Origin of the sequence: Granulicella aggregans (assembly GCF_025685565.1) — a bacterium.
GTDB classification, from domain to species: domain Bacteria; phylum Acidobacteriota; class Terriglobia; order Terriglobales; family Acidobacteriaceae; genus Edaphobacter; species Edaphobacter aggregans_B.
Genome location: NZ_JAGSYE010000001.1, coordinates 1,323,245 through 1,438,587 on the forward strand (window position 1 = coordinate 1,323,245; position 115,343 = coordinate 1,438,587).

The window sequence follows — 115,343 nt, forward strand, 5'->3', positions numbered from 1 at the left end:
ACGCAAGTCTGAACCGGACGACAGCGAAGCCGAACAAGCCGGCGTCGAAGAAGGACTCCCACAGATCGAAGCCTTCCTCGAAGACAAATACGACGGCATGCGCGCCCAAATTCACTGCGGCGAAGGCTTGCGCGTAGCCATCTACTCCCGCAACAAAGAAGAGATCACGGAGAGCTTCCCCGATATCGAAGAGGCTTTCGCATCTGTCCCGGCTAGCACGGGCGGTCTGATTTTAGATGGCGAAATTCTCGGCTGGGACTTCGCCACCGGCCAGGCGCTGCCCTTCGCCGTCATGGGACAGCGCATTGGCCGCAAGCGCGTTCCCGCAGAGGTCCTGCGCAAGATTCCTGCCGTCTTCATGGCCTTCGATCTCCTCTACGCGGCAGGAGAGCTCCAGCTCGAGCAGACATTGAAAGACCGTCGCAATGCCCTCGAAGCCATCGTCGAGCAACTTGGCACGCTGGCGACATCCCCTATCCCGATCGAAGACCGCACGCCTCCCGCGCAAGCTGATCTCTTCTCTCAACTCGAACCATCACCGGTCGACGACGAGAAACTCCCGCGCCTCATGCTCTCGCCGTCGCGCCTGGTCGAATCCGCCGAAGAGATTGACCGCGCCTACGCCGCCGCCCGGGCCCGTGCCAACGAAGGCGTCATGCTCAAGGCCGCCAACTCGCACTATCAGCCCGGCCGCCGCGGTCTGGCATGGCTCAAGCTTAAACGCGAACTCGCCACCCTCGACGTCGTCATCACCGGGGCCGAGTTCGGCCATGGCCGCCGCGCGGGCATCCTCAGCGACTACACCTTCGCCGTGCGCGGCCCCGCCTTCCACCAGACTGGCGAACTTCTCAACGTAGGCAAGGCCTACTCCGGCCTCACCGACGCCGAGATTGCCGAACTCAGCGCCTGGGCCATGGCTCACACGCTCGAAGACCAAGGCCACTTCCGGACCGTAGAACCACTTCGCGTGTTGGAGGTGGCATTCAACAACATCATGCGCAGCGACCGCCATGCCAGCGGCTTCGCCATGCGCTTTCCCCGTATCCTCCGCATCCGCGACGACAAGCCGCTAGACGAGATCGACACTCTCGACCGCGTCGAAGAGATCTACCAAAGCCAGGTAGACAAGCCAGTGGAGTGAAGTGGCGAGGGTTACCCCGACCGCTTCGTCCGAATGATGTCTTCGCAGTTGAAACACTGCCGCATCGCGATCCCCGGCTTGCCTGTCTCGCGGTTGTTCGGGTGGATCGCCTGGAGCCGGTTGCACTTCTCGGTGATGTGATAGACATCGCTGCCGATGCCCCACGTAGGCGGAATCTCGGGTGTAAACCCCGGTTCCGATGGAAATAAAAGAGTCGCCTGCACCCTTCAAGTCTATCGACCGCGCCGGTGGAAACGCCGCGCCGTTTTCACCCCACGTTTACTTTTGGGTGAACCTCGGCGCAAACTCTCTGCATCCTAAATCACATGGAATATCGTCAACTCGGCAAGTCAGGATTCAAGGTGCCGGAGCTCTGCTTCGGTTGTGGAACATTCGGCGGACAGGACAACGAGTTCTTCAAGGCCTGGGGAGCATCCGACGTCGCCGAGGCCCGCAAGATCGTCGACATCTGCATGGAAGCCGGCCTCAACTTCTTCGACACCTCCGACATCTACTCCTACGGCTCCAGCGAAGAGGTCCTCGGCAAGGCCATCGACCACATCAAGCGCGAAGACGTCCTCATCTCCACCAAGGCCACCTTCCGCTTCGGCAAAGGCCCGAACGATGTCGGCTCCTCCCGCTACCACCTCACCCAGGCGCTCGAAGGCTCCCTCAAGCGCCTTGGCACGGACTACATCGACGTCTACCACCTCCATGCCTTCGACGCGACCACTCCCGTCGAAGAGACCCTGAACACGCTCGACAACTTCATCCGCCAGGGCAAAGTCCGCTACATCGCCGCGTCGAACTTCTCCGGCTGGCACCTCATGAAGTCGCTGTCGGTGAGTGAGCGTTACGGCTGGGCCCGCTACATCGGTCACCAGGTCTACTACTCGCTGGTAGGCCGCGACTACGAGTGGGAGCTGATGCCTCTCGCCGCCGAGCAGGGCGTGGGCGCGCTCGTCTGGTCGCCCCTTGGCTGGGGCCGTCTCACTGGCAAAATCCGCCGCGGCCATCCGCTGCCCGAGACCAGCCGCCTCAACTCGAAGCTGGCCGTAGACGCTGGCCCGCAGGTTCCCGAGGAGTATCTCTACAAGGTCGTCGACGCCCTTGTAGAGGTCGCCTCCGAGACCGGCAAGACCGTCCCGCAGGTCGCCCTCAACTGGGTCCTCCGTCGTCCCACCATTTCGACCGTCATCATCGGTGCCCGCAACGAAGAGCAGTTGAAGCAGAACCTCGCCGCCGTAGGCTGGCAGCTCACACCAGAGCAGATTGCCAAACTCGACGCTGCCAGCGCCGTCCCGCTCGCCTATCCCTACTGGCACCAGGCCTTCTTCTCGGAGCGCAATCCCTTCCCCGTCCCCCAGAAGTAGCCGGCCGTTTACAGGTCTGTGCCCCATCTCATCGCAGCAACATCGCGATGAGTGGGACAGCCTGAGGTCACTCCGAATAATTCGGCAACTGCTTCAGGTGGTGCTTCAAGTGAGCGATGTAGTCCTCGATCAGGAAGCCCAGCTCCAGCGGGCCTTCTTCGAAGTGCCACACGTTCCCCAGATGCTCGAGCCGAACATGTTGAATTACGTAGGCAAGATGCGTGTTGAAGACCCGCCACGTCTCGAGTGCCTGCATCCACGGCATCACCGCGTAGCACTGCACCGCGACCCACTCCTCCTGCTTGTAGCCGGGAAGATGCAGGTCGGGCTCGATCTGCAGCCGCACAAAGCGCTGGTGATTGTTCGCCGCCGAGTCGATCAAATGCCCGATGACCTGCTTCGGGCTCCACTTGTTCTTCCCCAGCGGCTGCGTGGTCAGCGGCTCCGGCAGACGGCAAAGCGTGTCGAAACCCTGCTCGACGACCGCGCGGAGTTCGGCGGCAAGCTTCTTCGGTTCAAGTGCGGATAGATCGCTGGGCTGGGCGTACCGCATTGGCATAAACCTCTCCTCAAAACACTCTAACCTCCGAGCGGCACGGCAACCGGCTTGCCCTTTTCGTTCACACGAACCTTCGCCGCCGGCGTGTGATGGTCGTGCGTGAATAGCACCGTCCACTGCTCCGGAATCGCCCGCTCATAAAACCGCTTCCGTTCCGCAATGCACCGCACCGGATCCAGGTCATACGCGATCACCCACGTCGGGTCGAGATGGTGCGCCGTCGGAACCAGGTCGCCGATGTAGCATGCATGCTCGCTCGCTCCGCCATGCGACTTCGACTCGATATGAACGCCGATCATCTGTGCCGTGTGCCCCGGAAACTCCTCAACGGAAATCCCGGGCACGATCTCCGGATTGGCCCGGATGCCGTCGCTCGTAAGCAGCGTCATCTGGCCGGACTCAATCAGAGGATCGTAGTTCGGCGAAAGATAGCTCACCCGATCGCGATCGAGCTGCAGGTGACCGTGTGCGACCTCACCCGCATGGGCAAAGTATCGCGCATTCGGAAAGGTTGGTGTCACCGAGCCATCAGGAAACAGCGTCGTGTTCCAGCCGCAATGGTCGAAATGCAGATGGGTATTCAGCACAACGTCCACTTCCTCTGGTCGAACGGCGGCAGCGGCAAGCGAAGCGGGCAGCAGCGCTTGATTTTGATGGATCTCCCGCATCTTCGCGGACTGTTTGTTGCCGATGCCGGTCTCGATCAGCACTACATGCCTGCCAGTCCGCACCACGACAGTATTCAGGCCCAGCAGGATGCGGTTCAGATCGTCCGCCGGCGTCCGCTTCGACCACAGCGTCTTCGGCACCACCCCGAACATCGCGCCGCCATCCAGCAGATACGTGCCGTCTGAGCAGATGGCTACGTCGTATTCGCCAACCGCCAGCCGCCCCCGCACCAGATCGCCGTCGCTGGCCCGCGCCGCCGGATGTGCCGTCATAGTTGCCGAGTCGCCCACGCAGAGTAGTCTACCCCGCCAGCGCCCGCTCCCGATGGCACCGCGCCTCACTCTCGGCGCGCAGACGCGCAAGCGATCTAACCGGAGCAGCGATACGCCACGTCGGGACTCGGAGCAGCCTCGACTAAGCCTGGGGCTGCATCATTCCTGTGGACATGGGCTCGCTCATCGCCGCCGACAGGTCAAAGCTGACCGGGGGCGCTGCCACGACCACCGCCGCCGGACGCTTGCCCTGGAAGCACTGGCGACAGAGCACAGGACGTCCCTGGGTCGGTTTGAACGGCACCGTCGTCTCGATATGACACTCGGAACACTCGGTTCGCGTCTCCGTCCGTGCAACTGCCGTGGCGGGAACTCCGGGGGCGCGCATCCCGACGCTGGCGCGCTTGGCCTTGCAGGGTTTACACCGCTTGGGATCGTTCTTGAATTGTTTGTCGAGGAAGAATATCTGCTCTCCGGCAGTGAATACGAACTGGCCGTGGCAGTCAACGCAGGTCAGAAGTCTGTCGATAAACTCGGTTTGCATCGCTTTTCTCCATGTCGTGCAGGAAAAAGGATGATCACTCCACCGACCGTCGGACGCGGTCGCGTGAGGTGGTCAAGCTTGATGTGGCGGGGCCCGATGTTGTCAGTTTCTGGACGCGGCAGCAGGAGAGGGTTCTGCCGGTCAAAGCTCGCGAGTAAGAAAACTCGCCGAGCGATCTGCGGAAGGCCGCCACCGTTACGCCTTCTATGTGCCTAAACTCGGCAAGGGCATTGGGCGGCGACCGTCCGATAGTTGTTCCATACTGCTTGTACTGCTTGGTGCGTAATACTTTTGGTGCTTAATTCAGAAACGGACCTAGTCCTGTTCCTTACGAACCTTCTTGCGGTTGCGCTTGCGGGCCAGTGCTTCCTTCACCCGCTTCTTCTCGCCCGGCTTCAGGTAAAAAGAGTGACGTTTCACTTCTTTGATAATGTCTTCCGTCTGCACTTTACGCTTGAACCGGCGAAGAGCGTTCTCAAGAGGTTCACCTTCCTGAACACGAATCTCTGCCAAGGGAAATACACCTCCAAACCATCCCTGATCGGGTTTATATCTCAGGATACCTCCTTATGCCAGAGAAAAATAGGATAATTACGCAGCTTTTTAGGGGGATGCCACGTCCTGCCCGCTGATGCCGCACTTTGACCACTGCGGAACCGGCTTCGGCCGGGGTTAGCATAGGCCTATGATTCGCGCCTACCAGGGAAAACTTCCACTCATTCCAGCAACCTGCTACGTCGACTATTCCGCCCAGGTCATCGGGGATGTCACTCTCGGCGAACACAGCAGCATCTGGATGAACGCCGTGGTCCGCGGAGACGTCCACTCCATTCGCATCGGCGCTCGTTCGAACGTGCAGGACTGCGCCGTCCTGCACGGTATGCGGCATGTCTATCCAGTCACTATCGGCGAAATGGTAACCATCGGCCACAACGCCACGATCCACGGCTGCACCCTCGAAGACGCTGTCCTGATCGGCATCGGTGCTGTCGTCCTGAACGACGCCCGAATCGGAGAGGGTTCCATCATTGCCGCCGGCGCGGTCATTCCAGAACACACCGTCATACCCCCGAACTCGCTCGTCGCGGGAGTTCCCGGCAAGATCCGCCGAACGCTCGGCGACGCCGACCGCGAGATGATCCTCAAATACGCTCAGAACTACCTGGACTACACGAGGATCTACCTGGAGGAGACTGGATTCACTTCAGGAACCGAGGAAACCCTGAAATAACCGGAAAAAACCAGCAAAATGTTCCACGTGGAACATTTGGAACCGCTCCGTGGAGCCTCGCACTCAACCTTCGTTTCGAGTTCCCAGCCAGAAACCGACGGCCATCAACTGCGCCACAATCAGCACTTCCAGGATGAAAGTCATGCTTTCGGGGACTTTGATCGCTTCCGGATAGAGCATCGTTAGCACAATCAGGGCCACCGCCATGCAGGCAGCGGCGACATAGGCTGTCGCTCGGGCGAAACTGACGCGCGTGGCCGATCGTCGCGGAGGCTCGTTCGCAAGGACAGCACGGAGACGTAGCTGGAAGTCAGCGGGCATCGCGATTTCGGGCTTGCGCTCCAGCGCTGCGATCAATGCAGATTCCTGGTTGTTTTGTTCTGGGTTCATCGCGTGACTACCTCCCGCGGGCGGATTCTGGTTCTTACTGCGTCACCGAGGCGTTGCCGTCCTCGGTGTAGATGCGTCCGGACCGTACCTATGGGCAGATGAAGGATCTCCGCGATCGCCTCATAACTGCACTCTTCCTGATGATAGAGCACAAGAACGGCGCGTTCGTTCTCTGCGAGCGACAGCAGCTCGCAGTCCACCGTCTGCCAGAACTCCTGCTCCAGGAGTTGCTGTTCGGCATCGGGATCGGGGTGCGCAAAGGATTCCATGTAGTCAGGCGTAGCTTCATCCCGGGCCGAAAACGGTGCCACTCTGACGGTCCTCTCTTTACGGCGGCGTTTCCACTCATCCTGCGCGACGTTGACGACGATCCGGTAAAGATAAGTCGAGATCTTCGCCTGACCACGAAAGTTATCCAGGGCGCGATAGAGACGCAGAAAGACCTCCTGCGCGAGGTCGTCAACCTGTTGCCGGTCGCCGGTCAGACGCAGCAGCGTTCGAAAGACCATGGCCTGGTGCTCGCGGACGATCTCCTCGAATTGGGGATGTGTCTGCAAGTTAGGTAAGACCGCAGTATGCGCCGAAAGTTTCACCGCGCGCCATGAAACTTTCAGCGAAGGGCCAGGTCTAACCCGGCCAGAAACAAACAAGAGATGAGGAGAAAGATATGTTGATGGAGATGGAGAGCGCGTTCAACAGCCCGTTTGTGGTTCCGGTTGCCGGGACGGCCATGATCTTCGGCATCGTGGCGGTGTCAAAGATCAGCGAGTACAACACGCGCAAGCTGCAGTATGAAGAGCGTATGGCGGCGATCGCAAAGGGTATTCCGCTGCCCGAACTGCCGCCGGCACCGATGCGTAACCTGTTCGTGAACCTGCAGATGCGAATGGCAAATGTGCGTCGCGGCGGCATCGTCCTGGTGGCTACTGGGATTGGGGCTGCGACGTTCTTCATCGTGCTGGCCTGGATCCTGCAGCAGCGCGAAGTGCTGTCAGGCGCGGCTGCGGCGATCATTCCGTTCGCAATTGGAATCGGATTGCTGATCGACGCGTGGGCCCAGGCGCGCGAGATGGGGAATAGCGGGCCGACGAACGGGCTCTAAGGCGATATTGCTTGACGGGTTCGATAGACTAGAACTCTTATGTCGACCCTGAAAGCTGTACGCGGCACCCGTGACCTGCTGCCGCCCGAGACCGCACTTTGGAACCGCGTCGAGGCCACTGCCCGCGCTGTATTTGCCCGTTATGGATTCGGGGAGATCCGCACGCCCGTCTTTGAAGACACGCAACTATTTGTCCGCGGCGTGGGCGAAGAGACCGATGTCGTCTCGAAGGAGATGTACACGTGGGAGGATCGCGCCCGCGCTGCCAGTGAAAAGGCGCAGTCGCTGACTCTTCGGCCGGAGAACACGGCTGGTGTGGTTCGCTCATATATCGAACATAAGATGGGCGATACGGGCATGTTGCAGAAACTCTTCTACATCGGGCCGCAGTTCCGCCGGGAGCGGCCGCAACGTGGAAGATACCGTCAGTTCTGGCAGATCGGCGCTGAGGTCCTCGGCCCGCAGAGCTCCGGCGCAGAGTCGGCTCTGCGTGATGCCGAGGTGCTGGAGATGCTGGCGGCACTGCTCGACGAACTGGGCATTCCGCGCGCGTCTGAAGAAAACGGCGGCAAGGGCTGGCGGCTGGCGCTGAACTCTGTAGGCTCCTCGACAGACAGACCGCGCTATATTGCCGCGCTTCGGGTAGCTCTCGAGCCAGTGAAGGCGACGATGTGCGCCGACTGCCAGCGTCGCGCGGACACCAACCCTCTGCGCGTGCTCGACTGCAAGGTTCCAGAGGACCAGCCCATCATCGAGACCCTGCCAAAGATCGCCGAGTACCTGGACGAGGCCTCAACGGCGCACTTTGCCGCCGTGCGCGAGGCGCTCGACGCTTGTGGTGTCGCGTATGTGCTTGAGCCGAGACTGGTTCGTGGCCTCGATTACTACACGCGAACCACCTTCGAGTTTACCGTCGCGCTGGGCCTGGGAACGCAGAACGCCCTGCTAGGCGGCGGCCGGTACGACGGTCTGAGCGAGATGCTGGGCGGCCCGAGGGCTCCGGGAATCGGTTTCGCGATTGGTGAGGACCGTCTCATCCTGACCTTGCAGGCTCTGGCTGAGGCAGGCTCCATTGCCATCGACGAGAGCAAGCTCGACGCCTATATCGCCCCGATGGGCGCGGGCCAGAACGCCGCTGCGTTGGCTCTGGCGAAGGAACTGCGCGCTTCGGGTTTGACGGTAGAGGTAGGCGACGGCAGCTTCCGGCTGAAAAAATCGTTCGAGCTGGCCGACAAGCTGGCGCGACGAATCGTCATCCTGGGCGAGGACGAGGTGGCGACCGCGACCGCGACCGTCAAGACCTTCTCTACGGGCGAGCAGGTGAAGTTGGAGCGCGGGTCGCTTTCGGATCTGCTTCGATCCTGAGCGTCTATGGCCTTCGATAGACTGTGGGGCCACGAAAGAGATCTGCCGGGCCGGTTACGAGACCGCCAATGACGGCTCCGATTCCGGCCCCGGCAGCGGCGAACTCTCCTTTGTCGTCGCCGAAGAAGCTGTCTTTTCCACCGCCAGCCCGACTCCAACGCCAACCCCTACGCCAGCGCCGATACCTGCGCCGATTGCGGTAGAGATGCCGTAGCGAGTGAGCTTGACGCTCTTCACGTTGGCGCGCTGGAAGGTGTGTTTGCCGCAAACCAGGGTCGCGTCGTCGACGGAGAGCAGTTTGCAGGTGGCCCCGCCCTTGTCCGCGGAGACGTGAATCCTTGTCTGTGCCGGAAGCGCCTTGAGGTGGTCCCAATTGGATCCGGCGGGTGCCTGTGCGAGCGCAGAGACCGTGACTACGAGGACGCCGGCGGTGATGCCTGAGAGAGCGATCAGGCAGAAGGTGCGACGTGACACAAGCGGGGCGCGGAGTAGCAATGGCGATTGGCGCACATTCCCTCACAGATGCAGCGGATTTCCGGCACGGCAGACTTTATGGCGATGTCGATTGGTCAACATTGTAGTGGGACTGGCGGGCGTTACAAGATAATTCGACGGTACGGTCGGCTTTCTCGCGGCAGCCGATGTGAAAGCGCCGCTCTATCGACGCGCAGGCTGGCGGAAGTTCGTACAATAGAAGCACTGTGACACTCGACTTTTTAGGCAAGCTGCAACGAACGAAGATGTGCGGAGATCTCCGCGCTGAGGATGCTGGTGACGACGTAGTCCTGATGGGCTGGGTGAACCGGCGGCGCGACCATGGCAACCTGATCTTTCTCGATGTGCGCGATCGCAGCGGCATTACGCAGATCGTGCTCGACAAAGAGAAGTCGGCCGAGGCCCATGCGAAGGCCGAGGCGGCACGCAGCGAGTATGTCGTCGCGGTGAAGGGAAGCGTGCGCAAGCGTGCGGCTGGCCTTGAGAACCCGAACATGTCGACGGGCGACGTTGAAGTTGTCGCCCATGAATTGCTGCTACTGAACGAGGCGAAGACGCCTCCGTTCTCGCCGGCTGAAGAGGCGATTGCGAATGAAGAGGTACGGCTGAAGTATCGCTATCTCGATCTGCGCCGAGTGGAGATGCAGAAGAACTTCGCGCTGCGCAGCCGCGTGGCGATGGCGATTCGGAATTACCTCGTCAGCGAAGGCTTCCTCGAGATCGAGACCCCGTTCATGACGCGGTCGACGCCTGAAGGCGCGCGGGATTATCTCGTCCCGAGCCGCGTTCATGCGGGACATTTTTATGCGCTGCCGCAGTCTCCGCAAATCTTCAAGCAGATCCTGATGATCTCGGGCTTCGATAAGTACTTCCAGATCGCGCGGTGTTTCCGCGACGAGGACCTGCGTGCCGACCGGCAGCCGGAGTTTACGCAGATTGACCTTGAGACGACGTTCCCGCAGCAGGAGCTGATCTTCGGATTTGTCGAAGGATTTTTGAAGGCTGCGTTTAAGGAGGCGGGCATTACGCTTGAGCCGCCGTTCGTGCAGATGACTTATGACGATGCGATCAAGAACTATGGCATCGACAAGCCGGATATGCGGCTTCCGGCGATGGTCTCTTTGACCGATGAACTTACGCCGGAGCTGCGCGAGACGTTGAAGATCGAGCAGACTCTGCCGGTGCTCGGGTTCGTGATCCCATCGGTCGGCGAACTGAGCGGGACGGCACGTAAGTCGCTGCTGTCGGAGATTCGCGGTGGCTTCGGCGATAGCGGATTGGACTTGCTGGATGTCGCGAGGCTGAAGACGAACGAGACCTTCGCTCCGCTGGCTGCGGCGATTGAGGCGAAAGTTGGTGTTGTCGCGGACGACTTGCTGGTTGTGGTTACACCAAAGCTGGGAACGCCTGCGATGTGGAACTACGATCCGCAGTGGATCTACAAGCGTGTCGGAGCGCTGCGGCTTACGCTGGCAGCGAAGTATGCGGACAAGCACAAGCGCTTCGAGCAGACGGGCACAGCGGCGGACTTCAAGTTCCTCTGGGTCACCGACTTCCCTATGTACGAGTGGGACGAGGAGCACAAGGTATGGAATGCGGCGCACCATCCGTTTACCTCGCCGCATGAAGAGGACATCAAGGCGGGCAAGCTGACGAACGATAAGGGTGCGGTGCGTGCGCTCGCGTATGACATCGTTCTGAACGGCACGGAGCTGGGATCGGGATCGATTCGTATCCATCGCCAGGACGTGCAGGCGGAGATCTTCCGGTCGCTTGGCATGACAGATGAAGAGGCGCATGAGCGGTTCGGCTTCTTCCTGGATGCGCTGGAGTATGGCACGCCTCCGCATGGCGGGATTGCGCTTGGGCTCGATCGCATCGTGATGATTCTTGCGGGCGCGACCAGCCTGCGCGAGGTGATCGCGTTCCCGAAGACAGCCAAAGCGATCGATCTGATGGTCGATGCTCCAACACCGGTGAGCGATCAGCAGTTGAAAGAGTTGAGTCTGCGGGTGGCGACGCGGAGTTAGCAGCGGGACGATTGTGATGGGCGCTCCGAACGAAATGCGGGGATCCTTCGCTTCGCTCAGGATGACGGCCTTTTCAAGGTCGAGACGGCCGGGCAGCGGATTAAGGGCTTGAAGTATTTGTAACTTCTGGAGGAGCAAATGCAACTTCGTCGTTCTCTCTGTGCTTTGGTGCTTGTTGTAACGGGGTTTGCTGTAACTGCCGTGGCGCAGACTTCGCAGTCACCGCTGGTGCCGGAGAATACGTTGCCGCCGCATCGCACGACGCTGGTCTTCGGGCAGAAGATTGCGTACTACGATTCGGGTTCGGGGCCGACGCTGGTGCTGGTGCATGGCTTCGCCAGCCAGGCTCGCTTCGACTGGGGCAACGTGATCGTGCCGTTGAGCAAGCATCATCGTGTGATTGCGCTCGACCAGATTGGGTTTGGCAACTCCGATAAGCCGTTTATCGATTACAGCATCCAGACCTACGTGGACTTTCTTGGCGAGTTCCTGCGCACGCTGCGGGTGGAGAAGTTTGACCTTGCGGGCGAGAGTCTTGGTGGATGGATCGTGGCGAACTACACGATGCAGGCGCTGGCTCCGGCGAATGACGGCAAGTATGCGCTGCCTAAGCCTTCGCACCTGATCCTTGAAGATGCTGCGGGTCATACATCGCTGCACTCCGTATTGCAGCGGATTCCGATCGCGGGAAATCTGCGCGACGCGGCGGCCGTGGCCATCGTCTTCTACGACAAGTCGCGGGTGACGCCGGAGTTTATCCGCGAGAACTTTGCGATCAAGTTGAAGGCGAATGATGGCATGACCGAGCGGCTGCTGGTGGGCAATCCCGAGACAGACAAGGAAGTCGTGGGCGACAACCTGAAGGGCATCAGTATTCCCACGCTGGTGGTGTGGGGCGGCAACGATGAGCTGGTTCCGCTGGCCGATGGCAAGGACTATGCAGCGAAGATTCCCGGAGCGAAGCTGGTGATTGTGCCTGAGTGCGGTCATGCGCCGTCGCTCGAGAAGCCGAAGGAGTTTGTCGACGCTGTGACAGGGTTCCTGGGCAACTGAGATGGCCCGCTCCGCTGGTCTTGAGCGTCAGCCGGGCGGAAGCTCAAACAAGGCATCGAAGACGCGTCCAACGATCTTCTTGATGGTCGCCTGGTCGAGCAGGGCGGTCTCCAACTGTGTCTCGAGGACCAGCGTGGAGATGATGGGAAAGATGGCTTCGACGGCTGATGTGAGTCTGATTCCGTCTTTCCTGCCGGGCTGTAGCCCAAGGATGCCGGAGATTCGTTGTTCATCATTGTCCGTGATGAAGGCTCTCCTCAAATCCTGCAGACGAGACTTCGATTCAGGATGGCGCAGGGCGAAGAGCTTGAATTCGAGTAGAAGCAGGGACCACGCCTTGTCTTCGGTGCGCTGAAGGTAAAAAGACCGCAGCGCTTTAAGATTGCCTTCGGCGCTGGTGGAGACGGACAGGAACTTCTCCATCTGTGCCCGGAAGCAGTTGGACCGCTCTTCGATAAGGGCAAGGAAGATGTCTTCCTTACTCTTGAACTGGGCATAAATAGCGCCCTTGGTGCGTCCGGCGAGGGCCGCGATCTCGCCAAGATCGGCGCCTTCGTAACCGTCCCGAACGAAGATCGTTTCGGCAGCTTGCAGGAGACGCGCCCGCGTCTCCCTGGTTTTGAGCTCGTGCTTATTTGCAGCTTTTTCGACTGTCATCATTCCTGATTTCATTTTAGAGAAGCGATAGGTCGCGACCTGACTCAACCGTCTTCGGAGTTGCCGATCGCGACTCAACCAAAGCATAGCGAAGCTCTTGATTTTCTTTTAGCAGGTGGGAGACGAGAAGTCGCAGGTCCTTTAGCTGATGCATAAGCTCAACGATCTTCGCGCCGGATGGATCTCCCCTGTCTGAAGGTAGCGGTTCGCAGCAGTTCATGGTAACTCCGATGGTTCTTCACGGCTTCCTAGCTCTTCTCGGGGGCGAGCTTCCAGGAGCGTTCGAGCGCAGCGGCGTAGCGCTTAGCGAGCGCCTTGGCGAAATGGTCCGCGACGTTGGTGCTCTCCGATTCGCCGCGTATCGTCGCCTTGATCTCCTCGGTCCCGATGACGCTGCCGGACGCGCGGGTGAAGGCCGCATCGAACTTCATCTGCGTCGTCCCCACAAAGAAGCCAATAGGGCCGAGTGTCGCGCGCTTCACGGAGCTGCCCTGTCTGAATGCGGCAATTGCGATGTGGACGATGTACTGCGGGCAGCCAGCCCCCTGTTCGCCCTCACGATAGACTCGGCCAACATCTTTGGTTTTGCGGAAGCGATCGACGATGTGCTCGTAGACGAGCGCGCGGTAGGCGGCGGGGACTTCGGTGCGGCCCCAGTCGGGCTCGGAGATGAGGACGCTGTTGCGTTCGACCGAGGTGCCACATGCGGTCTCCGCAGCTACCAGGGCGAGAGCGCTCTTCTGGGCCGGCGGCTGCTGGCTGGCGAAGCTGGCGGCGGGACGTGCGGCGGGGAGAGCGAAGCCGCTCAGGGCGATCTCGGCCTGCTTGGCGGGGAGGAGGAAGACCGCCGAATGGGCGCCCCCGTGGGCGTCTTTGAACTCGACCGTGAGCAGATCTACCCGGTGGTGCATAAATGCCGCCGCTGCTAGACCGCCGCCGTCGGGGATGGTCATGCGAAGAATTCTGCCGCCGACTCCCCACATCTCTACCCGCTGGTTTCCAGCGCTTGCTGCAGTCAGCGAGCTGCGCGGGATCGAGGTGGTGCCGGACTTTGCGGAGAAGGTGAGCGTGTCCGCGTTGAGGGTAAGGGCACCCTTCTTGTTAGGCTTGGCGTCGGGAAACCCATACACATGCTGCACATGCGTGGAGGTCCAGGAGGCCGGGGGAAGTGTCTGGGCCGCGGTCTCGCGGTCTTCGGCGGGAAGATGAGGGATGCAAAGAGATGCGTGGAGGAGGAAGAGGATTGCAGCGCCGGAAAGGGGTTTCATAGATCTCCTGTATAAATACGTACTAGTAGGTATATAAATTACGACGTGGAGTAATGCAAGAGGTGCAGGTGAAAAGGGGCAAAAATTGGAGAGATTTGCTTGAGAGGCGGGAGGATGTTGTGGCGGGCGGCCGGCGATGACCGTTTCTGGCGACTTTATGTAGTAGAAGCAGTGTCAATCGCCGATGGAGGCGACCTCGGCCTCAGGCGCGATGGCGAGTCGGCGGGATTTGATGTCGCGCATGGGCGGCTGGCCGAAGAAGCGGCTGTACTCGCGGCTGAACTGGCTGGCGCTCTCGTAGCCGACGTCGAAGGCGGCGGAGGCGGCGTCCATGCCGTCGTGGAGCATGCGCTCGCGGGCGACGTGGAGGCGCAGGTGCTTCTGGTACTGCAGCGGGCTCATGGCGGTGAGGGAGCGGAACTGGTGGTGGAGGGTGGAGACGCCCATACGGGCCATCTCGGCCAGTTCTTCGACGCGGAGGGGTTTGGCGTAGTTGGCGCGGAGCCACTCGACGGCGCGGGCGGTGCGCTGGCTCTGTTCCCCAAGCGTGGCGATGGCGCGAAGGTGCTGTCCCTGCGGGCTGCGCAGGAGGCGGTAGATGACCTCGCGATGCAGCATGGGGCTGAGGAAGGCGATGTCCTCGGGAGCGTCGAGCAGGTCCATCAGGCGCAGGCAGGGCGCGAGGAGCTCGGGTGTGGTGACGCCCATGGCCATGCCGCGGGTTCCGGCGGGTTGCTTGGTGTGGAACTCCTCCAGGCTGAGGATCTCGCGGACCATGGGCATATCGAACTTGAGCAGCATGCCGAGGAGTGGCTTCTGCGGAGTGGCGGCGACGATCTGGCTGACTACGGGAAGGTCGACCGAGGTGAGGAGGAGGCTTGATTCGTCACAAAGGAAGGTCGTCTTGCCGAGGTTGATGCGCTTCTGGCCCTGAACGAAGACGACGAGATGGGGCTCGTAGGTGGCAGAGCAGCAGGCCGTGGGAGTGGAGCGGCGGGTGAGGACCATGCTGGGAACGGCGGTGGTGCGCGGACCTTCTGCGGGGCAGTGGGCGGCGATCTTCGCGGCTAAATTAGCCCGCATGGCGACGGCGATGGGCTCGGGATGAGGTTTCGGTGCTGGCATTGGGCGATATTTCCTTTTTGTTTGCCGCGCAGACGGTGAAAGCAAGAACAAGAGCGAAATGTGGGGGGCTCTCCACTGCGCTTCGCTCCGGTCGAGATAACGCTTCTATTTCACTTCACGTGTCTCTGGATCTACGGTAGCTCGCTCGGGAGCGGGTGTTAACAAAATTCATAAGCAGCGACAGGATCAGGCAAGAGATTGGCAGGATCGGGATACCGGGTTCAGGGTGCAAATGCGTAGCCTTGGAGAGGTGAGAGGGTTGTGGTCTGGCCTGATCCGGAGGATCGAAACATGCAGAAGCGCAAGTTGGGAAAGAGCAACCTGGAGGTCTCCGCGCTTGGCTTTGGAGCGATGGGGATGAGCTTTGGCTACGGCAAGGCGGGGGACAAGCAGGAGATGATCTCGCTACTGCGCGCGGCCGTGGATATGGGCGTGACGTTCTTCGATACGGCGGAGGTCTACGGCCCGTATGCCAATGAGGAGCTGCTGGGCGATGCGTTCGCCGGGATTCGCGACCAGGTGGTCATCGCGACGAAGTTTGGCTTCAAGCTGAAAGAGGATCTGACGCCGGGATTCGTCGGGTTGAACAGCCAGCCGGCGCACATTCGTGAAGTGGTTGAGGGGTCGTTGAAGCGGCTGAAGATCGACACGATCGACCTGCTGTACCAGCACCGCGTCGACCCCGATGTACCGATCGAAGACGTTGCGGGGACGGTGAAGGACTTGATCGCCGAGGGCAAGGTAAAGCACTTCGGCCTGTCGGAGGCGGGCGTTCAGACGATTCGGCGGGCGAATGCGGTGCAGCCGGTGACGGCGCTGCAGAGCGAGTACTCACTGTGGTGGCGGGAGCCGGAGGCGGAGATTATCCCGACGCTCGAAGAGCTGGGCATTGGCTTCGTGCCGTACAGCCCGTTGGGCAAGGGATTTCTGACGGGCAAGGTCACCGAGAGCACGGAGCTACAAGATGGCGACTTCCGCAAGATTCTGCCCCGGTTTACGCCGGAGGCGATGAAGGCGAACCAGGGCATCGTCGACTTCATTGCGGAGTTTGCGCGGTCGAAGAACGCGACGCCGGCGCAGATCGCTCTGTCATGGGTGCTGGCGCAGAAGCCGTGGATCGTGCCGATTCCGGGGACGACGAAGCTGCACCGGCTTGAGGAGAATCTGAGATCACTTAATGTCGAACTGTCAGCGGATGAGTTGGTCGAGATCGACCATGCGGTGAAGAAGATCGATCTGCAGGGCGAGCGCTATCCGGAGGCTATCAAGGCGATGGTCGGGCGTTAGGTTGTTGTGAACGCGGGGCCTCCGCAAATGCGGGGGGCTCTCCACTTCGCATCACGATGAGACCGTGATGCTTCGGTCGAGATGACGTTTTCTATACTAGGTTCGAAGGGCGGGAAAAATATGGAGATCAAGCGGGTTGGGTCGCAGGCTTCGAACAAAGGGCCGGCGGATTGGTTTACCGGGGCGGTGCGGATCGATCAGCCGTTCCAGGCGGCGGAGCCTGCCCGGGTTGGTGGGGCGACGGTTACCTTCGAACCGGGTGCGCGGACGGCGTGGCACACGCATCCGCTGGGGCAGACGCTCATCGTGACCGCGGGGTGTGGGTGGACGCAGCGCGACGGCGGGCCGGTGGAGGAGATTCGTCCCGGGGATGTGGTTTGGTTTGCGCCGGGGGAGAAGCATTGGCATGGAGCCACTGCGACTACCGGTGTGAGCCATGTCGCGATTGCCGAGAAGGTTGATGGCCGGTCCGTGGACTGGCTGGAGCATGTCAGCGACGAGCAGTACCGCGGGTGACTCTCGCGGTACTGCCGCAACGGTCTAGTGCCCCGCCGGAGCCTTGCCGCCGACTTTGAAGTTCTTCGTCAGGAGCACGATTGGAGCGGCGATCAGCGTCATCACGCCGATGATGAAGAAACAGTCCATGAAGGCCAGAAGCAGCGTCTGGTTGTGAAGCTGCTCGTAGAGCCGCCCATAGGCTGCGGTGACCGCGTCGGCGTGGGAAAATCCGTGCGCCTGTAGGTAGGCGGCGGTGCTGTGGATGTTGTCCTGGAGCGCGGTGGAAGAAGGCGCTAGGTTGTTGCCGGTGCGGGCCTGGTGGAAGTTCTGGCGGCGCTCGCTGACCGTGGTGATCAGCGCGATCCCGAAGCTGCCACCCCAGTTGCGGAAGAAGTTGGTCAGCGAGGACGCCTTGTTGTTCTGCGCCGGGCTTAGCTGCGAGTAGGCGATGACGGTGAGCGGCACGAAGAAGAAGGCGTAGCCGAGACCCTGCAGCGCGCGGGCGAGAGCGTAGTGCTCGTAGTCGGTCTGCAGGTTGAAGTGGCTGTAGTGAAGAAACGAGATGCCGACGACCATAACCGCTCCGAAGAGCAGGATTCTGGGATGGATGATCTGTCGCTGGACGAGTTGCGCTCCCACGGGAGCGAGCAGCGTGATGACGAAGGCTCCGGGCCCAAGGACGAGACCGGCGTCGATGGCGCGATAGCCGTAGAGGGTCTGCAGGATCTGCGGGATCATCGTGGTGGAGGCGAAGAGTCCCACGCCGAAGACGAAGTAGAAGAAGTTCGCGATGGCGAAGTTGCGGATCTTGAGCAGGCGGAAGTCGATGACCGGGTCGGGGTGATTGAGCTCCCAGAAGACTGCGGTGGTGAGGCAGCCCACGCCGATGACAAACATCCAGATGATGAAGCGGGAGCCAAACCAGTCGTCGATCTGACCGCGGTCAAGGAGGACTTCGAGGCAGGCCGAGCCGAGCGCGATGAGGGCGATGCCGATGCCATCGATCTTAAGCTTGCCGTTCGTGCGGACGGTCTTGCGCTCTTCGGCGAAGGACGCCGGATCGTGGACGAAGCGGTTGGTGAGGAAGAGTGAGATGAGGCCGATGGGGATGTTGATGAAGAAGACCCAGCGCCAGTTGTAGTTGTCCGTGATCCAGCCGCCAAGCACGGGGCCGATGGCGGGAGCGGTGACGATCGCGACCGTGTACAGCGCGAACGCCGAGGCGCGTTTCGCGGGCGGGAAAGTGTCGACGAGGATGGCCTGTTCTACGGGAGCTAGTCCGCCGCCGCCGATGCCCTGCAGCACGCGGGCGATCAGGATGACGTTGAGGCTGGGAGCGATGCCGCAGAAGAACGAGGTGACGGTGAAGAGGGCCACGCAGGCCATGTAGTAGTTCTTGCGGCCGAAGACGCGGGAGAGCCACGCCGACATGGGGAGGATGACAGCGTTCGCGACGAGATAGGTGGTCAGGATCCAGGTGACTTCGTCGTAGGAGCGGCCGAGACCGCCGGCGATGTACGGGAGCGACACGTTCGCGATGGAGGTGTCGAGCAGCTCCATGAACGTCGCGATCGTCACGGTGAGGGCGACGACCCAGGGGTTGATCCCCGCCCGTTGCGCGGCTGTCTGGACCGGGTTTTGGGGCGGCGTAAGGACGGCGGTTGCCATGTTTCTCCCGTGAGCTTATCTTTGAGACCGTTCGGTCGCTTCTTTGCATCTGATTGTCTGAAGCGGTTGCAGGGTGCAGAATTCTGAGGGGAAAATATGCGGGCTGAGACGGCGATGACCAAGGGTGAGGTGACGCGGCAGCACATCATTGAAAAGGCTGCGCCAGTCTTCAATCAGCGAGGGTTCTCGGGTTGCTCGATGCAGGACCTGATGGAGGCGACGGGGCTGGAGAAGGGTGGGATCTACCGGCACTTTGCCAGCAAGGAAGAGCTGGCGGTGGCGGCGTTTCGCTATGCGATGCAACAGACCGTAGCTGCTCGGATTGTTGATTTAGAGAAGGTTACGGGCGCGATTCCGCGGCTGATGCACGTGGTAAAGGCGTTTGTGGAGATTCCTTCGCCGGTTCCGGGCGGGTGCCCTCTGCTGAACGTGGCGGCGTATGCCGAATCCGGATGCGATGGAGTTCAGGCGCAGGCGAAGGAGGCTATGGCGGCGTGGAAGGCTAGGCTGCTCGGCATTCTGGAGGATGGTATCGCGAGTGGCGAACTGCGCGGCGATGTCGATGCGCGAAGGACGGCGAACGCGGTCATCTCCATGTTGGAAGGGTCGCTGGTGATCTGCCGGATTGAAGGGACCAAGCAGGCGAGGCGGGATGCTCAGGAGACGCTGGAAGTGTTGCTGGGTGGGTTGGCGGCCTAAGCAAGAACAAAGACAAAAGCGGATTCCCTTCGGGAATGACAAACAAGAGGGCAATCGAGCCTCTAACCCGATGGCGACGCTAGCTCTTGGCGTGGGACTTGATCGCCGAGGTGAAGGCCTCCCAGACCTTCAGATTGCCAGCGTAGTCATTGAGCATGCGTTCGGGGTGGAATTGTAGGCCGACGACGAACGCTGCGTTGGGATCGTAGTAGGCCTCGATGAGGCCGTCGTCGGCGTGCGCCATGGGGCGGAAGCGCGGAGCTAGATCGCGATACCCCTGGTGATGGTAGCTGTTCACCTTAAGCTCATCAAGTCCGTACCAATCGGACAACGGAGTGCCCGGCACGACCGCGACGGGGTGGCGGTAGGTGTCGTAGTTTTCGTAGTCGATGTGGTGGCGGGCGGAGTGTTTTTCCTTCTGCACATCGCCGTAGAGCGTGCCGCCGTTGACGACGTTGAGCAGCTGCGATCCTCGGCAGATGCCCATGATGGGAACGCCTAACTTCATAGCCCGGCGGAGGAGGCGGATCTCGATCTCGTCCTTGAGCGGGTGAGTGTTCTCGACGTACTCGAAGTTGGCCTCGTCGGCGTGGAAGCGCCTGGGCTCGATGTCATCGCCTTCGACGAGAAGCAGGCCATCCATGCGTTCCTTATATTGCGGCAGGCAGCCGAGCGTGCCTTCGACGACCGGAACGATGAGCGGCAGGGTGCCGAAGCGGATCAGAAGCTCGAGGTGCAGCTCGCCGACGTAGTCGATCAGGCGATCCTTGCGGGAGGTGCGGCGGGAGACGACGAGGACGACGGGACGAGTCATTGGAGCAGGGTCCTGAGCGCGTGGACGAGGCGCTTATCTTTTTCGCGGCCCTGCGAGGCGACGCGGATGTGGAACTGGTCCATGCCGAGTTTGTTCGAGCAGTCGCGGACGTACATCTCGTGATCGACGAGAAGCCGTGTCTGGAGCTCGTTAGCGGTCATGCCGTTTTGGATCTTGAAGAGCAGGAAGTTCGCGCCGGTGGGATAGACATCCAGATGGGGCAGGGTGCTGAGGTCTTCGTAGAGGGCGGTGACATCGCCGATGAGCCGCCTGCGGCTCTCGTGATACACGACATCGTTGTCTGGAAGCTGGGAAAGAAAATACTGCGCGAGCGTGTTCAGGTTCCAGGTGGGGATAAAGCGGCGGAGCCGATTGAGGAGATAGAGGTTCGAGCTGTAGCAGTAGCCGAGGCGCAGGCCGGGGACGCCGCAGTGCTTGCTCATGCTGCGGACGATGAGCAGGTTGGTGAACTGGTCGGCCATGGAGAGCAGGCTCGGGATGGTGTCGCCGGCGAAGTCGATGAAGGACTCATCGACGATGACGAGTTCGAGATGGCGGGCGCGGTGGAGGAAGTCCACCATCTCCTCGAGCGGGATGAACTGGCCGGTGGGGTTGCCGGGATTGATGACGAGGAGGCAGCCGAGCTTTCGCTTGTCGACCCAGGCTAGGTAATCGTCGAGGTTAAGTTGATAGCGGTCTTCGGGGCGCAGGGCGTAGAGCTCGGCGTCGCGGAGGTCCTTCATCTTTTCGATGTACTCGCCGAAGGTAGGGATGGGGACGGCGATGCGGTCGATGAGGGTGAGCTTTATGAGGGCGATAAGCTCGGTGGCGCCGTTGCCGATGATGAGGTGTTCGGGGTCGACGTTTAGGACGGCGGCGAGGTGCTGCTGGCTGAGCACCGGGTTGCTGGAGGGGTAGGACTTGATGAGGTTGGGAAGGTTTCGCTGCAGGTCTTCGAGCATCGCCGGGGTGGGGTAGTAGGGGTTGGCGATGAAGCAGAAGTCGATGATCTCCTGGGCTTTCTCGTAGCCGACAAGGTCGGCGAGCGCCGGGGAGTGGGAGGTCTCGTAGAAGAGGTGGCGTCGGGAATCAGCCGACATGTCGGCGGATGTGGCGGGTTCAGCCAGAGTAGCTTTCATCAGAGATCATCCCATTCGGCGGTGTTTGTTGCGCCGCATAACAATCATCTATAGCGCCGATAGATTTGTCGAATGCTGGGGCTCTCCGGTGCCGTCATTCTGAGGCGTAGCCGAAGAATCCCCGCATTTCGCTCGTGCTGACGGGAAGCTCGCGTGGCACGTACACGAAATCCGGGATTCTTTCCCTTCGTTGCGCTCTGGGGGGCAGCATGACGGCGTGCAGGAGGGCGGACAGGACATCCCGGTTCTACCGTCGAAGAAAATTTCCAAAAATATGAGTGTACCTTCATCACATTTTATGCAACCCATATGCTATATTTGCGTCTATAGAGATGTGAGGCCGAGAGCCCTGCTCCAGCCCACCTCAAATTTCTTCTTAGGAGAGTTGTTATGACCACGATGACTCGGTTCGTTCCTTTGCGCAGTACCTTCAACGAGATGGCAGCCCTTCAGGACCGCCTCAACTCGATCTTCAGTGAGTTCGCCCGTCCGGCCGTTGCCGAGAATCAGGCTGAAGGAACCCCGGCCATGGGCAGCTTCGTTCCCGCCGTTGATATCTATGAGGATGCCCAGGCGCTGGTGCTGCACCTCGAAGTCCCGGGCGTGAAGCAATCGGACCTCGATCTCCGGCTCGAAAATCAGACGCTTACTATCAAAGGCGAGCGGAAGCTCGAAAGCAGCTCCAAGCAGGAAAACTTCCACCGCATCGAGCGCCGGTTTGGCAGCTTCGTCCGCACCTTCACCCTGCCGCAGTCGGTTGACACGGAAAGCATCACCGCTGCTTACGATGCTGGGGTTTTGACCATTACCCTGGCCAAAAAGGCTGAGGCTCAGCCCCGTCAGGTGAAGATTGAGGTACTTGCCCCGAATCGCGAGAACCAGAACGCGACGATCCAAGGCGCGTAAGGTCTGACGGACAGTCGAGCACAAAGTGGGAAGTCATCGGCGGGCGGGGACTTTCGGTCTCCGCCCGCTGGTCTATTCAGGGGAAGGAATTCCGGCGTCAGTCTTGAGGTAAAGCACGCGACCCAGAGCTACGAGCAGCAGAGGTTCAGCCAGCCACAAGGTCTGGTTGCCGAGATGGGGCGCTCCCGCGGCACCGGCAATTGCGCCGACCAGGAAGAAGCCGCAGATAAGAAACAGCTTCCGCGCCTTGGCCGCTTCGCTGTGACGCAGTTCACTTTCACGTTCAAGGAATTGATTTACAAGAGCTTCCGATGCGGTCCGAAGGTTGCCGGTAATAAACGTGGAGTTATAGGCGAAACGGCCAACCTGCCGGAAGGTCGAGACTTGGAATGCCGAGGTGAAGGCAATGATCGCGGTGAAGGCCATCTCGGGAAAAGAGAGACTGAGCAGACCTGCGGCAAACAAGACCAGCATCTCCAGTGCGAGAACGGCGATGGAGGCGTAAAACTGGGGAAGTATTCGAAGATAGCGGGACGCCACCACGCCAGCGATGAAGCAGCAGATCGGCACAAGGTGGCGCATCGCCTGCAACCAATCCTGCGAGAAGGCGCTGATTCCCAGCAGGATCACGTTACCGGTCATCGCATTGGCAAAGACGTGGCCATGCAGTGTGTAGACAACCGCATCCAGCAGCCCGCCGGTTGCCGCCAGCACCGCGGCGCTGAGCAATCTGTCGTGCTGAACTTGCGATTCGGCCATAGAAGGGACTGCGTTGGTCGCTTCGACACATACACGCTGCTGCAAGCAGTAGAGCATGTAGGTTACAGCAGGATTTGAAAGGGAGAACATGGCAATTCGTTGGGAGAAGTTGACAGTCAAGGCACAACAGGCCGTGCAGGCGGCCAGCACCATCGCCGGGGAGCACGGCAATCCGGAGATCCTGCCGCTGCATTTGCTGGCGGCACTGCTCGAAGATAAGGAGGGCATCTGCATCCCGGTGCTGGAGAAGATCGGCGTGCCGGTGGAGCAGCTTTTGTCGGGGGTGAACTCCGCGATCACCAAGCTTCCGAAGGTCTCCGGTGGCAATCAGCCCGGCATGTCCAAGGCGTTGCAGACAGCTATGGACCAGGCCTTCAAGGAGGCTGAGAACTTCAAGGATGAATACGTCTCCACCGAGCATCTGCTGCTCGCGCTGACTCGCGCCAAGGGCGATCCGGTGGAGTCGGCCATGGCCGCGCTTGGAGCGACGCACGAGGCGGTGTTGAAGGCGCTGAGCTCGGTTCGCGGTTCGCAACGCGTCACCGATCAGAACCCCGAGGGCAAGTTCCAGGCGCTTGAAAAGTATGCGAAGGATCTGACGGAGCTCGCCCGTCGCGGCAAGCTCGATCCGGTCATCGGGCGCGATGAAGAGATTCGCCGCGTGGTGCAGGTGCTCAGCCGCCGGACGAAGAATAATCCGGTGCTGATCGGTGAACCGGGTGTTGGTAAGACCGCCATCGTTGAAGGGCTTGCCCGCCGTATCAATCAGGGCGATGTCCCGGAGGTTCTGAAAGACAAGCGCGTCGTATCGCTTGACCTCGGATCGATGATCGCTGGCGCGAAGTTTCGCGGCGAGTTTGAGGACCGTCTCAAGGCTGTGTTGAAGGAGATCGAAGAGTCGAACGGCGAGATCATCCTGTTCATCGACGAACTGCACACGCTGGTTGGCGCAGGTGCGTCCGAAGGCTCGCTGGACGCCAGCAATATGCTGAAGCCGGCATTGGCGCGCGGCGGACTGCGGGCCATCGGCGCAACCACGCTGAACGAGTACCGCAAGTACATCGAAAAAGACGCCGCGTTGGAGCGCCGGTTCCAGATCGTCTATGTGGGCGAGCCGAATGTGGAAGATACCGTCGCGATTCTGCGTGGATTGAAGGAGCGCTACGAGTCGCATCACAAGATCCGCATCAAGGACTCGGCGATCGTCGCTGCGGCGACGCTCTCGCACCGCTATATCTCCGACCGCTTCCTTCCGGACAAGGCGATCGATCTGGTCGACGAAGCTGCGGCTGCGTTGGCGATTCAGATTGGCAGCGTTCCGGTGGAGATCGATGATCTCGAACGCCGGGCCACGTCGCTCGAGATCGAGCGCCAGGCGCTGAAGCGCGAGACGGATGCTGCCTCGAAAGAGCGGCGCGAGATCGTCGAACGCGAGCTGGCCGAAGTGCAGGAGAAGTCCAGCGGCCTGCGTGCCCGCTGGCAGACCGAACGCGGAGCCATCGGCAAGATCGCGGAGCTGAAGGAGAAGCTTGAGTCGCTGCGCTTCCAGATGAGCGAGGAGACGCGCAAGGGCAACCTGCAGCGTGCGGCCGAGTTGCAGTACGGCGAGATTCCTAAGCTCGAGTCTGAGCTTGCCACGCTTACGCAGACGCACGACTCCGCCTCCGGGCCGGGCTCGCGCATGTTGAAGGAAGAGGTCGACGAGGAGGACATCGCCCGCGTCGTCTCGAAGTGGACCGGCATTCCTATCTCGAAGATGCTCGAGGGCGAGATGCAGAAGCTGGTGCAGATGGAGACGCGGCTCGGAGAGCGTGTGGTCGGCCAGACCGATGCGCTTGCCGCTGTGGCCAATGCCATCCGGCGCTCGCGGGCTGGGTTGTCTGATCCGAAACGACCGATCGGAAGCTTCATCTTCCTTGGGCCTACGGGCGTTGGGAAGACCGAGACCGCGCGTGCGCTCGCAGAGTTTCTCTTCGACGATGAGGCCTCCATGGTGCGCATCGATATGAGCGAGTACATGGAGAAGCATGCGGTTGCGCGGCTGATCGGCGCGCCTCCGGGCTACGTAGGCTATGACGAGGGTGGCCAGCTTACCGAGGCGGTACGTCGTCGTCCTTACTCGGTCGTTCTTTTCGATGAGATCGAAAAGGCGCATCCGGACGTCTTCAACGTGCTGCTGCAGGTGCTCGACGATGGCCGCTTGACGGACTCGAAGGGTCGCACGGTCGACTTCAAGAACACGGTGCTCATCATGACGTCGAACATCGGCGCGCAGCAGCTTTCAGGCGCGTGGGCCGATGGCCCCGACGGCTTCGAAGAGGCGAAAGGCCGCGTGATGGAACAGCTTCGCCAGCACTTCCGGCCGGAGTTCCTGAACCGCGTCGACGACATCGTCATCTTCCACGCCCTCGGGCAGGACCAGTTGACGCACATCATCGACCTGCGGCTGCTTGATCTTGAGAAGCTACTGGCCGATCGCAAGATCACGCTGGATCTTACGCCAGAGGCCCGGGCTGCGCTCTTCAAGGCCGGGTACGATCGCGCCTATGGAGCGAGGCCGCTGAAGCGTGCCATCCAGCGCATGGTGCAGGACCCGCTCGCCGTCAAGATTCTCGACGGCAGCATTCTGCATGGGGATCATGTCGTGGTGACGGCGGGAGCGAAAGGGCTGGAGTTTGCGGTAGCCGAGCGCGCCGCAGTCTAAGCTGAAGGGCCACCTGCGCGATGGACTGCTCAGGTGGCCCGGCGTTTTAGTCCAGGTTCGCGAACAGGCTCGGAAGGTCGAGATAGACGGGGGAGTCCGGGATTGCCAGCCGGTCTTCAACTTGCTGAAGCTTTCCGCCCGGCTGGTAAATGTACCCCACCCGATCCCGCGGATCGATGATCCAGAGATGCTCAACACCCATGGCCGCGAAGTCATCCATCACCTTCGTTGTGCGGGGGAGCCGGTCTTCCGGGGAAAGCACTTCGACGCAAAGAAGCTGCGGGGTCTGCGTCACCTGTTCACGCGGTGTGTCCGCGCGGATGAGGCAGACGTCTGGAATCCGAACGCGGGTGGTCGACACCTGCGTTCTCTGCCCCATCACCGCAACAACATCCCACTCCTTCTCGTGGCTGACAAACCACGACGAGACCAAAGCCTGAACACGCGAGTGATCGAACTTGCCCACGTTCCGCTCCTCAATGTGGTCGTCAACAAAGTCGCAGTCGGGCTTATACGTGGTCTGGAGGTACTTTTCGAGAGACAGCACTGCTGGTGTGGTCGCCATCGCACCCTCTTGTCCCTATTATCCGCCGGATCCGCGAAAGTATTGCTGCTGTTTTCCTGGAGGTGGAGTACGACGCGTGGGAATCCACGGCTCACCGCGCCCAGAACGCCCCTTCTGAGCCTTTACCCTCCCTGAACTCGTATACTCAAGAGTTGGATTGCTAATCCGGGCCACCGCCGAAGTGCGTGGATGCGAGGGAGTTTGGGAAAGACGGCGGTAATTATTGGAGCGGGCCCGGCAGGCCTGACAGCGGCTCTCGAGCTCCTGCGGCGGACGGACATCAAGCCCATCATCCTTGAGGCCTCAGACGAGATTGGCGGCATCTCCCGGACGATCAAGTACAAGGGCAACCGCATGGACATCGGCGGCCACCGCTTCTTCTCGAAGAGCGACCGCGTGATGCAGTGGTGGATGGACCTGATGCCGCCGGAGCTTGCCGATAACGCAGCTGCCACGGAACCAGAGATCAGCTACCAGGGAAAGCGCCGCGTCGTCACAGTGCCCGCGCACCTCACGGAAGAGCCGCCGTTGCGCGGACTGGGGCCGCTACAGCACGAGCACGAGCAAGAGCCGAACGATGACGTCGAAGAAGGGGCACCAAATCCCGAAGAGATCATCGAGACCGTCGAGGTAACGCCCCCCTGCGACCCAGATCTGGTCATGCTCATTCGGCCGCGAAAGAGCCGCATCTACTACCTGCGCAAGTTCTTCGACTATCCGATCAAACTGACGGCGAACACGCTCGAAAACCTCGGAATCGCCCGCACTGTGCGGGTCGGACTGAGCTACGCGAAGTCGCGTGTCTCGCAGATTGAGCCAGAGAAGAGCCTTGAAGACTTCCTCATCAACCGCTTCGGTCGCGAGCTCTATCTCACGTTCTTCAAGAGCTATACGGAGAAGGTCTGGGGCACTCCGTGCGATAAGATCTCGGCGGAGTGGGGAGCGCAGCGAATCAAGGGCCTCAGCCTGACGACCGCGGTAAAGCATTTTCTCAAGAAGACCTTCAGCGCAAAGAAGGCCGCCGGGGACATCGCGCAGAAGGGCACCGACACCAGCCTGATTGAGCGCTTCATGTATCCCAAGTTCGGCCCCGGTCAGCTATGGGAGCACGTTGCCGATGAAGTCATCCGGCTGGGCGGCGAGATTCATATGGAGTGGAAGGTCGATGCGATCCACTGTGAGGGAAGCCAAGTCGTTTCGCTCGATGCTGTCAACGAATCCGGCGAGCGCCGCACCTTTACCGGCGATTACTTCTTCTCGACCATGCCGATGAAGGACCTCGTCCGCGCGCTCGATGCTCCTGTCCCCGCGCCGGTTCGCGAGGTGAGCGAAGGCCTTGAGTATCGCGATTTCATCACTGTCGGCTTGCTAGCTGATCGGCTGAAAGTCCACGAGATCGATGGAGGATTGCTGAAAGATACGTGGATCTACGTGCAGGAGCCAGATGTGCTCCTCGGCAGGTTACAAATCTTCAACAACTGGAGTCCGTATCTCGTCTCCGATCCGACGAAGGTCTGGATTGGTCTCGAGTACTTCTGTTATGAGACCGACGATCTCTGGAAGATGGAGGACGACGCGCTCAAGCGTTTTGCGATCGCAGAGGTCGCGAAGATCGGCATTCTCGATGCGAACGCTGTGAGCGATGGGCATGTTGTTCGTGTCCCTAAGACGTACCCTGCGTACTTTGGCACCTACGACCGCTTCGATGAATTGCGTGAGTTTACCGACAGCTTTGAGAACCTCTTTCTCGTTGGCCGCAACGGCATGCACAAGTACAACAACCAGGACCACAGCATGTTGACGGCGATGAGCGTTGTCGATGGCCTTGTGGCGGGCCACGTTGATAAAGCTGCGCTTTGGTCCATCAATACAGAGCAGGAGTACCACGAAGAGAAAGATCGTAAGAAAACATAGCGAAGCATTTGTGCTATGAAGGTTTTCCTGTTCGCTTTTCCAGCTTTGCGGTTAAATGATCGAAGAGGGCCGGAAGTTCCACAAGAGGATATCTGGTCGCATCGCTAACTTCGTCGGGGGAAAGCATTTTAATGAGGCCCAGCCTACTCTCGACATCGAATTCCCCAAGCGCTTCATCGAGAAGCAAATAACCAATCTGCCCATATCTGATGTCCTCTTTTGCGTAACCAGGAATGTAAAGATAGACACCCGCTTTCTCACCGTTGTCCAGCAATGAGAACTGGACCTCATTTGGATCTACGTGAATCCCTCCTAGCTCAATCAGATTTAGTGGGGTCCGGCGCGGTCTGAAAGCGGTCACTTGCCAGTTCGGCAGCTTAGGAGCCGCGCCTGCTAAAGCGACGACTGCGGGAAATGCACGCTTAATACCACCTGCGCTGATCACGAACTCGCGTTTCGGCATAGGTGGGCCGAATTCGAAAGTGAGATCTGGGTCGACGTTGGAAAGAGCCGCAGACAGCTTATTGAAGGTAGCTTCCTGGCCAGCCTCAAAATTTAGCAGATTCGTCTCGTTATTTAAAAACCATTTCCAGAATTTCTCGTGGACACTGACTTGAGGCTTTCGCCAGAATAGACTCATTTACTGTTTCCTGTTCTAAGTTGTCTGTTGATTCCTAAGACTTATGTTTGAGCTAGTCTCGACTACGTTTCTGAAATTGAAACCGAAATATTTTTCGGTGCGGCGCAAGCACTTACCGCCATCTCCCAGAACGCTGTCATCACTGGCGACATCCACTTATCGCGGTGCCGATAGAGTTGCGTGTAAACCGCGAGAGGTTTCCTCGGCCAGTCCACGGCTACCAGTGATCCCTGCTCAAGTTCACGATGCACCACCACCTCCGGCAGCACCGCGACGCCTAATGAAGCTAGCGCACACTGCTTGATCGCCTCTACGCTTAGCAACTCAAGCGAGCGCGATACCGGAACGCCTTCCGCGCGCAAAGCCCGCTCAAACAGGGCTCGATAGCTGCACGCGCGTTCGTTGACGAGCACCTGCTCCGCACCAATCTCCTTTGCCTTCACACGCTTCTTCCCAGCGAGCGGATGACCGGCTGCTACCACCAGAACGATTGGCTCCACCCGCAGTGTCTGCACGATCAGGTGGGGTGCGCGCAGCGGAACGTCCAGCGAGAAAGCAACATCGATGCTCGGCTCGATGTCACCGCCGGTGCCGCAACTCTCGCTGGCCGAGAGAGAAAGGTGGATGCCGGGATACTCCGACTGAAACCGCTTCAGCAACTCCGGCAGACGGTAAGCCAGCAGCGTCTCCGGTGCCAGAACCGTCAGCACGCCGGTGGTCTCGCCATCCTCGCGAACCGCTCGGCGGGCCTCGTCCGCAAGACTCAGCAGCCTGTCCGCATACGTAAGCAATTGTCTACCTGCGAGTGTCAGTTCCACCTGGCGTCCCAGCCTGTCGAAGAGCGGGACGCCGACTTCGCCTTCGAGGCTTTGGATCTGCGCTGTCACGCTCGACTGCGCGTAGTTCAAACCGTTCGCAGCTCGGGTAAAACTCTTCTCAGCAGCCACCGCTTGAAAAGTCTTTAGTTCTCTAAGATCGAGCATCAGAGAACTATCGCATATTTCGATTCATTGCATCGAAACAAATCGTTGGACGCGATGCATATTTGGTGGGAGTCTGAATATGACGCATGCTCCATTGAGGGAGAAAGCATGAAACTCCGCGACGTCGTTCAACTTCTTATCCTCTCCGCCATCTGGGGAGCGTCCTTCCTGCTCATCAGCATCTCTGTCGGCAGCTTCCCGCCGGCGTGGGTCGCGATGTTGCGGCTGTTCTTCGGTTCGGCGTTTCTGTGGGCCGTGATGTTTGCCAGGGGCCGCAAGCTTCCTCCCGTTCGGCTGATCGTTGTGCTGCTGCTGGTCGCCTTGTTCAATAATGCGATTCCTTTCATGCTCTTTCCAATGGGCGAGCGCTTCGTGCCCTCGAACATCGCCGCAGTCGTCAACGCCACGACGCCCATCTGGGCCCTCATTCTCGGCGTAGTCTTCGTCGGCAGGAAGGCCGAAGGTGGCGCGATCCCTGGCATTGTGCTCGGTTTTATCGGCGTAGTGATTGTGGTCCTCTCGCATGGCACATCAGGGGCTGCCGCATCGCGTCATGACTACCTTCTTGGCATCGCCTACATCGCCATCGCCAGCGCGGCTTACGCTATCGCGGCGGTGCTGGCCAAGGCGAAGCTCGTCGGCCTCGATCCCATCGGTCTTGCCACTACTCAGCTCAGTTTGGCCTTTGTGATGGTGGCACCTGTCGCCCTCTTCGGCCCGCACCCTACCGCTTTTCACGCTGCGTCACTTGCTGCGGCGATCACGCTCGGCGTGCTCGGCAGCGGCCTCGCGTATCTCCTCTTTTACACACTTTTGGACCGCGTCTCGCCGACGCGCGTTGTTTCGGTGACGTACTTCGGACCGGTGTGGGGTTTGTTCTGGGGCAAGCTCGCGCATGAGTCGATCGCGCCAGCGGCGTATGTCGGCGTCGCGATCGTCATTGGCGGACTCGTTTTGCTTAGCCGGACGTCGTCACCAGCGAAGCAGAAGCTGCACACGCCGGTGGAACTTTCAGAAGCTCCTGCCTGCGACTGAGCTGCATGAGTCGCTTTAGTGGAACTTGCGATCCAGCTTCAACGCCGCTGCAGCCTTATCGATCTCCGCCTGCGTGTGAAAGAACGTGTGCTCCGGGTTCGAGCCCGGAAAGTACCGGATGACAATCTTCGGATCTTCGACCGCATCATCCTTGCCGTCCTTGTACGGATATCCAAGGCCCTGTAGCAGCGCCAAAGATCCCTCGGTTCCCGCTGCGTTTCCCGAATCTCCGACGATGGCGTAGACCGTCTTCTCCGTCTCATGGCTATGCACGACGACGAAGTCCCCGAGCTTCACATGGTGTTTCTTCGCGAAGTTTCCCATCACCACGTAATGGATCTTCGTGGCGTCAAGATACTTGCGGGGATTCTTGTCGTCGACGATCGACTCGTCGCGAAAGTCCGTCGTGGAGACGTAGTAGCCGGGCGCGGGGTCGTTCGGCCCCTGCACCACTGGCTTGCCATGCTCCACCATGTAGCCGACGATCTTCCCGCTGAGTTTGCCGCCGGTATGCGCATTCTTCTCGAAGTCCAGCGTTTGCTTGCCCTTCGGTCCGTATGCGGTCGGCGCTCCATCCACGTCGACGGTCATCTTGCCGACCTGGTCGTAATAAGGAAGCGGCTTCGGAGCTTGCGCCTCAACCGCGACAATCGAAGTCGCGACCATCATGCCGATTGCACCCCATAATCCGGAACCCAACGCGAAACGTAGACTCACCAGCCGCTACCCTCCCTCAGGATACGTTCAAAGTCCCCGCAAGGCTTCAGTGCTTCCGATTCGCCACGTGAAATTGGCTGTAACTTTTCCAGAATTAACTTGTCTCACGAGGCATGGAAGGGGCAAGGTTAGGTGTCCATTCCCACAGGAGAGATTGCCATGCAGAGCGTAGCTTCGGGCCCCCAGCGTGTTGCCGCCGTTCCCGCAGCGGCAATTGCGACGCCGGTCCTGCCGCCGAAGGAGGCCGCAGCGACCATTCGCCTGGAGAAGAAGCACCCGCTCGCCATCCGCTGGATGCACTGGGTCAACTTTCCCGTTTTGTTCACCATGATCTGGAGCGGCATGCTGATCTACTGGGGCGACTCCGATAACGCCTACCAGCATCCGCACCGCATCTATCGCATCGGTATCGGCAGCTTTACGCTCTTCCGTTTCTGGCCGGAGTGGGTCTACACCTGGCTGAACGCGCCCTATCGCATCACTGTCGGGCTGGGCTGGCACTTCGTCTTCATGTGGATCTTCGCCATCAACGGCATCCTCTATGTGACGTATCTGTGGCTGTCGGGTAACTGGCGGCTCCTGCTTCCGACCATGGCCTCGTGGAAGGAAGCGATCCAGGTCACGCTCTACGATCTTCATCTGACGAAGGTCCACCCGCCGGCGAAGAAGTACAACGGCGCTCAGAAGATCGCCTACTCCGCCATCATTGTGATGGGCCTTGGCTCGCTGCTGACCGGAATCTCCATTTACAAGCCGACGCAGGTACACTACCTGACCTCTCTTCTGGGCGGCTACGAGATGGCGCGGTGGGAGCACTTTTTCCTGACGCTAGGCTTCATGGCCTTCTTCCTGCTGCACGTCGGGCAGGTCATCAAGACCGGCTGGAACAACTTCCGCGGCATGGTCAGCGGCTACGAGATTCGCCCCGCGGATTCCGCTCCCTACACTGAAGAGAGGAGAGACGCATGACCCCAGAGCCCGTAGATTCGGAGACACAGACCCCTGATGACCCGCTGAAGATGAGCGATGGTCGCGAAGAGCGCGAAGAACGCGAGAAGCGTCGCGAGATAGAGAAGAAGATCGACCGCTCCGACCGTGTCGGCGAAGAACCGGACGACTACGAGCCGGAGCGGCCGGATTCCAAATCAAGCGAGACGCCTGTCGCCGCCGCGCCCGCTGCGCAGGCCTCGCCGACCGGGGTAGAGGCTGCACCTGAAGCGACGGTTGCGGTTCCGGTCGAAGCTGCCCCTCAGCCTGATCCAGCCGCTATAGAAGCAGCCAACAAGGCCGTCCTTCGCGAGTCGGGCAAGCGCACTCGCCGCAGCTTCGTGATCGCGGCGGCTGCGGCAGCCGTCGCTTACACGGGCTACAGCTGGATCGACAAGAGCGAGATGGTCGGCCGCCAGCAGAAGCCGCTCCGCGCCGCCTTCAACGCCAACGCGAAGATCGCCCGGGAGGTCTTCAACGAGCGCGGCATCGCCCCCACTTACTCGAAAGATAAAGCCGTCGCTGACCTGCGCTTCAACGGTCCCTACGGCTTGCGGCAGGAGCTCATGCTAGATAGCTGGCGGCTCAAGCTCGTTGGCGTCGCCAAGCCCGAGCAGTATAAGCAGTTTGTCCCTGATGTGACGGCCTGGGAGTACAAAGAGGTCGACTTCGAGCAACCCAAGGCCACTCACGCCGACGACTCGAAAGGCCCAGCCGAGAAGCCCGCCGTCTGGAAGCGCGCACTCAACGCCGATGGCACCCCCATGCGGGGTCAGGAAGAGGCGGGTGACAGCGACAGCGATCTCGATCCCTTCACTCCGGGGCTGCTGCTCACGCTCGACGACATCAAGGCGTTACCCCACCACGAGTTTGTCACCGAGTTCAAGTGCATCGAGGGCTGGAGCGAGATCGTCCACTGGGGCGGCTACCGTCTTGCCGACCTCATCGCCGCCTACCCGCCCGCACGCAACGCCAAGGGCGAGTATCCCAAGTACGTCTACATGGAGACGCCTTACGGCGACTACTACTGCGGCTACAACATGAGCGCCTGCACCCACCCGCAGAGCCTGCTGACCACAGAGATGTCCGGTGCTCCGCTCTCTCAGCTCCACGGCGCGCCCATCCGCCTGCACATGCCCATCAAGTACGGCTACAAGCAGATCAAGCGGATCGCGCTGATCGCGTACACGGATAAGCAGCCGGACGATTACTGGACCAAGCTCGGATATGACTGGTACGCGGGGTTGTAGCTTCCAGGTGATTCAATCCTGCTTCATCCGGACCGCATACTCCGCCCGGCGCTGCTCCACTTCCTCATAGTTCTTCTCCGCCCACTCCCACACGCCGCAGAACGCCGCCCCCAGGCTTTCCCCGAGCTTCGTCAGCTTGTACTCCACCTTCGGCGGAACTACCGGGTACACTGTCCGCGTGACGAAACCGTCCGCTTCCATCTGCCGAAGGGTCTGCGTCAACATCTTCTGGCTGATGCCGCCCACCAGCTCTGCCAGCCGGCTGAAGCGAACAACCCCGTGCTGCGCCAGCGCCTCCAACAGCAGAAGCGTCCACTTGTCCGCAACACGCCCGATGACCTCCTCGACCAGCCGGTCGATCTCCGGCCGAGCCACCTTGCCGTCCAAGCTTTCGAACCGCAGCTTCTTGGCCTTCTTCTTCAGCTTCTTCGCATCTCTTACCACGCGGTGCGTACCCCACTCGAAAGTGCCTACTTCCCAAGAGAGAGTGGCTCTCTTATCGTAATTCAAGAAGGAGAATTACCAACATGAATCCCAGCGCAAACAACACCATCCTCATCACCGGCGGAGGGTCCGGCATCGGCCGTGGCCTCGCAGAGGCCTTTCACAAGCTCGGCAACAAGGTCATCATCGCGGGCCGACGTAAGGAGGTTCTCGAGACTGTCACCGCCGCGAATCCCGGCATGGAGTTCGCCGTGCTCGATGTGCAGGACTCGGCCAAACTCTCCGCCTTCGTCGCTAATGTGACCGCGAAGTACCCTGCTCTGAACGTGCTCATCAACATGGCGGGAGTGATGAAGCCGGAGAACTTTGCCGACTCGACCGACACCTCCTCCGCCGACGGCATCATCGCCACTAACCTGACCGCGCCGATTCACCTGACCGCTGCCCTGTTGCCTTTGTTGAAGCAGCAGCCAAAGGCCACCGTCATGACCGTCACCTCCGGCCTGGCCTTCGTGCCGCTCGCGATGACGCCCACTTACTGCGCAACGAAGGCCGCGATGCACTCATGGTCCGTTTCGCTGCGCTACCAACTCCGCGAGACTTCGGTAGAAGTTCTTGAGCTCGCGCCGCCTTACGTCCAGACTGAGTTGATGGGCGAGCACCAGGCCAGCGATCCCCGCGCCATGCCGCTCGCCGATTACATCGCGGAGGTCATGGACATCCTTACCAACCAGCCCGATGCGAAAGAGATCCTCGTCAAGAATGTCTATCCGCTACGGTTCGCGGGCGACTTCAATAGCGAGAAGTTCTACGCGTTCTTTGAACAATTCAATAACGCCATGGCTGGCCACTAGGGGAATCACCGGTTCGGTCCCCCCATCGCGAGAGACAAAGACGCGATGGATGGGGCACCCGGTTCAGGTGATCGATTAGGCGAATTGATCCAGGCTAAAGCCCATCTGGTAGGTTTCACCGTGTGCGAGCAGATCTTCCCAGGTGACTTCGCGGCCGGTGTAGCCAGCCATCCGGCCCAGCATGCAACTCAGCGCCGTCTCTACTCCGGCTGCGATCTGGTTGTGCGCTGGACCAGAGGTGATGCTGTCGATGAAGCTGCGATCTTTGTCGCGGTCCGCGAACTCAAGGTTGTCGAGGAAGCTTCCGTTCGCGGCAAACTGGCCTGATCCCGGAGCATTGCTGCGAGAGTCCTTCCACTCCCACGCCTGCGCACCGGTGATCTGGATCGGTCCGGAGTAGGGAACCGTCGCCGATCCGGCTGATCCGAATAACTTCAGCCCTGCGTCGAACTTGCCGTCGCTGCCAAACTGCGTCGAGGCGAAGGTGAAGTGGACGCCGCCGGGATAGGTGTACTCGACCTCGTAGTTGTCCCAGCAGTCGCCGTAGTGCTTCAGGACGTTCCGGCCTCCGGTTGCGGTCGCCTTCAGCGGATGCGCACCCAGCATCCAGTTGCAGAGATCGATGATGTGGATGTTCTGCTCGACGAGGATGTCGCCGGAGAGCGCCTTGTCCCACAGCCAGTTACGCAGGCGGTACTCGTCGGGCTTGATGCCGGGATGCGTCTTCTCCGTCGATGCCGGGGCGTTGTAGTTGCCCGATACCGTTGCGACTTTACCCAATGCGCCTGCCTTGATCTGGGCTTCAATGGCAGCGATGGGTGGTGCCATACGGCATTGGAAGCCGACATCGACGCTTTGGTGCGGCTTTACGCGCTTCGCGATCTCGAGTGCCTGTTTTGCCTGGCGGACGTCGATGCCCACCGGCTTCTCGCAGTAGACATGCTTGCCAGCATCGACCGCTGCGGCGAGATGTTGGACATGGAAGAACGGCGGTGTCGAGATCTGGATCACATCGACATCTTGCGATGCCGCCAGTTCTTCGAAGGCGTGGGGGCCGCGAAAGAGCAGCTTGCTGTCGATCGCTGCGCGGGTCAAGCTGCCATTCACTTTGTCGAAGTGGGCCTTGCCTGCCGCCAGTTGATCAGGGAAGATATCGGCCAGAGCGACGACCTGCCCCGCTGTGTTCTGCGAAAACGAGGTTGCGACCGCCGTCCCGCGGTTGCCGCATCCTAGCAGGCCGATGAGGACAGCGGAGTTTGCCTGGTAGCCGAACGCGGTGCTTGACTTCAAAATCATGATGCCCGATACGGCCTGCGATCCCTTAACGAGTAGTTCCCTGCGATTCATAGCACCTCTACTTGATCTGGCTTCAGCCCACTACTTCCTTCAGTATGTTTTCGAGATACAACTTCTCCTGGCGCACATCTTCAATCTGCTGCGGCCCGGAAGTCTCACGCTCGATCGTCACCGCGCCGGTGTATCCCACTTTATGCAGCTTCGTGAAGACGGCGCGGAAGTCCACCAGGCCCTTGCCGATCTGCACCTCTTCGCCAAGCTGGCTCGGGTCGGTCGGCCAGCGTCCATCTTTAGCGTGGATGCTCCTCACATGCGGCCCCAGGATGTCGACCGCATCGACGGGATTCGCCTTGCCGTAGAGAATCAGGTTGGCGGTGTCCAGCCCCACGGCAAGGTTTGGCATGTTTACGTCGCGGATCATGCGGGACATGGTCGTCGGCGTCTCCTGCCCGGTCTCCATCAGGAAGTGCTGGCTGTTGCCCTGGCAGTGCTGGGCGACAGTGCGTATCGCCTCCACTGCGCCGGGATACAAAGCGTCTGCCGGATCTTCGGGGATGAAGCCGCAGTGCGTCTGCACCTGCCCGATCCCGACCATCTTCGCGAAGTCCGAGACCTGCCGCAGCGCGTCGATACGCGCCGCCCGCGTGGCCGGGGGAACCAGGCCAATCGTCGAGGGCCCTTGCAGAAAGTCCCACACCAGCGGCTTCGGACCGACGACTTCAACCGTTGTCGCAGTCACCTCGTACTTCTCGAGCAAGCCCTTCATCTCCGCCGCAATCGCTGGCGTGAATCCGCCAATGTAGCCATCAAGCGATAGGAAGCAGTTGCTGAAGCCGAGATCATGCACGCGGCGGATCGTCGCCTCCGGCGCTCCGAAGGGGCTTACCAGCAGGCCCAGAGCCATCGGCTTCAGTTTGTTCGGCTCTGCGGACATCGGGGCGGGGTGAAGTGCGGCCGCAGCCATCGCGGCCGATGCTGCGGTCAAGAACTTGCGGCGATTCATTCAGTTTCCTCGTCTGGAACTCTTCCCGGCACAACGCGATAGCGGTTTGGCGGTTGACTCATTATGCGGGGCCCTACCAGCTTTTCACCACACGGGCTGTTGAAGCAAGCCATAGCCCAAGGCCTACACAGTTGGCGCATGCGCAAGGGGTGTGCCGCGTCAGCGCGCCTAACCTCCTCATTTACAATCCCCGCATGGCCTTCGAACCTGGCAGCATCATCGGCGAGTACACGATCGAGGCTGCCCTCGGCCATGGCGGACTCGGCACCGTCTACAGGGTCAGGCATCGTATCTCCGAGCGACAGGAGGCCATGAAGGTCCTGCTGCCGGAGCGCACCGGCACGCCCGAGTCCGCCGAGCGCTTCCGCCGCGAGATCCAGATGCTCGCGTCCTTGAATCATCCAAATATAGCCAGGCTGCATACTGCCTTCTACTTTGAAGAGCAACTCGTCATGATGATGGAGCTGGTCGAAGGCGAAGACCTCCGCACCCTCAGCCGCCGGACCCGAATCGCCATTCCGCTGCTGTTGGACTACTCTTCTCAGGCGCTGCGCGCGCTCGAGTATGCCCATACCCGTGGCGTCGTTCATCGCGACATCAAGCCAGCCAACATGATGGTCTCGCCCGGCGGGCAGATGAAGGTGCTGGACTTCGGCCTCGCGCAGAACGGAACATCGACAGAACTCACCCTCGCCGGCTCGGTCGTGGGGTCGCCGATCTATATGTCTCCCGAGCAGGTGCGCGGCGAGAAGGCCACGTCGCAGTCCGATCTCTACTCTTTCGGCGTGACACTCTACGAACTCATCGCCGGCGATACTCCCATCCAGGGCAAGAACGCCTACGAGCTGATGATGGGCCACCTGAACCACGTCCCAAAGCCGCTGCATCTGCTTCGCCCCGAGATCCCAGGGCATATCTCTGATGCCGTGGCCCGCGCGCTGGACAAGGAACCGTCGCGCCGTTTCGCGAGTGCGGCGGAGTTCCTTGACACCCTAAATGCCCGCGCCCACGCACCGGATGACCTGACCGCCACGCTGCCCCCCGTCAACAACGTTCAACGTGGCTCCGACGACCAGAACAAGACTCCGACGGGAGCCGTCCCGCAGCCGCTCGAACCGCTGGTGAAGCATCTTGCCGCATTCATCGGACCCATTGCGAAGATCACCGTCCTGAGGCTGGCGAAGAGGACCTCCGACATCGACCAGCTCTACCAGGCGGCGGCGAAGGAGATCGACGATCCGGCTGAGCGGCAGAAGTTCCTTCGCACACGGCCACACTAAGGCCTCTACTCGCCCAATAGATCCATCGCCTTCTTCAGACTCGTATGCATCCGGTTGAAGGATCGCGTCACCTCGGTGACCTCGTCGTTTCCGCGAACCGTCAGGTGTTCGAGGTCCATCTCGCCCCGGCTGATCCGGTTGGCCGACTCCGAGATTGTACGTAGCGGTCGGATGACGATCACGTACAGCCCAATGTCGATCAGCACGATCACGAAGGCGAAGATGACGAACAGGTCGATCGTCAATCGGATCAATCCCTGGTGCGCGATCTTCAGCGGCAGAGAGGTGGGAACCGAGACGATCTGCGCGCCCACCACTTCGCCCATGTTCCAGCCGAAGCCGTTGCGGTCGCCGTACTTCGCCACCAGGGTCTTCGGCGCGGCTGATGGCTGGCTGTGGCAGCTCAGGCATCCCTCGGTCACGCGGATGGGGTGTGCGAGGTACAGGCTTGGCCCGTTCGCGGTCTCTCGCGTCCGCGTCAGCTCGTTATCGTTCGGCGCGTCGCGAAAGTGCTGGATCAGGTCAGCCTCCCAGTCCGTTGCGCGGTCGCGCAGGTTGGTCGGGTTCAGTGCTGCTTCTTTATAGGTGTAGTCCGGGTAGTCGTGCTGGATCTTCTGGAAGGTGGTCGTCGCGGCGTAGAAGGGGATGGTCTGCGGGAGGAAGACACCATCATGTTCGCCCGCCTTTGCCAGGTACGGAGTGATGGCCTCCTCGGTGTAGACCCGGGTCGCGGAGGCGCTGGCAGCCAGCAGGCCGGCCTCGCGCAAGACCTCTTCCTGCGCCTGGTTCTGCAGAAAGTCCCGTGCCTCAAACCAGGTCGAGATCAGGCCAAGGGCGAAGACGCCCACCAGCAAAAGATTGAACTTCACCAGTAGCTTCAAAAGTTCACTCCCGTCGCGCCTTCAGTAAGGCGCCGCGCCCGTGCGAAACGTCCGCAGTTCGGGTTCACGATACTGGAGCGATAGTATCAGCGTAGAGGATGCTCCCCATGTCGACCGCAGCCGTTCCACCCCGCCAGCACGCCTCCACCGGCCCCAGCATCCCCACGCCGCCAGAGCCTTCGCACGCCGAGCGTGTCCGCACGCTGCTGTCGCTGACGTCCGTCGCGACGCTTTCGACGCAGTCGCGCAAGCACGAGGGGTTTCCCTTCGGCTCGCTGATGCCGTTTGCGTGGGACGCTGCTGGTCGGCCTATCTTCCTGATCAGCAACATGGCGATGCACACGCAGAACCTGCGCTCGGACCCGCGTTGCAGTCTCTTCATCCTGCAAACGGCGGCTGATGGCGATCCGCTTGGCGCTGCCCGGGCCACGCTGGTCGGCAACGCCGAGCCAGTGGCTGCCGAAGAGTTACCCGCTGTCCGCGAGCTCTATCTTGCCCGCCATCCCAACAGCAGCTATTGGGTCGATTTCGCCGACTTCCACTTCTTTCGCCTCGAAGTTCTCGATCTCTATTACGTCGGCGGATTCGGCGTCATGGGCTGGGTCGCCGCAGACGACTACGCCACGGCTGCGCCTGACCCGCTCGCCGATGCTGCACCTGGCATCATCGCCCATATGAACGCCGATCACGTCGACTCGATGATCCTGCTCGCCCGCGTCCACAGCGGTCTTGAAGCGACCGAGGCTACGATGACCTCCGTCGACCGGCTCGGCTTCTGGCTGCGCCTGAAGACCGCCGAAGGCATGAAGGGCACGCGCATCAACTTCACCCGCGAAGTGGCCACCGCCGGCGAGACTCGAACCGTCCTGGTCGAGATGGTACGAGCGGTCCGATGATTCCGGCCAAAAAGAAATCAGGCTCTACGTTTCAGGCATATACTTGCGTCGAGCAGATCTGGACGAACGCGTCTGCGGCCAAGCACGGTTTTACGGAGAGCAAACCATGAGAATCGCCTCCCTTCACCTTCCCGCAGCGTTAGCCGTCGGACTCTTCGCGTCTGCCTGCGCCGCACAATCTGCCGATCCCGCAACCCAGCCGGCTCCTCGTGCCGCAACGGTCATTTCAACCGATGTGCCGGACCGCAACGAAGACCAGGCTACGACGCGCTCCGTCTCTCAGATTCGCATCGTCCGGCTTAGCCAGGTGCGTGGCGAGGTCCAACTCGACCGCACCGGCCAGAAGTTCGAAACTGCTTTCACCAACCTTCCCATCGTTGCCGGGGAGGAGCTCCGCACCCAGCTCGGAGTTGCCGAGGTTGAATTCGAAGACAACAGCTCCCTCCGGATCATTACGAACTCCCAGGTAGACTTTCCCCAGCTTGGTCGAAGCGATTCAGGAGCGACCACGACGACGGTCCGCCTCGTACGCGGCAGCATGTATGTCAGTCTGGTCAGCAGCAAGATTCCCCCGGAGTTCACCGTCCGTGTCGGCGGTGAGACTCTGAAGCTCGCGCCCTCCAGCCACTTTCGTGTCGACTTGACCGACACCACCGCCAAGTTGACCGTCTTCCAGGGCGAGGTCACTGCCGTCAGCGACTCGGGTTCGCTGATCGTCGGCAAGCATAAGGCCGCTACATTCGACCTCACCGCCGGAGCAATTCCTACGCTGGCCCGGATGGACGAGGGCTCACCGTTCGATGCCTGGGACAAAAACGCTGTCGATTACAATAAGTCACTGGCCGTCGTCGCCAGCTACGCCAACTCGCCTTATAGCTACGGCGTCAACGATCTCGCCTACTACGGCTCGTTTTCGGACGTTGGAGGCTGTGGCACGATGTGGCGGCCTTACCTTGCCGGCGCTTCGTTCGACCCGTACGCCAGCGGTATCTGGAGCTACTATCCATCCAGCGGCTATTCGTGGGTTTCGCCCTATCCCTGGGGCTGGACGCCGTATCACTCCGGAAGCTGGAGCTACTGTGGAGGCGGATGGGGATGGCAGCCGCAGGGTGGTTGGAACGGCTTGCAGAATCAGCCCTCAGCTTCGAAGATCAAATCTCCCGGGGGGTTGCGCCCGCGGCCGCCGACTAGGCCCGTGGGCGGCCAACCGACCTTTGTGACGGTCAACCTCTCACGGATGCAGCCTTCGGGTCTCCTTGCCGATGGTTCTTTCGTCTTTCACGGCGAGTCTGCGGGCCTCGGGGTTCCCCGGGGCGTATTCAACCACCTAGACAAGATCTCCGAGCACGCCGTCGAACGTGGATCCATCACCCGTACTCTCTCAGAGACGCAAGCGGAGCGAACCTTTGTCTCGACAGCCAGCTCTGCAATCTACACCGCTAATGCAAGACAAGGCTCATCCGTCAGCCTTGGACGCAGCTATGCAGGATCCGGGACGGTGGCCCATGCTTCAGCAGGCAGCACATCCTCGGGTTCCGTTCATAGCGCTAGTTCCTTTACTTCGTCGTCATCGTCATCAGCATCGGCATCAGTATCGAGTTCAGCGGGCGCTTCTGCTGGCAAGGGCGGACCTCACTAACGAGAGCCGATCTCCTGCGTACGCGCGATGACCACGCGGGCAATTCCCTGTAGGTCGCTCAGGACTTTTACGCGGTTCCAGCCGTACAGGAGGTCTTCGATCGCGAGACGCTGTCCATAGCCAATCTCGATCGCCAGAAGGCCTCCCGGCTTCAACACTTTTGCGGCTGCCGGGAGCAGTCTTCGATAGATGTCCATGCCTTCGGCTCCCGCGAAGAGGGCCATCTCGGGCTCAAACTCGCGAACCTGCCGGTGCAGGCTCCCCCGGTCCGACTCGGGAATATACGGTGGGTTTGAGAGCACCGCGTCGAACGGCTCCTCGCCTTCAACTCCAGCCAGCAGATCCGATCGCATAAAGCGCATGCGGTGATCCAGCCCTAGCCGCTGCGCGTTCTTCTGCGCCACAGCCAGAGCCGCCTCGGAGAGATCGAGCGCCGTTACGGCCGCCAGAGGAAGGTGATGTGCGACTGCAATCGCAATCGCCCCGGAGCCTGTACCGACATCGACGATCCGAAGAGGTTGGTCTTTTGGAAGCCGGTCGAGTACCGCTTCTACTAACAGCTCCGTCTCCGGTCGCGGGATCAGAACGGCTGATGTCACCTTGAAGGGCAGGCCGTAAAACTCCTGCTCGCCGAGGATGTACTGGATCGGTTCGCCGGTCTGCCGCCGTGCGATCAGTTCCTCGTAAGTTGCGAGCTCTTCCGCTCGCAGAGGCCGGTCGCCATCGGTAAACAATACTGTCCGGGCCGCACCGGTTACATGGAGCAACAGAAGTTCGGCGTCGCGCTCCGCGTTACCGCCGAGATCCACCTGTTCCGACAACCGGGCTGCAGCCGCTGCAATTGCGTCACGAAGAGTCACGCCCCATTCTCTCTCAGTTGCTTCGGGCGATCTCCTGCATGAGTCCGACAGGATTGTCGTCTGGATCGCTGACGATCGCCAGCCAGAGATCGTGGTCCGGCATCTTCGCGATCATCTGCGGGGCCTGCACGCTCGGCACTCCCGCATCAGCAAGGCGCACATAGTCGCCATCGAGGTCGACGGACTTGAGATAGAGAATCGTTCCACCATTCGAGATCGGTCTGCCCGGCTCCGGTGTTCCCAGCAGCAATCGGACTTCGCCGCACTGCAGAAACGCCATCGTTCCGGCGTTGAAGAGAAACGCCATACCCAGAAGGTCGCGGTAGAAGGCGACCGACCGATCCAGGTCACTCACCGTGACCGCAATCTGCATGATCCTGCCGGGACCAACTCCGGTCATAAGTACCTTTCAGCGTGTGGACAAAATCAGGAAGAATGGGTTTGGCCGGACGCTGCACTTCTGCGTCTCCGATTCGTGCCAGACGGTTCCGTTCGAGTACGTGATCGACTTCACCTCGATCCAACGGATTGAAGTCACGCCGTCCATCCAGAGATCGCTGCTGAAGCCTCCACCATCCTTCGCTTCCAGGTGAAATGGCCGGATAACGTCGGGAACGTCTGAGTTCGCTGTGAGAACGGCCCGATTTCTGGGCGAAAGAGCGTGTGCCACGACCTCTGCGCTCTTGATGCGCAGCGCCCGCAGTCCGGTCATTGTGACCGTCAGCCCCTGCGCCGGCCTGACCGGGATTGGGCTTCCCGTTTCAACCTGCTGGGGAAATGCGCGCTGGTTCGCCGACAGGAAGACAGGACATCCCGATACTGTAAGGCCAAGGTGCGGCCTTTGCAGGAACACCTGTGAGCCGTCGAGTCCAGGAGCCTGGGCGATGCCATGCGTAGCGGAGAGCATAGCCGCCATGCCAAGAGAGATCGGAAGGAACCTGAACGCTGTAGAGATGGTACGCATAGCGGCACCTCGGAGAGGATGGATCGCCTTCCCCAACACTCTACTCCCGGTTACGCCGAGCCTTCAACAACGCAGTTCCGTTGCACCATGCGACGCAGCGAACGGCTTCCCTGTTCGGCATCCCCGGTCACAAGGTAGACAAGCACAGCTCCCTGAAAGAGCTGCAATAACTCGTCGGCGACGGCTCGATCGGGAAAGTATGGCAGCAGCAGTTCCTGCCACATCCGCTGCTGCTCCAAGTAAAACGCCCGGGCGTGCTCCGATCCGCTCCAGCCCCGCCGCGTCACGTCCATGATGAGCAGAAGAACCCCGCGCGACGCGGGCGCGGTGCTCCGGCTCCATAAGGTGCCGACGAACTCCTGCGGCGACGTTCCCGGAGGAAACGAGGCTGGGTCAAACTGGGCGCGCAGCCGATCTTCAAGAAGCCCGATCACGGCAATCTCCAGATTCTCCCGGCTTACAAAGTAGTGAATGAGCATCCGCTTGCTTACCCCTACTTCGGGGGCGAGTTGGTCTAGGCTCAAGTCCAGCGTGCCCGCTGCGATGTACGCTGCGAGGCACTTCTCCAGCAGGCCATTTGGAACGCGCCGCTTGTCCGTCTCCGCATTCAAGCTCTTCTTCACTCCGGCTTGTACCATGTGGTACAAGTAATGTACCGATTGGTACAAAGTAAATCTATCAGGAGTGATCATGAAAACGAACGACACCATCCTTCTCGGTGTAGCCGGACTTGCGTTCTGGATTCTTGGAACTCTCTTGTACCGAGTTCGGGGACAGGCCATCTTCGAGACGACAAGCCTGCGTTACTGGCTCAACTTTGTCCTGACTCCGCTGATCTCGGCCTTCGCCTGCGTAGTGCTCTTCCGGTGGCTTGCAATCCCGGACGCTCAATGGCCGTCGGCCGCGCTGCTGATCGCAATTCCAGGCATGATCGGAGAAGCGGTTCTGCTCTCAAACTTCTCCCGGTGGATGCCGCGCATGCAACCGGCAACCGCCGGAAGTTACAGCGGATTTCTCTTTGCCACCTACGCCCTGGTGCTGCTCGTGGCAGAGATCGCCAGTCTTCAGGTAGCAGCTTAGGCCGCGACTGCCTCGGCCTTCAGCTTCTCCGCCGTGTAGTGGGCAATCAAGGCGTCGATCGTCGGTTGCAACTGGCCTTCCATGACCATTGCAAGCTGATGGTTGGTCAGGCCGATGCGATGATCGGTGAGGCGGTTCTGCGGGAAGTTGTAGGTGCGGATCTTCTCGGAGCGGTCGCCCGATCCGATCTGCTGCTTGCGGTCTTTCGCCTGCTCCTGGTGGATGCGCTCGGCCTCGACTTCATACAGGCGAGCCCGCAACACGCGCATTCCCTTTTCGCGGTTCTTGATCTGCGACTTCTCGTCCTGGCAGCTGACGACGGTGTTCGTTGGCAGATGCGTGATCCGTACCGCGGAGTAGGTCGTATTCACCGACTGCCCACCTGGTCCCGAGGAGCAGAAAGTGTCGATACGAAGGTCCTTCGCCTCAATCTTGATGTCGACTTCCTCGGCCTCCGGCAGCACGGCCACGGTGATCGCGGAGGTGTGCACGCGGCCCTGGGTCTCGGTTGCGGGAACGCGCTGCACGCGATGAACGCCCGACTCATACTTCATCTGCGAGTAGACATGCTCGCCTTCGATGATCGCCGTCACGTCCTTAAGGCCGTGCCCGATGCCGGTCTCCGTCTGCGAGAGTATCTCGACCTTCCAGCGATGTTGCTCGGCGAAGCGGAGATACATGCGGAAGACCTCGGCCACAAACAGCGCGGCCTCGTCGCCGCCCGTTCCCGCGCGCAGTTCCAGGATCACGTTCTTCTCGTCGTTCGGGTCCTTTGGAAGCAGCAGAATCTTCAGAGCTTCCTCGATCGGCCCGACGCGGGGCTCGAGGGCTGCCAGTTCTTCCTGCGCCATCGCGCGAATCTCGGGATCGCTCTCGGCCAGCATCGCCTTCGCGTCGGCGATCGCGTTCTTCACGGAGCGGTATTCGCGGAACTTTTCGACGATCGGCTCCATGTCGCGGTGCTGTTTGGAGACCTTGCGGTAGTTCTCCTGGTCGCTGACGATGTTAGGGTCGGAGAGTTGCTTGCCGAGATCTTCGTAACGGGCTTCCATCTGGTCGAGACGGTCAAACATAGCGGGTGCTCCTAAAGGCTGAGTGTAGGGGGTAGGGTACAAGGTGTGGCAAGACACACGACGCTGCGGAGAGGCGCAGCTAGAGGAAGTCGTGGCGGATCGTCACGCGGGAAGAGAACACCGGGTTTGCCATGGGACCTTGCATCGCTAATTTAGATGTTACAGCTTCTTCAAGGTTGCAGCATAGGTTCTGCTGCGGCAGTTGTACCTTGCCTGAGACCGCGATCCAGCCGCAAGTAACGACCAGGAGCGGTTCCGCCGAATCTGCTGCTTTTACGCCGGAGGTACCGATGCTACAATTGACAGTATTGTGGCGGCTATAGTTCAGTGGCAGAACGCCGCTCTGTGGCAGCGGATGTCGTGGGTTCGAACCCCACTAGCCGCCCCAAAATCCCCTCCCTGCAATTGAGCAGCGATGCGGGGCCTCAAGTTGAAGCTGCGTATCTAACGGACTTCCTTTGCCCCGCGCCTCCCAAATAGCCTCCAAGATGAAGATCAGTGAGAATCCGGTTCAGGCGATCGCCCCGCCCGCGCGTCTGTTCGTTGGGACATCGGGATGGGCGTACCCGACCTGGAAGCCCGGATTTTATCCGGAGGGCCTGGCGGCGAAGAAGTTCCTCGGCTACTACGCGTCCCAGGTGAACTCGGTGGAGGTGAACTACACCTTCCGCGCTCTGCCCACCGCGAAGATGCTCGCCGACTGGCTGGCGGCGACGCCGGAGGGGTTTCGCTTCAGCTTCAAGGCCCCGCAGCGCATCACGCACTTCAAGCGCCTGCGCGAGTGCGAGGCCGACCTCAGCCAGTTAGTCGCAGCTTTAGATCCCGTTCGTGCCGCGGGCAAGCTAGGGCTTCTGCTCTTCCAGCTTCCACCGAACTTCAAAGCTGATCCCGAGCGTCTGGGCGAGTTCCTGGCGCTGCCCATATTCACCGCCGCTGCTCTTCCGGTCGCCTTCGAGTTTCGGCACGAGAGCTGGTTTACGCCTGAGGTAGAAGCTCTGCTGCATGACCACAACGCCGCACTTTGCATTGCAGAGAGCGACGATCTGGTCTCACCGGAGATTCATCCTGCCGCCACGCACACCAGCTTCCGGCTGCGGCGCAACGGCGGTTACGGTGCCGCGGAGGTTGCTACGTTCGCAAAGAAGTTCGCCTCGCTTGCGGAATCACGCGACGTCTACGTTTATTTCAAACACGAGGACGAGCCGACGGGGGCGCTGAATGCGGCTGCTCTCATCAAGACGTTAGGTGCCGGAAATTGATGGCGGCTTCGACATCTGTGGCTGCAGCGCTCGACGCCACATTCCGTCCCCGACGGTTCCTTCGCAACGGCCATCTCCAGACGATCGTCGGCAACTTCCTGCGCCGGGTGGATGCGCTGCCGCCGCCGGTGCCATTCCTGGTTGAAGTGGCTCCAGCCCAAGGGAGCGAGCCGGCGAGTCAGGTCCTCTGCCACTGCCACTTCCAGGCGGCCGAAGTGAGAGCGGAACGGCCGACGGCGATCATTGTGCATGGGTTGGAAGGCTCGTCGAACTCGCAGTACGTCATCGGTAACGCGAACAAGCTGTGGCGCGCTGGCTGCAACATCATCCGCATGAACATGCGGAACTGTGGCGGCACGGAGCGCCTCTCGCCCACGCTCTATCACTCCGGCTTCTCGGGCGATGTCGATGCCGTCATGCGGTTCTTCCTCGCTCGCGAGGGCTTTACGAGCATGGCGCTGATCGGCTACTCGATGGGCGGAAATCTCGTTCTGAAGCTTGCGGGCGATCTGGGCGCGAACGCTCCTCCCGCATTGAAGTCCGTCATCGGGGTCTCGCCTGCGATCGATCTTGGACCTTCGGCTGACGCTCTGCATGAACCGCTGAACCGCGTCTACGAGATGAAGTTTCTGCGCTCGCTGGTCGCACGCTACCGGCGCAAGGCTGATATGTTTCCCGCGATCTACGATGCTTCCCGCGCGGATGGTCTGCGCTCTCTGCGCGACTTCGACGAGCGCGTCACCGCCTTCTACGCGGGCTTCACCGGTGCTGACGATTACTACTACCGCGCGGCCTCGGCCCGGGTGATCGATCGCATCGCGGTCCCGGCGCTGGTGCTGCATGCGCTCGACGATCCTTTCGTCCGGCTCACCCTGGAGAGCCGAGCCAAGCTGCAGGCGAATCCCTGCGTCACCTTGCTTGAGACCACGCACGGCGGCCACTGCGCCTTCCTGGCTGATGCCGATCCCGCCCGGGGTGACGACGGTTATTGGGCGGAGCAGACGCTGCTTCGCTTCCTGCTCGCCAACGCCTGACAGAGGCGGCTCCGTAGCTACGCAATTGACTGAAGTAGGACCGCTGCTGGCCAGTCGAAGCTAAAATAAGGAGTTATGGTTGTTGAGTGGTCGGTGGAGTGCTCTGCGGATGACCCAGTGCTGGTCGTCCCATGGTCGCGAGCGGAGGCGGGCGCGGCGACAACTGAAACGGCGGCCGACTTTGTCGACCTGCGCGAGAACCCCTATGACATGGATCAGATCCCGGAGGCCGAGCAGAATCCTCCGCTGATGCAGGCCCTGCGAGCTCTGAATGCTGGCCGGTCGCCGGTGTTCACGGCCAAGTGCGACGCCTGGGTGCTCGATGCTGAAGAACTGGAGCAGCTACAGTTGCAGCTCGACATCCGGACTGACAGTCCTGACGCGAAGACAGGATTCGCCAGCTATATCGACCTGGTCTGGCGCGACCGCACGATCTTTGCCTCGTTCCATCAGAGCGAGCAGTTGCTGCATCGGTTGGAGCGGCTCGCGGTTTCGATCGACGAGCCGCAGGTGATGCTGGATTGCGTGCTGCGTCCGGCATTGGTCGACCTCACCGGCCCGCAGGAGGGCTTCGCGGTATCGCTCTACGTGAAGGCGCTCGGGCCGAATCTCGCGGCTGCGAAGCAGGTGTGGGGATCGGCGCTCGAGGCGGTCGTCGCACTGTTGCGCAGCAGAGATATCGCACTGGCGTAAAGGTTCGCCGCGCTTGCGGCTGCACCTGCCATTACAATCGCATTAGCACCGGGCGAGTAGCTCAATTGGATAGAGCACCGGCCTTCTAAGCCGACGGTTGTGGGTTCGATCCCCGCCTCGCCCACCATCTACCCTCTACAAACTTGAACAGCTGTATCGATCGCGTTGCTGACGTGGCGATTTGGGTCATGCTCCGCGCCTTTTCTGGTGACAAGCGATGGATGCTGTGGTTCACTTTCCTTCGACACCTCTACTGACTATTGTTCTGACCTGAATTCGCGCGTGCTCCGAAGTTTACGGAGGCGCATTCTGTTCGCCGGATCGTAGCTCTGCTCTTGCCCGAATAGGTGAGCGGATGGGCTGTCGGGAGATTCAATTGCGCAATCAGAGCTATTGGAAGATCGAGGCCCCGGGAACGGTATTGTTTTGCGGAGTGGTTTTGTTGGCAACCGTCAGTGGCATGGCTCGCGCCGCTACGACTCCAGCAACGCCTGCGGCACAAACAGCGGTCTCCACCGTGGACCAGAGTGTCGTAACGATCAGCAGGGACGGATCGCGGCGCGAGTTTAAACGGCAGATCCGGGTCTTTTCGAAGCATGCGCCGAAGGCCGCTCCCGCCTCTTCGCCGGCGAAGCCGAAGAGAGCTGCATCGACAACTCCAATCGTCGGCCAGACCGGGCCAGGGCGGTCGAAGCCGAATCTCGTGCCCGGATATCCGAATGCGGTGATCAACTCGCAGAGCTTCGGCAGTACGCCGGTGGGTGGAACTTCGTCGACGATCACGCTGTCGTATCCGTATCCGGCGGGAGTGACCGAGCAGAACCTCACCTTTGCAGCGGGGTTGAACGGCTTCTTCGGGGAGGCCACCTGCAACTACCCAAATCCGTGCACGGCTCCCCTCGCGTTTCAGCCGAATTATCCGGGATTGACGACGAACGCGGTGATCTCCAAAGACCAGAACGGCAACGTTATCTATGAGACTTTGCTCTACGCGACCGGGACCTCGCCGCAGCTTGGATTCGACCTGGGCGACTTGCGGGTCTCGACTGGGCTGACGAACCAGCCGGACAGCGTCGCGGTGGGCCCGGACGGAAACTACTACATCACCGACGCGTCACAGAACGCCGTGTACAAGTACACGACGAGTTCCGGTTCGTCGGGGCAGCTGGATATTTCGGGGCTGGGGACGCCGGGCGGCATCGCAGTCGATGGTGCCGGTACGCTCTACATCGCGGACAAGACGCATAACGCGATCCTCGCGTACAACGAGGGGTTCGGGACGCCGACGACGCTGACGACGAGCACGCTTTCGAATCCGACCGGGGTCGGAGTGGACGGGACGGGAGCGGTGTATGTCGCCGATACTGGGAACAACCGGGTCATCAAGATCGACAACCAGGGAACCGAGACAACGCTTGCGAGCGGGATTGCCCCGCCGACGAGCCTCGCGGTCGACTCCCTCGGAAACGTGTTTTACGTAGACGATCAGAATGGCGGAGAGGTAACAGAGCTGCCGGTGGCGGGCGGAACCGCAATTTCGATTGCGACTGGGCTGGGAGCTTTAAACGACATTGCAGTGGATGCAGGCGAGCGGATCTACATCTCGACCCCGAATGGCGACACCCTGATCAGCCCGGACGGGACGCAGGTCGAGTATGGTGGCGGGTCGAACTACGGGATGGCGGTTGACCAGGCCGGCAACGTCATTACGACGCAGCCGGGAGGCAGCGGTCTTGCGATTACGAACCGGTCGGCGTCGAACTTCATTCTGACGACGCAGGTTGGGACGACGACGACGGGCGGCGACACGATCTCGAATACGGGAAACATGCCGCTGACGTTGAGTAACCTCGCCATCAGCGGGACGGTGTTTACCAAGGACTCGTCTAGCGTCTGCGTGAACGGGCTTGTGGTGCAGCCGGGGCAAAAGTGCGATTTCTCGGTGGACTTTTCGCCACCGGCTGCGCAGAGCTACCAGGAGACGTACACCGCGACATCGAACAGTCTGAATGACACCACTTCGACGAACGGCACCACGCTCTATGGATATGGCACGGGAGTGGCTACGGCGGAGTCGCTCAATATCAATCCGAACCCAGTGCTCACGGGCCAGACGGTTGAGTTGATCGGCACGGTTTCGCGGACGGGCACAGGCGTTTCAGGGGTCACGAACGGCTCGACGAGCTTCTATGACGGCACGACGCTGCTTGGAACCGTAAGCCAGGCGAATGGGGCGGAGTACGCGATGTACTTTACCTCGGCCCTGTCGGCGGGCACGCACAGCATCACGTCGAAGTACAACGGCGACACGATCAACGCGGCGAGCACGAGCGCGGCGCAGACACTATTGGTGACGGCCGGAAATGGCTCTGCCACCACCCTGCAGTCCGGAAGCGAGTCTCGCCAGGGCCAGAGCGTCTACTTCCAGATGCAGGTGAGCGCCTCTCCGGCGCAGTCGCCCGTACCCACTGGAACGGTGACGCTGACCAATACCAGTGCCAGCCCCGCTGCAGTTCTCGGCACCATCACGATCGATGGGAACGGCGCCGCATCCCTCTACTATTCGAAGCTGCCGGTAGGCAACGCGGCCTTGGTAGCGACCTACAGTGGCGACGCGAACTATGCGCCGAGCACAAGTGCGACGGATAACTTCACGGTGCTTGCGCGACAGGCGACGGTCACGGCGTTGACGGTCAGCCCAACGTCGGTAGCGTACCAAACGCCGATCACTCTCACCGCGATGGTGGGAGCAGGCGACTCGAATTTGGGCGGAGGACAGGTATTCTTCTGCGATACGACTCTGGCAGTGGCCTGCAATTTGAGCTCGAATCTCGGCATTGCACAGATTTCGATGGAAACTGCCTCGGCGACTCTGAAGCTGGCTCCCGGAACAATTGGGACGCATAGCTTTACGGCAAACTTTGTGCAGATCGCCGGCATACAGTCCAGCGTGTCGTCGCCGCAGACGGTTACGGTGACCGGGAAGTACCCATCCGCCACAAGCTTCACGACGACCGGAAGCGGCGGAAACTATAGCGCGACCGGGACCGTGGTCAGCACGGGATCGAACACCGTCGCCCCGACAGGCATGGTCTCGTTCCTCGATACGAGTAACTCGAACTCGGTCCTGGGATCGGTTGGTCTGGGTGCGGGAGCGGTAGGATTCTCAGCGGCGACACCGGCGAGTGGAGCAAACTCCACCGGCGAAGGCTCTTACGGCCAGGCTGCGGGAGACTTCAACGGCGACGGCTTCCAGGACCTGGTGGTCGGCAACTACGAAGAGAACACCGTCAGCATCCTGCTGGGCAAGGGAGACGGGACGTTTCAGCCGGAGGTCAAGTACAACGTCGGCAGCGAGCCGGAACGGGTGCTGGTCGCTGACCTGAACGGCGATGGCAATCTAGATCTGGTCGTTGCGAACACGGGCAGCAGCACGATCAGCGTGCTGCTTGGGAACGGGGATGGGACCTTCCAGATGCAGGTGACGTATCCATGCGCTTCGCCGGTGGGTCTGGGTGTTATGGACGTCAACGGGGATGGACTCCCCGATGTGGTGGCCGGAGATTACTACGCCAATACGATGAGCGTGCTGCTCGGTTATGGCGACGGCACATTGCAGACAGCGGTGACTTATCCGACGGGCAGCACTCCGCAGACGATCGCTGAGGGCGATTTCAACGGCGACGGTTTTGTGGATGTCGCGGTGGGGAATAACGGAGATAACACGGTCGGGATCTTCCTGGGCAACGGCGACGGAACCTTCCAGCAGATGGTGACCTACGCGGTCGGAAATGGCCCGCAGGGAGTGCAGACGGGAGACTTCAACGGCGACGGCAAGCTGGATCTTGCCGTGACCAACCATGAAGACGGAACGGTCAGCGTGCTTCTCGGTAACGGCGATGGCACGTTCCAGACGCAGGTCACGTATCCGGTCGGAGGGCAGCCAGTCGGCCTGGTGATCGCAGACTTCAACGGCGACGGGAAGCAAGACATCGCCGTCGGGAATACAGCGCAATCGAGCCTGACGGAGAGCATTCTTCTGGGCAACGGCGATGGCACGTTCCAGACGCAGTTGACGTATCCGACAGGAAACTTCCCGTATGGCGAGTCCTCTGCGGACTTCAATGGGGACGGATTCCCGGACGTTGGCGTCTCGAACTTCAGCGACGGAACTTCTATCGTCCTATTGAGCCAGGTGACCGAGACCGCAACCGGAACGCGCAACCTGACCATCGGCGGAAGCAGCGACAGTACGCATGCGGTGGAAGCCAGCTATCCGGGCGACGCGAATGTTTCGGCGAGCGTTTCGCCGACCACGAACCTGACCGGTGGTGGAACCGTAGCCGCGGCACAAAGCGCGACGACGCTGGCGATTACGCCCGCAGCTCCAACTGCAGGCCAGAGTGTGACGTTCACGGTTGCGGTGGCAGGCACGGAGCAGGTAACCCCGGTGCCGACGGGGATAGTGACACTGACCAATACGGCCGTAACTCCTGCGGCGGTGTTAGGAACGGTAACGCTGAACGGCACGGGCACTGGCAGCTTCAGCACGACCGCGCTTTTGGCCGGAACCTACACCGTCGTGGCGAGCTATAGCGGCGACACGAGCTACCAGGCGAGCGCGAGCACGGCACAGACGCTAACGATCGCGAAGTCCGCGCAGACGATCACCTTTGGGACGCTCGGCAATCAGACGTACGGAGCGGCTCCGTTTGCGTTGACGGCCACAGCAAGCTCCGGGCTGGCGGTGACATACTCGCTGACAGGACCAGCGACCGTGACGGGATCGACGGTCACCATTACGGGAGTTGGTCAGGTTGTAGTGACAGCCGCGCAGTTGGGCAACGCAACCTATGCGGCGGCGACCTCCGTCTCGCAGAGCTTCACTGTGGCGAAGGCCGTGTTGACGGCCACGGCGAGCAACGTATCGCGTACCTTCGGAGTAGCAAATCCGGCGTTGACTTACACAACGGCCGGGTTTGTGAACGGAGATACATCGGCGGTGATCGGCGGCACGGCCACTTTGGCGACGACCGCGACAACCACGTCGCCGGTGGGGACCTATCCAATCACGTTCGCAACCCAGGCTCTGACGGCAACGAACTACAGCTTCACGTATCTGCCCGGAACGCTGACGGTGCAGGGTGGAGCGGCGCAGACGATCACCTTCCCGGCGATTCCCAACCACACAGTCGGTGACGCGCCGTTTACGCTCACGGCAACCGCTTCCTCGGGATTGGCGGTGAGCTACGCGGTGACCTCTGGACCGGCGACCGTTGCCGGAAGCCTGGTGACGCTGACGGGCGCGGGAACCGTGACGATCCAGGCAACTCAGGCCGGCAATGCGACGTACGCAGCGGCGACTCCAGTCTCACAAACCTTCACGGTGTCGCCTGCGGCGGCGCCGACGCTGTCTGGGCTGTCTCCCGTCGGCGCGGTCGCGGGAAGCGCGGCGCAGACGGTGACGTTGACAGGGACGAACTTCACCTCGACCGACCAGGTCAAGGTAAATTCGGCCGCGGTCGCGACGACCTTCGTGAGCGCAACGACGCTGACGGCGGTGATTCCGGCGAGCCTGCTGACGGAAGCGGGGACGTTGCCGGTGACGGTGACTGACACGGCCTCGGGAGACTCAACCACCGTGGCTAGCTTCCTGGTAGAGGTAGCGCCGGTGGTGGTCTTCACTGGGCCGTCGACGGCGGCCTCGGGCGATCAGCCGATGGTGACCTTCCAGTTGAAGCAGCCGTACGCGGTTCCGATCAACTGCCTGTTGACGTTGACCTTCGCTCCGGCCACAACGACCGGCATCGACGACCCGGCGGTGCAGTTCTCATCGGGCGGCAGAACGATCAACGTCACCCTGCCGGCGGGTTCGACTACGACCCCCGACGTCCAGTTCCAGGCCGGAACCGTTGCAGGGACGGTCACTGTCACACTCACCATCACTGCTGATGATGTGAATGTGACCCCTGCGAGCGTCACCCCCGTAGTGGTTACGCTTCCAACGGTGGTGCCGCAGATCTCGGCCGCCAAGGTTGGGAGTACGACGACAGCGGTCACTGTGACGGTGACCGGCTTCTCCAATACGCGTGAGGTGAAGTCAGCGATCTTCCACTTCACGCCTACTCCGGGAAATACGATCTCCAACCCCGACGTGACCATCGACGTTACCTCGATCTTCGCGAGCTGGTACAACACCCCGGCATCGAACGCTTATGGGTCGACGTTCACCTATGCCCAGCCGTTCAACCTGAACGCGGACGCGACGACGATCATGGGAGTGACCGTCACACTGGTGAATGCGGTAGGAAACTCGGTGGTCACGACTGCGACGCAATAAGGGCGAATCAAGCTGTACGCGCCGAAGCGGTCGCCGCCTGTGTTCTATAGAGGCAGAGGGGCGACCGGGATGCGATCCCGCGTTCACTATACGCTATCGGTTTTGCCGTGCTACTCCCTTTGAGTATGGCGTGTCTTTACATAATGTTGGATTATGCCGATAGCATGGATATGGCCGATTGCGTAGAAAGGCCCCTCGGAGATCTTTTGGATCTACACACTCCAGGTGGACGCCATACACCCTACGATGTGACCAGTTCAGGCAATCTCAGCCTGAGCGCGCAGCTATGCGGAGTGGCCTCGTGTTGAACTCCAGCGCACTCACTAACGGAGTATCGCTCTGGGGGAGAAAGATCCGCGCCGCGGCATCCCGGCTTCGCGATCACTCACCGATTGCGCATGGCGTCGCGACGACGATGGTCAGCGCTTTTGGCGTCTACCTGAACTCCAGGTTCATCGATCCACTGGTTTTCTATACTGACCTGCATGCCATCTGCTGGCCGATCGACGGCCTGCTCATCGGCGTTTTGCTCTTGTGCTCACGACGCAACTGGCCGTGGATTATGGCTGGCTATGTCATCACCACCGGAACGCATCTCAGGCTTCTGGGTGAACCAGTCATCCAGCTCGCGGGAGATACCCTCTGCAATGTCTTTGAGATGGTCTTTGCGGCTGCCGTACTCCCGGCCTTTAACAACCTGTCCGAGTGGCTGCGTAAGCCCAGGTTGATCCTTCGATTCAGCGTCATGGTCCTGATCGGCGCGCCGCTGATCCCCGCGCTTGTGTGGTCGAGGTTCGCCCACGCTTATCTTCGCGAGGAGTTCTGGTCAGTAGTTGGACACTGGCTAAGCGGAGATGCCCTGGGGATAGCGCTCTATACCCCGCTGGTCCTTGTCCTGGCCAGCCGGGAGACCTATCAGCTTCTACGACCGGGGCGGCGACTTGCGACGCTGGCCATGTTTGGCGTGCTGTTGGGGGCTAGCTGGTTCATCTTTCATCAGACCGCATATCCGATTGCGTTTCTCATCTTCCCCATTCTTGTCGTGATGGTGAACTGGGTTGGCTTTCCCGGCGCGGTTCTGGCCGTCAACGCGGTGACCATCATCGCGGCTCATGGCACGATCAGCGGAGCGGGGCCGTTCATGTTTATCCAGGGGCATCACGAGCCCTTCAGGATCATGACCCTTCAGGTCTACCTCACCATTGCGATGGTCATGAGCTTTGCCATCACCCTGACCGCACGGGAACGGGATGACTTTCAGGGACAGTTGAAGCTGGCGCTGGAGCAGATGGAGGTCCTGGCAACGCACGATAGCCTGACCGGACTAGGCAACCGCAGGCTCTTTGACCAGACGCTCGACGCCGAATGGAGCCGGGCGCGGCGACAGGGAATGTCCATCGGACTGCTGCTTCTCGATGCTGACCACTTCAAGTCCTACAACGACATGTACGGTCATCTCGCGGGCGATCATTGCCTTTGCGCAATCGCTCATAGTATCGTTCCCCGTTTGAAGCGGGCGGGCGACCTGGCAGCGCGCTATGGGGGCGAAGAGTTCGTGGTTCTGCTGCCTGGCGCAACTCTGGAGGACGCCAGCACCGTTGCGGCGTCGATTCGAGAGGGAGTGGAAGCTCTGGGCCTCGAGCACAAGGGCAACGCGAGCGGGGTCGTGACGGTTTCGATCGGCTTCAGCGCCGTGGTTCCGGATAGCATTCTTCCTTCGCAGCGCCTCATCGCAGCCGCGGATGAAGCACTTTACGCTGCCAAACAGGGTGGACGGAACCGTGTGGTGAGCGCGTCATCGACTGCACTCACCACATGCGACGCATGACCTGGAATCGTTGCCCTACCAGTTACGGCTGGGTGTGGTCCCACATCCTGTCCTTCTCATGCTGACTGTGTTTCTTGAACTTTGCTTCGTCCTCAGGGCTCATGAACTGGGGGCCGACCGGCCACACGGAGATATCGCGCATACAGTAGCGGCGCGGAGTTCCGTGCATGGAGATCACTGCGTCGTTCAGCTCCAGCAGCGTTCCGCGGGCGAGCGCGATCTCGTGCTCGTTCGGCTGATACATGGTGCCGACAGGATAGTCGACGAACGGCGTGGCCGACTGCTCGATGTGGTTGCCCAGTATGTTTGCGATGGGCTTGCCCTCGGTGAACGCAACCAGCCGTGCAAGGCTGGCGGTGAATGCCGGGAAGTCGACGACATAGATGCGTCCGGGATAGACCGTATCGCCGCCTAGCAGCACGGCGGTGCGCCGGTCGTAGAGCGCAACGCTGACCTTGCTGTGGCCGGGGATAGGGATGAGATCGACGATCCGGCCGCCAAGGTCGAGGTGGCCAATGTCCGTTGGCCAGTTTGCAATGCCGAAGAACTTCTTCGTGGCTTCGACCTCCGACGGGATAAAGGTGACCGGCATCGCGGGATCGTTGAGAGCCTGCAACTCCTTGTCGCCCCAGGTGTGGTCGTCGTGCTCATGGGTGTGAGCGACGATCAGCGGGATGCTGGTTCGTCCATTGCGCGCGAGCCAATTCTTGATCGTGTGCTGCAGCGCTGGTGCGAGGTTGCCGTTGCGCGATCCGGTGTCCATCAGCAGCGCTTTGTCCTTGCCGAAGATCAGGAAGATAAACGGCTTCTCGAAGTCGGTGCAGGGCGACTGGCGAAGGATGTAGAAGTCCTTGTTGTACTCATGCACCTGCCAGTCGGGGATCTCCATGCACTTCGGCATCTGCGAGTACCAGTGGTCGGGGAGCGTGCCGCGTTCGATATCGCCGCCGTTCGGCTGGGGGAGCTGTGCGATGGCAGTTGAGGAGACGATGCAGAGGACAGCGGCGAGCAAAGCGCGGATGAGCGGCAGTTTCAAGAGGATCTCCTCGGAATGAAGTCGGTGAACCTAAAACGTAAATCCTTCGCCGCCGATCACAACGGCGAAGGATTGCAACCGGAGTGGGGACATGCGCGGACTACTTCTGCGGATCCCACATGTGTTCCTTCTGCTCCTTCATGTACGCCTCGACATGCTTGCGCTCCTCGCGCGTGATGAGTCCGAACTCCATGGGATAGATGGAGAAGTCACGCATCGCCAGCCGGCGTGGCCTGCCATTCATCGACAGCAGAGCGTCTCTCAGCTCGATGAGCGAGCCCACGGGCATTGCCAGTTCGTGTTCTTCAGGCTGGAAGAGCGTGCCCTCGGGATAGTCGAGGAAGGGCGTGGTGGTCTGTTCGATGTGGTCGCCCAGGGTGTGCGCGATCGGCTTGCCTTCGGTCCACTTCGCCAGCCGCACCACGCTCTCCTGGAACTCGGCGAAGTGTTCGACGAAGATGCGTCCGGGGTACAGCGTATCGCCAGTGAGCAGGATGCCCGTGTTGCGGTCGTAGAAGGCCAGGTCTTCATGCGTATGTCCGGGGATGGGGATGATATCGAGGATGCGGCCGCCAAGATCATACTGAACGACGTCCGTAGGCCAGTTCTTGATGCCGTAGAACTTCTTCTGCGCTTCGATGTCCGAGGCAACGAAGGTGACCGGGAAGGCGGGGTCGTTCATCGCTTGCACGGCCTTGTCGCCCCAGGTGTGGTCCTCGTGCGAGTGCGTATGAGTGACGATCAGCGGAATGCTGGTGCGGTGGTTCATCGCGAGCCAGCGGTTCATGACGATCTTCAGCGAGGGGACGAGGTTGCCGTTGGCGGAGCCGGTGTCGGCAAGCAGCGCTTTATCTTTGCCAAAGAAGAGGAAGATGAGCGGCTTCTCGAAGTCGGTGCAGGGCGACTGGCGCAGGATGTAGAAGTCCTTGTTGTACTCATGGATCTGCCAGTCGGGAATCTCCATGCACTTGTTGCCCTGTGAGAGCCAGCGCGCGGGCAGGACGCCGCGTTCGAGACCGCCGCCGTCGGGCTGCGGGAACTGGGCGAGAGCGAGGCTCGAGGTAAGACAAAGAGTGGCGGCGAAGGTCGCAATACGGCCAAGACTGTTCGGCATACTTTCCTCTCGGGATGAAGCTGGACTTGGAGAAAGAAAAGGCCCGGATCGCAGGCGTGAGCGATGCGATCCGGGCCTCGACAAGGGGTGTTTAGAACGTGTACTTGCCGGAGAACTGCATCTGGCGAGGCTGCAGCAGAAGGGAAGTGTTTCCCGGTTGGTTCGTCGTAGTATTTGCACTTGCTTGCGGCGCGTTCTCATAGGTTGCAAACGCGGCTGTGGTTCCGTCGATGTTTGGCGTTGCGAAGCGGTTGGTGTTGATCACGTTGAAGACCTCGACCGAGATGCGGAACTGCTGCTCGCGCCAGGTATGGAAGCTCTTGGCGAGACCGTCGTCGATGGCAAGGTAGCCATCGGAGCGGAAGTTATTACGTTGTCCCGCCTCGCCGACGTAGGCGTAGCGGAGATTGGCTTGGGCTTGTGCTCCCGTGATTCCCTTCAACGCGGTCATCACCTGGTTCGCCGCATCGTAGTGGTGGCCGCCGGTGGGGATGGGGCCGATCTGGACCATGTTGCTGTTGGACTGGAAGTTCGTTGCCCAGCCGTTCTCTCCGACCGCGCTGAACGGCAGGCCCGTGCTGTAGTGAACGACGCCGTTCAACTGGAAGCCACCGATCAGCCGATCGAGCAGGCCACTATGATTCAGGAAGGGAGCGCCGTGGCCAAACGGAAGCGGAGCTGTGTAGTTTGCAGTGATGTTATGGCGAACGTCGAAGTCCGAATCCGCGTACCACTGATGGGGCGAGAACGAGTTGAGGATGATGCTTCCTCCACTGCCACTCCGCTCAGGATCGGAGCCCTCGTCCATGGACTTCGAGTAGGTGTAGTTGATGTCGTACTCCAGCCCGTAGCGCAACGCCTGACGAACCGAGAGCTGCATCGCGTGATAATTGCTCACGCCCGTGGTGGATTGAACATAGATGGAAGAGGTCTGGGGGTAAAAGAAGCGGAAGAACGGTCCGGAGTTAGTGCCGGCAAAGTCGCATGAGACCTGGGGAGCACAGTCTGCCTGGTAGAGCGCATTGGTCTCGTTACCGCGATTGACGGCGAAGACCGAGTAGTAGGCCTGTGCTCCCGTATATCCGTTGGCCTGGAAGTTGGGAAAGACGTTATGGAAGTAGCCGCTGTCGGGGACCGTCGAAGGATCCACGCCGGCGTCTACCATCTTGTCGAACTGGGTAGCTGCCTGGAAGTACGTCTGGCCGCTTCCCGCATCGTAGAGGTTTGTAGGCATGGCGACGTCAAGGTTCTGCAGCAGGTGGCGCCCGAGACGGCCAACGTAGGATGCGGTGACCGAAACGCTCTTCGGGAACTCGTGCTGCACGGTAAGGTTGAAGGTCTCCGCATACGGCGTCTTCTGCTTGTCGTTGATGCTGTTGTCGAAGGTAAAGGGGTTCTCCGCCGGCGTGTAGGGCAAGGCCAGAGGAGATGTGGCGCCGGCGACTAGCGGCACGTCATGGTACCCAGTGAAGCGAGGGTTGGAGTTGATGTCGGTATAAGTGGTTTGGTTGGTCTGCGAGAGGGAGAACAGGGAAGTGGGGCTTGACTGGTAGGCGTCAATGACACCTGTGCCGAAGTGATCGTAGCTCAGCGCGAACCCGCCGCGCATAGAGGTCTTGTTGTCCCGTGTGGCATACGCGAACGCGATACGCGGAGCGAAGTTGGTCTTTTGTGCATTCCAGAAGTTGGGCTGCCCGTTCGGGGAACCCGAAGCGCGGAAGGAGACATCCGTGTCGTATGCCGAACCCTCGGCGGCCGCAGTCTCGCGGTTCAGGAGGAACGTGTTCAGCGGGATCGTGGGTGCGATCTGCTGTCCGTTCTTCTCATACGGAACGCCGAGATAGACGTAGCGCAGGCCGAAGGTAAGAGTGAGCTGCGAGGTCGCCTTCCACTGGTCCTGGACGTAGTACTCCTGCTCCACGTTCTTGAAGGTGTGGGTAGGAACGCCGCTGGCGAGCGGAATGAGCATGTTGTTCTTTACCTGGAACTCTGTGCCGGAGGTTGCTCTTTCAATGGCACCGACGTTGGAGATGATGTCGCTGTTGTAGAAGCTTTGGAACGTATCCGCTACCGGCGCGCAGTCCTTGCCGCAGGCCCCGGTGCCGGGGTCGAAGCTCCCTCCCTGGTTTGCGATCGCAGCGGTCGACAACAGGTTCGGGCTGATACTTCCGTCCTGAAGTAGAGGTTGATCGAAGTATTGTGCATTGGAGATGAGGTAGAGGTTCACACCCGCCTGGATTGTGTGTCTCCCCTTGACGTAGGTAAAGTCGTCCGCGAAGTTGTTCGTGGCTACGTTGTAAACATACGACGTCGTCGATGCGGTCAAGTTGTCGAAGTTGCCGCCGAAGTCGATGAACGGTTGGCTGCCGGTACCGCGAGACGCCGCACCTACCCGGATGAATCCGTAGCGGGCGTTATTAGTAATCCGGTCGTTGATCGACCAGATATGTCCGACGGCGACTCCCTTACTGTTGCCGTAAAGGCTGGAGGCGGCGGGAAGTCCGGGAAACTCTAGGGTCGACAATTGATTGTCGCTCTGTAGATTGCCACGAACAAACATGCTCATCTTCGGGGTGATGTTGTAGTCGAGCTTGGCAATATTCGTGATCTGGTGGATCGGCGCTGGCGAGGCAAAATTATAGTTGCCTACGTTCTGGGGATCGGAGGCACCGGGAGCATTCGAGAGCGGGAACTGGTTGAAGTAGGCAACCGCGGCCGTATTGGTTGCAGGAGCGTAGCAGCTGGCAGGGGCCGCCACACAGGATGGGTCGCTGGAGCGTCCATCCAACTGCGCGATGTCGGTGGGTGTAAGCGTCTTATAGGTGCCGTCTGTTGCCTGGTAAACCACGTTGCCGGTAATCAGGCCGCTGCCAGAGGAAGAGGACGGAACGAGTCTGCCGACGGAGACGTCGCTGGCCTGCTTGAATCCTTCATAGGCCCCGAAGAAGAAGAGCTTGTCTTTCTTGATGGGCAATCCAAGCGACGCGCCGTAGGTGTGCTGAAGCACCTTGGCTGCGGTGTTCGGCAGCCCGGAGCTGAGTTCGGCCTGCTTGATGAACCAGTTGTTGGAGGAGGTCGCCGGATCGCGGTAGTACTCGTAGGCGCTGCCGTGCCACGTATTTGTGCCGCTGCGAGTTACAAGTGAGACCTGCGCACCGGAGGAGCGGCCGGCGTCGGCGTTCGAGTTCGTGGTCGTTACGCGGAACTCCTCGACCGAATCGCGGGTGGAACGCAATGCTCCGTTGAAGGCATAGCCGAAGATCTGGTCGTTGTTGTCGACGCCGTCGAGCGTGATGTTGCTCTGGTCCTGGCGCGCCCCATTCACGATGCCGGTGCGAGTGTCCGTGTTCAAGCCGCCCGTCGCCCCGCCGCTGTCGAGCGCGAGCACGCCGGGCTGCAGCGAGAGCAGGTAAGTCACGTTATTCGCAAGATAGGGGAGGTTCTGTACCTGGGCGCTGTTGAAGCTCTTCCCGAGCGTCGCGTCGGAGGTGTTGACCTCGGCGAGATTGGTCTCCACGTTGATGACGACATCACTGGCGCCAGGGGTCAGCTTGTAGAGTACCTTCTTCGGTGTTGCGACCAGCACGTCGACTGTCTCATGGGCCTCGTTGAATCCAGGAGAGGCGACTTTGACGTCATAGGTTCCCGGCTGCAACTGCTCGAACGCGAAGTTCCCATCGTTCTTGGTCGTCGCCGTGGACGTATTGCCCGTGCCCTTGTTTGTGATCGTAATGGTGACGCCCGGAATCACTGCTCCGGTAGCATCGGTCACCGTGCCGAAGAGCGACGTGGTGTTCGTCTGCGCGAACAGAGCAACGGAAGATAGCAGGATAGCCAGCATGGCCAGAACGATGCGTTTCAAAGGAACCTCCTGAATTTGGGCGTGCGGGGTCGCTATGACTCTTGGGGTCGACTCTGCTGAGCGTCAGCCGCTGGTGCCTTGGAAGGACCGTTGGGCGCTGTCGCAGATTTTTCAGACGGAGGTTCCGCTTCAGGAAACTCTGAAGAAACGGAGGATCTCGTACGTCCAACATGAGTTGGGCCGAGATCGTCCTCGTCTGCCTCAATGCGGTCCGGATAAAGGAATCCGGCGCCATTGGCAAGGGTGCTATGTTGCTTGATTGATGAAACCGATTATGCGGTCAGTTGAAGCGGAGATCAATGCGATCTGCCATCCCGTTATCGCGGCTATAGAAGATCGTGATGACGAGCGCATTGGAGCGCCGCATCGGCTTGGCCCGCAACTCATGGCTTCCTATACGGATAGCGCATCTCGCTGCGAATAACTTACGGCGGAGTGTCTACAGGTCCTCGGCGGCAGACCGCACAGTCCCTGTGGCGAAGGTAAAGAAGGCATTGCCGGCGCGGGTCAACTCGCGGTCCTTGCGACTGATGAGGGCCAGTTCACGCGAGATCGAGACGCCATGGATCGGTACGATAGCAAGGGTGCCGGTGCGAACTTCGTCGAGCACGTTGATGCGCGGCAGGAAGCCGATCCCCATCTCCTTGAGCACAAGCCGCTTCAGCAGCTCGTTCGAGTCGAGCTCCATGGCGATGCGCGGGCATAGCTTCTCCTGCTCGAAGAGCTCGTCGATCTGCTCCCGTTTGCGACCCTGGTTGAGCAGGAGCAGGCGCTGCTGCGATACCTGGCGTAGTGTCACCGATTCCAGCTTGGCGAAGGCGTGCGCTGCGGGCACGACGAGAACGAAGTCGTCGCTGTGAATGACCTCAATATGCAGGCGCTTGTCTTTGAGCGGGAGCGATACGACCCCGAACTCCACCTCGCGGTCGAGCACAAGTTCCAGCGTGCGGCTGCGTTCCGCGCGGATGATATTGAGCGAGACGCGTGGGTACTGTTTGCCAAACTTGCTGAAGAACACCGGCAGCACGTAGAGCGCCGTCGACTCATTTGCGCTAACGGTGAGCGAGCCACGCGGCATCCGCTCGAGGTCGGCGAGCGTCAGCGACATATGGTTCAACCGCGTCAGGCAGCTTTCAGCAAAGGGCTCGAAGACGCGGCCGGCTGCGGTCAGCGTTACCTTGCCGCCGCCGCGTTCCAGCAGACGGTGCCCCAGCGATGTCTCAAGCGAGCGAATCTGGGCGGAGATCGAGGGTTGCGTGACGTGGAGCTTTTCCGCGGCTCGGGAAAAGCTCTTCTGCCGCGATACTTCAAGGAACGTCTTGAGGTGGTCAAAGTCCATCAGTGGCTAGGTTCCGTGACTGAGATAACACGCATCGCGGCGTGCAGGTGTTCGCAGTGTGCCAACGGGAATCGCTCGGGACGTTGTCTGGTTATAGCGAAAGACGATGCGAGCTATACGAATAGTCGCAACACTTTCGTTTCTCTATGGCCTGAATAGGAAAAGCATATAGCAGTTTGGCGATTTCTCCCACCGCGCTATACCCTCAGGCATACCCGTGCGATATCCCTCCGCTGCCTTTGCCCCCTTGCGCCACCGTTCGGCAGATCATGCCTTGTCTTCCGACCGCCAGCCAGCAACCTGCGTTGGCGCGTGGATGCGCGGCGTTGGTGCGGTGATGCTGGCTGGGATTCTCTGCACCTCTCCTGCATGTGCGTTCCAGGCAAAGGCGAAGCAGAAGGCGACAACCGGCGCGGACACGAAGGACGCAACGAAGAAATCCAAGCCCGAGAAGACCGCCTACGACTACGTTTTGCCCGGTGCCGATGGCAAGGATGTGCCGCTGACCAACTTCAAAGGGAAGTACATCCTGATCGTGAACCTAGCGCGTAAGTCCAGCTATAACGCGCAGCTTGCGGCTCTCGAGAAGGACTACGAGACCTACAAAGACAAGGGCTTGGTCGTGATCGGTGTGCCCTCAAACGACTTTGGCGCGGCCGAGCCTGGGAAAGATCCCGAGATTCAAAAGGCATACGCCGATGCGAAGGTGACGTTTCCCGTGATGGCCGTCTCGAAGCTCGCAGGCGACGACGTGATTCCGTTCTACCTCTACTTGACGAAGAGCAAGGACGCTCCCGCAGGTGGCCCGGTGCACTGGAACTACACCAAGTTTTTCGTGAACAAAGAAGGCAAAGTGATCGCGCGTCTGGGACAGGATGTGACGCCGGACTCGCCTGAGATGATCTCGACCATCGAGCAGATTCTTGATGGCCGTTACAAGCCGAAGAAGGGGGGCAAAGAAGGCCCGCCCTCTGATGGCGGCGGGGATGATGACGATGAGTAGTGCGGTCTATTTATTAAGCGACGCGAGGTAGTTGCGCCAGCCGCCGAGTTGCGTGATCTCGAGACCGCCTTCGGTCCCGACCGGTTCGACCAGAAATCCCGTAACTAGGCTGCCGTCTTCCAACTCCAAAGTGCCGATAGAGAGCGGCTGCGGCACTCCTTCTACGAAGGTTCCTACCGTATTCGCAGGCAGCGCCCAAACTTCGACTTCAATTCCAGGCCCGTTGAAAGACGGCTCGCGAACCAGTCCAGGTTTGGGCGGCGTCGTCTTGGCCAGCGCATAGAAGCGATAGTGCGGACTCGTCTTTGAGGTCTTGATGAGCTTGCCGCCGCGTTGTGTAAGCTGCCAGTTCAGCGGCTGCCCGGAGAGATGCGCACCCACGACGGCCATCAACAGGCAGCCGTGGGGTGGCGTTGAGGGCGTAAGAGCAGGTGCCTCTTCGAGCTTGCGATCCGATCCGCCAAGTGTCGTCGCGAGCTTCCGGTGGAGCTTGTCCGACAATTTCAGCAATGCAGTTTCGCTGAACGCTTGTCCGATAAGTGTCACGCCGAAAGGCAAGCCATCCGGCCGCATCCCTGCGGGTAGAGCCACCGCAGCGAGATCGAGCAGGTTCACAAAGTTTGTATACGTCCCGAGGATGCTGTTGCGCTCGATCGGCTTCTCCGCAACCTCCTCAATCGTGAAGGTGCGGGGCGCGGTCGGCAGCAGCATCACGTCGAAGTTCTGCCATGCGGCTGCTGTCCTGCGGCGCAGCGTTTCGAGCTTATAGGCGGCGTCGAAGTAATCGACCGCAGAGTAGTTGGCAGCGCCCGAGATGATGGTCGCCACGGTCGGGTCCATCTCTGCCTTGTGTTCTCCGATGAACTTCGCAATCGCTGCGTAGCGCTCTGCGACCCACGGGCCTTTGTACAGAAGATGTGCGGCATCGAGGAACGGCTGCAGGTCGAACTCTACCGCAACGCCGCCAAGCGCTGTGAGCTGCTCGACTGTGGCTTGGTAGAGCGCGGGATTCTGCGCGTCCCCGAAGAAGTTGAGCAAGGCATCAGAAGGCACGCCGAAGCGGAAGGTCGGCGCTCCTGCCCAAGGCGATGCGCCCGCGCCGACTTCAGGCTGGCGCGAGTACGCATCGTTCGCATCGAAGCCCGAAGCTGCGGCCAGCACAAGGCTCGCATCATGCGCGGTCTCGGCGAAGATCGAGACGCAATCGAGCGTCTTACATGCGGGCACAACACCGTGCGTGCTGATCGCTCCGCGTGTCGGCTTCAGTCCGATGAGGTTATTGAACATCGCAGGTACGCGGCCTGAGCCTGCGGTATCCGTGCCGAGAGAGAACGTCACCAGACTGCTCGCAACGGCGACAGCGGAGCCCGCGCTTGACCCGCCCGAGATGTACTTCGCATTGAAGACGCTGGAGCAGATGCCGTAAGGCGTTCGCGTGCCCACCAGACCGGTCGCAAACTGGTCCATGTTCGTCTTGCCGATCAGGATCGCTCCGGCCGCTTCCAGCCTTGCGACGACAGTGGCGGACTCGGCCGGGGTGTACGCATATGCCGGGCATGCCGCTGTGGTCTGCATCTCCGCTACGTCTATGTTGTCCTTTACCGCAAAGGGGATGCCGAAGAGCGGCAGCGTTGTGCGGTTCTGCGCTTCAAGTTCCTTGGCACGCGCGACTGCCTGCTCGCGCGGCACGATAGAGATCCAGACCGGACGCAGACCTTCCTTCTCGATGCGGTCGTAGATTGCCTCGATGACGCAGGTCGGGTTCTGGTCACCGGCTGCGTAGGCTGCGTGAAGCGCTGCGATGTCCATTGTTCTCCTAGGCTTCTTCGATTGGCCGCACCGAAAGCAACAACTGGCCGCTCTGCACCAATGCTCCCTGCGCGCAGTAGATCTCTTCAACGATGCCGTCGACGTGCGAGGCGACGACGATCTCCGTCTTCATCGCGTCGAGCACGATCAGCTTCTGCCCGTCCGCGACCTTGTCGCCTGGCTTCACTACGATCTGGAAGACGCTCGCCGTTACTGGCGACGAGACGCCTTCGCAGCCTTCGGGAATGACGGCAGCGGCCGTCTCTTCGGGCGCGGCCTCGGGCTCTGCGGGCGTCATTAGGCCCGCCGCGACCCAGCGTTCGCGCTCGGCGTGGAACGATGCCTTCTGATGCTTCTTGAAGGCTGTGGCTTCGACGGCGATGGAGTCGAGAAAGGCCTGGTACTCCTTCAAGTTGAACGTCGTCTCTTCGACGCGTAGTTCGAAGCGGCCATGCGGGAAGTCCTCGCGGGCCTTCAGCAGATCTTCCGCACTGATCGGATAGAACCGGATCTGGTCGAAGAAGCGCAGCGACCACGGCGTGCCTTCGGCGAAGGCCGGCGTGGACTTCCACGTATTCCAGACCTGGATCGTGCGACCGACGAGCTGATAGCCGCCTGGGCCCTCCATCCCGTAGACGCACATGTACGCTCCGCCGATGCCGACCGCGTTCTCCGGCGTCCATGTACGGGCCGGGTTGTACTTCGTAGTGACGAGGCGATGGCGCGGGTCGACCGGTGTGGCCACTGGTGCGCCGAGATAGACGTCCCCGAGACCGAGCACGAGATAGCTTGCCTCATGCACGATGCGATAGACATCATCGATCGAGTCAAGGCCGTTGATGCGACGGATGAATTCGATGTTCGACGGGCACCATGGAGCGTCGGGCCGCACCGCCTGCATGTACTTCTCCTGCGCGATCTTCGCCTGCGGGTCGTCCCACGAGAGCGGCAGGTGGACGATGCGCGAGGGTACGGTGATGTCCGTCAGCTCAGGCATGGTGCGGTCGAGATCGTTCAGTAACTCGATCAGCTTCGCACGCGCCAGCTTGCGGCTGTCGTAATGAATGTGCAACGAGCGGATGCCGGGTGTGATATCGATGATGGCGTCAAGAGCGGCTTCACGCAACTTCTGCTCGAGGATGTGAACGCGGAAGCGCAGGTAGAGATCGAGCTCGAGTTCGCCGTACTCGATGAGGAGGTATTTATCGCCATCGGCGCGGAAGACCATCTTCTGCGGTCGGTCGGTGAAGGCCGCAATGATGGCCGGTTCTGGCGTGGAGCTCGTTGGCAGGGCAAGAGGAGCGGAGGTGAAGTTTTCGAGGAACTTGTCCTGCGCGGCTTCCAGCGCTTCAGCTTCAGCGAGCGTGATGCGATTGAAGTGGACGGTGTCGCCGGCCTTCAACTGTCCGAGCTTCCATAGCTCCGCCTGCACGATGGTCGCGGGGCAGACGAAACCACCGAGGCTGGGGCCATCCGGGCCAAGCAGGATGGGCATGTCGCCGGTGAAGTCGATCGTGCCGATGGCGTACGCGTTGTCGTGAATGTTCGAGGGATGCAAACCAGCCTCGCCACCATCGGGCCGCGCCCATGTGGGCTTGGGGCCGACGAGGCGCACACCGGTGCGGTCGCTCTGGTAGTGGACCTTCCAGTGCGTCGCGAAGAGCATCTCGATGTCTTCTTCGGTGAAGAAGTCCGGAGCGGTGTGCGGGCCAAAGAGAACGCCGATCTCCCATGTTCGCGTTAGTTGTGGTATGAACTCTATTGGAAGCGTTGCCGGTTCGCTCACTACGGCGTCAGGCGCTCCCAGATGTAGCACGTCGCCCGCACGAAGCGCTCGACCAGCATGGCCGCCGAAGCCGCCGAGCATGAACGTGCTGCGGCTGTTCAGGTACGGTTGCGTGTCGATGCCGCCGCGCAGCGCGAGGTAGGCGCGGATGCCTTCTTTGGACGCGGCCCCGAGAGACAGCGTGCTACCAGCCTTCACGTGGATTGATCCCCAGCGCGCAACGGGTTTGCCGTTGAGCTTCGCGCCCATGTCTGCGCCGGTCAGCGCGATGGTCGCGTCTGAATGAAACTTTATGCGGCTACCCATGGTGGCGAACTCAATCGCTGCTGCCCCCGCATTGTTGCCGACCAAGCGATTGGCAATGCGGAAAGAGAGATGATCCATCGGGCCGGATGGGGGCACGCCGATGTTCCAGTAGCCGGTGCGGCCGGGGTAGTCCTGAATCGTTGTTTGCGTTCCGCCTTCGAGAATCTCAATCGCGTTGCGTTCGAATGCGAACGTACCCAGAAATGCAGTTGTAACTTTGCCAGATACAAATTCCGGAGTGGCCGCAACCTTGCGCAAGTAGCGAAGGTTCGTCTCGGTGCCATCGATGAAACTCGCTGCCAGCGCGGCATCCAGCTTCGCCAAGGCTTCGGTGCGATCTTTGCCGGTGACGATGATCTTGGCGATCATTGGGTCGTAGAACGGTGTGATCGTCGAGCCGGACTCGATCCACGTTTCTACACGCGCAAGCTCCGGCGCGGGGAACCGCACCAGCGTCAGCTTGCCGGGCGAGGGCTGGAAGTTCTGCGCGGGGTCTTCGGCGTAGACGCGAGCCTCGATCGCTGCGCCCGTGGGCTTGATCTCGAAGGAATCGAGCGGAGCAAGATCGCCCGATGCCTGCAGCACCATCCATTCGACGAGATCGACCCCGGTGACCTGCTCGGTCACGCCGTGTTCGACCTGCAGCCGTGTGTTCACTTCGAGGAAGTAAAACTCGCTGGTGTCGTCGTCATAAATGAACTCAACAGTGCCAGCCGATGCGTAGTTTACCGCCTTGCCGAGCACAATCGCGGACTTGTAGAGCTCTTGCCGCGTTGCATCCGTGAGGCCCGGCGCTGGGGTCTCTTCAAGCACCTTCTGGTGACGTCGTTGCGCGGAGCAATCGCGTTCGCCGAGCGCGATCACGCCGCCCTTGCCATCGCCGAAGATCTGCACTTCAATGTGTCGCGCGCGCGCGACGTACTTCTCGAGAAAGACGCCGCTATCGCCGAAGTTGGCCTTGCTCAACCGCAATACGGAGTCATAAGTCTCACCAAGCTGCTCGGCGGAGTAGCAGACCTTCATGCCGATGCCGCCGCCGCCTCCGGAGCTCTTGAGCATCACGGGATACTTCAGCGTCTCGGCCTGCGCCAGCGCGTCTTCGAGATCCGAGAGCAGGCCGGTGCCGGGAAGTAGTGGAACACCGCAGCGCTTCGCTGTCTCACGCGCGGTGTGCTTCAACGCAAAGGCCTCCACGTGCGCTGGTTCGGGGCCGATGAACTTGATCCCGCGATCGGCACATTCTCGCGCAAAGTGAACGTTCTCGCTGAGGAATCCGTAGCCGGGATGGATCGCCTCGGCGCCTGTCTCGGCAGCAGCAGCGAAGATCTTATCGAACACGAGATAGCTCTGGGCTGCGGGCGGGGGCCCGATGGCCACGGCTTCATCGGCCTCGAAGACATGCAACGAATGCGCGTCGGCTTCGGAGTAGACGGCGACTGAGGCGATGCCCATTCTGCGCAGTGTGCGCTCGATGCGGGTCGCGATTGCGCCGCGGTTTGCGATAAGGACTTTCTTGAACATCTTGCTCCTGATGCTAGTTCGCGGCCTCCGCATCCCATATGAGGACGCGCACCGGCGTGGGGTTATAGGCGTTGCAAGGGTTGTTCAACTGCGGGCAGTTGGAGATGACGATGAGCGTGTCCATCTCCGCGCGCAACTCGACGTACTTGCCTGCGTCGGAGACGCCGTCCTCAAAAGTCAGCTTGCCCGCTGGAGTGACCGGGACGTTCATGAAGAAGTTGATGTTGGCGGCGAGATCGCGTTTGCCCATCCCGCGGCCTGTCTTCTCCGACCATGCCAGCGCCCCCTTCAGAAAGCTCTGGCGGCAGGCGTGCATGGAGCGTTTGTCGATAGAGTAGCGAACCATGTTGCTCTCGCAGGAGCAGGCTCCGCCGAGAGTATCGTGGCGGCCGCAGGTGTCGGCGACGATGCTCAGCAGCACGTTCCGCTCGGTCGAATAGAGCTTCGTGCCGCTGGTCAGGTAGATGTTCGACTGGGCGCGGATCGTGTCCTGTGCGCTGTAGCGATCGGAGTAATCATGCGCGTTGTAGAAGAGTGTATCGACGGCCTGGTTACCTTCAAGGTCAACGATGCGGATGTATTCGCCTGCCCTGATTTCATGAACGAAGGAGTCCCCGGCGAGAACATCGGCAGAGAAGATCGCCGTCTCGGGTGTTCGCGGACTCGTCACTAGAACTGCTTCTGGCATCGTGTGAAGCTCCTGCATGTGTAACTGGAAAAGATACAAATTCTAGAGGAAGTAACGTTCGGTCAGGGTGAAGCCGCGAGCGTTCTCCAGGCGGAAGTTGCGGCAGACATCATCGGCCGCGGGAGCGGGAACTCGCTTGATCTCAAGCTCGACGGGTACGCTGCGATAAGCCGGGTCAGGATCCATGGGGTGCTGGCAGGTGTTGAGAATCACGAGCGTGTTCATCTCCGCGCGAAGCTCCACGCTGGCGGCTGCCTTGGCGTGGCCTTCGATGAAGGTCATGGTGCCGTCGTCCTTCACCTCGACCTTGCTGAAGAAGTTGATATTCATCATCAGGTCGCGCGGGCCCAAGCCGTACTTGGCGAGCTCGATCAAGAAGCCATCAAGCGCATTCTGGTGCCAGTCGTTCCGCGCTGTCTGGTAGTCGAGCGGCCCGTACTTTGCTGCGACCATCGCCGCGTCGGAGCAGCCTCCGAGTGGATCATGCCAGCCCAGCGTGTCGTCGGTGATGGAGCAGAGGATACGCGCCATGTCGGAGTAGAGGACGGCACCGGTGGTGAGTCGCGCGATGTGCTGCGCCTTCAGCGTGTCGGGCAGGTTCAGCCGCTCGGAGAAGTTGTCTGCGTTCAGCATCAGCGCACCCACGTTGGCGTGATCGCCGCCCGCTGTGATGCGGAGCGCGGTGCCGCGCTTGAGAACATGCGACCAGGTCGAGGAGCCGGGCAGCGTCTCCTGCCAGAGAGTTTCGGAGGACACTTCGAACGACAAAGGAACAACCTTTCTGATGAGACGAGCGGAATCAAAGACGAAATGCAGCGATTCTTCGCGGCGCTCAGAATGACCGCTTGGGAATGAGGTGATTGCTCAGCCCGTCCAGTCTACTTCTGATCGGGCGAGATTCTCCATACCGTCTGCTGGGCGAGGTTCGAGAGCCATAGCGAGCCGAAGCCGAACTGCAGTCCGTCGCCACCCTTTCCCGCCCATTGCTTTACTGCCTTGTTGGTGCTCGCGTCGATCTGCGTCAGCGGAATATTGAACAGCGTCGCCCAGGCCGAGCCCGCGCCGAAGGTGATCTCGCCGCCTTCGCCTGTAAGGCCGCACTCGATGGTAGCGACCAACTTGCCGCTTGCCATGTCCACGCGCGAGACCGTGCCGTCGCCCTGGTTCAAAGCCCACACCGAGCCCGCCCCGACGGTAAGGAAGCGCGGCTTCGGGCCAATGGGGATGTTCGCGACCAGCTTCATTGACTGCGGATCGACCTTCAGCAACGCGTTGTGCCCAAACGAAGTGACCCAGACAAAGCCATTGCCGAAGAAAGGATTCTCGGAATCCGAGGGCAGATCGAGCTTCGCGACAACGGTGTTTGTCTCCGGATCGACCTTCAGCAATGTGCTGGGCTTTACGACGATATAGACCGCACCGAGGCCGGTGGTGATGCCGCCCTCGGAGTTGGCTGGGTCGGCGGGGATTTCGGCAAGGGTCTTGCCCGTCGTCTCATCCACGCGGAGAAGTTTCTTCGCGCCGCAGCTTGGGATCCAGATGGAGTTCCAGCCGTACGCGAGGCTCGAGCAGGGCTTGGGAACGTCGACGACGATGCCGGTCTTCTCGGACCCGGGCAGAAGCTGCACCACGTGATTCGCGCGCGCGCTGGTCACCCAGACCGAATCCTTCGCCATCACCTTCCAGTCAGGCGAGCCGGCGACCTGGTAGACGTTGGTGGGCTTCAGTTCGCTAAGCGGACGCGAGACTGCGGGAAGGCCCTGGGGCTTTGGGGCGGGTTGCTGTGCCATGGCGGCTGTGGCAGTGAGGATTGCCGAGGCAAGCAGGACGAGATTGCGTCCTTTAGTGCTGATCGAAGCCATAGATACGAGTTGCTCCTGCAACGAAGCTGGTTGAACGAGAGGTTGTCGCTTGTGGGGACGAGCAGCTTTAACTAGAACAAACTGCGACGGTGGAGAGCCTGGCTATGGGAATTCTCTATGGCAGAGATAGGTCTCCTTGTATGTCTGCCGATAGGAAGGCAGGGAACCGGCGGCGGCCCGTGCGCGTTATACTGAAGAGTGACCATAATGCGCGATAAATCGACCGTTTCTACAGCTTCAGACAGCATCACCCTGGACCAGGCAGCACCGAATTCGACCGGCCACCCGCTTGACCTTGGCGAGGGCCGCCGCATCCGTTCCACCACCGTCATCTGCGTCCGCCGGGGCGACTCCGTCGTGATGGCCGCCGATGGGCAGGTCTCGCTTGGGGCAACGGTAATGAAGGGCTCGGCGAAGAAGATTCGCAAGCTCTACAACGACAAGGTTCTCGCAGGATTTGCGGGATCGACCGCCGACGCGTTTTCACTCTTCAGCCGCTTTGAGACGAAGCTGGAGCAGTTTGCCGGAAATCTCGGACGCTCTGCCGTCGAGCTCGCGAAGGACTGGCGCACGGACAAGATGCTTCGCCAGCTTGAGGCGCTGCTGATCGTGACGGACGCCAAATCGACCTTCCTGCTAAGCGGGACGGGCGACGTGATCGATCCGGATGAAGGCATCGCCACGATTGGGTCGGGCGGCAGCTATGCTCTCGCTGCGGCAAGGGCGTTGATGGAGAACACGGACCTTACGGCGCGCGAGATTGCGACGAAGTCGCTGGCGATTGCGGGACAGATCTGTATCTATACGAACGACCAGATGACGATTGAAGAATTGAAGTCGGAGTAAGCATGACAAGCGTCGCAAAGATAGCCCGGAAACTTTTGCCCTACTGGTTCACGTTCCTTGCGGTGTGCGCTACTGCCAATTGCTTCATTTCGGCGAAAGACTCGGATTACTGGGCCCATCGTCAATGGCTCGTTCAAATATCGACCGCATTCGTCGCATGGGCTCTTGCCGTTTTTTTCTTTCAGAAAAAGCGCTCGATCTAGGCAATCGAGCTTGCTGGCAGCGCGGTCGCTTCCGGAGTCTTGCTTGTCTGGATCGTGATGGGATTTAGGTAGTTACATTAGGGACCGAAATGGTTGGAAATGAGTGAATGAGAATATGGCAATTTTTCTCCCCGGAACCGCAGAAGACCAGGCCCTCGCACTCGACGAGATGACGCCGCGCGAAATCGTCGCGGAGCTCGATAAATATGTCGTCGGCCAGCAGGCGGCCAAACGCGCCGTCGCCATCGCCCTGCGCAACCGCATGAGGCGGCAGAAGCTCCCGCCGGAGCTCGCCGAAGACATCATGCCGAAGAACATCATCATGATCGGGCCCACGGGCGTCGGCAAGACGGAGATCGCGCGCAGGCTGGCGAAGCTGACCAACTCTCCGTTTCTCAAGGTGGAAGCCTCTAAATTTACGGAGGTTGGCTATGTGGGGCGTGATGTCGAATCCATCGTCCGCGATCTGGTTGAGATCGCCATCGACATGGTGCGCGACGAGAAGTTGGACGACGTGGAAGAGAAGGCCGAGATGAACGCCGAAGACCGGCTGCTCGACCTGTTGCTGCCTCCTCCGCCGATCTCAGTGGCCGCCAATGCGTCGGTCTCGCCGATATCGGTTGTGCCGCCGCCGGTTGACGAATCGAAGGTGATTGAGCTGCCGGTTTCGCCGGTCGATGGGAGCAATTCCGAGAAGTCCGACAAGCCGGGCGACAGTCATACCCGCACTCGCGAGAAGCTGCGCCAGCAGTTTCGCGAGGGCAAACTGGACGACCGCATCGTCGAGCTTGACGTGCGTGACCGCAACACGCAAAGCTTTGAAGTAATCAGCAACATGGGCCCGAACTCCGGCCCCGATCAGGGCGGCGAAGGCATGGACCTGCGCGAGATGCTGCCGGGTCTCTTCGGCCAGCGCACGAAGAAGCGCAAGATGAAGGTCTCTGAAGCCTTCGAGTATCTGGTGCAGGAAGAAGAGTCGCGCCTCATCGATATGGACCAGGTCACGCGGCTCGCTGTCGAACGTGTCGAAGACTCCGGCATGGTCTTCCTCGACGAGATCGACAAGATCGCTGGACGCGAGGGTGGCCACGGCCCCGATGTCTCGCGCGAAGGAGTCCAGCGCGACATCCTTCCCATCGTCGAAGGCACCACGGTCAGCACCAAGTACGGCATGGTCTCGACCGACCACATCCTGTTTATTGCGGCAGGCGCCTTCCACGTCTCGAAGCCAAGCGACCTGATTCCGGAGCTGCAGGGCCGCTTTCCCATCCGCGTCGAGCTGCACTCGCTCACCGTGAACGACTTCGTCCGCATCCTCACGGAGCCGAAGTCCTCGCTGGTCAAGCAATCGACCGCGCTTCTCGAGACCGAAGGTCTGAAGCTTGAGTTCACCAAGGAAGCGATCCTCGAGATGGCGCAGTTCGCCTTCCGCGTGAATGAGACGACCGAGAACATTGGAGCCCGCCGTCTGCACACGATCATGGAGCGCGTGCTGGACGAGATCAGCTTCCAGGCGCCCGACCTGTTCAAGTCGCCACGGCCTGAGGCCACCGAAGAAGGTGTGGTTGCCGAGATCGGCGCGTCGGCTCCGCTGACGGCTGAACCTCAGCCACCGTCGCCACCGCTTCCGGTGATCGAACGTCAGACGGCAACCGGAACGGAGAAGGTCATCGTCATCGATCCGGAGTACGTGAAGCAACAGGTCGCCAGCATCGTGAAGGACCAGGACCTAAGCCGTTACATTCTCTAGTCCGTTTACTGTGCTCTCAGCCCGCGATAGGCAAAGAACCGCTTGAGGCGCAGGAAGTGGACCTCGAACGCCTGATAGCTGAGCACGCTTACGGCAATGCTGACGGTCGCTCCGGCAACAGCGTTGGCGAGCAGCAACAGCAGCTTGTTGTGCAGATGCATACTTAGCGCGGAATGAAGCGGCGGCACCACTAGGAATGGCACGATCATGTGCCATACGTAGATGCCGTAGCTGTAGCGTCCGAACCAACGAAGCCACGATTGTCTGAAGGTGTGTGCGAGCCGTGAGCCTGAGCTGAGGGTCATCGCGATCAGCGCGGTCGACGCAAGCGCGGTGAGCGTGTAGCCAACGGAGTTGATGAATCGGCTGTGCTGCCAGTCGATGCCGTGCTCGCGGATCGCAACGAGCAGCAGAATCCCAGAAGAGATGAGGAAGACGATGGGCGCGCGGCGAAGCCAGAGTTCGCGGCGAGGTCCGCGGATCGCCAGAGCCAATACGCCTCCCAGCAGCAAGCCATCGAGTCGGCAGGGAAGCATCTTGTAGGTGATCTCCTCTGGAGTGCCGTGCGCCACAAGCACGCAGCGGAGACCCAGAGCCACGACGGAAAGAGCAAGCGCGGTAACGATGAGCCTGCGGCGATCCCGCAATAGCAGCACAAGCAATGGCCACACGAGGTAGAACTGCTCTTCCAGCGCGAGCGACCAGAGGTGCCCCGTCAGGTCGACCAGCGGATGAGGCACTGCATGGCCGATCCAAAGCCGCGTGTTATCGAGGTAAGCGATCAGCACCCACTCGTAGCCGCTCCAGTGCATCGCGATAGGAAGGCCCATCAGCCAAACCATGAAGAGCGCGAGGTAGTAGAGCGGAAAGATGCGGACCGCGCGCCGGCCATAGAAGTTGCGCAGAAAGTGGGAGCCGCTCAACGAGTCGAAGAGGATGCCCGTGATGAGGAAGCCGGAGAGCGCGAAGAAGAGATCGACGCCAACCCACATCGACTCCCGGATCGCGATGAAGAAGGCGATCACCCGCGAATTTGTCTGAGGATTCGAAGAGAGCGAGTGGTGAATCAGGATCAGCAGAATGGCGAGGCCGCGCACGCCGTCAAGCTGTGGGATATGGGCGAAGCCTCCGGGGGCGGAGGTAGAGAGCTCAGGCTTTGCAGTGGTGGAGGATAAGCCCATCCGGCAATCGTATGGGGAATCGGGCTGAGGAACAACCTTAGCGAGACCACAAGCAAGGATGGCGGCCAGAAGGCCGCCATCCTTGTTTGTGATGCGATCCTTATGCGGTTACTGGCTGCACAAGCTCCTGCAGACGCTTTGCCAGCAGCTTCTCGAGATCCTCGAGCGCCTTCGAGAAGCCATCGATGCCTTCCTGCAGCTTGTCGTGGGCCATGCGGTCTTCGGCGTGCATCTTGTCGAAGGTCGCCTTGTCGATGGTGATCTTTTGGATATCGAGCGTCTTCGCCTTCTCCGCATCAAGCTTCAACGGCAGGTCGCCTTCAGTCGAATCGAGTTCGGCCAGCAGCTTCGGAGCGATGGTCAGCAGATCCGATCCGGCAAGCTCGGTGATCTCGCCGATGTTGCGGAAGCTAGCGCCCATCACCTGGGTCTTGTAGCCGAACTTCTTGTAGTAGTTGAAGATGGTCGTGACGGACTGCACGCCCGGATCGTCCGCGCCGGTGTAGTCCTTGCCCGTGTCCTTCTTGTACCAGTCAAGGATGCGTCCGACGAAGGGCGAGATCAGGGTGACCTTGGCCTCAGCGCAGGCGATCGCCTGGTGCAGGCCGAAGAGCAGCGTCAGGTTGCAGTGAATGCCTTCCTTCTCGAGGATCTCGGCGGCCTTGATGCCCTCCCAGGTGGAGGCGATCTTCACCAGCACGCGCTCGCGGCCGATGCCGGCCTTGTCGTACTGCGCGATGATGTCGCGGGCCTGCTCCAGCGTCTTTTCGGTGTCGTAGCTCAGGCGTGCGTCGACCTCGGTCGAGACGCGGCCGGGGACGATCTGCAGGATCTTCTTGCCGAAGGCCACGGCGAGCGACTTGAACGCCTGGTTGGCAACCTGCTCGTCGGTCGCCTTGTCGCCGAGAGCCTCGCGCGACTCCTTCAGAACGTCGTCGACGATCTGCGCGTACTCCGGCATCTGGGCGGCGGCGGCGATCAGGGAGGGATTGGTCGTCGAGTCCGTTGGCTTGAACTTTTCAATGGAGTTGATGTCCCCGGTGTCGGCGACGACGGTGGTCACTTTCTTGAGCTGTTCGAGAAGAGTTGCCATTGCGTTTACTCCCTTATGGTGCGCGTGTGGATGGATCGGAATTTTAGGTAGACGCTGCGGCGCAATCTGCGGAGCGGCAACGAAAGTCTGGCGACTGCTTAGTGCGGCGAACCGACGTTTTGTGCTGCGGCAACTTCCTGGGCCTTCGCCGACGGCGCGCTCTCGTTTCCAGAAGCGTCGACAGCCGTTACGAAATAAATATAACGCTGACCGGGCGCGACCGCCACATCCCGATACGCCGGAGCGGCTATCGGTAACGGCGTCATCTTCCCTAATGGGCCTTGCGGATCGCCGTTTGGCCGCGCAAGTTGACGGTAGACAAAGTATCCGGCGAGATCCGGCTCCGAGCTCGGTTCCCAGGAGAGATCAATGTAGGAGATCGCCGACGATCCGTTTAGGGCCTCAGTTTCACCTGGAATGGTAGCCAAACCCGTGGGAGCCTTCGGTGGGAACGTATCCCGCATCGCGAGCGTAACCGGAACCGTGGGCTGGCTACGGATCTCCAATGTGCGGCCATCAAGAGTTACAACTCGAACCTGCTCAGCCACATAGCGATAATTTTCACCCATCTCCACAGAGGTATCGACCGTGCCGGCCAGACCGTCGGCTGCAGCTACCGTGGCTTCGGCTCGTGCTCGCAAGTGAATCTCGCCAAAGTCGGCGTCTGCCTGGTTGGATCTCGCCCCTTTTCCGTGCCGAGCCGGCGCAGCGACAGGGGCGCTCGAGCGCCTTGCCCCAGCGGCAGATGGCGAGTTTCGCTGTGCCAGATCAGTACGGGCGAGGTCGACCAGCAATGCCTCACCACCGTCGTGCGCCTTCCAGGTAAGGACACCGCCAGCTTCGCTGGCCGACGCGGTTAGCGAAGCGACCGGCGCAGGAGCAGCACCCGATGCAGCAAAAGCCGCTGAGCTGGATGCTCCGGCCGACCGGCCTGCGGCGTTGAGAATCTGGATTCGATAAGTCAACAGCCCGGCCGGATCTGCCAGCAACGCTTGCGGCAGATCGTCCCACGCTGAAGCGGCTCCCGGCGACGTGGGAACCTTTTGAACGGCGATGCACGCTGGTGGCGCTTTTTTCGACGCTGCATTCGTCTTAGGCGGTGGCGCACCTGCGCTGCGGCATATCTCCGCGGCCAAAGCGCCTTTGATGTCCAGGCCATCGGTGGTCCGGGAGGGTGTCGTCCACCGCAGATGGACCCGGTCGCCAATGCGCTCGGCGGATAGGTCGCTCACCATCTCAGGGAGTTGTAGGGAAGGCGGCCGCGGCGGCCCAGGGTTGGCGCAGCCTGCCAGGAGCGCCGCGAAAAACACCGAAGATGCGGCAAACGTCCGGGGCAAGGCCCTTCTCAACCGCAATCCAGCCTGCTCCATGTCCATCTCTCTAGCCTAATGCATCGACAGAACGCCCGAGAGTCGTCTGGATTCTTGACCCTGGCTTGATCGTAGCCCGCGAAAGCGGTCGAAAAAATAATGATCCAAGTGGAGAACTTTTGACGCAGTAACAACATCTATTGGTAAGGTAAACAAATAGATATTTTCTAAGGACTGTTCATGCCCAGGACTTCTGCCCTTGCCGCAACACCCGACGTCTCTGAGCCGGTTATCGGCTCTGCCCTGTTCTCCCCCGAAATCAAGACTGCCGACCTCGAGCAAGCCGGCCCGCAGGTTGACGGCGAGGCCGCCGAGAGCTTTATCGCGGAGAAGCGCATCGGCGAGCGGATTAAGCACTTGAGGCTGAAAAAGTCGATGGGGCTGGTCGAACTTGGGCGGCACACCGGCCTCTCCGCCAGCTTCCTTTCGCAGCTCGAGACGGGCCGTGTGGTTCCGACGCTGCGTAACCTGGCACGCATTGCCATGGTCTTTTCGAAGGACCTCAGCTACTTCTTCGAGCCGGAGCCGCAGACGCTCTTTCGCGTCCACCGCGCGAAGGACCGCGTGCGTCTGCCGCAAAGCGGAGTCGCGGATCCTTGTTATTTCTTCGAGAGCCTGGGATACATGGTTCCCGACCGCCAGCTCGATCCGTATTTCGCGGAGTTTCTTCCGGCCAAAAAGGGGCGTGAGGCCAGGGCGCACCAGCACACGGGCTGCGAGTTCCTGTTCTTGCTCTCGGGCCGTCTCGATATCCAGCATGGCGAGGTCACTCACCACATCGATGCCGGTGACGCCATCTATTTCGATGCGGACACGGTGCACAGCTATCAGTGCTCCGGAGAGGAGTCGGCGACAGCGATCATCGTCACGCTGCAGCAACCGATTCCTTACACCAGCGGTCGCGCGGGACATCTCAACGGAGCATCGCCAAACCGGGGGAGAACGCTTCCTTCCGCGCAGGCGAAAGGAAGACCGGACGGCCAGTCCAATGGGGATCAAGCCAACCGGGTGATGAGGAAGACAGGGGCCTCGCCAGTTCTGTAAGAGGAACTAAGGTGCGGTTGAAGTAGAGTTCCATGGCCCGGCGAATCCGGCGGGTCTCTTATTTTTCCGGCTCGGGTTCGCCAAAGCTCTTGGCGATGAAGTTGACGATCCGGCGCCGAGCGTCGAAGCCGTGCCACGGTTCGTTGGTGGGCGAGCCGTAGATCGCTCCGCCAAGCGGGCCGTGATCGACTCGCGGGTAGGTGACGAGATCCACGTGAACTTTCATCTGGCGCAGTGCGCGGTACATCTCCTGCGACTGGCCGAGGGGATCGGTGGTATCGCTCTCGCCCTGGATCAACAGAAACGGAGTCTTCGCATGGGCGACGCCTGAGAGCGGGCTCTGCCGCCAGGCATCGGCCTCATGCTCCCACGGCTTGCCAAAGTACCACTGGTCGTACCAGGAACCCTTTTCCGTCCCGTACTCGCTGTTCTGGTCGATGACCGGTGCCATGCTGACGATGGCCTTGAAGCGTTCGGTCTTGGTCTCGACGAAGCCGGCCATCTCGCCGCCGTAGCTGTAGCCGGTCAGCGCCAGCTTTGCGGGATCGATGGGTGCCGTCTTAAGAACGTAGTCGACGCCGGCCATGATGTCGCGATAGTCGCCGCCGCCGAGGTCGTTCTTGTTGGCTGCCGCGAAGGCCGCGCCGCGACCGGTGCTCCCACGCGGGTTCGTCTCCAATACCGCCCAGCCCTGGCCGAGAAGGTAGTCAACGAAGATCGAATAACTATCGAGATACGCGCCGAGCGGGCCTCCATGAACTTCGACGACAAGAGGTACTTTCTCGGTTGCCGCCTGGGGCGGAAGGTAGAGCATGCCGTCGATGGTGAAGCCATCGCTCTTCCACGAGATGCGCTTTGGAGCGAGTGACTTCACGCCGTCGGGGACGAGCGGCGGAGTTGCCAGCGCCCTCGGAGCTTCACCCAGCGAGGCGGTATAGAAGAGCTGCGGCGCGCTTCCACCGCTGCTGCCCAGGAATGCGAAGCCCGACTCCGCAGAGTTCGTCACCAGGCCGGAGACGGTTGCCGAAGGCGATTCGATCACCGAGGCGCGTCCATCGGGGGAGTACTTGATGGCTGTCGTCGTGAGACCTTTTTCGGCGATCTCAAGGATCGATCCGTCTTTCAGCGGCAGCGGCTCCATTCTGCCGATTGAGCCATCGAAGCCGTCGGTCAGGTTCTTCGTGGTCTTTGTTGCCAGAGTGTAGGTATAGAGATCGGAATAGCCGGGAGGGGCTTCGTGCTTTGCCTGCGCCAGGTAGATGAGCGAGGCTCCGTCCTCCGACCAGGCCGCCGCCTCCAGCGTCGCAGGCAGGTCGTCAACCTTCGACGGATGCGCCGGATCGCTCATTGAGACGACCCATCCGCTCATCGACGGGCCAAGCTCGGATACGCCGTTGGGCTCTTCGCGTTCCACAACTAACTTGCTGGAGTCGGAACTCCATTCGGCTCCGCGAACGTCGAACGGAACTCCTGCGACCGTAAGCTTGCTGGAAGCTACATTGAGGAGATAGAGCCGAGAGCCGTGGGTGTCGTGATCGACCCAGGCCGCGTCCGCCTTCGCGTCCTTCTGCTTCTTCTCGCCGGCCGTCTGCGGATCGTCCGCGATCAGCGCGATGGCCTTGCCATCCGGAGAGATTCGGAAGCCCGCAACATCGATCGCAACCATCTCCGGCTTGTCATCTTTAGCGCTCTTCGCCGCGTCGGGCGCCGCTGTAGGAAGAGCTCCGGGCAGCTTTGAGTTATCGGCAAGCGGCGCGACCTTCAACTCGAAGGCCTTCGCCTCGCCTCCGTTCATTGGCAACAGGAAGAGCGAGGTGTGCTCGCCGCGATGGGCGAGGAAGAGGATGCTCTGCCCGTCGGGCATCCACATGCCGGAGCGCTCGCCGGTCTTGTCCGCATCGGGCGAATAGGTCAGTTGTCTCGCCGCTGAGCCATCCACCGGGACCAGCCATAGATGCCCCTTCGCGCCTTCTGCGGTCGCGTCGACCATACGGAGCAGCACCTGCTTGCCGTCGGGCGAGAGCCTGGGATCGCCCATCGCTTTGAAGTGGCGAAGCTGTTCGTTCGTGGGGAAGGTGGCAGGCTTCTCTTCGGCGGCGGCAATTCCAGCGAGCAGGACGAACGGAACGAGAGTGAAACGGCTCCAGATTGTGAGAGACATGCAGAGAGGGTAGCTGAAAAGCTGCTGGAACGCCGCGAGTAGACGTTTACTCGAGCGGCGGGATATCGTTATCCGCATGTCGAAGCCCTGCCTGTTCCGCCGTTCTCTCTCTGTCGCAGCCTTGTCTCTGATCTCCGCTTTGCCGCTCGTCGCGCAGAAGGGTGTTCTGGCTCCGACTCCGCCGATGGGCTGGAACAGCTGGGACTCCTATGGGCTGACGATTACCGAAGAACAGTTCAAGGCGAACGTCGAGGTGGAAGCGGCGCGGTTGAAGCCTGCCGGATACAGCTATGCCGTCGTCGACGAAGGCTGGTATCTCGGCAATCCCGAGGCCGCAGACAAGCACCCCGATACGCTCGCGTACCGCATGGACGCGAGTGGACGCTACCAGCCCTCGCCGAACCGGTTCGCCACGGCGCAGGGCGACGCGGGCTTCGCTCCGCTGGCGAAGTTCGTCCACGCCAAGGGGCTGAAGTTCGGCATCCACATCATTCGTGGCGTTCCCAAGGGAGCGGTGAAGGCGAACCTGCCGGTTGCAGGTAGCGGTTACCGGGCCAGCGATTTGGCGGATACCAGCGACACCTGCCCGTGGAATCCGGACAACTTCGGCGTCAAGAATAACGCTGCCGGACAGGCCTGGTATGACTCCATGTTCAAGCAGTACGCGGCCTGGGGCGTCGACTACGTCAAAGTCGACTGCATCGCCTCGCATCCGTACAAAGCCGACGAGATCGCGATGATCCATAAAGCGATCGTGAAGACTGGCCGCCCGATCGTCCTGAGCCTCTCGCCCGGGCCCGCCCCGCTTGAGAACGCTGTTGCTTTTGGGGAGAAGGCCCAGCTATGGCGCATCTCGAACGATGTCTGGGACCGTTGGACCGCCCCGCAGGATAAAGATCTGTTCCCGCAGCCCATCAAAGCGCAGTTTGACGTGATCGATAGCTGGACGAAGTACGTGAAGCCGGGCAACTGGCCCGATGCCGACATGCTTCCGCTGGGGACGCTCGGTCCGATCCCGGGCTGGGGCGAGCCTCGTGAGACCCGCCTGACCCACGACGAACAGAGGACGCTGATTACGCTCTGGTGCATCGCCCGCGAGCCGCTCTTCTTTGGCGGCAACCTGACGAAGCTGGACGACTGGACCGCCTCGCTGTTGACGAATCCCGAGGTGATCGCGATGGATCAGCACGGGCAGGACCAGCACCTTGCGGCGACTGACGGCGATGTCGTCGCGTGGACCTCAAAGGGAGCAGCGGGAGCGCAGTATCTGGCAATCTTCAACCGAGGCGATGCCTCAACCGAAATCAAGCAGCCCTTTGCCCACTACGGGCTGACGGGAAAGGCTTACAGATCGACGGAGTTATGGACGAAGTCGTCGACAGCGACCTCGGACAGCGTCTCGGCGACCATTCCACCACATGGCGCGGTGCTGTTCGAGCTCAAACCTTAGATCGCAACCTTTACGGCTTCTTTCTCTGCTTTCCCTTACTCTTGAACGATGCTTCCCTGCGAGATACGGAGCGCTACCGCGAACGATATGGTCGCCGTAACGGCCATCTACGAACGCTTTGTGCTAACGACGACGAATACTCTTGAGGTCACTCCGCCCGATGTCTCCGAGATGCAGCGGCGGCGGCAGTCGGTCCTCGATCGAGGCCTCCCGTATCTCGTCGCGGAGCTGGAGGGCTATGTGGTCGGCTATTGCTACGCCTCGCAGTTCCGCCCGCGCGAAGGATACCGCTTCACGGTGGAAGACTCGATCTACGTCCGTGCCGACTGCATCGGATATGGCGTGGGCCGCAAGCTGCTCAAAGCATTGATCGCGGCTTGCGAGAACGCCGGCTGCCATCGCCTGGTCGCCTGCATCTGCGGAGACAATCCGGCTTCCGTGGCCCTCCACACCTCGCAGGGATTCGCCCGCGTAGGCACCATTCCGGAGGCTGGCTTCAAGTTAGGCAACTGGATCGATATGTCCATGATGCAGCGGCCACTGGGAGTTTCAAGAGAGGTCGCTATGCGATCCGAGGCGGGCGAGCTCCAGGCGGTCTAGGGCCGCTTGTAGTGGATCAAGATCGAGTCCGGCGGAACGCTTCGATTGCATCGACACCCTTCTTCGCCTTACCATCGCCCCAGTGAACATTCCCAAGTTCAATCCGAAGGCCAGCGGCAAGCGGTCCGACCTGAACCACGGCAGCAGCGAAGCGGAGCGCCTCGTTTCAGCAGGCAAGGTCGATGATGACGCAGCTTTCGAGCTAAAGCTGCGGCCCACGCGACTGGCGGAGTTCATCGGGCAAAGCAAGGCAAAAGAACAACTTGCGATTGCACTGGAGGCGGCAAAGTCGCGCGGCGAGGCCCTGGACCACGTGTTGCTCTTCGGGCCTCCCGGCCTGGGCAAAACGACACTGGCGACGATCATTGCCAACGAGCTTGGTGTCGGCTACCAGCAGACATCCGGCCCGGCGCTGCAGATTCAGGGCGACCTGACCGCGATCCTGACCAACCTGCGCGAAAAACAAGTCCTCTTCCTCGACGAAATTCACCGCCTTCAGGCAGTTCTCGAAGAGAAGCTGTACACCGCGCTCGAAGACTACAAGCTCGACATCATCATCGGACAAGGGCCTTCGGCACGCACGCATGTGATGGAGATCAAACCATTTACCTTCGTCGCGGCGACCACTCGGCCGGGCATGTTGAGCTCGCCGCTGCGGTCGCGCTTCGGCATCCTGCTGCGGCTGGAGTTCTACACCGACGACGAGCTGCGCTTCGTCGTAACCCGCTCGGCCGAGGTGATGGGCATCCCCATCGACCAGGACGGAGCGGCGGAGATCGCCATGCGTTCGCGGGGAACACCGCGCATCGCCAACCGCCTGCTGCGGCGGGTTCGCGACTACGCCCAGGTTCGGGCTGAGGGACGGATCGACCGGCCAACGGCCCAGGCTGCGCTCGAGATGCTGGAGGTCGACGCCCACGGCTTCGATGAACTCGACCGCCGGCTGCTGCGGACGATCATCGAAAAGTACGACGGAGGCCCGGTTGGCCTGAATACGCTGGCGGCGGCGCTGGCAGAGGAGCAGGACGCGCTCGAAGAGGTCTACGAGCCATTCCTGATCCAGATCGGCTTCCTCGACCGCACCCCGCGCGGACGTGTCGCAACCCGGCTGGCCTACGAGCACCTGGGCATCGAGATGCCGCGAAAACTCAGCCTTTTCCCGTAGGCAGTGCGTCCTATAACGATTCTCTATAGTCAGAATTCGTTCATTCCATACGCAACCCCCCTTACACACACGAGGCCTAAACTTGGACGTATCCGTAGGTGTCATTGACCGGCCTTCAATACGGGCCTCCAGTCTGACCGCCGTCCAGAGCTACACACGTGCCAACCACGGGTTCACGTATCAACCGGATCAACGACTTAGACAGAGCAGTTTGGGAGCCAATGAGAGCGACGAAATCGCGTAGTTTCGTGTATGCCGCAGCAGCTTTTCTACTCCTTGCCACCTGCGTCTCTTCGCAGGCCAAGGCCGATGTGCCCACGTTCACTGTGGGCTGGTCAGTCTACGCAGGATGGAACCCCTACTTCTACATGCAGAAGTCCGGCATTCTGAAGAAGTGGGCGGACAAGTACGGCATCGCGATCAAGGTGCAGCGGTTCGACTACGCCGCCTCGCTCGACGCCTTTGTCGCCAAGAACATCGACGCCTGCACCATGACCAACATGGAGGCCTTCGACCTTCCCGCAGCGGCTGGCGTGGACTCGACCGCGATCATCGTCGGCGACTACTCGAACGGCAATGACGCCATCATCGTCCGTAACGGTCTCACCTTCGACAAGCTCCCCGGCCAGAAGATCATGCTCGTCCAGAAGACCGTCTCCGAGTACCTGTTGGAGCGCGGCATGGTGCTGAACGGCCAGCAGGCGAACCTCGGGAAGCTGAAGCTGATCAACACGTCGGACTCGGACATCGTCGCCGCGTTCATGAACAACAAGTCGAACCCGGTCGTGGTGACCTGGAAGCCTCTGGTCTCGCAGATCCTTGCCGACAAGAGCGTGCATTCGATCTTCGATTCCTCGAAGATCCCGGGTGAGATCCTCGACCTCCTCGTCGTCCGCACCGAGGTGCTGAACCGTCCTGACGGCTCGGGCCAGAAGTTCGCCAAGGCAGTCAGTGGCGCGTGGTACGAGACGGTTGCCCAGCTCGCGGCAGGACAGGCGAATGCGATCAAATACTCCGCTGGTGCGTCCGGCGACTCGGTTGAATCGTACAAAGAGCAGCTGAAGACCACGTCGCTCTTCGCTACGCCCAAATCGGCAGCCGATTTCACGACCAGTCCGCAGATCAAGCAGAAGATGGACCTCGTCCGGCAGTTCTGTTTCGCCCACGGATTGCTGGGGCAGGGAATCAAGTCCGCCGACGAGGTGGCGATCCTCTATCCAGACGGCACGATCCAGGGTAAAAAGGACCGCGTCCGTCTCCGTTTCAACGCAACCTACATGCAGGCAGCCCAACAGGGGAAGCTGTAGATATGGCTTATTTATCTCCTTTCGACATCCAGGCGCGGCCTAACCGGCTGCTGACCCAGGCGCTGTCGTGCTTGTTGTTCGTAATCTGCATCGGCCTCTACATGCAGACCTCGATCAACCGGCATAAGGAGAACCCCGAAGACCGCGTCACGCCCAATGCCACGCAGCTCGCAAATGGCATTCACGCATCGGTCTTCGAGCCTGCCGAGGAAGACGACTACATCCCCGCAGACGACGCCTCGAAGTGGGAGCGCTTCAAGCACTCCATGATCGTGAAGGACACCGTCTCAAGCGGCCGCCGTTTCCTCATCAGCCTTGCGCTGCTGATTCCTGCCGTAGTCCTCGCGCTGCACATCGGTCTGTTCCCGTGGTTCGGCGCGGGCTTCCTGCGCTTCGTCCTCTTCTTCGACAAGATCGTGGCGCTCTCGCTGCTGCCGATTCTGTTTATCGTCTTCGGGATCGACGAGTGGTCGAAGATCGCGCTGATCGTCATAGGCGTCGCACCCACGATGATCCTTGACGTCACGCAGATGGTTAAGGCTGTACCTCAAGAACAGATAGTTAAGGCCTTCACCTTGGACGCGAACAACTTCGATGTCGCCTACCGCGTGGTCTTCCGCCAGGTGCTTCCGCAGGTCATCAACAGCCTGCGCCTCAACCTGAAGCCGATGATGCTCTTTCTCTTCGCGGGCGAGATGATCGCAGCCTCTGACGGCCTCGCCTATCGCATCGCCATCATGCGCCGCCACATGGGCATGGACGTGATCCTGCCCTACGTCTTGTGGGTCGCGTTTCTGCTCTTTGCCATCGACCTTTCGCTGCGAGTTCTGAACAGGAGGATGCATCCATGGTTTCAGGCGTGAGCGCTCCTGTGAAGGTTGATAACGAGACCGCTGCCGTGATCCCGATGCCCTCGCGCGCAACCACCTCGATCCACGTCGACGGTGTTTCGATGTGCTATCCACTGGCCAAGAAGAAGCAGCGCACCGTGCTTGAGAATATCTCGCTTGAGATCGAGGACGGCGAGTTCGTTGTTCTGTTGGGCGAGACCGGCTGCGGCAAGAGCACGCTGCTGCGCATGATCCTCGGCCAGGAGCGGCCAACTTCCGGAAAGATCGATGTCTCAGGCAAGGCTGTCGAGCGTGTCGATGCGCGCTCCGGCTACGTCCCGCAGAAGTACTCGCTCTTTCCTGACCGCACCGTCCTCGACAACCTGACCATGGGCCCGGAGACCTCGAAGTATCACATCCTCGGCAGGATGCTTCCGGGCTTCCGCAGCTTCCGCAGGCAGGTCCGCGAAGAGGCGATGCGACAGCTTGAACACATGGGTCTCCGGCCTACCGACGCCGGCAAGTATCCACACCAGCTTTCGGGCGGCATGCAGCAGCGCGTCGCCATCGCGCAGGCGCTGATGATGAAGAACCGCGTCCTGCTGATGGACGAGGCCTTCAGTGCGCTCGATCCGGCCACCCGCGCCAGCCTACAGAGATTACTTAAGTCAGTCTGGAATGAGTCGAAGCCGACCATCGTCTTCGTAACGCACAACACGGCTGAGGCACTCTATCTGGGCACGCGGCTGATCGTGCTGGCGCGCACCAGCCACGAAGATCATTGCGGCTCGAAGGTCGCGCTCGACATGAAGCTGCCCGGCAACGAGGCCGGTATGAGCCTCAAGAAGAATGGCCAGGAGTTCCTCGATCTCGTCGATTACGTGGAACGTTTCTCGCGCGGCAATCGTCATGACGATCAGGCCCTGGATGAATCTGCGGTAGGCGGAGAAGAAGAGGCTGTATGAGAACTCAGTGGATTCCGAACCCTATCCTTGCTGCCTGTACGCTCGCGACGCTCGGTCTGAGTGCTGGCGTCATCCTGTCCGTGCATGGACAAGAGAAATCTGTTGCGGCGGTTGCTGCTCCGACGCCCTCTGAAGAAGACAACACCCAGTTCTTCACCCAGAAGGTCCGTCCCATCTTTGCGCAGAGCTGCTACACCTGCCACACGACGGAGATGGCCGGCGGCCTGCGTCTCGACTCGCATGAGGCAGTGCTAAAGGGCGGCGACTCCGGCCCCGCGATCGTTCCCGGCGAGCCTGAGAAGAGCAAACTGATTGAAGCTGTCCGCCAGACCGGCGACCTGAAGATGCCGCCCAAGGGGCCGAAGCTGACCGACAGCGAGATTGCAGATCTTACGGAATGGGTCAAGCGCGGTGGCGTGTGGGACTCCGCTGAACCAACCAAGCCGGTCGTGGCGCTGCTGACCGCAGCCCAGGCGAAGGGCTCTCCCGGCGATGACTACTTCGAGAACAAGGTCCGCCCCATCTTTGCCGCGCAGTGCAACAGCTGCCACGTCGATCGCGAAGCCGGCGGCCTCAGTCTCGCAACGCGCGAGGGCTTGCTCAAGGGCGGCGACACTGGCCCGGGCATCGTTGTGGGCGATCCGGACAAGAGTCTTCTGCTCATCGCCGTGCACCAGTCTGGCGAATTGAAGATGCCAAAGAAGGCACCGAAGATGTCGGAGGCCGACATCGCCACGCTCTCAGACTGGGTGAAGATGGGTGCCCCGTGGCCGAAGTCCACCGCGCCGATTCGCGTTGCGGGCAAGCAGATCACCGACGACATGCGGAAGTGGTGGTCGTTCGTGCCGCTGAAGGACTACCCGGTTCCGCCGATTAAAGATCCGGCGATGAAGTCATGGGCAAAGACTGACATCGATCACTTCGTTCTCGCTAAGCTTGAAGAGAAGGGTCTGAAGCCAGCTCCGATGGCGGACAAGCGCACGCTGATCCGCCGCGCGACACTCGACCTCACCGGCCTGCCGCCGACGCCTGAAGAGATCGCCGACTTTGAGAAGGATGGCTCGCCCGACGCCTTCGCCAAGGTGGTCGACCGTCTGCTCGCCTCGCCTGCGTACGGCGAGCGATGGGGCCGTCACTGGCTCGATGTCGCTCGTTATGGCGACGACGACATTCGCGGCCTCGACCCGCGTGGTCGCGGCTATATGCCCTTCGATGGCGCATGGGTCTACCGCGACTGGGTCATCAAGGCCATCAACGACGACGTGACCTACGACAAGTTTGTGAAGATGCAGCTAGCCGGCGACCTGATGGAGAAGAAGCCGACGGCCGAAGACCTGAAGGCTACCGGCTTCCTTGGCGGAGCGCCGTGGATCTGGGACCAGGCCGAGCCGATCCAGGGCCGCGCCGACGAGCGCAACGAGCGCATCGACGCTGTGACGCGCGGAATGCTCGGTCTCACCGTCGCATGCGCCCGCTGCCACGACCACAAGTACGACCCCATCCTCGCCAAGGACTACTATGCTCTCGGCGGCATCTTCGCCAGCTCCACCTACAAGGAGTACAACTTCGTTCCTGACTCCGAGGTGACCTTCTGGAAGGAGAAGTTCAAGAAGGCCGACGATCTCGACGAGGCGACCTTCAAGTACATGAAGGAGACGTCGCAGCAGGTCGCGCAGGCCTATGCCGCGCAGACCGTTGATTACATGGTCGCCGCCTGGCAGGTCTCCGGCAAGCCGAAGAAGAAGGTTGAGGATGCGGCGGACGGGGCGAAGCTCGACCCCGAGATGCTCGACCGCTGGGTGAAGTTCCTCGCCAAGAAGCCGACATACTATCCGTACCTGATCGACTGGCAGATGATGGTCGCGCAGGGTGGGACGGAAGATCAAGCTAAGGCATTGGCTGAGAGCTTCCAGCAGCGCATTATTGACCTCGAACTTGAGAACGCGAAGGTCGAGGAAGAGAACGACAAGATTAAGGCCAAGGCCGGCGTTCCGACCGAGCGTGAGAAGGACGTCAAGCCGTCGGACTTCGACACCTACGACCAATTCTGCCCTGGCTGCACGCTGGAGCTGAAGGTGCTCTCGCCCGAGAAGGCGAACCTCTACGAAGACCTCTTCCTGCGCCAGCTTGGCACGGGAATCTTCGAGGAGCGCGGTCTGCCAGGCCTCTTCGTCTTCCGTGGTTGGGATCTCGTCCGGCGCCTCGGCCCGGCACAGCAGGCTTACTTCGCCCAGCTACAGAAAGAGATGGGCCACGGCGGTCGCGTCATGTCGGTCGGCGAGCAGTATCCCTTCGCGCACGGCACGGCGGACAAGCCCAAGGCGGTCGACATCGCGCTCGATCTGCGTGGCAATCCGCACTCGCATGGCGACATCGTTCCGCGCGGCTTCGTCACCGTCCTTGGCCCTGCGGACAAGAAGCCCTACACCCAGGGCAGCGGACGTCTGCAACTGGCAGAGGACATCGTCGCCAGCCCCATCGCCTCGCGCGTCTGGGTCAACCGCGTATGGAAGTGGCACTTCGGCACGGGTATCGTGAACTCCGCCGACAACTTCGGCAAGGTTGGCGATCCGCCGTCTGATCCCGAACTGCTCGATTACCTCGCCGTCCAGTTCCGCAAGGATGGCATGTCGCTGAAGAAGCTTCAGCGTCGGATCATGCTCTCTGCCGTCTATCAGCAGAGCAGCAAGGAGACGCCCGAGGAGCACGTCAAGGATCCGCAGAACCGTTTCTACTCGCACTTCTCTGTACAGCGTCTCGATGCCGAGCAGCTTCGTGACTCGATGCTCTTCGTAGCGGGCGATCTCGACAAGAAGGGCGCGGGCGGTCCGGCGACCGAGCTTGGCCTCGATAACGATCGCCGCACCGTCTACGCGAAGGTCAGCCGCTTCCGCATCGACAGCTTCCTCCAGGCATTCGACTTCCCGAACCCGACATTCACCGCGGAGCAGCGCTTCTCCACCAACGTTCCAGTCCAGCGGCTTTACTTCATGAACAACGCCTGGGTCTACGCGCAGGCGGGTAAGTTGGCCGAGCGCGTCTACGACAAGGGAGATGACTCGGCGCGCATCACCGAGGCCTATCGCCTGCTCTTCGGTCGCGCACCAACGCCCGCAGAACTGCAGGCCGGTCTCGACTTCCTGAAGAACACGCCAGAGAAGCCCGGATACCTCGTAGCGCAGGAACCGATGACCGCGTGGAAACAGTACTCTCGTGTGTTGTTCAGCTCGAACGAGTTTGAGTTTTTGAATTAAGCAGCAGAAGAAATCGCTAGACTGATGGCAGGTTCATCAGGCACTTCGAAACAGAGGAGACTTCCCCATGTCGTGTGTCAAACCGAAACCGATCGATCGTAGAGACGCCCTTCGCCGCATCGGCGGCGGATTCGCCATGATGAGCTTCGCCGGAATGATTGGTGAGTCGCTGGCGCAGGCCGAAAGCCTTGGTGGCGCGGCGGCTGTTACCGAGTCGACGCCCACGCCTGCCTACATGTTGAAGGACCCGAACTTCAAGCCCAAGGCGAAGCACGTCATCTTCCTCTTCATGAACGGCGGCCTCTCGCACATCGACAGCTTCGACAACAAGCCGATGCTGACCAAGTATCACGGGCAGCCCATGCCCGGCGGCGACCTCGGCCACGAGCGCAAGACCGGCACGTTGATGAAGTCGCCCTTCGAGTTCAAGCGTTACGGCAAGAGCGGCCTCGAAGTCTCCGAACTCTTCCCCAACGTGGGCGAGTGCGCCGACGACATCTGCGTCGTCCGCTCCGTCTTCACCGAGATCCCGAACCACGAGCCCGCGCTCATCATGATGAACACCGGCGCGAACATCATCGGCCGTCCGTCGATGGGATCGTGGCTCACCTATGGCCTCGGTGTAGAGAACAAGAACCTTCCCGGCTTCGTCGTGCTCTGCCCGCAGGTGCCCAGCACGGTTGGCCCACCGCTCTGGAGTTCCGGCTTCCTTCCTGCTGTGAACCAGGCGACGTATGTTTCCACCGACACGCGGCAGAAGGACTTCGACCCCTACAAGCTGATCCCGAACATCCACAACGACAAGTTCGACATCACGCAGCAGCGCAAGGAACTCGACCTGGTCAAGAAGCTCGACGCACTCAGCGAGTCCGAGACCTACGGCACCGCCGAGGCCGACCCGCAACTCGAGGCGACCATCGGTTCCATGGAGACGGCGTTCCGCATGCAGACCGAAGCTCCCGATGTCTTCGACGTTCGCAAGGAGAGTGAGGCCACCATCAAGATGTACGGCGAAGGCTCAACCGCTCGCGGCTGCCTCACCGCAGCCCGCCTCATCGAGAAGGGCGTGCGCATGGTGCAGGTCTACTACTCGATGGGCGACCCGTGGGACGCGCACAGCGACATTCAGTTGCACCGCCGCAACGCGAAGGACTCCGACCAGCCCTTTGCCGCGCTCATCAAGGACCTCAAGGCTCGCGGTCTGCTCGACGAGACCATCATCGTCTGCGGTTCGGAGTTTGGCCGCACCCCGGTCGTCGAACTCGGCGGCGGCGGAACCCATGCCGGACGCGACCACAATCCGCATGGCTTCAGCATGTGGCTCGCGGGTGGAGGTATCAAGGGTGGCATGACCTACGGCGCGACCGACGACTTCGGCTGGAAGGTGGTCGACAAGCCAGTCCACGTCCACGATATTCACGCGACAATCCTTTACCTGATGGGTATCGATCACACCAAGCTGACCTTCCGTTCGAGCGGCCGCGACTTCCGCCTCACGGACGTCTCGGGCAACGTGATCCACGACATCATCGGGTAGCTAGCTGCAGCCGCGAAGCACTGCCAGCCATAGCAGCGACAGGACAACCGAACCAGCGATGCCGAGCGCGAACAAGGGCGCTCGGCCCGTGCTGGTACCTCCGGAAGACCGGTCGTTCTGTTGCGGTGCCAAAGGGTTATAACGAACCGAAATCCGTTGATTCTGTGGGATGGCAATTGCGGATTGAAACTCGTCGGAGTAGGTTTGGCCGTGCGCGACATAGTCAAATGCAATGCGGTATTTTTCGCCGCTCTGCACGCCCATCCGAAACGTATTCATCTTCGCGAACTGATACCTGCAGGAGACGACGGTTGCGGTGGTTTCAATCCATCCTGATTGTTTTGTCAAAACGTAGTGCCTCGCTCTTCCATTTGATGCCGCCCGCAATTGCACCGCAATAGAAACGGAGCTTTACAATCCGATGATGCGTCGTTCTGTACCGATGAAAACACTGGTTTGCTTGATTACTTTTATCGCGCTGCCGACTCTACTCGCAGGCTGTGCGGCTAAGCCGCCGTCAAAGGTCGAAACGAAGATCGCCATTTGGACCAAACACCACGTCACGGTCGGCGGCAAGAAAGACATTAATCCCATCAAGGCCTCGGAAGAGAGCATCGACGAAGGCAAGCAGGCATTTACCTCCTACTGTATGGTCTGCCACGGTCTCGACGGCCAGAACACCGGCGTGCCGTTCGCCACAACGATCTCCCCGCAAGTGCCTTCGCTGGCAAGCGACGAGGTCCAGTCCTACACTGACGGCCAGTTGCACTGGGTCATCAAGAACGGCATCTATCCCTCCGGCATGCCGCCCTCAAATGGCGACTTCTCAGAGAAGGAGATGTGGCAGATGGTCCTCTATATCCGGCACCTGCCTAAGGCCGGCAGCCTTGGCGATCCCGCTGTGTACGGTGGTGTACAGAAGTAGTCGCCGATCGGCAACATCGCTGCTTAGCCTGCCGATTTTGTTAGTCCACCATGCAACCGCAAAGTGTGGCTGCCACCTCTTATTATCTGCGGCGTGAGTTGCAGGTATCGATCCGTAGACCACTCCGGCAATCTCTTATCCATTCCCATCGAACGGCCATGCGGTAGACGTATCGCCGCGTCTGAACGAAGAATTTCAAATCCGCACCAAGAACGAGAAAGAGGAATTATGGTCATCATTTGGTGGATCATCGTAGGTCTGATCGCCGGCTTCATCACCGGCAAGCTCATGAAGGGAAGCGGCTTCGGGGCTCTCATGGACATCGTCGTCGGCATCGTCGGCGCAGTCATCGGCGGCTACATTATGCAGTCGCTGGGATATGCGGGCCAGGGCGGCCTGATCTACACGATCTGCGTAGCCGTGCTGGGCGCAGTCATTCTCACTCTGCTGATCCGGCTAGTCACGGGCAGACGCAATCTTTAGGCGATCTTCGAATCATGTTCCATGGTCCGTCTATCAAGCAGAAAATCGGGAGATCTCATGAATAAGTCAATCTATCTACTGGCTGGTGCTGCTGCAGGCGCTGCTGCCATCTATCTCTACTTCAACGCTCCATCGAACCCTCGCAGTTCCGCCCTGGATACTGCCTCAGACGCTATCGGAGACGCGACCGCAAAGGCCACAGCCTGGGGCGCGGGACAACGGGTCTCCGGCTCCGGCACGCAGGTTCTGGGCAAGGTGAAACAGAGTATCGGAGAGGCTACAGGAAACGATAAGCTGGCAAACGAAGGAGTCTTCGATCAGGCAAAGGGCATGGTCAAGGATGCAGCCGGACAAGCTGCTCATGCTGCCGTCAATGCCGTACGGGAACTCAATCGCTAATCTCCGTTAGGCAGTATTCCCTGTCATCAACCCTGGACGTAGAGAAGGCCCGCGCTTGATTGCGGTCCTTCTCTATTCTTGAGCAGACGACACGACGTTTCAGCCTTCCAGGCAGGCCTTCTCTATCTCCGTCCCGCCTTGGTTGTGGCAGTTCATCTCAGGAGTGCGGCGACCGGTAATGTGGCGAAGGGTAGCCAGCGCGATGAAGCCCATCGCCAGCCCGCAGACGCCGTTCCACTTCCAATGTGCCCATGCAACGGTCGCCAGGGCGGAACCAGCGGCAGCGCCACTGAAGTAGATCGTCATATAAACGGTGTTCAATCGGCTGCGAGCCGATGGGTCGAGACCGAAGATCCTCGTCTGGTTGGCGATCTGGATCATCTGCGCTCCCACGTCGAGGATGATGACGCCGACCGCCAGCGCGGCGATGTGTACGGCGAATGGAAGCTTCGCAGCTTCCGAACCCCACAGCAGAGCGTACGAACTAGCCAGCACCACAATTCCGATACTGATGACCCACCGCGGTCCGCGCTTATCTGCGAACTTGCCTGCCACCGGCGCTACAAGAGCACCCGCAGCGCCCACCAGTCCGAAGCTTCCGGCTATACCCGGCCCAAGGCCGTAGTGACTAAACAGCACGAAGGCAAGCGTAGTCCAAAAGCAACTGAAGGATGCAAAGATCAACGCGCCCAGCACGCTGGATTCGCGCAGCAGAGGCTGCGTTCGGAACAACGTCCACAGCGAACGCATCGCGTCGGGATAAGCGATAGTCAGCTTGGGCGGCAGCTTCGGCATAAACCGCCAGATCAGAGGAGCGAAGGCAGCATTCACGATCGCCGCGATGATAAAGACGCTGCGCCATCCGCCAAGATTGCTGACCCACCCGGAGAACGTCCGCGCCAGCAGGATACCGAGCAACAGACCGGTCATCACGATGCCGATGGCGCGACCGCGCTGCGCGTCGTCGACCAGGTCGGGTGCGATGGGCAGCACGATGTGCGTCACCGAGCAGAAGATGCCCAGAAGGGCGCTGCCAATAAGGAGCGTCGCCAGATTTGGGGCAACCGCGACCAACAGCAGCGCCCCGGCCACGGCGGCGTACATCCGTACGATCAGAGCCCGGCGTTCCAGCACATCTCCAAGCGGCACGAAGAAGAGAAGGCCGATTGCATATCCGACCTGCGTTGCCACCGAGACGAAACCGGTCCGACCAGCAGTCGTGTGGAAGGTCCGCGACATCTCGAGCAGCAGCGGCTGGTTGTAGTAAATCCCAGAGACGCCGACAGCGCATGCCAAACCCAGAAAGGGCAACGGGGCCTTTGGAAGCGGCCTATTTCCTGGAAAGGCAGGCGCGGAGTGCGGCGGTAATGTGGGGTGTACTTCGGTCGTATCCATTGAGAGCGTCGTTTTCGCCGCTAACTCAAGTCTAAGCCCTTTGCGTTGGATCGAAGAATTGGTCGGGCCAAGCCGCCCCTGTCATCAGTAGAAGGCCCACGCTCTATCCTGCGATAGGCACAGGCTGACCGCGACGGCTGACAATCGAGAGCCGCTCACTGCTGAGGATCTTTCGCGCCTGAATCTTGGCGTGGCTGGCCCACGGGCCGACAGGATCGAGCCGGGTGTACATCAACCAGTGTCGCAACGCACGCCGGCGCTCTCCCTGTCGCTCATAGGCGAGCGCCAGGTTGTAGTGCGCGTCGGCGTAGTGCGGCACCAGAGCAATGGCACGTTGATAGGAAGCGATCGCTTCATCCAACTGCAGCGTCTCGTCGAGCACGTTGCCCAGGTCGAAGAAGGCCAGCGCGTAGTCCGGGTCGGCGACTGTTGCGTTGCGATACAGCTCCTCAGCGCGGGCGAAGTCGCGGCGATTGTAGTGAATCGTGCCGAGATTGATCGACGCCGGTGCGTGGTCCGGGTTCATCTGCAGAATTTCGTTGTAGAGCAGCGCCGCTGCATCCAGCGTCGACGCGTCTTCCTCGAACTGCACCGCACGCAGAAACATCTCTTGCACCTCCACCGCTCGTTGCGAACGTGTGATCACGCCGCCGTTGGCAACCTGCAGAACCTCGGTGATGCTCTGGTCGAAGTCGAAGGAGAGCTGATGCGTGACCGGATCCAGAAGAGCTCCGGCATACCGGAAGGAGACGCGCGACCCGTGCCGCACTACGCTCGATTCCAGCAGAGGATTGACAACCCCGGACATGCGCTGCATCGCGGTGACGGACGCGCGAATCGTTCTCGAGGGCAATCGGGTAGCGCGCAGGTCGCGAAGCGTCCGTAACTGGCTCAGGTGGGCAAAGCTGTAAGTTTCGGTGGGAAGAACTAGCCCCGCCCGCTCCCATGCCGCAAGCTGGTGGTGATGCAGGTGCAGAATCCTCAAAACATCCTGACGGCTGTATCGGCTCACGTTGTGGTCTCGTCCTACCCGTCTCTCGCCCGCGTGTCTAGTGTGTTCTGTGATTCGCAACTCAGCTTCCCTACAAGCCTGAGTATCGATGGGAAGACCACGTCAATCAAGGGGATTTGCGTTGCTTCACCATGAAAACAGTGGATATCGCGTACCTAATTAGGTTCCCGTTCTTAATCCGGAAGTGAAGCTTCTTCAGATTGTGTTATCCGGCCGATTGAGCCGTCTGAAAACATGTTTCACCGTCTCGTGCGGCAACCGCTGTAATCACGCGAACGAATGAACCCATCGTGACAATTGATTGGACTTTGCCGGGGTAGTTTGTTCTCATTAACGCTTGAGCAGGTCTGCTTGATGTGCCTCGACGCGCGTCGGTCCGCTCGACAATCCACCCCACAATTTAGTCGTCTGCCGGCAAGGGTCGCCCTTCATCGCGGAGCCCAAACGCCCTGCCGTAGCAGACTTCTCAGCACAATCCAGAGGCAGAAAGACGTGTCCATGTACGTGAGACAACCTCATCGTGAAGTGAGAACCCAGCCGGAGATCTCTGCGCGCCATCGTGCCCGCGCGGCGGTATCGATCCTGGCTGTGTCCCTCGCGGCGACGTCTCCCTTGGCCATCGCGCAGTCCGTGAAGCCCTCAACCGCCGAGAGCTTCCAGCAGAACGTAAAGCCCATCATCGACCGCAACTGCGCAGGCTGCCATGTTCTGGGCGGACACAGCGGACAGCTTCGCCTCGATTCTCTTGCCGATGTAATGAAGGGCGGCGAGGACGGTGCGATCGTCGTCTTCGGCAAGCCCGAGAAGAGCCTGCTGACCAAGACCATCCACTACGAAGATCCCGACATGCAGATGCCGCCCAAGGGCAAGCTCTCCGCGGCGGACATCGCGACCATCGACAAGTGGATCGCCGAGAGCGCGGAGCCTCTGCCGGGCGAGTTGAAGGGCAACCCCGTACCTCCCGTCGTTGCACTTGCACCTGCACCTGCCACTGTAGCGCCGGTCGCCAGCGCTTCCGCTCCAACGGCGTCGGCGAAAGCTACGCCAGTGGCCTTGAATGCCAGTTCTCCGCTGGTGACCGCCGAGCAGGAACAGTTCTTCGAGACCAAGGTCCGCCCGGTGCTGGTGAACAACTGCTTTAGCTGCCATGCCAGCGCGGCGAAGGCCGGCCTACGCCTCGACTCGCGCGAGGCTGTGCTCGCCGGAGGCAAGAGCGGCGACATCGTAGTCCCCGGCCATCCCGAGCAGAGCACGCTCTCAACCGCAGTCCACTACAGCGACCCAAAGCTGCAGATGCCGCCGCGCAAAGCGCTCAAGCCCGACGAGGTTGCGGCAATCGATCGCTGGATCGCCGACGGCCTGCCCTGGCCCAAGGGATCGTCCACGCCCGCAGTGAAGATCGTCTCCGCCGCACAGCGAGACTTCTGGGCTTTCAAGCCACCCTTGGCACCCGCCGTTCCTGATGTGAAGAGCGCATGGGCAAAGAACGATATCGACCGCTTCGTACTGGTGAAGCTCGACGAGAAGCACCTGAAGCCCGTCGCCGATGCCGACAAGCACACGCTCATTCGTCGCGTGACCTACGACCTGACCGGCCTGCCGCCCACCCCAGCCGAAGTCTCCGCTTTCATCTCAGACCGTTCGCCACTGGCCTATGAGCACCTCGTTGATCGCCTTCTCGCTTCGAAGGCCTATGGCGAGCGCTGGGGCCGCATCTGGCTCGATGTCGTCCGCTACGCCGACACCTCGGGCGGTGGCGGCGACTATCCCATCGCACAGGCCTCGAAGTATCGTGACTACGTCATCCAGTCCTTCAACGAGGACAAACCCTACGATCGCTTCATCAAGGAACAGATCGCCGGCGACCTTCTTCCGTCGAACTCCGAGCCGGAACACTGGTCGAACATCGTCGCGACGGGCTATCTCGCGAACGCCTCCCGCTACGATGGCGCTTACCTGAACGACGCGGTCGACAACATCGGCTATGCCTTCATGGGCATGACCGTCGCCTGTGCCCGCTGCCACGACCACAAGTTCGACCCCGTCCCGACCTCGGACTACTACGCGATCTACGGCATCCTTCAGAGCACAAGCTTCCCCGACCCCGGCGACGATGTATCGCGCCGTCAGATCGGATTCGTCTATCGCGATCCCAAGTCCGCCGACCGCCAGGACATCAAGGACTTCAACGCGCAGTTGAAGCCCATCGCCGGAGCGATCAACGCGGTCTTCGCGCTGCCCGGAACGTATGACGACATCCTTCCGCAGCTCGAAGCGCGCCGCATGAACCTGTATGCGCATGCGCCGGAGTTCCCGGAGAACGCCTACGCCGTCACTGAAGGGCAGCCAAGGCAGGCGCAGATTCAGCTCCACGGTGATCCGACGAATCTTGGCGAAGAAGTTCCGCGCGGCTTCCTGCAGGTGCTCGGCGGCGGTACTCTTCCCGCAGATACGAAGGGCAGTGGCCGCCTGCAACTCGCCGACTGGATCGCCAGCAAAGACAACCCACTCACCGCCCGCGTCCTCGTCAATCGCCTGTGGCAGGGGCACTTTGGCCGTGGCATCGTGCCCACGCCCAACAACTTCGGCACGCGCGGTGTCGCGCCCAGCAACCAGGCGCTGCTCGACTACCTCGCGACAGAGTTCATCGCGAAAGGCTGGTCGATCAAGACGATTCAGCGCGAGATTCTGCTCTCGCACGCCTATCGTCTCTCCACTGCCGACTCAGCTGCGAACGACGAGATCGATCCCGACAACGCGCTGATCTGGCGGCACTCCCGTGTCCGTCTCGACGCGGAAGAGATTCGCGACTCCATGCTCGCCGACGCGAAGCTGCTGGATCTAACGCCCGCAAAGCCGCATCCCTTCCCCCCGCAATCGCAGTGGAACTGGGAGGAGCAGAACCCCTTCGCGCCCGACGTGACCAAGTACGAAAACGACCATCGCACCGTGTACATGATGGTGCAGCGCAGCGTGAAGCACCCGTACCTGACGCTCTTCGACGGTGCAGATCCCAACGCCAGCACCGAGCAGCGCACCAGCAGCCTCACTCCGCTACAGGCGCTCTACTTCATGAACGCCAGCTTCCCCCGGCGCTGCTCCGACAATCTTGCCACGCAGTGGACTGAAGCGAAGGTCGCCGATCCGAAGATGATCGAAGAAGCCTTCATGACCATCTATGGCCGCCCCGCGCAGAGGGTCGAGCTCGACCGCTCCGAAGAGTTCCTGAAACGCGCAACCGCTCTCTACATCTCGCGCTCCGATACGCCCGACATCGCGCACAAGAAGGCTGTCTCCAACTTCGTTCAGGCGATGTTCTCCACCAACGAATTCATGTTCATCGAGTAAGAAGGGACCATCACTATGTCCACACGCAGACGCTTCATTCAATCGCTGGCCAGCGCATCGATGCTCCTCCCTGGCATGATGCACGAGATGCTCGCCGAGACCGCCGCCCCCGCGCAGCCTGTCGATCCGCTCGCGCCCAAGGCTCCGATGTTCCCGGCCAAAGCCAAGCGCGTCATCTTTCTCTACATGAGCGGCGGCGTCTCGCACGTCGACACCTTCGACCCCAAGCCCCTGCTCACACGCGACCACGGCAAGGAGTACAACGGTGAGTTCCTCCACGCCTCGAAGTACAAGTTCAGCCGCTACGCAAAATGCGACACCGAGGTCAGCGAGCTCTTCCCCAACGTCGGCGCGATGATGGACGACATCTGCGTCATCCGCTCGATGAAGTGCGATATTCCGAATCACTCGCAGGCGGTCATGCAGATCCACGGCGGTTCCGCCGTCGAGGCTCGTCCGAGCATCGGCTCCTGGGTCAGCTATGGTCTCGGTACTTACGATAAGGAGCTGCCCTCCTACATGGTGCTCGCGCCCGAGGTTCCCTACGGCGGCGCAACCTGTTGGGACTCATCGTTCTTACCCGCGTGCCATCAGGGGATTCGCGTCGTTCCAGGACAGGAGGCCATCCCCAACATGACGCGGAAGGCCTCGCTTGAAGTGCAGGACCTCGACCTCGGCCTCATCGAGTTCTTCAATCGCCGCAACCTCGCCGAGCACGATGCCGACAAGACCCTCGCCGCCCGCATCAAGACCTTCGAGACCGCCTACGGCATGCAGAAGGAGGCTCCCGATGTTTTCGACATCACCAAAGAGTCCGACGCGACGCTCGCCATGTACGGCATTACGCGTGACACCAGGAAGGGCTTCGGCTGGCAGTGCCTGATGGCGCGCCGCCTCGCGGAGCGCGGCGTCCGCTTCGTCGAACTCATCGACACCGGCTCCGACAAATACACCAACTGGGACGCGCACCTCGACATCAAGATGCACGCGACCTCCGCGAAGAAGGTCGACAAGGCCATCGCCGGTCTGCTGCAAGATTTGAAGTCTCGCGGCATGCTCGAAGACACGCTCGTCGTCTGGACGACCGAGTTTGGCCGAGCTCCGGGCGATAGCGCTCCCAACGAAGCGGGCCGCACGCACCAATCTTCGGTCTACTCTTCGTGGCTCGCGGGCGCTGGCATCAAGGGCGGCATCACCTATGGCGAGTCCGACGACTATGGCTACAAGGTCGCAAAGAACGAGTGCGACATCCACGACTTCCAGGCCACCATCCTGAATCAGCTCGGCATGGACCACAAGAAGCTCACGTATCGCCACGCTGGCCGCGACTACCGCCTCACCGACGTCTCCGGCCGCGTCATCCGCGATATTCTGGCGTAGACCGATCCCATTGGGTGTCGCAGCGTCTTCCTTTTGTTGTCATTCCCGAAGGGAATCTGCTGTTGTGGCTGCACACACCTTCAGGTGATTCCCCAGCTTTACAGGAACCAAGTGCAAAGAGCAGACCAATCAGATGCATGGAGCCGGCGCAGATTTATAAGCAGCGGCATAGCGACCGCCGCCGCAGCTCCGTGGCTCTCTGGCTGCCGCTCGGTTGCCAGCAAAGACCTCATCGTCGCCCTCGGCTGGGTCCCGAACGTCGAATACGCCGATCTCTTCGTCGCCGAATCGCGCGGCTACTTCAAGCAGGAGCACTGCCCGCTGAAGATCTGGCCCGGTGGCCCAAACGCACCGCAGCCCGTCATCGAGGTCGCCGCTGGCCTCGCCCACATGGGCGATGCCGAGTGGCTCCCGCTGCTCGATGCGATTCTTCGCGGCAACGACTTCGTCATCATCGGCTCCATCTTTCCTGTCCATCCCGGCGGCCTGATGACGCTGGCGAAGCGGCCGATCCTCAAGCCCGCGGACCTTCCCGGCTCGCGTTTCCTTGTGCAGGGCCCGAGCGAACGCACCACCATCGAATGTACCTTCAAGCTGAACCACTTCGCGCCGGACTACCAGCTAATCCCCGTCGGCTTCTCCCCGGAAGCGCTGCTGAATGGCGCTGGCGATGCCTACTACTGTTTCATCACCAACCAGCCCATCGTCTTCGAGAACATGGGCATGAAACTCGGTACAGACTTCTTCGTCACGCGGCTCGATCAACTCGGCTATAAAGTTCCTTCGACGTTGCTCTTCGCACAGCGAGAGACCATCGAGCGCCGCCGCAAAGATATAGTCGGCTTTCTTCGCGCACGCCTCCGCGGCAAGATGGACAACGACAAAGATCCTGCCTACGCTGCGAACCTCACGGTCGACCGCTACGGCGCGGACCTCGGTCTCAACTACGACCACGAACTCCGCACCAACGTGCTGCAGCTGCCGCTCTACCAAACGCCCGGATCACGCGGCCCTTACTGGATATCAAACGAAGATCTCGAAAAAAATATGTACAGCGCGGCGCTGGTCACCGGTCGCACCAATCTGCCCGATCCAGCACGGATCATGGACATGAGTTTGTTGGAAGAGGCCTACCAGAGCCTAGGAATTTAGGAGAAGACGTGGAGCAACCGCAGCAGATAGACCTCTTGATCCATGGCGCGTACGTAGTCGCGTTCGACGAGGCGGGCACCGAAGTGAAGGATGCTGCGATCGCCATCGAGGGCGACAGCATTGTCTGGGTTGGCCCTGCCAGCGAAGCCGCGTCACGCTTCATCGCGAAAGACAAGCTCGACGCCTCAGGTCTCATCGCCATGCCAGGCTTCGTCGACGGCCACCTGCACACAGCGCAGCAGTTCCTGCACGGCAAACTCGCGGCCATCCGCCGCCGTGGCCAATTGAAGGAACCCGGATGGTCAAACTACCTTGTCCCCTTTGAGGCCTGTCTTGAGCCCGAGGACATCTACTGTAGCGGCCTCGCGGCCTACGCTTCGATGATCTCGAGCGGCACCACCTGCTTCCTCGAAGCCGGCGGCCCGCATCCAGATGAGATGGGCCGCGCCGCCAACGAGATCGGCATCCGAGGCCGCATCGCTCTCTCGACCATGGACTGCGACGAGAGCATCCCTGCTGGCTCGCGCTTCACCACCGACGAAGCCCTGAAGCAGAACGAAGCGTTGGTGAAACGCTGGCAGCATCATCCGCGCGTGAATGCATGGCTCTCGCTGCGGCAGATCATGGTCAACACCACGCCGCTCACTCAGGGCATGAGCGCGCTGGCGAAGCAGCTCGACACGCCCATCCATACGCACCTTGGCGAAGGCTGCTATGAAGTGGACTACTCCGTAGCTAAGTGGGGTCTGCGACCCGCCGAGTACATGGAGAGCATCGGCGCACTCGACGCGAATATCCACGCTGCGCACTCCGTGCTGCTCAGCCTGAAGGAACTCGACCTCTACCAGCATCGCAACGTCTCCGCCTGCCACTGTCCCTTCAACAACTACAGCATGGGCGTGCCGCGCGTGCTGGAGATGCTGCATCGCGGCATCCGGCTGGCACTGGGCAACGATGGTGCCGCAACCCGCGGTAGCCTCGATATGTTTGAGATAGTCCATGCAGCAACAGTAGGTCAACAGGCGGTCGGAGGCACGCCGTACCACATCGAAGCCCCCATCACGCATGAGCAGATGCTAGCGGCTGCGCTGCGTGGGGGCTCGCAGGCCGCCCGTTTGCCGGACAAGATTGGCTCGCTTGAGGTAGGCAAGCTCGCTGACCTGATCCTCGTCGAGAGCGACAGCTTTGCCCAGTTTCCCAACCACGACCCGCGCATCACGCTTGCCGAGAGCACCGTCGGCCCCAACGTTCGCACGGTTATCATCGACGGCCGCATCGTCATGAAAGACCGCGTGTTGCTCACTGTCGACCTCACTGCAATGAAGGAGAAGGTTGCCTCGCGTTACTCGAACATCATGGAACGCTACGATAAGGCCATCGCGTAAACCATGGCCGCTATTGAGATCAGCAACGTCAGCAAGTCGTATGCTCTGAATCGCAAGGCCTCGGTGACTGCGCTTCAGGGAGTCGATCTCTCCGTCGCACAAGGAGAGTTCGTCGCGCTCATCGGTCCGTCGGGCTGCGGCAAGAGCACACTGCTCCATCTCGTCGCCGCTCTCGAGGACGTCTCTACGGGGGCTATCTCGATCGACGGCGAACCGCCCGCGGCGTTGCGCGATCAACATCGCTTGGGTATTGCCTTCCAGGATCACGCGCTGCTGCCGTGGCTCTCCATCGAGAGTAACCTCGCCCTGCCTTACAAAATTGCCGGCGTCACAGTAGACAAGTCGCGCATCAAGCACCTCATCGAGCTCGTCGGCCTAATTGGCTTTGAACACGCCCGCCCATCCCAGCTATCGGGTGGCATGCGGCAACGGGCTGCAATTGCGCGCTCGCTGTGCCTCGACCCCGCGCTGCTGTTGCTCGATGAACCCTTCGGCGCACTCGATGCCGTCACACGCATGCGCATGAATGTTGAGCTGCAACGCATCTGGCTGGAGCGCAAGCCGACGACACTGTTGGTCACGCACTCGGTTGAAGAGGCGATCTTCCTTGCGGATCGTGTGATCGTTCTCGGCGGCCGACCCGGCACCATCGTCGAGAGGATCGACGTCCCATTCCCGCGCCCGCGCCCCGTCGAGCTCATGCGCTCCGAAGAGTTTCATAGGCTCACCGACTACCTTACGGTCCTTCTGGAGCCATCGCTCAAATGAAGGGACATCGTGAGAGGACAAGCGGCAGACAAATCGCTCTGATCGTCGCCGTGCAGCTGTGCCTGCTCGCCGCGTGGGAATTGCTCGCACGCTCCGGCGCGCTCGGCCTTTCGGTCCCGGCGCTAAGCAAGATCGCGCAGGTCTTCATGCAGCCAAGGTTTGCTGCGCTGCTCTACAAGTCGGCTATGGCAACGGGCAAGTCCGCTCTTACCGGTCTGCTGGTCGGCATCGTTGTCGGAATTGTAACCGCGCTGGTTGCACATCTTTTGACACCGCTGCGCCCCGGCCTCGACCGGCTCGCTGTCACGATCAATGCCATCCCCGCAGTAGCTCTCGGCCCGATCTTCATCCTGATGGTCAGCCGCGAGCTGACGCCCGCGCTACTCGCGACCATCCCCGTATCCTTTCTCATCTACATTGCTGTTAGCTCCGGCCTGCGGACGGCCTCGACTAGCCTGGGCAGGATGATGACCACCTTCGGCGCGGGCAAACTGAAGCGGCTCTTCTATCTTGAGATACCTTCTGCTCTGCCATCGTTTCTCGGCGGGGTGAAAGTGTCCATGACCGCAGCGATGATCGGTGCGATTGTCGGCGAGTGGTTCGGAGCGCCGACGGGCCTTGGCATCGTTATCCTGAACACCATGCAGAACTTCGAGATTCCACTGATGTGGGCGGCTGTCCTGTTGGTCGCGGGGCTCGCGCTCTCCGGTTATAGCATCGCGCATCTACTCGAACGCTTCGTCGCGCGGAGGTTCGCGTGATGGGCCGCATAATCCGTGTCGCAATCAGGATCTTCGAGCACGCGTGGGGACTCATCGCCATCTTTGCCTTTTGGCAGATATGGGTCATGGCGAATCACTACAACAGCATCGTGATCGTCTCGCCGTTATCTGTCCTGCGCGATATGGTGCTGAACCCGATGATCTATCTGCGGCCCTCGCTATGGACGCTTGCATTCGGTCTCGGCGGTCTCACAGCAGGCATGTCTATCGGGTTGCTGCTCGCAGTCACAGCATGGCGCTGGCGGCTCTTTGCTGGCACCATAGGCCCAGCGGCACTACTCATCAGCTCTACGCCGGTGGTCTGCCTCATCCCGCTGCTCGCTCGCATCTTCGGTTACGAGAGCCGCACGGAGTTCGTCACCGTCACCGTGATGTCGTTCTTCCCATGCTTCGTCTTCGCCACCGCTGGCCTGCGCGCTCTTCCACCCATGTCGCGTGAACTCTTCCAGGTTCTCGCCGCCTCACGCAGCCGGCAGCTTCTCTCACTTGCTCTGCCAGCGGCCGTGCCTAGCCTGGCCGTTGCTCTGCGCGTGGGGGCTGCGACCAGCGTGCTGGTGACGATGGTCGCCGAGTATCTTATGCAGACGGGCGGCCTGGGCAACATGTTCGCGCTCACCAGCCAGGCCTTCCAGACAGAACGTGCATGGGGAGCAAGCCTTGCCGCGATGGCGCTCTCTGCGATCCTCTACACGATCGGCGGAGCGGTCGAAATTAGGGTCCACGAACGTTACAAATAAGGCTGCGCGAGCCGTGATAGATGGAGCGCGCAGCCAGTGCCGCTATTCCTTCGGCGTATCTTCTTTTTTCTTGCCAAGATAAAGTTCATCGAGATACTTGCCCCAAGGCGTCTGCTCTTCCGAGAGCTTGTTGCGAAGCTTCGCCCCATCCAGCCACCAGTGCTTCACATCGCGTCCCATCTCTGCGCCGCGCCGCGTGTGCAGGTCGACCATGAAGTCTTCAACGACCACCTTGCGTTCGCCATTCGCCGTCGCGAACTGCGCCCAGCATGCAAGCTCCATTGAGGTGTTGTCCTTCTTCGCCGTCGCCAGCAGGCGCACTGCATGGACGGAGTACATCCAGCGATCGCCGCGATCGGCCATGCGCAGACGCTGCTGATTCAAAGACTCAAGGATCACCGGTGCCTCGATCAAGCCAAAGCCAACATCTTCCGTGGCGATGATCTCAAGCCTGCGCCAGAGCACCTCTTCGGCTTCGGGGCCGCTCGAGAAGAACTCATACGCGGCAAGTACCGCCTCTTCAATCAGGCCGCGGCGAATCGACTTCTGCAGCACGGAGCGCAGCTCATCGAAAGGGAAGCCGTTGACCGACGTGGCGCGGCTCCAGACATCCTGACTCTGGTAGTTCTGGGACATGATCTTCCTCACTGGGTTTCCAGCTTGGTCGTCTGAGGAGGTTCAGACCTCGATGCCGGAAGGGTTCGCCTTAAAGATTACGCGACATCGGGAAGCTTACGCGACTTCCAGCGCCGAGTGACGCTTCCCAATCGCGCACGAGATAGAGATGATCGACCGGATCACCGGCGAAGGCTCGCCCGCACGGGTCGCCACACCAAGTTCAGAGAGTGCGGGCTCAGCACTGCCAACGATCGGCTTCACGACGATGGAATCATTCGGCAGCGAGAGCACCATGCGTGGAATGATCGCGATGCCCACGCCCGTCGCAACCAGCGTTGCGGCAAGATACATCTCATCGATCTGTTGCGCCACAACCGGTTGAAAGCCGGCCTCGCGGCAGAGTTCGAGAAAGTGGTCGTGAAATCCAGGTGCCCACTTGCGCTCGTAGAGGATGAACCGTTCTTCCCGCAGATCTTCCATCCGTACGTGCGGGCGTGCGGCCAGTCGATGGCCTCGCGGCAGGCAGACGACGAGCGGCTCATGGTGGACCGGAGTGATACGCAACCCTTTCGCTTCAACCGGCAGGCGGACGTAGCCAATGTCGATGTTGTCTTCTTCAAGCGCCGCGATGGTCAGGCTTGTGTGCAACGAGAACAGGTCAAGCTTGATCCCCGGATGTTGCTTATGGAACTCGATCATGATCTTCGGCATGATCTCTTTCAGCACCGACGGAGGAAAGCCGATGCGGACGCGACCGGTCTCGCCGCGGGCCACGCGTTGCGTCGCAAGGATGGCGTCGTTGGCGCTCTCAAGCGTCGCGCGGGCGCCGGTAAGGAATGTCTCCCCGGCTGGAGTCAATCGCACTGACCGCCGGTTGCGGTCCAGCAACTGGACGCCAAGCTCCTCCTCCAGCCGCTGGATCTGGGCTGTGACGGCAGGCTGCGAGAGGTGAAGGTGCTCGGCTGCGTGTACGAAGCTCTTCCTCTCGGCAACCGCGATAAACGAGGTGAGGTGCCGGAGTTCCAGTGGAGTGAACCTCAATAAATTTTTCTTGCGATAACCCAACGTTAATCCGTTGGTAACTGCATGTCAATCGGGTTTTCGCCAGCCAGGACAAGGGTTTCGAAGATGCCAGCCCGATCCCGACCACGTCGGACGCTCCAAAAGTGATTACGGCATCACGATAATCGATTAGACGCGCGAGGACGGCCCGTGCTCAAATAAAGCATCTTCCAGATAATTTATCGCTCTGAGCCCTTCATGGGTTCCAGGCGAAACCCAGGTTTGCCAGTCGCGCTGAAGTGAGGGACCGAGCCGTCCTGAACTCATCGCCGACCGCAGAGGCAGCAGCGCTTCTCACCTCCCTGGTCTTGGTTCTCAGTCCAGTTTGCGACGCCATGGCGCGTCGCCTGATCTCCATTTCGTTACGGGCCCACGCAAAGGCCCTTGCAATCGTTTACCGAGTTTCAACTTCCACAGGTCGTCGTCACTTTCTTCGCGAGGTCACTATGTCAGGCAAGACTCTTCGTCGTTCTCCTCATTCATCGAGCACCGTGCAACGTGCCACCAGGACGCTTCTTCGCGCCGGCCTTCTGGCTGGCTCCGTCTTCGCGTTCAATCTCGCCGCCATCAACCTTGAGCCCGTCGCGTTCGCGCAATCGCTCGCAGGTCTGGGAGCGCTGAACGGAACGGTCACTGATGCGGCGGGCGCGGTTGTCCCCAAAGCGTCGGTGGTCGTGACAAACGCCAAGATCGGACTGAAGCGCGAGATCGTCGCCAGCTCCGATGGAAACTTCGAAGCGTCTTCGCTCCCCCCTGAAGATGGCTACAAGGTCACCGTCACCGTGCCGGGATTCGCCACCTACGAAGCGACTAAGATCAGCGTTCACGTCGGCGAGACCACGGGAGTTGCGATTAAGCTGACCATCTCCCAGGCAACTGAGACCGTAACCGTTGATGCCTCCATCTCCGAGCTCGACACCACCCGCTCTGGCGTATCCGCGCTCGTCGACCAGAAAGAGATCAACGAACTCCCAATCAATGGCCGCCGCGTGGACCAGTTCGTTCTCCTCACGCCCGGTGTCACCACCGACGGCGCCGGCGGCGAGGTCACCTTCCGCGGCGTTCCCGGCAACAACATCTTCCTTCAGGACGGTATCGACGTCACCCAGCAGTGGGGACAGGATGACGCCGGCAGCACCAGCGCCTTTTCACCCTTGAGCCAGGACGCAGTCCAGGAGTTCCAGGTACAGACCTCAGGCTATAGCGCCGAGTTCGGCCACGCCGCTGGGGGTATCGTCAACACCCTCACCAAGAGCGGCACCAACAACTTCCACGGCTCGGCGTTCGAGTTCTTCAAGAACCGCACCCTGAATGCGACCGACCCCTACTCGCTGGGCCTCACCGGGCAGCTCTTCAATCCGCCCAACTGGCGGCATCAGGTTGGCGGTAGCGTCGGCGGTCCCATTATCAAGGACAAGCTCTTCTTCTTCGCCAACACCGAGATCACGCGCGAGAGCCGTCCGCTGGTCTCGTCCACCACCGGCAGCGAGCTGAACTCTGTTGGGGCCTTTAACAATAACAACAACAAGGCGACGGGCTGCGACACGAACCCTACGAACGACCCAACCGACACCGACTTCGCCACTCCCGCCCAGTGCGCCGCGGCCCAGGCATACATCCAGAAGACCTTCGCCACGCTTCCGCGCAAGCTGAACGAGAACATCGGCTTCCTGAAGCTTGACTATCGCCCCACTGAGAAGGACAGCTTCAGCGCCAACTTCAACCTGATGCAGTTCGCCTCTCCCAACGGCACGGTCAGCGCATCGGCGCTGGGTGATGGCAGTGGCTATTATCCCAACGGCAACCAGATCGACCTCACCCGCTGGGCGCGGTTCTCGGAGACGCATGTGGTCTCCAGTAGCGCCCTCAATGAATTCCGCTTCGGCTGGTTCAAGGACACCCGCAAACAGTCCCTGAACCCGGCGCTGGCCCCGGCAGATGGCCTTGCATCCGGTCTCACCGCCGGCGACCTCGCAAATCTTGGTGAGTCGGTCAACATTCCGAACTCGCAGCCGTCGGAAGACCGCTTCCTCTTCGTCGACAGCTTCTCGAAGACCATCCAGAAGCACCAGTTGAAGTTCGGTGTAGAGACCAACTATCTGCGCGACGTGGAAGACGCTCTCTTCTTCGCGCGGGGCGAGTTCTTCTATGGCACCGTCACCGATTGGGCACAGGACCTGACGCCCAGCGCAACCGATCCCAGCGCGGGCCAGCACTACTACGGTTTCCTTCAGGGATTCGGTCCTTTGCTCACCCGCGCCATCGTTCGCGACTACAACTTCTATGGTCAGGACCAGTACAAGCTGAGCGCCAAGCTCACGCTGAATCTCGGTCTGCGTTATGAGTTCAACCGGTTCACGCAGCCACCCGAGAATCCGGACTATCCGCAGACGGCCAAGCTCAACCAGCCGAAGGACAACTTCGCGCCACGCCTGGGTTTCGCCTACTCGATGAACAACGGCGCGACGGTCGTCCGCGGCGGATACGGCATCTCTTACGCGCGCCTGCCCTCCGCAAGCGTCATCCGGCTTCAGCAGCGTAATGGAGTCATCCAGCAGACGATCTTCTTTGTGCCGGGCGAGACAGGCGCACCGAAGTTCCCCAACTACGATCTATCGAGCAGCGCCACCTCCCAGACGAATGTCACCTATGCTGATCCCAACCTGAAGACGCCTTACACGGAGCAGGCCGACTTTACGGTGGAGCAGAAACTCGACGCCAAGACCACGCTCTCGGCTTCGTATCTCTGGAACACTGGGCAGGACTTCCTTACTCGCAAGGATGACAACCTGGTGGCACCCACCCAGACCTACACCTACGAGATCCTCGACGCCAACGGAAACCAGACCGGGAGCTACACCACTCCTATCTATACGGCCACGCACGACCCGAAGTACGCCGTGCTCAACCACATCTACAACGGCGGCAAGCTGTACTACGACGGCCTGGCCGTGACGCTGACTCGCCGCCAGTCGAAGAACACGACCTTTGATCTCGCCTACACCTGGTCTCATGCCATCGACCTCGGTCTGGGCAACGGAGCGGACAACATCTACTACACCGACCCGCCGCTGTCGGTGTTGAACGGACTTCCGCGCACCGAAAAGGGGCGTTCGCCTCTTGACCAGCGCCATCGTCTTGTGGCCAGTGGAGTGATCGCCGCACCGCAAAGGAGCTATGGATCTACGCTTCTCAATCAGTCCCTCAACGGCTGGCAGCTCTCCGGCATTGAGACCTATGCCTCGCAGCAGGGAGTGGATCCCTACTACGAAGTCACCCAGCTCCCCTCGGGCGCCTTCACCGAACCCAACGGAAACAACACTCTAAGCGGTGACGGAATCGGATTCGCCTCCTACCAGCGGGTGCCCTTTCAGCCGCGCAGCGGTCTGCCGTTGGGAACGACGATCCGCACCGATGCGCGTTTGACCAAGGAGTTCAAACTTCCTCGCGAAGAGAGCCTCACGCTGAACTTCGAGGGTTTCAACGTCTTCAACTACATCACCATCACCTCGGTGCGCGAGGTGACTTACAACGCGGTCACCCTGGACGCGGCGAATACCATTGGAGCGCTCAAGCCTGTTCCGGGCGCTGGAATCGGAAATGCCTCGCAGGGCTTCCCCGACGGCACCAACGCTCGTCGCGGACAGGTCTCCGTCCGCTATACCTTCTAACTGCAACCCTCGGTTCTCTCATCAGCAAGCCCCGCAGATCACAAGTCTGCGGGGCTTGTTCTTTGTGACGGCGACTACTTCTTCGGCAACTCCGGATTCAGCGAGCAGTGCTGCCCCGCGTACTCGCCCGTGTCCGCGAAGCGCCGCAGTTTCGGGTCATCGGGATTTGACCGCCGAAGCTGCCCGAGCAACACCAGTGCCTGCTCGCGCCGATCCAGACTGCACTCGATGAAAGCCAGGTTCAACCCCGCCGCAGTCCGCGAAGGATCGGCGTCCACCAGCCGCTGAAGCAAATGGATCGCCTCCGTCACATGGCCCGATCCAGCATCGAGCACTGCCAGATTCGCCAGCGCAGTCGGTTCCCATGGGTCGGCCTCGAGAGCAGACTTGTAGGAGGCCGCGGCCTTCACCGCATCGCCGCTGATCTGCTCCAGATACCCAAGCCGAACGGCGACATCGACATCAGTCGGAACTCTTGATGGCAGCTTTGCCAGCAGCCCCAGCGCCGTCCGCGCAGCTGCACGATCACCGCGCTCTGCAAGCTGTGCATAGGCAAGTCCCGTCTCGCGCGCACCCGCCTCAAACCCGCCGACAGCCACGAGCTTCAACGCATCATCCGCTCCTAGCGTCGCAAGCTGCAAACCACCCTGCGAAGCTGGCCGCGCCTCGATGTCGTGGTCGGTCACCTGCTCATGCGAGATGTCGACCGTCTTCCGCGTAGGCATGTGGCAGGTCGCGCAGTCCTGCTGTTCAGGGTGATGCGTTGCCATGGCCGGTTGCGTATGGCATGCAAGACAACGTGCGCGGAAGTACGCGACCCGCTCGGCGGGCGAGGGATCGGAGTGCGGATCGTGGCACGTCGTGCAGGTCAGCTTGTCGCCGCTGGCTCGCTTGCACGCACTCCGCAGCAGCGCCTCGTACTGACTGGTCGCGCGCCGTCCATCACCGGGCTCGCTTGCGCGCACAAAGTACACGGCGATGTCCGAGAGCTTGTCCCCTGGCTTGAACTGCGCCAGCGATCGCCCCGGCCGATAGACCACCGCATCGCCCTCAAGATGGCACTGGATGCACGCGCTGTCGCGCTCGGCGACAGGCAGTTTGCCGGGGTCCACAATCGGTCCTTGACCCTTCTGCGCGAGGTGCTGCGTGGGATCGCCGTGGCACGCGCTGCATCCGATGCCGCCCTGCCGAAACGGTACTGCCGCGTAATGATTTCGCGCATCTTGCAAAGACGGTTGCACGTCCGTCGCATGGCAGTGCAGGCAGTTTGGATCGACCGGCAGCGGCGCGGGCATGGCTGTCGCGTTGTCGAACGCGGGTGCCATGTCCCACGCCGCGCGTCGCGTGTAGTAGTTGATGGGAAGCTCGTACCAGCGGCCACTCTCGTTGAAGAGGTACGTCCGTCCGCGATGGCCGGAGCCAACATAGAACTCAACCCGCCGCTCTCCGCCGAGGGCTCCTTGAGCTGCCGCCGCCGGACGCGAGTATGACATCCATGCCGAACCATCCCGCTCGAAGACGCGGTAGTCGACTCCAGACGGAACGTGATGAAACCCTCCGGCGATCAACCCGTCCATCGCTACGCCGCTGCCGCGCGCCATGCCCGTCTGGCGATACTTCTCATAGATGGCTTGATGGCACGTAGCGCACGCCGCATCCGGATTCTCGAGCCTCGCCCGGTCGCCCGGAATCGCATGAACGACGCTCATCTTCGGCGCGTTGACATACAGCACAGACATCGCGAGCGCTATCCATGCGAATGCGAAGAGACGTCGGTATGTCGGCACAGCGTTCAAGCAAACCTTCTTTGACGCTCGGTACTCTGGTTCGAGGCTCACGGTTTCTTCGCCGAACCCAATGCCTCAGCCTGCTGTCGCTCCA

The 115,343-nt window shown here is 60.7% G+C and carries 97 protein-coding genes and 2 tRNA genes (2 of these 99 running past the window's edge); 51 read left to right on the top strand and 48 right to left on the bottom strand.

Annotated features, from left to right (window positions below; all coding sequences use genetic code 11):
- On the top strand, nucleotides 1-1,141 hold the 3' portion of the coding sequence (locus OHL18_RS05295; protein ID WP_263373780.1) for an ATP-dependent DNA ligase. It extends 734 nt beyond the left edge of the window; the window shows 1,141 of its 1,875 coding nt (coding positions 735-1,875); the start codon falls outside the window, past its left edge; its stop codon occupies nucleotides 1,139-1,141.
- Nucleotides 1,142-1,152: 11 nt separating this feature from the next.
- Here OHL18_RS05295 and OHL18_RS05300 read toward each other — a convergent pair whose 3' ends face one another.
- Nucleotides 1,153-1,365, bottom strand: coding sequence for a hypothetical protein (locus OHL18_RS05300; RefSeq protein ID WP_263373781.1), 213 nt, complete (start codon nucleotides 1,363-1,365; stop codon nucleotides 1,153-1,155).
- Between the two features lie 102 nt (nucleotides 1,366-1,467).
- Between OHL18_RS05300 and OHL18_RS05305 the strand changes: the two genes are divergently transcribed.
- Entirely contained in the window at nucleotides 1,468-2,514 is a 1,047-nt protein-coding gene (locus OHL18_RS05305) for an aldo/keto reductase (RefSeq protein WP_263373782.1), read from the top strand.
- Nucleotides 2,515-2,581: 67 nt separating this feature from the next.
- On the opposite strand, the gene OHL18_RS05310 is transcribed toward OHL18_RS05305, so the two are convergent.
- The 4 genes from OHL18_RS05310 to rpsU all read right to left on the bottom strand — a co-directional run bounded on the left by OHL18_RS05310 (nucleotide 2,582) and on the right by rpsU (nucleotide 5,071).
- A complete protein-coding gene (locus OHL18_RS05310; protein WP_263373783.1) occupies nucleotides 2,582-3,073 on the bottom strand; it encodes a DinB family protein in 492 nt (163 codons plus the stop codon).
- 20 nt (nucleotides 3,074-3,093) lie between these two features.
- Nucleotides 3,094-4,014: an MBL fold metallo-hydrolase gene (locus OHL18_RS05315; protein ID WP_263373784.1), complete on the bottom strand. Its 921-nt coding sequence runs from the start codon at nucleotides 4,012-4,014 to the stop codon at nucleotides 3,094-3,096.
- Between the two features lie 142 nt (nucleotides 4,015-4,156).
- A complete protein-coding gene (locus tag OHL18_RS05320; RefSeq protein ID WP_263373786.1) occupies nucleotides 4,157-4,558 on the bottom strand; it encodes a zinc-ribbon domain containing protein in 402 nt (133 codons plus the stop codon).
- A gap of 315 nt (nucleotides 4,559-4,873) precedes the next feature.
- Complete coding sequence (gene rpsU / locus OHL18_RS05325; protein ID WP_013581735.1) at nucleotides 4,874-5,071, bottom strand: 30S ribosomal protein S21; 198 nt, start codon at nucleotides 5,069-5,071, stop codon at nucleotides 4,874-4,876.
- 172 nt (nucleotides 5,072-5,243) lie between these two features.
- Here rpsU and OHL18_RS05330 point away from each other — a divergent pair, with 172 nt between their 5' ends.
- Complete coding sequence (locus tag OHL18_RS05330; protein WP_263373787.1) at nucleotides 5,244-5,789, top strand: gamma carbonic anhydrase family protein; 546 nt, start codon at nucleotides 5,244-5,246, stop codon at nucleotides 5,787-5,789.
- Nucleotides 5,790-5,852: 63 nt separating this feature from the next.
- On the opposite strand, the gene OHL18_RS05335 is transcribed toward OHL18_RS05330, so the two are convergent.
- Entirely contained in the window at nucleotides 5,853-6,179 is a 327-nt protein-coding gene (locus tag OHL18_RS05335) for a hypothetical protein (protein ID WP_263373788.1), read from the bottom strand.
- Nucleotides 6,176-6,736 carry an RNA polymerase sigma factor gene (locus OHL18_RS05340; RefSeq protein ID WP_263373789.1) on the bottom strand — a complete coding sequence of 187 codons (561 nt, stop codon included), beginning with the start codon at nucleotides 6,734-6,736 and terminating at the stop codon, nucleotides 6,176-6,178. The genes OHL18_RS05335 and OHL18_RS05340 overlap by 4 nt, the downstream gene beginning before the upstream one ends.
- A gap of 110 nt (nucleotides 6,737-6,846) precedes the next feature.
- On the opposite strand from OHL18_RS05340, the gene OHL18_RS05345 reads away from it, so the two are divergent.
- Together OHL18_RS05345 and hisS are read left to right on the top strand one after the other, a co-directional pair.
- Nucleotides 6,847-7,281 carry a DUF6249 domain-containing protein gene (locus OHL18_RS05345; protein ID WP_263373790.1) on the top strand — a complete coding sequence of 145 codons (435 nt, stop codon included), beginning with the start codon at nucleotides 6,847-6,849 and terminating at the stop codon, nucleotides 7,279-7,281.
- 39 nt (nucleotides 7,282-7,320) lie between these two features.
- Nucleotides 7,321-8,646 (top strand): histidine--tRNA ligase, encoded by a 1,326-nt coding sequence (hisS, locus tag OHL18_RS05350; protein ID WP_263373791.1) that lies wholly within the window; start codon nucleotides 7,321-7,323, stop codon nucleotides 8,644-8,646.
- Between the two features lie 54 nt (nucleotides 8,647-8,700).
- Here hisS and OHL18_RS05355 read toward each other — a convergent pair whose 3' ends face one another.
- Nucleotides 8,701-9,120: a hypothetical protein gene (locus OHL18_RS05355; protein WP_263373792.1), complete on the bottom strand. Its 420-nt coding sequence runs from the start codon at nucleotides 9,118-9,120 to the stop codon at nucleotides 8,701-8,703.
- 266 nt (nucleotides 9,121-9,386) lie between these two features.
- Here OHL18_RS05355 and aspS point away from each other — a divergent pair, with 266 nt between their 5' ends.
- Both aspS and OHL18_RS05365 read left to right on the top strand, forming a co-directional pair.
- Entirely contained in the window at nucleotides 9,387-11,171 is a 1,785-nt protein-coding gene (aspS, locus tag OHL18_RS05360) for an aspartate--tRNA ligase (RefSeq protein WP_396274232.1), read from the top strand.
- Between the two features lie 138 nt (nucleotides 11,172-11,309).
- Nucleotides 11,310-12,224 carry an alpha/beta fold hydrolase gene (locus OHL18_RS05365; protein WP_263373793.1) on the top strand — a complete coding sequence of 305 codons (915 nt, stop codon included), beginning with the start codon at nucleotides 11,310-11,312 and terminating at the stop codon, nucleotides 12,222-12,224.
- A 27-nt stretch (nucleotides 12,225-12,251) separates the two neighbouring features.
- Here OHL18_RS05365 and OHL18_RS05370 read toward each other — a convergent pair whose 3' ends face one another.
- The 3 genes from OHL18_RS05370 to OHL18_RS05380 form a co-directional block, all read right to left on the bottom strand.
- The gene (locus OHL18_RS05370) at nucleotides 12,252-12,884 is read right to left on the bottom strand and encodes a TetR/AcrR family transcriptional regulator (RefSeq protein WP_263373794.1); all 633 of its coding nucleotides are present in this window, start codon (nucleotides 12,882-12,884) and stop codon (nucleotides 12,252-12,254) included.
- 245 nt (nucleotides 12,885-13,129) lie between these two features.
- Nucleotides 13,130-14,149, bottom strand: coding sequence for a hypothetical protein (locus OHL18_RS05375; RefSeq protein ID WP_263373795.1), 1,020 nt, complete (start codon nucleotides 14,147-14,149; stop codon nucleotides 13,130-13,132).
- A 174-nt stretch (nucleotides 14,150-14,323) separates the two neighbouring features.
- Nucleotides 14,324-15,274, bottom strand: a complete 951-nt coding sequence (locus OHL18_RS05380) for an AraC family transcriptional regulator (RefSeq protein WP_263373796.1) — start codon at nucleotides 15,272-15,274, stop codon at nucleotides 14,324-14,326.
- A gap of 291 nt (nucleotides 15,275-15,565) precedes the next feature.
- On the opposite strand from OHL18_RS05380, the gene OHL18_RS05385 reads away from it, so the two are divergent.
- Both OHL18_RS05385 and OHL18_RS05390 read left to right on the top strand, forming a co-directional pair.
- On the top strand, nucleotides 15,566-16,561 hold the full coding sequence (locus tag OHL18_RS05385; RefSeq protein ID WP_263373797.1) for an aldo/keto reductase: 996 nt from the start codon (nucleotides 15,566-15,568) through the stop codon (nucleotides 16,559-16,561).
- A 120-nt stretch (nucleotides 16,562-16,681) separates the two neighbouring features.
- The gene (locus OHL18_RS05390) at nucleotides 16,682-17,077 is read left to right on the top strand and encodes a (R)-mandelonitrile lyase (RefSeq protein ID WP_263373798.1); all 396 of its coding nucleotides are present in this window, start codon (nucleotides 16,682-16,684) and stop codon (nucleotides 17,075-17,077) included.
- Nucleotides 17,078-17,101: 24 nt separating this feature from the next.
- Here OHL18_RS05390 and OHL18_RS05395 read toward each other — a convergent pair whose 3' ends face one another.
- Complete coding sequence (locus OHL18_RS05395; RefSeq protein ID WP_263373799.1) at nucleotides 17,102-18,727, bottom strand: DHA2 family efflux MFS transporter permease subunit; 1,626 nt, start codon at nucleotides 18,725-18,727, stop codon at nucleotides 17,102-17,104.
- A 96-nt stretch (nucleotides 18,728-18,823) separates the two neighbouring features.
- Between OHL18_RS05395 and OHL18_RS05400 the strand changes: the two genes are divergently transcribed.
- A complete protein-coding gene (locus OHL18_RS05400; RefSeq protein WP_263373800.1) occupies nucleotides 18,824-19,426 on the top strand; it encodes a TetR/AcrR family transcriptional regulator in 603 nt (200 codons plus the stop codon).
- Between the two features lie 79 nt (nucleotides 19,427-19,505).
- On the opposite strand, the gene OHL18_RS05405 is transcribed toward OHL18_RS05400, so the two are convergent.
- A complete protein-coding gene (locus tag OHL18_RS05405) occupies nucleotides 19,506-20,240 on the bottom strand; it encodes a gamma-glutamyl-gamma-aminobutyrate hydrolase family protein (RefSeq protein ID WP_263373801.1) in 735 nt (244 codons plus the stop codon).
- A complete protein-coding gene (locus tag OHL18_RS05410) occupies nucleotides 20,237-21,379 on the bottom strand; it encodes a pyridoxal phosphate-dependent aminotransferase (protein WP_263373802.1) in 1,143 nt (380 codons plus the stop codon). Before OHL18_RS05410 ends, OHL18_RS05405 begins: the two co-directional genes overlap by 4 nt.
- Nucleotides 21,380-21,769: 390 nt before the next feature.
- On the opposite strand from OHL18_RS05410, the gene OHL18_RS05415 reads away from it, so the two are divergent.
- Nucleotides 21,770-22,285, top strand: a complete 516-nt coding sequence (locus OHL18_RS05415) for an Hsp20/alpha crystallin family protein (RefSeq protein WP_263373803.1) — start codon at nucleotides 21,770-21,772, stop codon at nucleotides 22,283-22,285.
- A gap of 72 nt (nucleotides 22,286-22,357) precedes the next feature.
- Here OHL18_RS05415 and OHL18_RS05420 read toward each other — a convergent pair whose 3' ends face one another.
- Nucleotides 22,358-23,197: a YoaK family protein gene (locus OHL18_RS05420; RefSeq protein WP_263373804.1), complete on the bottom strand. Its 840-nt coding sequence runs from the start codon at nucleotides 23,195-23,197 to the stop codon at nucleotides 22,358-22,360.
- On the opposite strand from OHL18_RS05420, the gene clpB reads away from it, so the two are divergent.
- Complete coding sequence (gene clpB / locus OHL18_RS05425; RefSeq protein ID WP_263373805.1) at nucleotides 23,133-25,748, top strand: ATP-dependent chaperone ClpB; 2,616 nt, start codon at nucleotides 23,133-23,135, stop codon at nucleotides 25,746-25,748. The genes OHL18_RS05420 and clpB overlap by 65 nt on opposite strands.
- Before the next feature lie 46 nt (nucleotides 25,749-25,794).
- Here clpB and OHL18_RS05430 read toward each other — a convergent pair whose 3' ends face one another.
- On the bottom strand, nucleotides 25,795-26,313 hold the full coding sequence (locus tag OHL18_RS05430; protein WP_263373806.1) for a Uma2 family endonuclease: 519 nt from the start codon (nucleotides 26,311-26,313) through the stop codon (nucleotides 25,795-25,797).
- Nucleotides 26,314-26,514: 201 nt separating this feature from the next.
- Between OHL18_RS05430 and OHL18_RS05435 the strand changes: the two genes are divergently transcribed.
- Nucleotides 26,515-28,227 (top strand): NAD(P)/FAD-dependent oxidoreductase, encoded by a 1,713-nt coding sequence (locus OHL18_RS05435; protein ID WP_263373807.1) that lies wholly within the window; start codon nucleotides 26,515-26,517, stop codon nucleotides 28,225-28,227.
- A 13-nt stretch (nucleotides 28,228-28,240) separates the two neighbouring features.
- Here OHL18_RS05435 and OHL18_RS05440 read toward each other — a convergent pair whose 3' ends face one another.
- Both OHL18_RS05440 and OHL18_RS05445 read right to left on the bottom strand, forming a co-directional pair.
- On the bottom strand, nucleotides 28,241-28,867 hold the full coding sequence (locus tag OHL18_RS05440) for a hypothetical protein (protein WP_263373808.1): 627 nt from the start codon (nucleotides 28,865-28,867) through the stop codon (nucleotides 28,241-28,243).
- A 62-nt stretch (nucleotides 28,868-28,929) separates the two neighbouring features.
- Nucleotides 28,930-29,850, bottom strand: coding sequence for a LysR family transcriptional regulator (locus OHL18_RS05445; protein WP_263373809.1), 921 nt, complete (start codon nucleotides 29,848-29,850; stop codon nucleotides 28,930-28,932).
- A 108-nt stretch (nucleotides 29,851-29,958) separates the two neighbouring features.
- Between OHL18_RS05445 and OHL18_RS05450 the strand changes: the two genes are divergently transcribed.
- Nucleotides 29,959-30,885, top strand: a complete 927-nt coding sequence (locus OHL18_RS05450) for a DMT family transporter (protein ID WP_263373810.1) — start codon at nucleotides 29,959-29,961, stop codon at nucleotides 30,883-30,885.
- A 15-nt stretch (nucleotides 30,886-30,900) separates the two neighbouring features.
- On the opposite strand, the gene OHL18_RS05455 is transcribed toward OHL18_RS05450, so the two are convergent.
- Entirely contained in the window at nucleotides 30,901-31,602 is a 702-nt protein-coding gene (locus OHL18_RS05455; RefSeq protein WP_263373811.1) for a glycoside hydrolase family 75 protein, read from the bottom strand.
- 159 nt (nucleotides 31,603-31,761) lie between these two features.
- On the opposite strand from OHL18_RS05455, the gene OHL18_RS05460 reads away from it, so the two are divergent.
- Complete coding sequence (locus OHL18_RS05460) at nucleotides 31,762-32,571, top strand: cytochrome b/b6 domain-containing protein (RefSeq protein WP_263373812.1); 810 nt, start codon at nucleotides 31,762-31,764, stop codon at nucleotides 32,569-32,571.
- On the top strand, nucleotides 32,568-33,839 hold the full coding sequence (locus OHL18_RS05465; RefSeq protein WP_263373813.1) for a molybdopterin-dependent oxidoreductase: 1,272 nt from the start codon (nucleotides 32,568-32,570) through the stop codon (nucleotides 33,837-33,839). The genes OHL18_RS05460 and OHL18_RS05465 overlap by 4 nt, the downstream gene beginning before the upstream one ends.
- Nucleotides 33,840-33,851: 12 nt before the next feature.
- On the opposite strand, the gene OHL18_RS05470 is transcribed toward OHL18_RS05465, so the two are convergent.
- Nucleotides 33,852-34,283 (bottom strand): winged helix-turn-helix transcriptional regulator, encoded by a 432-nt coding sequence (locus OHL18_RS05470; protein WP_263373814.1) that lies wholly within the window; start codon nucleotides 34,281-34,283, stop codon nucleotides 33,852-33,854.
- 83 nt (nucleotides 34,284-34,366) lie between these two features.
- Here OHL18_RS05470 and OHL18_RS05475 point away from each other — a divergent pair, with 83 nt between their 5' ends.
- Entirely contained in the window at nucleotides 34,367-35,137 is a 771-nt protein-coding gene (locus OHL18_RS05475; protein WP_263373815.1) for an SDR family oxidoreductase, read from the top strand.
- A gap of 75 nt (nucleotides 35,138-35,212) precedes the next feature.
- Here the strand turns inward: OHL18_RS05475 and OHL18_RS05480 are convergent, their stop codons facing one another.
- Nucleotides 35,213-36,484, bottom strand: a complete 1,272-nt coding sequence (locus OHL18_RS05480; RefSeq protein ID WP_263373816.1) for a Gfo/Idh/MocA family protein — start codon at nucleotides 36,482-36,484, stop codon at nucleotides 35,213-35,215.
- Between the two features lie 22 nt (nucleotides 36,485-36,506).
- Nucleotides 36,507-37,436 carry a sugar phosphate isomerase/epimerase family protein gene (locus OHL18_RS05485; RefSeq protein ID WP_263373817.1) on the bottom strand — a complete coding sequence of 310 codons (930 nt, stop codon included), beginning with the start codon at nucleotides 37,434-37,436 and terminating at the stop codon, nucleotides 36,507-36,509.
- A 194-nt stretch (nucleotides 37,437-37,630) separates the two neighbouring features.
- Between OHL18_RS05485 and OHL18_RS05490 the strand changes: the two genes are divergently transcribed.
- On the top strand, nucleotides 37,631-38,716 hold the full coding sequence (locus OHL18_RS05490) for a serine/threonine protein kinase (RefSeq protein ID WP_263373818.1): 1,086 nt from the start codon (nucleotides 37,631-37,633) through the stop codon (nucleotides 38,714-38,716).
- A 5-nt stretch (nucleotides 38,717-38,721) separates the two neighbouring features.
- Here OHL18_RS05490 and OHL18_RS05495 read toward each other — a convergent pair whose 3' ends face one another.
- The gene (locus tag OHL18_RS05495; protein WP_263373819.1) at nucleotides 38,722-39,597 is read right to left on the bottom strand and encodes a c-type heme family protein; all 876 of its coding nucleotides are present in this window, start codon (nucleotides 39,595-39,597) and stop codon (nucleotides 38,722-38,724) included.
- Between the two features lie 107 nt (nucleotides 39,598-39,704).
- Between OHL18_RS05495 and OHL18_RS05500 the strand changes: the two genes are divergently transcribed.
- Both OHL18_RS05500 and OHL18_RS05505 read left to right on the top strand, forming a co-directional pair.
- On the top strand, nucleotides 39,705-40,493 hold the full coding sequence (locus tag OHL18_RS05500; protein WP_263373820.1) for a HugZ family pyridoxamine 5'-phosphate oxidase: 789 nt from the start codon (nucleotides 39,705-39,707) through the stop codon (nucleotides 40,491-40,493).
- A 106-nt stretch (nucleotides 40,494-40,599) separates the two neighbouring features.
- A complete protein-coding gene (locus OHL18_RS05505; protein ID WP_263373821.1) occupies nucleotides 40,600-42,132 on the top strand; it encodes a FecR family protein in 1,533 nt (510 codons plus the stop codon).
- Here the strand turns inward: OHL18_RS05505 and prmC are convergent.
- Genes prmC through OHL18_RS05525 form a run of 4 tightly spaced genes read right to left on the bottom strand, consistent with a single transcriptional unit; the run spans nucleotide 42,129 to nucleotide 44,579 of the window.
- On the bottom strand, nucleotides 42,129-42,992 hold the full coding sequence (prmC, locus tag OHL18_RS05510) for a peptide chain release factor N(5)-glutamine methyltransferase (RefSeq protein ID WP_263373822.1): 864 nt from the start codon (nucleotides 42,990-42,992) through the stop codon (nucleotides 42,129-42,131). The genes OHL18_RS05505 and prmC overlap by 4 nt on opposite strands.
- Nucleotides 42,993-43,005: 13 nt before the next feature.
- Nucleotides 43,006-43,392, bottom strand: coding sequence for a VOC family protein (locus OHL18_RS05515; protein WP_263373823.1), 387 nt, complete (start codon nucleotides 43,390-43,392; stop codon nucleotides 43,006-43,008).
- Nucleotides 43,393-43,401: 9 nt separating this feature from the next.
- The gene (locus tag OHL18_RS05520) at nucleotides 43,402-43,956 is read right to left on the bottom strand and encodes a hypothetical protein (protein ID WP_263373824.1); all 555 of its coding nucleotides are present in this window, start codon (nucleotides 43,954-43,956) and stop codon (nucleotides 43,402-43,404) included.
- 50 nt (nucleotides 43,957-44,006) lie between these two features.
- Nucleotides 44,007-44,579, bottom strand: a complete 573-nt coding sequence (locus OHL18_RS05525; RefSeq protein ID WP_263373825.1) for a TetR/AcrR family transcriptional regulator — start codon at nucleotides 44,577-44,579, stop codon at nucleotides 44,007-44,009.
- A 67-nt stretch (nucleotides 44,580-44,646) separates the two neighbouring features.
- On the opposite strand from OHL18_RS05525, the gene OHL18_RS05530 reads away from it, so the two are divergent.
- Nucleotides 44,647-45,036, top strand: coding sequence for a DUF5367 domain-containing protein (locus OHL18_RS05530; protein ID WP_263373826.1), 390 nt, complete (start codon nucleotides 44,647-44,649; stop codon nucleotides 45,034-45,036).
- Here OHL18_RS05530 and prfA read toward each other — a convergent pair.
- Nucleotides 45,033-46,109 (bottom strand): peptide chain release factor 1, encoded by a 1,077-nt coding sequence (prfA, locus tag OHL18_RS05535; protein WP_263373827.1) that lies wholly within the window; start codon nucleotides 46,107-46,109, stop codon nucleotides 45,033-45,035. The genes OHL18_RS05530 and prfA overlap by 4 nt on opposite strands.
- A 313-nt stretch (nucleotides 46,110-46,422) precedes the next feature.
- Here prfA and OHL18_RS05540 point away from each other — a divergent pair.
- The 7 genes from OHL18_RS05540 (at nucleotide 46,423) to OHL18_RS05570 (ending at nucleotide 57,263) form a co-directional block, all read left to right on the top strand.
- A tRNA-His gene (locus tag OHL18_RS05540) sits at nucleotides 46,423-46,497 on the top strand.
- A 100-nt stretch (nucleotides 46,498-46,597) separates the two neighbouring features.
- Complete coding sequence (locus OHL18_RS05545; protein WP_263373828.1) at nucleotides 46,598-47,368, top strand: DUF72 domain-containing protein; 771 nt, start codon at nucleotides 46,598-46,600, stop codon at nucleotides 47,366-47,368.
- Nucleotides 47,368-48,402, top strand: a complete 1,035-nt coding sequence (locus tag OHL18_RS05550; RefSeq protein ID WP_263373829.1) for a YheT family hydrolase — start codon at nucleotides 47,368-47,370, stop codon at nucleotides 48,400-48,402. Before OHL18_RS05545 ends, OHL18_RS05550 begins: the two co-directional genes overlap by 1 nt.
- 75 nt (nucleotides 48,403-48,477) lie before the next feature.
- Complete coding sequence (locus OHL18_RS05555; RefSeq protein ID WP_263373830.1) at nucleotides 48,478-49,095, top strand: hypothetical protein; 618 nt, start codon at nucleotides 48,478-48,480, stop codon at nucleotides 49,093-49,095.
- Between the two features lie 50 nt (nucleotides 49,096-49,145).
- Nucleotides 49,146-49,222, top strand: a tRNA-Arg gene (locus tag OHL18_RS05560).
- 249 nt (nucleotides 49,223-49,471) lie between these two features.
- Entirely contained in the window at nucleotides 49,472-55,435 is a 5,964-nt protein-coding gene (locus OHL18_RS05565; protein ID WP_263373831.1) for a beta strand repeat-containing protein, read from the top strand.
- A 286-nt stretch (nucleotides 55,436-55,721) separates the two neighbouring features.
- Complete coding sequence (locus OHL18_RS05570) at nucleotides 55,722-57,263, top strand: sensor domain-containing diguanylate cyclase (RefSeq protein ID WP_263373832.1); 1,542 nt, start codon at nucleotides 55,722-55,724, stop codon at nucleotides 57,261-57,263.
- Between the two features lie 22 nt (nucleotides 57,264-57,285).
- Here the strand turns inward: OHL18_RS05570 and OHL18_RS05575 are convergent, their stop codons facing one another.
- The 4 genes from OHL18_RS05575 to OHL18_RS05590 all read right to left on the bottom strand — a co-directional run bounded on the left by OHL18_RS05575 (nucleotide 57,286) and on the right by OHL18_RS05590 (nucleotide 64,614).
- Nucleotides 57,286-58,299, bottom strand: coding sequence for an MBL fold metallo-hydrolase (locus tag OHL18_RS05575; protein ID WP_263373833.1), 1,014 nt, complete (start codon nucleotides 58,297-58,299; stop codon nucleotides 57,286-57,288).
- A 100-nt stretch (nucleotides 58,300-58,399) separates the two neighbouring features.
- On the bottom strand, nucleotides 58,400-59,413 hold the full coding sequence (locus OHL18_RS05580) for an MBL fold metallo-hydrolase (protein WP_263373834.1): 1,014 nt from the start codon (nucleotides 59,411-59,413) through the stop codon (nucleotides 58,400-58,402).
- 91 nt (nucleotides 59,414-59,504) lie between these two features.
- Nucleotides 59,505-63,275 (bottom strand): TonB-dependent receptor, encoded by a 3,771-nt coding sequence (locus tag OHL18_RS05585; RefSeq protein ID WP_263373835.1) that lies wholly within the window; start codon nucleotides 63,273-63,275, stop codon nucleotides 59,505-59,507.
- A 439-nt stretch (nucleotides 63,276-63,714) separates the two neighbouring features.
- The gene (locus OHL18_RS05590; protein WP_263373836.1) at nucleotides 63,715-64,614 is read right to left on the bottom strand and encodes a LysR family transcriptional regulator; all 900 of its coding nucleotides are present in this window, start codon (nucleotides 64,612-64,614) and stop codon (nucleotides 63,715-63,717) included.
- 274 nt (nucleotides 64,615-64,888) lie between these two features.
- Between OHL18_RS05590 and OHL18_RS05595 the strand changes: the two genes are divergently transcribed.
- Nucleotides 64,889-65,617 carry a glutathione peroxidase gene (locus OHL18_RS05595; protein WP_263373837.1) on the top strand — a complete coding sequence of 243 codons (729 nt, stop codon included), beginning with the start codon at nucleotides 64,889-64,891 and terminating at the stop codon, nucleotides 65,615-65,617.
- Nucleotides 65,618-65,623: 6 nt separating this feature from the next.
- Here OHL18_RS05595 and atzF read toward each other — a convergent pair whose 3' ends face one another.
- The 5 genes from atzF to OHL18_RS05620 form a co-directional block, all read right to left on the bottom strand.
- Nucleotides 65,624-67,426 carry an allophanate hydrolase gene (gene atzF, locus OHL18_RS05600; RefSeq protein ID WP_263373838.1) on the bottom strand — a complete coding sequence of 601 codons (1,803 nt, stop codon included), beginning with the start codon at nucleotides 67,424-67,426 and terminating at the stop codon, nucleotides 65,624-65,626.
- 7 nt (nucleotides 67,427-67,433) lie between these two features.
- Nucleotides 67,434-71,039, bottom strand: a complete 3,606-nt coding sequence (gene uca / locus OHL18_RS05605; protein ID WP_263373839.1) for an urea carboxylase — start codon at nucleotides 71,037-71,039, stop codon at nucleotides 67,434-67,436.
- Nucleotides 71,040-71,052: 13 nt separating this feature from the next.
- The gene (locus tag OHL18_RS05610; protein WP_263373840.1) at nucleotides 71,053-71,727 is read right to left on the bottom strand and encodes an urea amidolyase associated protein UAAP2; all 675 of its coding nucleotides are present in this window, start codon (nucleotides 71,725-71,727) and stop codon (nucleotides 71,053-71,055) included.
- A 42-nt stretch (nucleotides 71,728-71,769) separates the two neighbouring features.
- A complete protein-coding gene (locus OHL18_RS05615; RefSeq protein WP_263373841.1) occupies nucleotides 71,770-72,495 on the bottom strand; it encodes an urea amidolyase associated protein UAAP1 in 726 nt (241 codons plus the stop codon).
- Nucleotides 72,496-72,605: 110 nt separating this feature from the next.
- Nucleotides 72,606-73,589 (bottom strand): Vgb family protein, encoded by a 984-nt coding sequence (locus tag OHL18_RS05620; RefSeq protein ID WP_263373842.1) that lies wholly within the window; start codon nucleotides 73,587-73,589, stop codon nucleotides 72,606-72,608.
- Nucleotides 73,590-73,796: 207 nt separating this feature from the next.
- Between OHL18_RS05620 and hslV the strand changes: the two genes are divergently transcribed.
- Complete coding sequence (gene hslV, locus OHL18_RS05625; protein ID WP_263373843.1) at nucleotides 73,797-74,435, top strand: ATP-dependent protease subunit HslV; 639 nt, start codon at nucleotides 73,797-73,799, stop codon at nucleotides 74,433-74,435.
- A gap of 318 nt (nucleotides 74,436-74,753) precedes the next feature.
- A complete protein-coding gene (hslU, locus tag OHL18_RS05630; RefSeq protein WP_263373844.1) occupies nucleotides 74,754-76,388 on the top strand; it encodes an ATP-dependent protease ATPase subunit HslU in 1,635 nt (544 codons plus the stop codon).
- Between the two features lie 5 nt (nucleotides 76,389-76,393).
- Here the strand turns inward: hslU and OHL18_RS05635 are convergent, their stop codons facing one another.
- The 3 genes from OHL18_RS05635 to OHL18_RS05645 all read right to left on the bottom strand — a co-directional run bounded on the left by OHL18_RS05635 (nucleotide 76,394) and on the right by OHL18_RS05645 (nucleotide 79,999).
- Nucleotides 76,394-77,569: an acyltransferase family protein gene (locus OHL18_RS05635; protein ID WP_263373845.1), complete on the bottom strand. Its 1,176-nt coding sequence runs from the start codon at nucleotides 77,567-77,569 to the stop codon at nucleotides 76,394-76,396.
- A gap of 100 nt (nucleotides 77,570-77,669) precedes the next feature.
- Nucleotides 77,670-78,662, bottom strand: a complete 993-nt coding sequence (locus OHL18_RS05640) for a transaldolase (RefSeq protein ID WP_263373846.1) — start codon at nucleotides 78,660-78,662, stop codon at nucleotides 77,670-77,672.
- A gap of 98 nt (nucleotides 78,663-78,760) precedes the next feature.
- Entirely contained in the window at nucleotides 78,761-79,999 is a 1,239-nt protein-coding gene (locus OHL18_RS05645; RefSeq protein ID WP_263373847.1) for a fibronectin type III domain-containing protein, read from the bottom strand.
- A 213-nt stretch (nucleotides 80,000-80,212) separates the two neighbouring features.
- Between OHL18_RS05645 and OHL18_RS05650 the strand changes: the two genes are divergently transcribed.
- A complete protein-coding gene (locus OHL18_RS05650) occupies nucleotides 80,213-81,076 on the top strand; it encodes a helix-turn-helix domain-containing protein (protein ID WP_263373848.1) in 864 nt (287 codons plus the stop codon).
- 58 nt (nucleotides 81,077-81,134) lie between these two features.
- Here OHL18_RS05650 and OHL18_RS05655 read toward each other — a convergent pair whose 3' ends face one another.
- A complete protein-coding gene (locus tag OHL18_RS05655; protein ID WP_263373849.1) occupies nucleotides 81,135-83,237 on the bottom strand; it encodes an alpha/beta hydrolase family protein in 2,103 nt (700 codons plus the stop codon).
- A 76-nt stretch (nucleotides 83,238-83,313) separates the two neighbouring features.
- On the opposite strand from OHL18_RS05655, the gene OHL18_RS05660 reads away from it, so the two are divergent.
- The 8 genes from OHL18_RS05660 (at nucleotide 83,314) to OHL18_RS05695 (ending at nucleotide 94,345) form a co-directional block, all read left to right on the top strand.
- A complete protein-coding gene (locus tag OHL18_RS05660) occupies nucleotides 83,314-84,687 on the top strand; it encodes a glycoside hydrolase family 27 protein (protein ID WP_263373850.1) in 1,374 nt (457 codons plus the stop codon).
- 48 nt (nucleotides 84,688-84,735) lie between these two features.
- Nucleotides 84,736-85,287, top strand: coding sequence for a GNAT family N-acetyltransferase (locus tag OHL18_RS05665; protein ID WP_263373851.1), 552 nt, complete (start codon nucleotides 84,736-84,738; stop codon nucleotides 85,285-85,287).
- A gap of 130 nt (nucleotides 85,288-85,417) precedes the next feature.
- Nucleotides 85,418-86,452, top strand: coding sequence for a Holliday junction branch migration DNA helicase RuvB (gene ruvB / locus OHL18_RS05670; RefSeq protein ID WP_263374598.1), 1,035 nt, complete (start codon nucleotides 85,418-85,420; stop codon nucleotides 86,450-86,452).
- Between the two features lie 221 nt (nucleotides 86,453-86,673).
- A complete protein-coding gene (locus tag OHL18_RS05675) occupies nucleotides 86,674-87,759 on the top strand; it encodes a putative urea ABC transporter substrate-binding protein (protein ID WP_263373852.1) in 1,086 nt (361 codons plus the stop codon).
- 2 nt (nucleotides 87,760-87,761) lie between these two features.
- On the top strand, nucleotides 87,762-88,622 hold the full coding sequence (locus OHL18_RS05680) for an ABC transporter permease (RefSeq protein WP_263373853.1): 861 nt from the start codon (nucleotides 87,762-87,764) through the stop codon (nucleotides 88,620-88,622).
- Nucleotides 88,607-89,554 (top strand): ABC transporter ATP-binding protein, encoded by a 948-nt coding sequence (locus OHL18_RS05685; protein WP_263373854.1) that lies wholly within the window; start codon nucleotides 88,607-88,609, stop codon nucleotides 89,552-89,554. The genes OHL18_RS05680 and OHL18_RS05685 overlap by 16 nt, the downstream gene beginning before the upstream one ends.
- Entirely contained in the window at nucleotides 89,551-92,808 is a 3,258-nt protein-coding gene (locus OHL18_RS05690; protein WP_263373855.1) for a PSD1 and planctomycete cytochrome C domain-containing protein, read from the top strand. The genes OHL18_RS05685 and OHL18_RS05690 overlap by 4 nt, the downstream gene beginning before the upstream one ends.
- Nucleotides 92,809-92,875: 67 nt before the next feature.
- A complete protein-coding gene (locus OHL18_RS05695) occupies nucleotides 92,876-94,345 on the top strand; it encodes a DUF1501 domain-containing protein (RefSeq protein WP_263373856.1) in 1,470 nt (489 codons plus the stop codon).
- Here OHL18_RS05695 and OHL18_RS05700 read toward each other — a convergent pair whose 3' ends face one another.
- Nucleotides 94,346-94,693 (bottom strand): DUF3592 domain-containing protein, encoded by a 348-nt coding sequence (locus tag OHL18_RS05700; RefSeq protein ID WP_263373857.1) that lies wholly within the window; start codon nucleotides 94,691-94,693, stop codon nucleotides 94,346-94,348.
- A 112-nt stretch (nucleotides 94,694-94,805) separates the two neighbouring features.
- Between OHL18_RS05700 and OHL18_RS05705 the strand changes: the two genes are divergently transcribed.
- The 3 genes from OHL18_RS05705 to OHL18_RS05715 all read left to right on the top strand — a co-directional run bounded on the left by OHL18_RS05705 (nucleotide 94,806) and on the right by OHL18_RS05715 (nucleotide 96,152).
- Nucleotides 94,806-95,270 carry a c-type cytochrome gene (locus tag OHL18_RS05705; protein WP_263373858.1) on the top strand — a complete coding sequence of 155 codons (465 nt, stop codon included), beginning with the start codon at nucleotides 94,806-94,808 and terminating at the stop codon, nucleotides 95,268-95,270.
- A gap of 228 nt (nucleotides 95,271-95,498) precedes the next feature.
- Entirely contained in the window at nucleotides 95,499-95,753 is a 255-nt protein-coding gene (locus OHL18_RS05710) for a GlsB/YeaQ/YmgE family stress response membrane protein (RefSeq protein WP_263373859.1), read from the top strand.
- 57 nt (nucleotides 95,754-95,810) lie between these two features.
- On the top strand, nucleotides 95,811-96,152 hold the full coding sequence (locus tag OHL18_RS05715; protein WP_263373860.1) for a CsbD family protein: 342 nt from the start codon (nucleotides 95,811-95,813) through the stop codon (nucleotides 96,150-96,152).
- A gap of 99 nt (nucleotides 96,153-96,251) precedes the next feature.
- Here OHL18_RS05715 and OHL18_RS05720 read toward each other — a convergent pair whose 3' ends face one another.
- Nucleotides 96,252-97,463, bottom strand: coding sequence for an MFS transporter (locus OHL18_RS05720; RefSeq protein WP_263373861.1), 1,212 nt, complete (start codon nucleotides 97,461-97,463; stop codon nucleotides 96,252-96,254).
- Between the two features lie 187 nt (nucleotides 97,464-97,650).
- Nucleotides 97,651-98,559 (bottom strand): tetratricopeptide repeat protein, encoded by a 909-nt coding sequence (locus OHL18_RS05725; protein WP_263373862.1) that lies wholly within the window; start codon nucleotides 98,557-98,559, stop codon nucleotides 97,651-97,653.
- A 498-nt stretch (nucleotides 98,560-99,057) separates the two neighbouring features.
- Here OHL18_RS05725 and OHL18_RS05730 point away from each other — a divergent pair, with 498 nt between their 5' ends.
- From OHL18_RS05730 to OHL18_RS05760, 7 genes are all read left to right on the top strand, one after another.
- Nucleotides 99,058-101,907 carry a PSD1 and planctomycete cytochrome C domain-containing protein gene (locus tag OHL18_RS05730; RefSeq protein WP_263373863.1) on the top strand — a complete coding sequence of 950 codons (2,850 nt, stop codon included), beginning with the start codon at nucleotides 99,058-99,060 and terminating at the stop codon, nucleotides 101,905-101,907.
- Between the two features lie 15 nt (nucleotides 101,908-101,922).
- Entirely contained in the window at nucleotides 101,923-103,287 is a 1,365-nt protein-coding gene (locus OHL18_RS05735; protein WP_263373864.1) for a DUF1501 domain-containing protein, read from the top strand.
- 111 nt (nucleotides 103,288-103,398) lie between these two features.
- Nucleotides 103,399-104,439: an ABC transporter substrate-binding protein gene (locus tag OHL18_RS05740; protein WP_263373865.1), complete on the top strand. Its 1,041-nt coding sequence runs from the start codon at nucleotides 103,399-103,401 to the stop codon at nucleotides 104,437-104,439.
- 8 nt (nucleotides 104,440-104,447) lie between these two features.
- Nucleotides 104,448-105,824 (top strand): amidohydrolase family protein, encoded by a 1,377-nt coding sequence (locus tag OHL18_RS05745; RefSeq protein WP_263373866.1) that lies wholly within the window; start codon nucleotides 104,448-104,450, stop codon nucleotides 105,822-105,824.
- 3 nt (nucleotides 105,825-105,827) lie between these two features.
- Complete coding sequence (locus tag OHL18_RS05750; protein ID WP_263373867.1) at nucleotides 105,828-106,592, top strand: ABC transporter ATP-binding protein; 765 nt, start codon at nucleotides 105,828-105,830, stop codon at nucleotides 106,590-106,592.
- Entirely contained in the window at nucleotides 106,589-107,353 is a 765-nt protein-coding gene (locus OHL18_RS05755) for an ABC transporter permease (protein ID WP_263373868.1), read from the top strand. The genes OHL18_RS05750 and OHL18_RS05755 overlap by 4 nt, the downstream gene beginning before the upstream one ends.
- The gene (locus tag OHL18_RS05760; RefSeq protein WP_263373869.1) at nucleotides 107,353-108,111 is read left to right on the top strand and encodes an ABC transporter permease; all 759 of its coding nucleotides are present in this window, start codon (nucleotides 107,353-107,355) and stop codon (nucleotides 108,109-108,111) included. The genes OHL18_RS05755 and OHL18_RS05760 overlap by 1 nt, the downstream gene beginning before the upstream one ends.
- Before the next feature lie 42 nt (nucleotides 108,112-108,153).
- Here OHL18_RS05760 and OHL18_RS05765 read toward each other — a convergent pair whose 3' ends face one another.
- Together OHL18_RS05765 and OHL18_RS05770 are read right to left on the bottom strand one after the other, a co-directional pair.
- Nucleotides 108,154-108,747, bottom strand: a complete 594-nt coding sequence (locus tag OHL18_RS05765; protein ID WP_263373870.1) for an AAA family ATPase — start codon at nucleotides 108,745-108,747, stop codon at nucleotides 108,154-108,156.
- A gap of 96 nt (nucleotides 108,748-108,843) precedes the next feature.
- Nucleotides 108,844-109,770 carry a LysR substrate-binding domain-containing protein gene (locus OHL18_RS05770; RefSeq protein ID WP_263373871.1) on the bottom strand — a complete coding sequence of 309 codons (927 nt, stop codon included), beginning with the start codon at nucleotides 109,768-109,770 and terminating at the stop codon, nucleotides 108,844-108,846.
- A gap of 512 nt (nucleotides 109,771-110,282) precedes the next feature.
- Here OHL18_RS05770 and OHL18_RS05775 point away from each other — a divergent pair.
- Nucleotides 110,283-113,462 (top strand): TonB-dependent receptor, encoded by a 3,180-nt coding sequence (locus OHL18_RS05775; RefSeq protein WP_263373872.1) that lies wholly within the window; start codon nucleotides 110,283-110,285, stop codon nucleotides 113,460-113,462.
- A gap of 74 nt (nucleotides 113,463-113,536) precedes the next feature.
- On the opposite strand, the gene OHL18_RS05780 is transcribed toward OHL18_RS05775, so the two are convergent.
- The gene (locus OHL18_RS05780; protein WP_263373873.1) at nucleotides 113,537-115,201 is read right to left on the bottom strand and encodes a tetratricopeptide repeat protein; all 1,665 of its coding nucleotides are present in this window, start codon (nucleotides 115,199-115,201) and stop codon (nucleotides 113,537-113,539) included.
- 95 nt (nucleotides 115,202-115,296) lie between these two features.
- Nucleotides 115,297-115,343, bottom strand: the end of a protein-coding gene (locus OHL18_RS05785) for a tetratricopeptide repeat protein (RefSeq protein WP_263373874.1). It continues 1,747 nt past the right edge of the window; only the last 47 of its 1,794 coding nucleotides appear in the window; its start codon lies off the right edge, out of view; its stop codon occupies nucleotides 115,297-115,299.

Excerpts from the sequence above, each read along its gene's own strand:
- OHL18_RS05305 (WP_263373782.1), top strand. The coding sequence starts at position 1,468 with ATGGAATATCGTCAACTCGGCAAGTCAGGATTCAAGGTGCCGGAGCTC.
- OHL18_RS05310 (WP_263373783.1), bottom strand. The coding sequence starts at position 3,073 with ATGCCAATGCGGTACGCCCAGCCCAGCGATCTATCCGCACTTGAACCG.
- OHL18_RS05315 (WP_263373784.1), bottom strand. The coding sequence starts at position 4,014 with ATGACGGCACATCCGGCGGCGCGGGCCAGCGACGGCGATCTGGTGCGG.
- OHL18_RS05320 (WP_263373786.1), bottom strand. The coding sequence starts at position 4,558 with ATGCAAACCGAGTTTATCGACAGACTTCTGACCTGCGTTGACTGCCAC.
- OHL18_RS05330 (WP_263373787.1), top strand. The coding sequence starts at position 5,244 with ATGATTCGCGCCTACCAGGGAAAACTTCCACTCATTCCAGCAACCTGC.
- OHL18_RS05335 (WP_263373788.1), bottom strand. The coding sequence starts at position 6,179 with ATGAACCCAGAACAAAACAACCAGGAATCTGCATTGATCGCAGCGCTG.
- OHL18_RS05345 (WP_263373790.1), top strand. The coding sequence starts at position 6,847 with ATGTTGATGGAGATGGAGAGCGCGTTCAACAGCCCGTTTGTGGTTCCG.
- hisS (WP_263373791.1), top strand. The coding sequence starts at position 7,321 with ATGTCGACCCTGAAAGCTGTACGCGGCACCCGTGACCTGCTGCCGCCC.
- aspS (WP_396274232.1), top strand. The coding sequence starts at position 9,387 with ATGTGCGGAGATCTCCGCGCTGAGGATGCTGGTGACGACGTAGTCCTG.
- OHL18_RS05365 (WP_263373793.1), top strand. The coding sequence starts at position 11,310 with ATGCAACTTCGTCGTTCTCTCTGTGCTTTGGTGCTTGTTGTAACGGGG.
- OHL18_RS05370 (WP_263373794.1), bottom strand. The coding sequence starts at position 12,884 with ATGATGACAGTCGAAAAAGCTGCAAATAAGCACGAGCTCAAAACCAGG.
- OHL18_RS05375 (WP_263373795.1), bottom strand. The coding sequence starts at position 14,149 with ATGAAACCCCTTTCCGGCGCTGCAATCCTCTTCCTCCTCCACGCATCT.
- OHL18_RS05380 (WP_263373796.1), bottom strand. The coding sequence starts at position 15,274 with ATGCCAGCACCGAAACCTCATCCCGAGCCCATCGCCGTCGCCATGCGG.
- OHL18_RS05385 (WP_263373797.1), top strand. The coding sequence starts at position 15,566 with ATGCAGAAGCGCAAGTTGGGAAAGAGCAACCTGGAGGTCTCCGCGCTT.
- OHL18_RS05390 (WP_263373798.1), top strand. The coding sequence starts at position 16,682 with ATGGAGATCAAGCGGGTTGGGTCGCAGGCTTCGAACAAAGGGCCGGCG.
- OHL18_RS05395 (WP_263373799.1), bottom strand. The coding sequence starts at position 18,727 with ATGGCAACCGCCGTCCTTACGCCGCCCCAAAACCCGGTCCAGACAGCC.
- OHL18_RS05400 (WP_263373800.1), top strand. The coding sequence starts at position 18,824 with ATGCGGGCTGAGACGGCGATGACCAAGGGTGAGGTGACGCGGCAGCAC.
- OHL18_RS05405 (WP_263373801.1), bottom strand. The coding sequence starts at position 20,240 with ATGACTCGTCCCGTCGTCCTCGTCGTCTCCCGCCGCACCTCCCGCAAG.
- OHL18_RS05410 (WP_263373802.1), bottom strand. The coding sequence starts at position 21,379 with ATGAAAGCTACTCTGGCTGAACCCGCCACATCCGCCGACATGTCGGCT.
- OHL18_RS05415 (WP_263373803.1), top strand. The coding sequence starts at position 21,770 with ATGACCACGATGACTCGGTTCGTTCCTTTGCGCAGTACCTTCAACGAG.
- clpB (WP_263373805.1), top strand. The coding sequence starts at position 23,133 with ATGGCAATTCGTTGGGAGAAGTTGACAGTCAAGGCACAACAGGCCGTG.
- OHL18_RS05420 (WP_263373804.1), bottom strand. The coding sequence starts at position 23,197 with ATGGTGCTGGCCGCCTGCACGGCCTGTTGTGCCTTGACTGTCAACTTC.
- OHL18_RS05430 (WP_263373806.1), bottom strand. The coding sequence starts at position 26,313 with ATGGCGACCACACCAGCAGTGCTGTCTCTCGAAAAGTACCTCCAGACC.
- OHL18_RS05440 (WP_263373808.1), bottom strand. The coding sequence starts at position 28,867 with ATGAGTCTATTCTGGCGAAAGCCTCAAGTCAGTGTCCACGAGAAATTC.
- OHL18_RS05445 (WP_263373809.1), bottom strand. The coding sequence starts at position 29,850 with ATGCTCGATCTTAGAGAACTAAAGACTTTTCAAGCGGTGGCTGCTGAG.
- OHL18_RS05450 (WP_263373810.1), top strand. The coding sequence starts at position 29,959 with ATGAAACTCCGCGACGTCGTTCAACTTCTTATCCTCTCCGCCATCTGG.
- OHL18_RS05460 (WP_263373812.1), top strand. The coding sequence starts at position 31,762 with ATGCAGAGCGTAGCTTCGGGCCCCCAGCGTGTTGCCGCCGTTCCCGCA.
- OHL18_RS05465 (WP_263373813.1), top strand. The coding sequence starts at position 32,568 with ATGACCCCAGAGCCCGTAGATTCGGAGACACAGACCCCTGATGACCCG.
- OHL18_RS05475 (WP_263373815.1), top strand. The coding sequence starts at position 34,367 with ATGAATCCCAGCGCAAACAACACCATCCTCATCACCGGCGGAGGGTCC.
- OHL18_RS05480 (WP_263373816.1), bottom strand. The coding sequence starts at position 36,484 with ATGAATCGCAGGGAACTACTCGTTAAGGGATCGCAGGCCGTATCGGGC.
- OHL18_RS05485 (WP_263373817.1), bottom strand. The coding sequence starts at position 37,436 with ATGAATCGCCGCAAGTTCTTGACCGCAGCATCGGCCGCGATGGCTGCG.
- OHL18_RS05490 (WP_263373818.1), top strand. The coding sequence starts at position 37,631 with ATGGCCTTCGAACCTGGCAGCATCATCGGCGAGTACACGATCGAGGCT.
- OHL18_RS05500 (WP_263373820.1), top strand. The coding sequence starts at position 39,705 with ATGTCGACCGCAGCCGTTCCACCCCGCCAGCACGCCTCCACCGGCCCC.
- OHL18_RS05505 (WP_263373821.1), top strand. The coding sequence starts at position 40,600 with ATGAGAATCGCCTCCCTTCACCTTCCCGCAGCGTTAGCCGTCGGACTC.
- OHL18_RS05515 (WP_263373823.1), bottom strand. The coding sequence starts at position 43,392 with ATGACCGGAGTTGGTCCCGGCAGGATCATGCAGATTGCGGTCACGGTG.
- OHL18_RS05520 (WP_263373824.1), bottom strand. The coding sequence starts at position 43,956 with ATGCGTACCATCTCTACAGCGTTCAGGTTCCTTCCGATCTCTCTTGGC.
- OHL18_RS05530 (WP_263373826.1), top strand. The coding sequence starts at position 44,647 with ATGAAAACGAACGACACCATCCTTCTCGGTGTAGCCGGACTTGCGTTC.
- prfA (WP_263373827.1), bottom strand. The coding sequence starts at position 46,109 with ATGTTTGACCGTCTCGACCAGATGGAAGCCCGTTACGAAGATCTCGGC.
- OHL18_RS05545 (WP_263373828.1), top strand. The coding sequence starts at position 46,598 with ATGAAGATCAGTGAGAATCCGGTTCAGGCGATCGCCCCGCCCGCGCGT.
- OHL18_RS05550 (WP_263373829.1), top strand. The coding sequence starts at position 47,368 with ATGGCGGCTTCGACATCTGTGGCTGCAGCGCTCGACGCCACATTCCGT.
- OHL18_RS05555 (WP_263373830.1), top strand. The coding sequence starts at position 48,478 with ATGGTTGTTGAGTGGTCGGTGGAGTGCTCTGCGGATGACCCAGTGCTG.
- OHL18_RS05570 (WP_263373832.1), top strand. The coding sequence starts at position 55,722 with ATGCGGAGTGGCCTCGTGTTGAACTCCAGCGCACTCACTAACGGAGTA.
- OHL18_RS05580 (WP_263373834.1), bottom strand. The coding sequence starts at position 59,413 with ATGCCGAACAGTCTTGGCCGTATTGCGACCTTCGCCGCCACTCTTTGT.
- OHL18_RS05590 (WP_263373836.1), bottom strand. The coding sequence starts at position 64,614 with ATGGACTTTGACCACCTCAAGACGTTCCTTGAAGTATCGCGGCAGAAG.
- atzF (WP_263373838.1), bottom strand. The coding sequence starts at position 67,426 with ATGGACATCGCAGCGCTTCACGCAGCCTACGCAGCCGGTGACCAGAAC.
- uca (WP_263373839.1), bottom strand. The coding sequence starts at position 71,039 with ATGTTCAAGAAAGTCCTTATCGCAAACCGCGGCGCAATCGCGACCCGC.
- OHL18_RS05610 (WP_263373840.1), bottom strand. The coding sequence starts at position 71,727 with ATGCCAGAAGCAGTTCTAGTGACGAGTCCGCGAACACCCGAGACGGCG.
- OHL18_RS05620 (WP_263373842.1), bottom strand. The coding sequence starts at position 73,589 with ATGGCTTCGATCAGCACTAAAGGACGCAATCTCGTCCTGCTTGCCTCG.
- hslV (WP_263373843.1), top strand. The coding sequence starts at position 73,797 with ATGCGCGATAAATCGACCGTTTCTACAGCTTCAGACAGCATCACCCTG.
- hslU (WP_263373844.1), top strand. The coding sequence starts at position 74,754 with ATGGCAATTTTTCTCCCCGGAACCGCAGAAGACCAGGCCCTCGCACTC.
- OHL18_RS05635 (WP_263373845.1), bottom strand. The coding sequence starts at position 77,569 with ATGGGCTTATCCTCCACCACTGCAAAGCCTGAGCTCTCTACCTCCGCC.
- OHL18_RS05640 (WP_263373846.1), bottom strand. The coding sequence starts at position 78,662 with ATGGCAACTCTTCTCGAACAGCTCAAGAAAGTGACCACCGTCGTCGCC.
- OHL18_RS05650 (WP_263373848.1), top strand. The coding sequence starts at position 80,213 with ATGCCCAGGACTTCTGCCCTTGCCGCAACACCCGACGTCTCTGAGCCG.
- OHL18_RS05655 (WP_263373849.1), bottom strand. The coding sequence starts at position 83,237 with ATGTCTCTCACAATCTGGAGCCGTTTCACTCTCGTTCCGTTCGTCCTG.
- OHL18_RS05660 (WP_263373850.1), top strand. The coding sequence starts at position 83,314 with ATGTCGAAGCCCTGCCTGTTCCGCCGTTCTCTCTCTGTCGCAGCCTTG.
- OHL18_RS05665 (WP_263373851.1), top strand. The coding sequence starts at position 84,736 with ATGCTTCCCTGCGAGATACGGAGCGCTACCGCGAACGATATGGTCGCC.
- OHL18_RS05675 (WP_263373852.1), top strand. The coding sequence starts at position 86,674 with ATGAGAGCGACGAAATCGCGTAGTTTCGTGTATGCCGCAGCAGCTTTT.
- OHL18_RS05680 (WP_263373853.1), top strand. The coding sequence starts at position 87,762 with ATGGCTTATTTATCTCCTTTCGACATCCAGGCGCGGCCTAACCGGCTG.
- OHL18_RS05685 (WP_263373854.1), top strand. The coding sequence starts at position 88,607 with ATGGTTTCAGGCGTGAGCGCTCCTGTGAAGGTTGATAACGAGACCGCT.
- OHL18_RS05690 (WP_263373855.1), top strand. The coding sequence starts at position 89,551 with ATGAGAACTCAGTGGATTCCGAACCCTATCCTTGCTGCCTGTACGCTC.
- OHL18_RS05695 (WP_263373856.1), top strand. The coding sequence starts at position 92,876 with ATGTCGTGTGTCAAACCGAAACCGATCGATCGTAGAGACGCCCTTCGC.
- OHL18_RS05710 (WP_263373859.1), top strand. The coding sequence starts at position 95,499 with ATGGTCATCATTTGGTGGATCATCGTAGGTCTGATCGCCGGCTTCATC.
- OHL18_RS05715 (WP_263373860.1), top strand. The coding sequence starts at position 95,811 with ATGAATAAGTCAATCTATCTACTGGCTGGTGCTGCTGCAGGCGCTGCT.
- OHL18_RS05730 (WP_263373863.1), top strand. The coding sequence starts at position 99,058 with ATGTACGTGAGACAACCTCATCGTGAAGTGAGAACCCAGCCGGAGATC.
- OHL18_RS05735 (WP_263373864.1), top strand. The coding sequence starts at position 101,923 with ATGTCCACACGCAGACGCTTCATTCAATCGCTGGCCAGCGCATCGATG.
- OHL18_RS05750 (WP_263373867.1), top strand. The coding sequence starts at position 105,828 with ATGGCCGCTATTGAGATCAGCAACGTCAGCAAGTCGTATGCTCTGAAT.
- OHL18_RS05755 (WP_263373868.1), top strand. The coding sequence starts at position 106,589 with ATGAAGGGACATCGTGAGAGGACAAGCGGCAGACAAATCGCTCTGATC.
- OHL18_RS05760 (WP_263373869.1), top strand. The coding sequence starts at position 107,353 with ATGGGCCGCATAATCCGTGTCGCAATCAGGATCTTCGAGCACGCGTGG.
- OHL18_RS05765 (WP_263373870.1), bottom strand. The coding sequence starts at position 108,747 with ATGTCCCAGAACTACCAGAGTCAGGATGTCTGGAGCCGCGCCACGTCG.
- OHL18_RS05780 (WP_263373873.1), bottom strand. The coding sequence starts at position 115,201 with ATGTCTGTGCTGTATGTCAACGCGCCGAAGATGAGCGTCGTTCATGCG.